The following is a 114,390-nucleotide window of genomic DNA, read 5'->3' as shown; positions in this document are numbered from 1 at the left end:
ATCCATCACCAGCAAGCTACCCACCGTAGTCTTACCATCCTCTGATGTTAATGGGCCAGCAAACGCCATCTTGTCTGCGAGCTTACCCAAATAGGCGCGATGCTCTGGTCGTACTTGAATACGGAGGTCTGCAGTACCGGGGCGATCCATTAAAAGGATTGCAAAGATCATGATTTCTCCTGTTGAGCTCTAAACCTAGATCTTACGGCAAGCAGAAAAAGAAAAACCGCCCGTAGGCGGTTTCTCGTGTAAAGCTATTAAAACGAATTAAGCAGCTTTACGGCTTTTTGCAGCTGGCTTAGCTACAGCGTATTGGCCTTGAATGTTAGCCAATGCAGCGTCAACACTTTTCTCAAAGTTTGCGAAAGCGTCAGTTGCTGAAGCGCGAACTTGGTCAAACTGTTGGAGTGAAGTTTCGAATGCAGTTTTGAATGCAGATACAAATGCCTCAGAACCAGCAGGAGCTGTCTTAGTAGCTTCTTTAACAAACTTAACCATGTCAGCACGTGCGTCATCAATAGAAGCCTCAACTACTTGAGCAACTTCTTTGTTACCGTTACGTACAACTTTGTTTACTTTAGCTTGGTAAGCAGCAGCGTACTTAGCAGCTTCTTGAGCTGTTTCTGGCTGAGCCAATTTTGCCAACTGTTGTGCATCTTTAATTGCCAACAATTGTGCGCTTGTATCTTGAGCAACAACTAAAGCATCTTTAGCAGCAGCTTGGTTGATTTCAGCTAATTCTTTTGCACTTTCAACAGCTACTTGAGCCAAGTACTTAGCGTTTTCAACAGCTTTAGCTTGAGCTTGTGAGATTTGGTCGTTTAATTGATTCTGGAACATGATTTTTTCCTAACTTTTTAAATTGATAAAATTTATTGCGATGCACCATTGTAAAAAGTTTTTTGTTGCACTGCAAGAATTATTTGCGGCAACGCAACAAAAAGTCCAAAAACCCCTTTATTTGATTAAAAACAGAGGGTTGAGGGCCTAAATAATTTGGTGCCTGGGGTCAATTTAGGGAAAAAATCAGGCAAAAACAATGAAAAAACCACCCGAAGGTGGTTTCAAACTACTGGCGGTGGGTGCAGTCACCGCTCACATTATCTCTGCATCACACCCTGCTAACAGGGAAATTAACAGGGTATTTTGGTAAAAATGGGCCTCATTTTTCCAAAAATAGACGGCCAACCCCCTAAATATATAGCCATCTGACCAAATCCACGATTTTGGAACAGGGAATAACAGGGAATTGTCGTGAGGCTAAAAAGATTTAGAAAGCTCAGTATCCCTGCCATAGCTTAGCGTACAGACTGTCAATTCATTCAAAGAATCAGCTGCCTGAACTTGAGAAATTACTCGAAATGATGGCCCAAAATACTCGTAAAAAGACCAATTGGCTTTGGGATCCCAATATTCAGCAACCAGATTATCAATTGACCCCTCCACCTTAAGTCGAGAATTTATTTCATGCACAATTCCAAATGGTGCTCGGTGAAAAACTTCCATTTCCACCTCATAAATCAAGGAAGAATTTACTCCCTGTCCATACATAAATCTAGTTGCCCATGCGGCAGAATCAGCGGCAAATAGACAGAGTGATCTTGATGGCTTAATAATGGGGCGGCCTTTTTCAAGCGCTGTCACAACATCGGGATAGTAGCTAGTGAGGTTTAAGGCCCTGTACTCCTTAAACTCCAGCGCCACCCTAGAGCCATGAAATAGACGCATCACTCCCCACCCTTAAAAGCCCAATCATGCATGGAACTGAAATCCCCTGGACTCAGCATACGTAATAAACAAGTCAACACCCCGATCGGAGTCCAACCCTTCAAAACAACGAATTGTCTGACCATAGCCAGACGGAACTTCCCATATTGAGTGGTCGTAAAGAAGACCAGACCCCCATTTCGAGAGAATTCGGCCACCTCCCAAGATTTTGCCGACATGCATAAATTTATCGCCATCAAAATAAAAAATAAAATCATTAGCAGCAACTGACTCGGGTGAAGTCTCCAAAATAAGATTTTGACTCAACAAGAAATAAATAAAATCTGCGCCAGCAAAAGTATTGCCAAGTCCATGGCTAGCGACGCCAACATAAGTGGGGTCATCAATCAATCCAAATGAGTGCACCGCACATGTATAAGTGTCAACAGGGATTTCACTGTCGACAATGTTGATGGTATGCCCAAATTCAGTTCTTAGCACCTCAATTTGATGAGAATGCTGACTCAATGGCATAGCTTCGGTCATCTGTTCCAGCTGCAAACGAAGGGTCACGGTAGTTTAAATTACCTCAACATAACAATTATTTAATGCATCACGGAATTCAAAGCCAACCTTCCATAATACTTATTATAAATATAAGATTAAATCTATTTTTTAGTTTCAATAAATTACCCCTCAATGTTGAAGAATGTCATATTTATGATTATTAGTAAAATAGTAAAGCTAAATTTCAGAGCATCGGAAGCCCCTTAAAACTTAAACCTCAAATTAGTCTAATCTAGGAATACAAGAACTTCTGATGCTGTTCGAATATATTTTTGAAATATTATTAATAATTTAAGGCAATTTCCCACTAAGAGGATATAAACTCCTCGGTAGCAAGGAGAAATTTTGAATGGCAAAACGCAGCACCGCAATAAAACTAAACGCAATCGACTTATTTTCGGGATGCGGAGGGCTTTCTCAGGGAATGCATGATGCAGGCTTTCAAACTAAAGTTGCGATTGAACTTGAACCAATCGCAGCAAGAGCATATAAGCTTAATCACCCAAACACCCATGTAATTCAAAAAGATATTCGAGATATAGGCGCCAAAGAAATAAAAAAACTTTTGGGAAATGAGCCACTGCATTTGCTTGCTGGTTGCCCTCCCTGCCAAGGCTTTTCTTCAGTAAGAAGATTAAATAAAAAACAAAACGTTAAGGATGACAGAAATAATCTAGTTTTAGAATACTTTCGAATGGTGGAGATATTAAAACCCATCACCATCATGATGGAAAATGTCCCGGCTTTAAAAGACTACTATCTCTTCAAGGAGATTGTTAAAAAGCTAAAACTTCTTGGCTATCACATAGAAATAGAAATTCTAGATGTAAAAGAATATGGCGTACCACAAAGACGACGTAGGCTTGTTATGTTAGGTTCATTACTTGGCGCAATCGCTATGCCAACACCAGAAACCAAAAAAATAACTGTCCGTGATGCAATTTTTAGCCTCTTACCGCCAGAACTGGCGACGGACCCATTGCAAAAAATAGTAGCAAAACATACCGAAGGCGTTACTAGAAGAATAAAGTTAACCCCCAAAAATGGCGGGAGCTGGAAGGACTTGCCCAAGGAGTACGTCTTAAATTGTCACAAAAAAGATGGTGTTGGATTTAACGATGTATATGGACGACTGCGCTGGGATGATTATTCAACGACAATAACGGGGGGCTGCCTTAATCCATCGAAGGGAAGGTTTCTCCATCCAGAACAAAATAGAGTCATTACTCCTAGAGAAGCTGCACTTCTCCAATCCTTTCCAAAAACTTATAAATTTCCTATAGATATACCCAAGCACTCCCTTGCCCTGCTTATAGGAAATGCACTTCCCCCCAAATTTAGCTATTTCCAATCAAAAAATATCGCATCCCATATCAAAAGTTATCAACTTCATTCCCAATAAGAGACCAAATGAGTGACTCCACCCTCAGGATGAGCTTTGACCCCAATACCATTGAACATTTGGGGATAAAAATGTATTCGCAAATACCTAATGCGATTGCAGAATTAATCGCCAATGCCTACGATGCAGACGCCAGCACGGTTCAGATCAAACTCCATGATGACGATCTAGAAAAAAGTATCGAGGTTATCGACGATGGCATGGGAATGGATTTTGATGAAATTAATCAAAAATTTTTACGAATTGGCAGAAATCGTCGAAAAGACAATGAAAATTTAACCTCTAAAGGGCGAAAAGCTACTGGAAAAAAAGGGCTTGGTAAATTAGCTTTATTTGGCATCGGAGACTTAATTGAAGTCTCAACTACCAAAGAAAATTCAGGGGATAAAATTAAATTCACATTGGACTGGGATGAGTTAAAGAATACACATAACGCAGAATACAGCCCTCATTTTGAGAGGCAGCAATCAAATAAAGCGGAAAAGGGCACCACTATTGCCTTAAAAAAGCTCAGAAGAGAAAGTGCTTTTGAAAAAGAAAATCTAGCCATTAGCCTATCCAAGTTATTTAATTTCTTTAGTAGCGAATTTAGGTGCTTTATTAGTCACAATGATGACGAACCAATAGAAATTAGCAACACACTAAGATTCAAAAACATTGATGCGCAATTTACGTGGGATTTCCCCAGTTTCTCCGACATAGTAGATCCTGAGTATGCATATAAAACCGAAATAGCAGGTGAAATAATTTCTACCGAAAAACCCCTCAGACCCGGCCTAAGGGGCATTACTCTGTTTGCCAATGGCCGCCTTGTTAATGCGGCTGAATTTTTTGGCATCCCTGAGTCTAGCCACGTATTTTCCTACCTTACCGGGTGGCTCAATATTGATTTCATTGATAACCTTGATGAAGATGCCATTTCAACAAATAGGCAATCTTTGAATTGGGACCTTCCTGTTGCGTCCAGGTTACATAGTTTTTTATCTGCAGCAGTTAGAAAAGTAATTGCAGAGTGGAGAATAAAAAGAAATGAGGCCAATAGAAAAACTGTTGAAACCACTACAAACATCAACACGGAAAAATGGTACAGCACGCTCCCAGACCAAATTAAATCGGATGTACAAGTTATTGTAGATAGCATGATTACAGAATCGGAAGCGCCCACCGAATCTCAAGCAAACATCATTAGAATGGTGCACAAATTAGTGCCAGAATATCCGCAGTACCACTGGCGACACTTACATACTGACGTTCAAGATGCATCTAAAGATGATTATAAAAATCAAGATTACTACAGGGCATTCATAGAGGCCGTTAAGAGATATATTACTATTACCCGCGCAAACTCTCAATCTACCCAACCCAACGACTCTACATTTATGGGTAATGCGTTTGGAGAAAATAAACCTCTCAGCGTTACAAAAAAATATCGAAAACCAAATGGATCAAATTTCAGCGACGCAACAATAACTGCAATTGAGGAGGGTCAAAAATTTTTATCCATGGGAATTATTATGGGCGCCCGCAACCCAATTTCCCACGAGGAAATCGTAGACCTAAGAGATTCAAACCTATTTAACGAAAAAGATTGCTTGGATGCATTAAGCATTCTTTCTCACTTGTTTAGAAGGTTGGAAGATGCTATCGAAGCTTCAGACGGCACACAAAATTCAACAAACCCTTAGACGTAAACCACATTAAATTCAAAGATGCCTCCTTCCTCGCATATTAATCGACTAGCTGGAGAATTATTTTGTACATTCGCTCGCGCAGAATATGCATTAAAAGCAGCTGGATACAATAAGGGTGATGGACCAGCGCAAGCAGATTGGTCAAAATTCGCCATTGCTATTGAAGAACTAATTGCTAATATAGAAGACCCCAAACTATCCACTGCAATTAACTTTTTGCTTAACTCGCCGCCGAAGAAGCAAATAATCAAAGATGGAATTATTCAATGGGAAGTCTCAACCCCCGCACACAATTCCAAAGCGGAAAATCTTTTGGTTTACATTCGTCGAATACGCAATAACCTATTTCATGGGGGTAAATTCAATGGTCATTGGTTTGATCCAGAAAGATCTAGGCTATTACTAGATCATTGCATTACCGTACTTGAGGCTTGCATAAACTCAGAACCTTTGGTCTATCAAGCATATCGAGGAAGTCTACCGCTCTAGCAACTCATTGATTAGCCGTCAGATTCCAGAACAAAAAAGTGGATTGGAACTTACTCTAGCTTTAAACGGGAAAGTCTTTGATAAAGCCTTTCAATTAAATTCGCTGAATCCAGCCCATAATGGAGCTCTCGATGGCAGTTTGGGCATACCGCCACGGTATTTGAAACGGTATCAGACCCGCCATCAGTTAACTTTCTAACATGGTGCACCTCAAGATAGGCAAATCCATCCGCCCTACTAAATGGAGCGGCATTTAGACAACATTCACATATGCCAGCAGCCTGCTTTAAAACCCACGCTTTAACCTCTACGCTTCTCCTATATTGAGTAATCATCAACATCACTGATGGTGGAGTAGATACACCGCCAGGAATGGGCAAGCCTAAGTTACCCATTTTTTCTAACATTAGCATTTCATCGGACGACACTGGAGTCCCCTGACGCCCCTCAATTTCAAAAATCAAGTTTTCAATTTCAGTTGCAATTTTACGACCCCAAAAATTCCAGCGCCGTATCATTCGACTCTATTACTTTTGCCAACCAATTAGCATCATAGCGAACCTGATCCATTTTGCTAGAAATACGCCGCACTCTTAACTTACCATTAGCCCCCTTTTGAACACTTGTCTGAAGTGCTGGACCCTCGTGACCACGTAAAACATGCGGCCGTTTTTTACGGTAATTCTCAACGCATACAATCGTCTATAGGCGGACACTTGGATACTTATTCAAAAGCACGCAATGCCCTGCGGCAGTTCTTCGGTATATTGAAGTTGCTATACTGACAAGCAATATTCCAAGAGACTGACAATCATGGGGTTAAGGCAAAAAATCCAGCGTCACCAATATCAATTGTTATATGAACCTTTGCGCCCGTATAAACGCTGTTAATCGTTGAAAGATGATTGAGTCCCACTACTGGCGCACCGAGTTGAGAAGCGACCTCGCTTGGCTGAAGAACCACCGGGTGTATCGGAGGTGGTCGGAGAAGCAGCAAGTCCTTTTCGAACGAAAGTTGATGCTTGTTGCCTTTCAGGTTCGCTCACTTCTGGAGCGTCCCAAGGTCAACGATCAAGTACGCAGCAGTAGCATGTCGGTCTTGCGTTACAAGAAAATCAGCGACCACCCGTTTACAGTCATGGGTTCAGGTTGCCTTCATGAGCGGTTTAATATGGAGCATCCCGAACCTATAACCCTCTCGGCGCTTGAAATTTGCAATCAACTCATCCACTACTACTGGATGCAGACTTTGTCGGAAGGGCGTGCATTTGTTTCGATGCTTGTATTTTCAGATTACCAGCGTCATAAGTGGGCCTACCAAATGCAGATCGAAGACCTTTTGGAGTTATTTTATATGTTTGGTAATGATTCTTCTGCTATTAAAGGCATAAAATTGCAATGGGATGAGAAAAAGCAAGACTACTTTGTCACGAGCTCCTAGTGACTAGGATGACTCAACTGCTAACATGTTGAACATACCCCCACAAGATTTAACCAATGCTTTACCAAGCCTCAAATTTGATGATGAGGAGCGGCGACCCATTCGGGTATTTCTCGACAGCGCCGATTATTCAATACTTTCTGATGAAAAATGCTGCACCCCGCAATTGGACGAATTGAGGGAGCGGCTAATTAGATGGGCTGATTCGGGTGCTGTCGAATTTTGGTATTCCGGGACTCTTCTGAGCGAAATGGCGCCATTAGAGAATCAGGGTATTGACGCCTCGGTAAGAAGATCTGAGTTATTGGTTAGGTTATGTAAGACACAGGCTCTGATCTCTTTTGACCGCATCCTTCAGATGGAGCTGCAAAATTTAAGTCTTCGCGTACCAGAAACTGCCTCGCTGGTCGTTTACTCTTATTCCGGCGATTGGTTTCCAGAAATGACGGGTGTCATTTCACCAGCGTCTTGGCTCGAAGGTATTCGAGAGCTTGATGTGGCCGCAAAGCAGCATGGCCTTAATCGAGAGACAAGAAGAAAACTCAAAAAACAGTTTTTCAAGAATGGGCAGCCGACGAATGCCATGAACGAGATACTCGCAAAGCAGGAAATTGCCTTGGCCGAAATTCTTCAGCAGTATCCGATGCGAGAACAAGATGCTCTAGTTCTCGGGAAGTACGTGACAGGGAAAGCTACTCGCGCCCAAGCTCAAGAAGCATTTCTAGCTAGCTTGCGTGATCCGAGTTGGATGATTCGATGGTTTTACAATCATTCCGACAAATTATCGCCCTTCACTGACTGGGTTCGAGGCTCCTCTGACAGCATGCTTGAAGTGATTCAGCAAACCTCCAAAAATATTTCAATCCTTAAAGGAGAGGTTGAAAAATTAAGGGAGTCCGGATCTGAGTTAAATATATCCCCGCTGTTTCCTGCTATAGATACGTTATGGTGGTTAAACCAGCAGGATGAATTGGTCGTTGCCCTTGCAAAGCGGCTTGCATCCCAGCCATCCAACATTTCTCTACAAGGTCATACATCGGCAGATGTGGATAGACTGGCTCCGGGGTTTGCAACCTGTATTAGGGTGCTCCATTCCTCAACTTGGAATTCAATCGGTCAATCTACTCGGCAGCCAAAGAAAAGTGATTGGGCGGATAGTCTTCACGCGATGTACGCCCCTTATGTCGATATATTTCGTACTGATTCGTACATGGCGCCGATTGTCAAAGAGAAAGTTAATAAATACGGAACTGCCGTCGTTGCTAAGATTGAGAATTTGGCGGAGCAAATTGAAACGCGACTGAATGGTTAATTGGCCATTAATCTAAACAAGGTATCTCGACTAATTTGTATGCCTCCGGGGCTATTTAAAAGCATTCTATTTACAACAAAGCCGCACCAATTACTTTGATAATTTTTATCAGATCTTGCTTTGCCAATTTACCACTAAATAATCTTAGTGGCTGGCAGTCATGTACTTTGCAGAGCCCTTGGGGTGTCCAGCTTGATCATCCCATGCCCTCTATAAAGGTATCTATAAACTTGGCAATTGCATCCCCGACTCTATTAAGGGTTGATTTGCGCTCTAAAATTTTCGGCTTCTGCTCCAGCACCTCAATTAACTCCTCAGACCTTGGGGCTTGATTTGTAAATTCATAACTCTCTAGCAGGGCTTGAAGTTTCTTTCCATCAATCTTCTCGGACTGACATAACGCATCAAAGGCTGCTTTCTTCTTCTTGGCCCAAAACACATCAAACTCTTCCGCAACTCCATCAGGAGATAGGCCACTAAGACTTTCCTCAATAAATTGCTCAATAAGGGCCCTCTTAGAGCGCAATTGAATCTCGCCAGACAAGTAGTCATCAATCTGCTTTTTGATTCCCTCGCCCTTTTTGCCCTTGCCACCATTTTTTAACCATTCGGTTAACAACAGGATGATGTACGCAACATTAATTTGATCACGATGAATCAGGACAATTTCAAAGTCCACGTCATTCAGAATGGAATCTTTCTCTTTGGCATTCTCATGCTTGACGCGGTCGTAGATATCCAGGTACTTGGACTTGTAATCTTCAAATTTTTGCTCAGAAAGCGCCAGATCGCCCTCTTGATAGTCGGTAAAGGTGGTGAGCACGTTCTTCAGTTTAAGTAGCTCTCTAAAACGGGTCACAAACTCAAGCTGAGCTTTTTCATCGGGCAGGTCATCCACCGAGGATACGGATGGCGTTAACTGGAGAAGGAGCTCAACTGCCTGGTTGTATTTTTCAACATAATTCTCATAGGGCTCTAGCAGAACTGTTTCTTTAGCGTCCTTATTAGAGAACAAGGTAATCGCCTCATCCGTCTTTGCCTTGAGATTTCGAAAGCAAACGATGTTGCCTTGAGATTTCTTTTCATTAAGGATGCGGTTGGTACGCGAGAACGCCTGAATCAAACCGTGATACTTCAGATTCTTGTCTACATACAAGGTATTAAGTAACTTGCTATCAAAGCCCGTTAGGAACATATTGACCACCAACAGAATGTCAATCTTGCCCTCTTTGGTGCGCTTGGCAATATCCTTGTAGTAGTTGTAATAGTCCTGGCTATCTTTAGTCGAGAACTTCGTGCCAAACATCTCGTTGTAGTCATTAATGTACTGATCTAACTTATCACGGCTATAGGCAGTCTTTTCGGGCTCTACCCCATCCTCTTCGGGAATGGCTCCTGTGCCATCGGCCTCTGGATTGGCTTCATTTTGTTGATAGCTAAAGATGGTGGCTATTTTTAAATCTGATCCAGTCTCAGCAATCTTCTTCTTAAATAAGTCGTAATACCTGATAAGTGAGCTAACGCTATCCACGCAGAACATGGCCGTAAAGTCGGGATGCTTAGTCTTTTGACGATGATGCTCAATGATGTAGTCAGTGATCTTACTGAGACGGTCATCGGCCTCCATCAGCTCCTTGGTATCAATCGATTCCACATCGATATCCAAGTGACTGCCAGACTCCTTTTTCTTATAGCGCCCCACATACTCCACCGAGAAGCGCAACACGTTCTCATCGCGAATCGCATCGACAATCAGGTATTTATGCAAACAAGTGCCGAACAGGTCGGCAGTCGTCTGTTTGCGACCACCCTGAGTGGAGGCGTTCTCCTCCAGAATCGGCGTTCCGGTAAAGCCAAACATTTGGCAGTGATTAAAGAACTGCTTGATATTTTTATGATTCTCACCAAATTGACTACGGTGGCACTCATCAAAGATGAAGATGATCCGCTTATCCTTTAGGCCATCCATCTTGATGGAGTGCCTATCACGAGTGATAGCGTTATTGAGCTTCTGGATGGTGGTTAAAACAATCTTTGAGCTTGGGTCATTGAGCTTTTTAACTAATTCAGAAGTATTGGGAGCGCTATCAACTGAGCCTTCCTCAAAATGGTTGAACTCCCTCTCGGTTTGATAGTCCAGGTCTTTTCTATCCACGACAAAGATGACCTTATCCACCTCGGGCAGTTCTGAGACAATTTGACTGGTTTTAAAAGAGGTTAGCGTCTTGCCTGAGCCCGTGGTGTGCCAAATGTAGGCATTGGACTTACTGGTTTTAACTTTCTCTAGCAAGGCTTCAACTGCATAGTATTGATAAGGACGCATGACCAGCATCAACTTATCCACGGTCAGTACCATATAGCGAGAAATCATCTTTGCGATATGGCAAGGCTTTAAGAATTCAGCACTGAATTCATGTAAGTCTGAGATGCGCTTGTTTTCTTTAGTTGACCAGAAGAAGGTCTGCTTAAAGGTGAACTCTTTAATGCTCTTATTGTTAGAGAAATACTTAGTATTGACTCCATTGCTAATGACAAAGAGCTGGACATACTGAAACAAGCCATAGCCTGCATCATAAGATTCATGCTTATATCGAATGATCTGGTCAAAGGCGACCTTGAGATCCATCCCGCGACGTTTTAGCTCAATCTGCACTAAGGGCAAGCCATTAATCAGGATCGTGACGTCATAGCGATTCTTGCGCTTACCCTCTACAGATACTTGATTGGTGACCTGGAACTCGTTTTGACACCAGTCAACATGGTTTAGAAAAGTGATCCAAATAACATCGCCGTTATCACGCTTTAAGGCAAACTTATCTCGAAGAATTTGAGAGCGATCAAAGACGTTGCCGGTATTGAGCTTATTGAGGATTTGCTCATATTCCTTATCGCTAAATCGCAGGCTGGGAATGTGGTGAGTGTTCTCGTTATGGATTTCAAGCTGACGCTTTAGATTAGCCAGCATGGCAGATTCATCGAGAATCTCGACACGGGTGTACTCCATTGACTGCAGTTGCTTGATGAGCGCCTCTTCTAGCGCGGCTTCAGATTGAATGACCATATTAGATAAACATCTGTTGTAAGAGGCCCCGCTTGTATTGTTTGGTTAGCTCTAGCTGGGATTGAATGAATTCAATCTTCTTATCAACACCAGACAAAAAAATCGCGATTTTCTCTTGCTCTTCTATTGATGGAATTTGAACCGATATTTTTTCAATCTCTTTTTTGCTTATCTCGAGAAAGGTCGAGCCGCTAGCCTTTTCAAGAAACAGTTTTTTATTATTTGATATCCAGTAGTAAAGGAATTCATTGCTATTCCCAGATTTAGGAATAAAAGATTGAAACCCTTGATTAGTGCAACATTCATTTAATGAAATCGCAACATCCCCAACTGTGGCTCTAGATGAGAATAGAACCACTCCTACAGGCAATAGTTTCGCCGATGAATTTCTAAGTCCTAAATCTGTAATTTTTCTAATGCTTGTTGAAACATATTTTTTCTTTAGCTCGGTAGGCGTAAACCACTGAATGGTTCCACCCCAATAAGTGCTGTTGCTTGTTTCAGGCGTCCCTCCACCTATTATCTGAGCACACTCGGAAAGAGATAACTCTTCCCACTCCGGAAAATCCTTCCCCTCCTTATCCTTACACCGAATTTCTTGGCTAAAGATTTGCTGCATCACTCCTTTTTTGTATTGAACAAGGAGCTCGTGCTTTTTAGTTAGAAGGGAGATTTTTTGGTCGATCTTGGAGAGGAATGAGGCAATTTTTTGCTGCTCATCAATGGATGGGATATGAAGCTGTAATTTAAAGAAGTCACCATTTCGTATATGAACCTGAGTGCTTCCAACCATCATTGTTCGCATCAGCTCTCTATATTTAATAGTATTTGAATACTGGATTAGAAAATCCTCTTCAAGTCCTGGCTTTATCTTGATTCCATACACGCCTTGCGCTAAAAGATATTTAGCTTCTGAACAAATTTTGACTATATAACCAATGCTTGGCCCAGAAGGAACCAAATCTCGCAAAGTAGTAATAAGGTAACTTTCATCAACTACAGACCTTTGATTCCCTAGAAAAAAAGATTCGGTGCAATATGTTGGGTTTGCCTCATCAAGCTGGAGCTTCCCGCCGCTAGATATAGCTTTTTTAGGAATAACCTCAAAGTTACCCTTTAGCAAAAAATCCGATGGACGAAGTGGGGCGCCCCCTTTATGGCCTTCAATGTAATCGCCAAGCGAAATCTTTGCCCAATTATTTAAAGATTTTCCGGATTGCGGTTTAAACCTTAATGTTGGCGTATTCATATCACCTACCACCCATTGCAAACGGCGGCTTAATTCCAAGCTCTTTGCAAAACACTGCTATCTCTTTATCGACACTAGATGACTCTATATCGAGCTCTTTGAGTTGAGCAGACAAAGTATTTAAATCAATTTCTTCTTCAGCCTCAAAACTATCCACATACCTTGGAATATTAAGGTTCCAGTCGTTTTCCTTGATTTCCTCAATAGTGGCTATGGCACTGTATTTATCTTCTGCTTTACGCGCTTTATATGTCTGAACAATTTTGGTAATGTGCTCGAGGCGCATCACATTGGTTGTTTTGACTTTCTCAAAGTGCTTACTGGCATCTATAAACAAGATGTTGTCATTCTTCTTGCGGCACTTACGCATTACTAAGATGCAAGTTGGAATACCAGTGCCGAAGAAAATATTTGATGGCAAACCAATAACCGCATCTAAGCAGTTCATCTTTTCAATGAGGTATTGCCGAATGTGCCCCTCTGCGCCGCCGCGGAATAAAACGCCGTGAGACAAAACAACTGCCATGGTGCCTTCTTCTGATAAGTGGTAAACCATGTGCTGCACGAAGGCCAGGTCAGCTTTGCTGCTTGGGGCTAGCTTGCCGTATGAGCTAAAACGATCATCACTCATGAACATCGGATTGGCAGACCATTGCGTTGAAAATGGTGGATTTGCCACAATCGCATCAAACTTCATTTCTAGATGCTGAGGTTTTTCTAGCGTGTCCTCATTCTTGATATCGAACTTACTAAAGTGCACGTCATGCAAAATCATGTTCATGCGGGCCAAGTTGTAAGTAGTTGGATTTCTTTCTTGACCGTAAATATGACCAACAAACTCTGCTTGCCGCTTTACTCGCAGTAACAACGAACCGGACCCGCAGGTTGGGTCATATACATTTCGCAATTTTGGATTATTCAGTGTTACCAGCTCAGCAAGAAGTTGCGAAACTGGCTGCGGTGTATAGAACTCGCCCGCCTTTTTTCCTGCGCCACTGGCAAACTCACCAATCAGATACTCATAAGCATCACCCAATACATCTGCAGTGGCATCACGTAGCTGGAAGTTGATTTTGTTCAGGTGAACCAATACCTTGGCAATGAGTTCGTTTTTCTCATCCTCAGATTTACCCAGCTTGGCTGAGGTGAGGTCAATATCATCAAAGAGGTGTTCAAACTCTTCAGCACTCTCGGTACCCAGGGTACTTTGTTCAATGTTTTTGAGAACTTTGGTTAGATCACCAAGAATGAAAGTGTTCGAGCCCAGTTCACCATTTCCTTTTTTCGCCAGATGGTCAAACATTTCACTAGGCGCAAGGTAGTAACCTAGCTCTTCTTTGCAGGCCTCTTCGATCGCTTCTAGGTATTCTTTACCTTCAGCGGACTTTTCATCTAATTTCTCGAATGTCAGCCCCTCACCCTTTAATTGGTCATTGGCAAAGTTGGCAATTTTTTCCGATAGGTACTTGTAGAAGATGAATCCGAGGATGTAATCTCGGAAGTCGTCTGCAGACATCTTGCCTCTTAATGTATTGGCAATATTCCATAGCTGTTGCTGTAATTGACGACGCTGCTCTTCTGACATCTATTTCCCTTGATTTTGGGCTTAAAACCCCAGATAACTAAATTATCAAAATACTATTACTAGCGCTGATAGTGATATTTTTTAGTTTAACCGAGTCCCAACCTCTTACTAAACGATGTTAACTAGGTTGCATGGGTCAATTAATGCGTCTTCAATTCTCATTTAAAGGCGCCTTTCTACAGTAATTCAAGCTTTAACTCGCATCCTCCTCGTCATCACTCTCAATATTCGCACCATCAACCATTAAATGGTCAAGGTATTGCGTGCGCACATCTCCAAGAGACTTTTTAGGACGGGATCTAGCAACCAAAAGTCGAACCGTTAATTGCATCCCTTAACTCCTCGATCACCTTTTTCCGCAAACTGGCTGGCGCCAGCACTTCTACTGCCGAGCCATATTTCAAAATATCCATCACCAACTCAGGATCCTGGTTGTAATTAAACTCCAATATGTAATACCCTTCCCGATCAAAATACCCTACTTGATCCTGGTGCCAAACCTCCGTCGACACCCATCTGGCCTGCTCAGGAGTAAAGCGTAACTTAGCCCGTTTATTTGCTTTACCGGAAAAGAGGCCATAACTTTGCCCAAAATAATCTTTAAGCTCCTTTTCAGGCACTTCTTTTGCCTTCTTATCCAGAATCACTGCACTACGAATACCGTCTACCGCAAAACTGCGTAATTCATCGCGCAAGTGACAGTACGCATCTACATACCAGTTATCTCGGTAATAAATCAGTTGCTGGGGTGAGATCTCGCGCTGCGTAGTTTCATTTTTGACTTTGGCGTAATAAGTAATGCGTAGACGCTGACGATTGAGTAAGGCGCTACCTAACTCAGCGAAACTTTGCACTGAGGTTTTGCGCTGGGCCATGGGTAATACTTTGATCCGTTTGCGCAATTCCTTGGCAGATGTCTGATGTTGACCAAGGATGTTATCAATGATGACTGACAGCGGTTCAATATGAGGACCAATGAGGCCGCCCTTATCCAAGGAAGAGAGCAGGTGGTGCATTAGCGCTAAAGCGGTAGCCTCTTTTTCGGTAAACCACAAGCCGGGCAATTCTATTTTCTGAATATCTTCAGGATTCTCAAAACAATAACCGCCTTGAAAGCGATCAAACACAATGGAAGCATTGAGGCGACTACGCAAATACTCCAGATCCCGTTTAAAGGTGGCTTTGGAGATTTCCAATTCATCCAAGAAAGTCTTAATAGGCACACACCCTCTCGCCTGGATGAGATAGGTAATACGATGCAGGCGCTGCATGTCACCCATTAGGACCTCTTCAATTTATTAATTTTTTATAAGTCTACCTGTAAAGCTCATCTTGTGAGCTTTACATACCTTCACCCCTACAAGCAAACCAGTCAATCAAAATTAATAGCACTTACACAACCTAAGAGCTCTTATGGTAGTAACCGTCGCATTTTGGAGTACCCTTTGGATTGGATTTACAGGAATTAGATTTACTTGAACAACTGTAGCAAAGAATCTTGCTGCATTTATTACATTTATAGGGCGATGAAAAATTTAGGCCTATACCTCCCCCACACCCTTGGCATTTCTGGTTGGCCATTTAAGCCCCCTTCTCTAGTAATCACGCTTAAAAAATTATTGACGATGCAATCCATGCGAACTGTGTCAGCTCACAATCTATTTAAGACTAAGCTGCACCCCTTTAATATCATCCGTAATTAATTTGACACCACTTGCTTTGAGCAATTCTTCGTTCAAGTGAAAGATATGGCCATTGACATAATCTTTCTTAGATCCCGGTATAGCCTTTAGAGCCTCAATAGGCACCAACGCCGCCTCTTTGACGCTCCAGTCTTCATTAAAAACAATCGCGATTAAACAATGAAACTCATCTTCAAACAGATTTCTCACAACTCCCAGCTGCTTTGAAGGATTCGAGGCGGTGATGCGCCGCCCCTTGACTTGATAAGTGGTGCCCTCATCATCAATTACATCCGATCCCTTATGGGAATTTTTATTAAGAGCCTCTTCTGCATTTTTAGCCAGCCCTTGCTTTTCTAGCCATTTGGCCGCTAACAGCTCCGCATAATCACCAGTTGGGCTATTTGTGGTGCGCAGAATTTGCTTGTCTTTCAAAGTATTCAGAACATCTGCATAAATTCTTAATAATTCCAATGACCCCAGATGCTCAAGATCTTTGCATTGAGAAAAGCGATTAGATGATGGTTGCTCCATAAATCCCTCCGTGGGTGTTAACAATAATTTGATACTAAGGAAGTCTTAGTGTAATAGCGAGTAAAAACTAAGATTATCTTAGGCATGGTTAGCCCAGCTAAAGACAACTCCCTTCTCGCCAAGCGGCTTAAAAGCGCCCGTGAACGCCTGAATATCTCCCAAATGGAGTTAGGGGTACGTGCTGGGATTGATGAGTTCTCGGCCTCAGCCAGAATTAACCAATATGAAAGAGGTAAACACGCTCCGGGCTTTGATACCGCTAAAACCTTGGCTAAAGTGCTGGGCATACCCACCGCCTATCTCTATTGCGAAGATGAATCGCTTGCTGAGTTAATTGCCACCTACGGACAATTAACCGCTTCCCAGAAAAAAGCGCTGGCGCAGTTTGCCAAATCGCTTTAACTATCGCCATCGTTAGCATCCAAAGCGTCCGTATTTCAGATTGGTAGTGAGGTAAACCGTACCCGTTACATCAAACGAATTACTGGCCATCATCAGTTCAGCTCGGTCGCGATTCTCCCTTTCTGGGTGATAGACGTCATCGCGATATAAAAATAACAGAGCATCTGACATGCGAGCTAAAGCCGTGCTGGGCAGATCCGTAAAGACAGGCCGCTTATTTTCCCGCTCCTCGGCACTAGGATTAACATTTGATAGTAGCAAGATGGCGATATTGAGTTCAACAGCTAAGTCTTTGAGCAGGTGCATTGCATTCTCATAAGCCGCCGTAAGCTCATCCCCACTCATCTTCATCTGCAAGTCGGCATAGCCCAGATCATCAATCACCAAAAGGGATAAGGGTGATAAGGCATCTTGTTGATTATGATCTTGCGCAAACGCCCTCACCCGCTGACACAGGGAAGCCATATCAATATAGGGGTAATGCATCAGATGCAAGGGAGCGTTTCGGGCTTTACCGATGATCGTACTCAGTTTGCAATCCTGATCTACAGTTAACCCCCCTTCTTGCAAGGTGCTCACTTCTACTTCCGCAAGTAGAGAGGCGATTCGCAGGGTTAATTGCCACACTGGCATCTCTAAGCTCAAATAAAGCGTGGGACGCTTTTGAAAGATGCCTACATTGGTGGCGATATTGAGCGCCAAGGCCGAGCGACCCATCGAGGGTCGGCTAGCTAATACCGTGATAGCGCCCAGACGCAGACCTTGAAAAGCTTCATCAAAATCAACCAATCCTGTTTTTAGCCACCAGCGCTCATCACGATTTGTATCCGCATTTTGAATCCCCACCCGCAGATTGGCGAGTGCTTCACTGATGGAGCATGGAGCCTGCTGGGTCTGATAAGCCTGATGGGTGGGTAGATTCTTATTTACTGCAGTAGATGACATCACTTGCCTCTTGAAAGAATGTATCCCTACTGTGGCATACATAAGGCTCATAAAGTGAGCTAGCGGGGACTATTTTGAAGTAAGCTCCGCTTTGTCGCTATTTGCTGACGGCTTTGGGGTAATTTGCATATATACCGTGGCATCGCCTTCCAAAGTCGATGATGTTGGCTTTGGCCAAATAAGATGAATCACCAATTCAATAAACCGGACAAGTGCCAGTAGCGCAAAAGCGATTGCCACTAGTAATAAGATCATCGTCATGATTTATCCCTATAAAAATCAGTAGCACTACTATGGCATAGCTTTGGCTCAAATAGTGAGCTAGATAATTCAATTAATTATTAGTAAAATCAAAAAAATAAGGCATATTGCAGCTCACCTTCCACTAATTTCTTTTTCAAAACATTTATATCAGGGATTCAATGACAAAGATTAAATCTCTAAAAGAACTCAATGAGCGACATGAGTCTTTTTGGCAAAAGAAAGTTAAAGAAACTGAACAGTGGGCCGAAAAATATCCGCACAACACAAAAGAAACTTCTGAAATCATTGGCGAGGCGGCTGATGATGGGAATCTTCATAATCCCAAGAAGATTGACAAATCAAGCTTTTATATCCAGATGGAAAAAGCGCAATTGCGAAGAAATTCTGACAATGCCGCAAGAGCGCAAGGCCCCCGTGGAGATACTTTAGATACGCGCATTAAAGAAATTATTTCCACCAATCCAGAGATTAGCGAAAAAGACCTACTTTCACAGCTAAAAAGTGAAGCCGGTTCTGGTGGATCCATACTTGAGGTGGATGAAACAGACATTATCTACAGCGTTAATGGCACATCAAAAGAAAAAAATTCACCTATTAGCGGACTAAAAAGTCGTCTGAGCCGTGCAAAAAAGCAACATCACGAAAATATGCTTAAGATAAAAACAGGATCGCAAACCGGCTAGCGAGAATTTGATTCTTAGGATTCCTTGAGGAGTTACCCCATGGTGGGGTGACCTTTTTAAGGAGTAGTTATGAATCAAAAATATCAAACCAAGCCCTATCAACCAACACTGCATTCCCCCAAAGCCAGTAGCATCCATAAAGACATTAAGCTTGAAATTCGGTATGCGCTAATAAGTGAGCTGATAGCAGATTCTCGCAATCCTCGAATTCATTCAAAACACCAAATTAAGCAAATTGCCAAGGCCATTCAGGCAAGTCAAATTGTTGTGCCAATCTTTATTGACCCCAGCGGCAAAATTCTTGCCGGTCATGGCCGTCTATTAGCAGCTCAATACTTAGGCCTTGATAGTGTTCCAGTTATTTGCGTTTCCCATCTCACACCAGAGCAGGCTATCCTTTTTGCGATTTCAGACAATAAATTGACTGAAAATGCCAGATGGGATGACAACACCTTGGGCAAACTCTTTGCAGAACTCTCCCGCCTGGAGGTAAATCTTGATTTAGAAATTTCTGGTTTTTCCACAACGGAAATTGACCTCAAGATTGCGGATTTAGATCCAATTGATCCGCAAGAAAATGATCCAGCCGATTTTGCGATTCCCGTGCAAAAAAAACCAATTTCAAAATTGGGGGATGTTTGGCTCTTAGATAAACACCAAATCATCTGTGGAAATAGTCTGGAAGATGGCATCTACCAAATCTTGATGCGAGACTGTAAAGCAAATGCCGTATTTTCCGATGCGCCGTACAACGTGCCCATTTCCGGCCATGTCGGGGGTGGCGGCAAAATTCAGCATCGCGAGTTTCGCATGGCTAGTGGAAAAATGAGCGTCACTGAATTTACCCAATTTCTTACTGCGGTATTTCAACTCCTCTCTAAGTACAGCACGCCTACTTCCATCCATTTTCAGTGCATTGATTGGCGCCATCTCTCTGAGATGCTATCCGCTGGAAGCGTTGCGTACGCAGAACTAATCAACCTCGCCGTTTGGGTTAAAAACTCCGGCGGCATGGGCTCGCTATACCGCTCAAGACATGAGTTGGTATTGGTATTTGCCAATCACAAAGGGCCACGACGCAACAATGTGCAATTAGGTAAGTTTGGCAGAAATCGCACCAATGTGTGGGAATACCCCGGCATTCTGACGATGTCCAAGCAAAGTGAAGAAGGCAATCTCTTGGCGCTGCACCCCACTGTGAAACCAGTTGCAATGGTTGCCGATGCTATTTTGGATATTACCGCTAGAAATGAGATTGTGCTTGACCCTTTTCTCGGTAGTGGCACAACCCTCTTGGCATGCGAACGTACAGGTCGAACATGTCGCGGCATCGAAATTGATCCGCTTTATTTAGACACCGCAATTCGCCGCTGGCAATACTTCACAGGTGGGTCCGCTATTCATGCGCAAAGCGGCCAGTCATTTGATGAACTCTCTAACAACTTAGGAGGTTAATCATGAGCACTTCTGACAAAGATTACACCATCGGCTTTAAAAAACCGCCTAAACATACGCAGTTTCAACCAGGTCAAAGTGGTAATGCCAAAGGTCGACCCAAAGGCTCCTCGAGCTTTCATAGAGTCATCGAGCAAGAGCTCAATGTAGTCACCCCCATCACTGAACGCGGCAAACCGAAACAAATACGAAAAAAAGAAATTATTGCCAAACAGCTAGTGAATAAAGCCGCAGCAGGTGATTTAAAGGCTGCCGGAATGCTGCTCAATGAATCACGGTATGCCGAGCAACAAGCTGCCTTAAAAGAAGACACAACGGCACCGACCTTTAAAGCAGTCGATCTACAAATACTCAATCACTTTGCGCAGCGGGTTCGCAACTCTACGCCTTTGCCTACTGCTGAAGATTCTCAAACGACTACCGCACAACCCTCTCCCGAGGGCAATCCTGACTCAACCAATTTATCCAAGGAATCCACATCATGAATACACCTAATCTTAGTTATGCCGAATATCAATCCATCTTGCGCACGGACTTTATGAGCTTTATTGAGTTGGCGCACTCTATTCTGTGTCCTGGTGAGCGCTTTGTGCCATCACCCTATTTGGAATTACTCGCATCAGAATTAGAAAAGTGCCGCCTGGGGGCTACTAAGCGACTGCTTATTTGCTTACCACCACGCTCACTCAAATCGCATAGCACTTCTGTGTGCTTTGTGGCCTGGATCTTGGCACACAACCCCAGTGCAAAAATCATCTGCGCCAGTTATGCTCAGCAGTTAGCAGAAAAGCTGGCTTTAGATACCCGTAAGCTCATGCAAAGCGCGCAATACCAGAGTCTGTTTGCCACCCGCTTAAATCCCCATAAATCTGCCCTGCATGATTTTGAAACTACCCAGTCTGGGGGCCGTAGAGCGACTTCAGTCGGAGGGGCGCTGACGGGTCTTGGTGCCGACTTCATTCTGGTTGATGACCCCACTAAGATCGAGGATCTTTTCTCAGAGGTCATGCGCAACGGGACCAATAACTGGTTTGATGGGACTTTGCGCAGTCGCTTAAACGATAAGGTCAATGGCTGCATCATTGTGATCATGCAACGCGCTCATCAAGACGATCTGGTGGGTCACCTGTTGGCAAGAGATCCGGACTGGAAACTACTCTCTTTACCTGCGATTGCTGAGTGTGATGAACATTACCTGATCCAAACGCCGTATGGCACCAAAACTTTTTCGCGTAAAGAAGGTGAAGCACTGCACCCTGAGCGTGAACCACTCTCCTCCCTCTTAAAAACACGAGAGCAGACGGGGTCTTATTATTTTTCCAGTCAGTATCAGCAAAACCCTACACCCGTTGAAGGTGCCATGATTAAGGCAGACTGGCTGATGCGATTTGATCTTGCGGCGCCACCGCCTCCAGGGTATTCGCAGATCCTGCAAAGCTGGGATACCGCCCATAAATCCGGGGAGTTGAATGACTACAGTGTGTGCACCACCTGGAGAATCGTGGGTGATCATTACTACCTCCTGCACGTCTTGCGTCAAAAGCTGGAATACCCCCAGCTAAAACAGAAAATCATATCCATGGCCCAAGAATACAAACCAAAGGAAGTGGTGATTGAAGATAAATCCTCAGGTATTGCGCTGATTCAGGATCTGTCTGAGTTGCGCAGATTTAAATTGGTGCCCTACACCCCGCCTGCGGGAACAGACAAAACTATGCGCCTTTTTACACAAACCGATCTGTTTGAAAACGGCAGAATCCTTTTACCAACTCAGGCGCCCTGGTTGGCAGAATACGAAAAGGAGTTGCTCTCTTTTCCGGGATCAAAGTTTGATGATCAGGTCGATTCAACCACTCAAGCATTAGCTCACATTCGGGAAGGAAGTAAGACTTTGCGGACTTGGCAGGCATTAGGGCGATAAGAGCTAATCACTCCTTCGGGCTACTTCAAGATACAAAGCGGTTCTTGATCTTGATTTAAGCTCGAAGCCCCCTTACGAGTCAAAATAGAAATATGTAATTCAAGAAATCAAACGCTCGGCAATACCGCAAATTGCACTATATTGACGCCCTCGTTGCCTTCCTGCGATTCTGGATCATCTCAACAATATTGTTCAACGCCGCAATATCGTTACCAAGTTCCATTGCCGTAGGAACCGTGGCGCCCTTAGCGGATGAAGGATCGTGAGCAGTTACAACATCGCAGCTTCGCTTATGCAGTTTCTGAATCGCTTCGTATTCAACGCGATCAAAGCCAACAACATCTTCAAGTGAGTCTACGCGAATCCAGTCGCGATATCGCTTCACAACCCCATTGAAAACTACATCCTGAATAACTCGCTCAAGAGTTGCTCGCAACTGGTCATATAAGTGCCGCATTTCACCATTTTCTTTCTCGCCCGGATATGTTGGCCACGACTTAGCGAGCTTAATTTGAGCCTGTTCAATAGCGTTGATTCGCGCCTTATAACCTTGGTGGTCCCAGGGAAGTCCATGATTCACACAGCCAGGGGAATCGCCTTGCCATTCTAAGAACGACATGGAATTTGGAATTCCCTCGGCCTCGATTTCGTCGCACAGCTGACCAAGAAAAGAGGTGTCATGAGTAAATACGACAACCTGTCGAAGTTTTGCCTCCTTCACCAACCTTCGAGCAACATTACATCGACGCCAGTGGTCCAAAGACGATACGGGGTCATCGAAGACAATTCCACATGAATGATTGGCGAGTGCCAGCTCCGCAAAAAATGATCCTAGTGCGATTGCACGCTGCTCACCTTCACTCAGAATTTCATCAATTTTATTTATAGTTGGAAGATCAAGCAAGATTTGATGGAGCATCTTCCCGCGGACACTACGCTCCTTGAGCCTAGTCTTGATATGACCGATGCCCAATGCTTCAAATTCTTTGTCAAGGGAATTCCTAAGTTCATCAGTAACTGCAACTGTGGCAAATTCCTTTGATTTATCGGAAATCGAGCGGGTCTTTAGACTTAATCGGCACTTCTCAAGTGCAGCCTTCCTCTTTATCCGTGCAATCAACTCAATAACAGCCCTCAAACTCTTGGCTAGATTTTGTCTTGTAATGAGCTCCCTGAGCTCTTTATCAAGCCTCTTCCGCGCATCTGCATCCGCCGCTCTTACTAAAGCCCGAAAGATATTCAACTGTCGAGCAGCAAGATCTCTAACCCGCACCCTCGGAGATCTACTCAGAATAGGAATTTCAGTCCAACTTGATGTTTCGAGACAATCGACCATTGAGGTTCTCCGCAAGTAAATTGAGGTTTGAAATTCGGTAATTTCCTGAAGAATCAAACCATCCAGAGCATTTAGCTCGTGGCTGAGAGCATCATCAGCTGTAATCTGGAGGTCAGCAGTTTCAATCTTACTCCGCACTGTTTCTACTTTCTTGCGAACGGTGTCAGCCGCCTTTGCAATATCGTTTTTTATATATTCATCAAACCGTCTGAGGCGTTGCATGCCAGACTTGGGCAAACCCTCTTGGCATAACGGGCAGATCATATTCTCAATTGGTGGCGGAAAGCCTTCTCCCGGATACGCAACCTCCATTGAATAGCGTCTTGCGGATTCAAAGAGAATCTTCCAAGCTTGGTCTCCGGTTCCAGCAAGCAATTCCTCACCAGCTCGCAAGGCGTCCGCAGCCCTACTTTCTGCTTCTTCAGCAACTTTTTTCTCCTGATCGAGCTTGCGAAGCTTTTCAACAGCCTCAACACTAATCCAATTCAGAGGTTTAATCACCTTCTCCGCATAGGTTTTGAAACGCATTGCCGCAAGACGAGCAACTTCAGCCTTGGCCAAAGGATCGCCCTCGTTAAGGGCTACTTGTAGATAAACGATTCGTTTCATCTCCGCCTCGGTCAGAGATCCAAGGGAGATGATTGCGTTTTCATCTGATTCGACGGAAAGACTACCAATCACTTTCCCAACCTCGGTTTCGCCAAGCAGATGTTCGAATGGAAGTTTACTAACATCGATTCCATTGATTTCCGTTTCGAGCATCTCTGTGAGCTTAGGAAGAACCTGATTTGCAAGGTTTTCCACAATATCAAGTCCATACGGAAGATAAGCAACATCTTGCTCGGCCGTAAGGTATGAGCGCGCGCATTTTGAATCAAAGACAGAAATTGATGAGAGGACATCGGGTGGAACACCATCACGCGACCATGCAACCTCACTCTGGACGCCGGACAACTTTATCTCGAATATCGCGGTCGGCACCTTCTCGGATGATTTAGGATCATTTACATTTGGATGGATAGGCTCAGATTGATCTCTAGCTCTACAAGCCCGTTTCATAACGCGTGCATAGCCAGACTTACCGGATCCATTACCCCCATAAATCACCGTCATTCCCACCTCAGAGAAAGTAAGGGCATGATCGTTTGGAATTCGATTAACATTTTCCAAGTCGCGTAATGCTATAAGAATAACGCTCTCTTCTCGAGCGAGTTCAGCCGGAAGATGCTTTCTGGCTAACGGCTCAGATTCCAACGAGTCATCAACTTCAATCCCATTGTCTTTCTTGAGGAGTCGATATAACTCCGAATAATCAACTTGTCCTAATCCAGACTCCATCTGGAATAAGCGGCGACAAGCATCTCGTTGCCATTCTGGAAGAGTCTTAGTCCACTCTAGGATATCGCCAAGCAGGGCCATGATTAGATAACCAGGAAAATAGATTAGCATAACCGTACGGCACCAAAATGTCTGCAATCACAACATTTCGATTGGGCCAACTTAATGGTTAATCATTCGGAATAACCCTAAAAAGAATAAATTAGGCACCTTCTCGGCAAAACACAGACTCTTCTTTTCTTGCCAATCGTAATCCCAATATATTTGTTTATTTCCAATAATTGACTTGATGTATTGGCATTAGAGAGCGTTACTAGTGTTGTTATCCCAATGGTGGGGTAGCAAACACTAGGAGCAATCATGCGCACTGCAACAAGCAAAAAAGGTACCGCCAAACCAATTCCATTGGCGACCAAAAAAGCCGTTGTTCAAAAACCCATTACGACAACATCCAAAACCAAAGGGCTCAAACCAACTACCCCCTTGACTAACCCAGTCCCAGCAATCAAAGAACAATTCAAAACCAAACAATCTCAACTCATTGCTTTACTTAAAGGCCCCAAGGGATCCAGCATCCAAGAGCTCATGCAAGTTACTGGCTGGCAAGCGCATTCAATTCGAGGGGTCATTAGCGGGGTGATTCGTAAACGCCTAGGTCTTACCGTCATCAGCCAAAAGATGGATGGGGTTCAACACTATCGGATTGAAACGGCTTAAGCTCATGCAAGCGCAACTTGCAGCACTCATACAATTGAATCGAGTCGAGTTGATGGCGCGCTGGCAACAATGCTTTGGAGTGCGTGCGCCCCACCTCTGTCGCACGCCACTGATGCGCCAAGCCATTGCCTGGCATCTGCAAACCAAAGAGTTGGGAGGTTTGAGTTTGCTCGAGAAGCGCCAAATCCAATCGGATGCAATCACTCCAAGCAATAAGCCCAGCAATGGCTCTCGCCTGGTTCGGGTTTGGCAAGGTAAAACTCATCAAGTCACCGTTTTAGAGGGCGGCTACCTTTATGAGAACCAAACCTGGAAAAGTTTGTCAGCGATCGCCAAACACATCACGGGAACACCCTGGTCTGGTCCGGCGTTCTTTGGCCTCAAGAAAGCTGGTAAATGAGCAGGCAGCATGACTAAGCTCACCCTACGCTGCGCCATCTATACCCGTAAATCTTCTGAAGAAGGATTGGAGCAAGGCTTTAACTCACTCGATGCTCAAAGAGAGGCCTGTGAAGCTTTTGTACTATCCCAACAACATGAAGGCTGGAAACTGGTTCCCACCTTCTATGATGATGGTGGTTACTCCGGCGGGAACATGGATCGCCCTGCTCTCAAGCAATTACTTTCTGATATTGATCAAAAGAAAATCAATGTTGTAGTCGTCTATAAGGTGGATCGTTTAACCCGATCACTGGCCGACTTTGCCAAGATTGTGGAGCAATTCGATGCCAAGGGCATCTCCTTTGTCTCGGTCACGCAGCAATTTAATACCACCTCGTCGATGGGAAGACTGACACTCAACGTCCTTCTATCGTTTGCGCAGTTTGAGAGAGAAGTCACCGGTGAGCGGATTCGGGACAAGATTGCCGCTTCCAAAGCCAAAGGCATGTGGATGGGTGGCACCCCACCCCTTGGGTATGTTGCTAAAGAGCGCACCCTAGAGATTGATGAGGAACAGGCTAACTTAGTTCGCCATATTTACGAGCGCTACCTAGCCCTAAAATCCGTTAGATTGCTTAAACAGAGGCTTGATAAAGAAAGGATTACTACTCCCAAGCGATTGACTAGTACGGAGCGTCAATATGGCGGCAGACCTTTTTCCAGGGGGCATCTGTATAAGATTTTGTCCAATCCCGTTTACATTGGCAAGATTGTCCACATTGATAAAGTCTATGAGGGACAGCATCCAGCCATCATCAACATAGCAACTTGGGATGCCGTACAAAATCGATTGCAAGGCAATCACCAGGGGGAGCGCAAACGCAAGGCAGCACCATCGAATAGTCTATTGCTAGGACTGGTCTTTGATGAAGCAAGACAGCGATTGGTGCCATCCCACAGTCAAAAACACAGCAAACGCTATCGCTATTACATTTCTGAATCATTAAATAAAACGAGTCGCAAAGATGCTCCTGACGGTATTCGCATCCCCGCACCAGAACTCGAAACACTGGTGATTCAAGAGCTTGCTGCTTGGTTAGAAGATGAATCTACTATATTGGAGTATCTGGATCCACCGGCTCATCAGGTGCAAGAACTCACTCGAGCTATTCATAACCACTTTGAGCTTCTCAAGCAAGAGGGTATTGAGCGTTACACCTTTATCCATCAACTCGTAGAACAAGTTTGTGTTTTACCAAACCAAGTGCACCTGACGATTAAACCCCATGTTTTGCTCAACGCCTTACCAATCCAAGAACCCCTTACCCTGATTGCCCACACCCAGATTGAGCGCTGCGGCATGGCGATGCGATTGCTCGTTGGCAACAAGCGTATCTGTCCAACACTCGATACCAATCTGATGCAAACCCTTCGTAATGGGCAACATTGGTTAGAGCAGTTAACCACCGGAAAAGTGAAATCTCTTGGCGAGCTTGCCTCTCAATTAGGGCTGACTACCACCGCAGTAACCAACATGATCTACCGGGCCTTTTTAGCGCCTGACATTATTCGATCCATCATGAACGGCACTCAACCAGTTCACTTCACGGGTGACTTTCTGAAAAAGCAAGGACCACTGCCTCTGGATTGGGAAGAGCAGCGTCAGCTACTGGGTCTTAAGTAGGCCAAAGCCAACCGTCTTTCATGCTCACTGAGAGAAGTGCTCAAGAGAGGCCAAAAACCCTCCGCAAGCCAACCGCAGAGAATGTAAAAACCAAAAAGCCCCGCGGTGTGCGGGGCTCTTAGAAAAATACCTATATAAATCAACAACTTACAGACTAAATGGCGGAAGAGGCGGGATTCGAACCCGCGGTAGGCTATTAACCTACGCACGCTTTCCAGGCGTGTGACTTAAACCGCTCATCCACCCTTCCGTACAGCCATTGATTATACGTTTGCCGGAAGGGTTGCCTCTAAAAGCGTGATGAACAACTTATACGGACTCTTTGAGCTGCTCCAAAATGGCAGGATTTTCGAGGGTTGAAGTGTCTTGGGTAACCTCTTCACCTTTCGCAATCACGCGCAGCAAGCGACGCATGATCTTGCCAGAACGGGTCTTAGGTAAGTTATCACCAAAGCGAACATCCTTCGGCTTAGCGATTGGACCAATCTCTTTACCAACCCAGTTACGCAACTCGGTCGCAATCTTCTTAGCCTCGTCACCTGTTGGGCGACCACCTTTGAGAACTACGAACACGCAAATTGCCTCACCAGTCAGCTCATCTGGACGACCTACAACTGCAGCCTCTGCAACCAATGGATTTGCAACTAAGCAAGACTCAATCTCCATTGTTCCCATACGGTGACCGGAAACGTTCAATACGTCATCGATACGACCAGTGATAGTGAAGTAACCAGTATCTTTATTGCGGATCGCGCCGTCACCTGCAAGATACAAGTTGCCACCCAACTCTTCTGGGAAATAAGACTTCACGAAACGATCCGGATCATTCCAAATCGTACGAATCATTGAAGGCCATGGACGTTTCACAACCAAGATACCGCCTTGACCATTCGGAACATCTACACCAGCCTCGTCAACAATCGCCGCCTGAATGCCTGGCAATGGCAATGTGCATGAACCTGGAATCATTGGTGTTGCACCCGGCAATGGTGAAATCATATGACCACCAGTTTCGGTTTGCCAGAAGGTATCTGCGATTGGGCAACGTGAGCCACCGACATTCTCGTAGTACCACATCCACGCTTCTGGATTAATCGGCTCACCTACAGAACCTAAGAGGCGCAATGAAGACAAGTCATAGCTCTTTGGATGCACCGCTTGATCATTGCTAGAAGCTTTGATCAATGAACGAATCGCTGTTGGAGCTGTATAGAAAATCGTTGCCTTGTGTTTCTGGATCATGTCCCAGAAACGACCAGCATTTGGATAAGTTGGAACACCTTCAAACACGATCTCAGTAGCGCCAACTGCGAGTGGGCCGTAGGTAATGTAAGAGTGACCTGTTACCCAACCGATGTCAGCAGTACACCAGAACACGTCATTTGGCTTGATATCAAAGGTCCACTTCATTGTGAGAATCGCCCACAATAAGTAACCACCAGTGGAATGCTGAACGCCTTTTGGCTTACCAGTAGAACCTGATGTGTAAAGAATAAATAATGGGTGCTCAGCGCTTACCCACTCTGGCTCACAAGTAGTCGCTTCATTAGCAACGATTTCCTGCATCCATACATCGCGACCTGCCTGCATAGGAACATCAGTGCCAGTACGCTTGCTCACGATCACATGTTTAACCTTAGGACATTCGCCTGTAGAAAGCGCTTCGTCACAAATTGCCTTTAATGGCAATGCCTTGCCGCCACGGAACTGGCCATCAGCAGTAATCACTACTACTGCACCAACGTCCATAATGCGATCACGCAATGCTTGGGCAGAGAAGCCGCCAAACACAACAGAGTGAATTGCACCAATACGAGCACACGCTTGCATGGCAACAATACCTTCGATAGTCATTGCCATGTAAATGATGACGCTGTCACCAGACTTGACGCCCATCTTGCGCAGTGCGTTTGCCATTTTGCAAACGCGCTCAAGCATCTCTTTGTAAGTAACTTTAGTAACAGTGCCGTCATCAGCTTCAAAGATGATGGCGGTTTTATCACCAAGGCCATTTTCAACCTGGCGATCTAAACAGTTGTATGACGCATTCGTTGTGCCATCTTCAAACCATTTATAGAAAGGCGCTTTGGATTCATCAAGAACTTTAGTGAACGGCTTTTTCCAGAAAATGTTTTCTTTTGCAAGACGACCCCAGAAACCGTCATAATCACTATTAGCTTCAGCACAAAGCTTGTTGTAAGCTTCCATTCCAGGAATGGCGGCAGATTTAACAAAGTCTGCTGGTGGGTTAAATACGCGGTTTTCTTGCATCAATGGTTCCATGCTTCACAGCCCTTCTATTCAATAATCAGTCGTCTTTTTCCGCAAAAACAGCGCAGAGTTAGGGAAACGCATCCCCAAGAGCTAATAAGATAAGTGAAAACACGCTGGATTTGCTCTATGGCAAACCCTTAAAATAGAAGAAACCTTACTCAATCAAGCCTAAAACCATGACAAATATCAAACAAAACGACCTTATTCAAAGCGTTGCAGACGCATTTCAGTTCATTTCCTATTACCACCCAAAGGACTTCATCTCCGCCATGGGTAAGGCTTATGAGCTTGAGCAAGGTGCCGCAGCCAAGGATGCGATCGCTCAAATCTTGACCAATAGTCGTATGTGCGCAGAAGGCCACCGCCCTCTCTGCCAGGACACTGGTATTGCAGTTGTTTTCCTCAAAATTGGTATGAACGTCCAATGGGGCGATGCCACGATGAGCGTCACCGAGATGGTGAACGAGGGTGTGCGCCGGGCTTACATGAACCCAGACAACCCATTACGCGCCTCAGTTTTGACTGATCCAGCGGGTAAACGCAAGAATTCAGGGGACAACACCCCGGCCGTCGTTCATTACGAAATCGTCCCAGGCGACGATGTCGAGGTCATTTGTGCTGCCAAAGGTGGCGGCTCCGAGAACAAAGCCAAGATGGTCATGCTCAACCCTTCTGATTCGATTGTGGACTGGGTACTCAAGACTGTCCCAACCATGGGTGCAGGCTGGTGTCCTCCTGGCATTTTGGGCATTGGTATTGGCGGAACCCCAGAAAAAGCCATGTTGATGGCCAAAGAGTCCTTAATGGGCCCTGTAGATATTCAGGAGCTGATTGCTCGCGGCCCCCAAAATCGCATTGAAGAATTGCGTTTGGAGATTTTTGATAAGGTGAACAAGCTTGGTATTGGCGCTCAAGGTTTGGGTGGCTTGGCTACTGTTCTTGATATCAAGATCATGGACTACCCAACACACGCAGCTTCATTGCCAGTTGCCATGATTCCAAACTGCGCCGCTACGCGTCACGTTCATTTCCATTTACATGGCGACGGCCCTGCCAAATTAGAGGCGCCTTCATTGTCTGATTGGCCAGATGTGACTTGGACTCCCGATACCAAGAAGTCGAAGCGCGTCAATTTAGATACATTGACCGCTGAAGAAGTGGCGGGCTGGAAAGAAGGCGAAACACTACTTCTCAACGGCAAAATTTTGACAGGTCGTGATGCTGCCCATAAGCGCATTCAGGACATGCTCGCTAAGGGTGAAGAATTGCCAGTGAGCTTTAAGAACCGCGTGATCTATTACGTTGGTCCAGTTGATCCAGTGGGCGGTGAAGCAGTTGGCCCAGCAGGCCCAACAACTTCAACTCGTATGGACAAGTTCACGGAGATGATGCTAGCTCAAACTGGCTTGATCTCCATGATTGGTAAGGCCGAGCGTGGTCCTACTGCAATTGAAGCAATCAAGAAACATAAGTCCGCTTACCTCATGGCTGTTGGTGGCGCTGCGTATTTAGTCTCTAAAGCGATTCAAACAGCGAAGGTAGTTGGCTTTGCAGATTTGGGCATGGAAGCCATTTATGAATTCGATGTCAAAGATATGCCAGTAACAGTAGCGGTCAGCTCTGCAGGCATTTCAATGCATGAGACCGGTCCAAAGGAATGGCAAGCAAAGATTGGCGGCATTCCAGTGAAGATTGCTTAAGCTACTGATTAATTATTAAATCAGCTACCGTTCATTAAGCGACTGTTACTTGGCACTCATCGGAGTATTTGATTCTGGCGTTGGAGGCTTATCCATTTTGGATGAGGCTCTGCGCCAGCTGCCCGAGCATGACTATATTTATTTAGCTGACTCCATCAATGCTCCCTATGGAGAAAAGTCCAGTGAGTGGATCGCTTCGCGCAGTATGGAGTTGTGTCAATACCTAGCAGCGCAAGGATGCGATGCGATTATGGTTGCCTGCAACACGGCTACTGCCGAAGCCATTGCGCATATTCGGGATGAGCTCAACAATATTCCAATCATTGGCGTAGAACCGGGTATTAAACCTGCGGCAATGCAGTCTACGAATGGCATCGTCGGCGTACTCGCAACCGAGGCCACGCTCAAGAGCGATAAATTCACTGCCCTATTAGCTACCCTTCCCAACTGTCAATTTATTAAACAAGCTGGCGCCGGTTTAGTCCCCCTGATTGAAGCGGGACAAGCCAATGGTGAAGAAACCCTGGAGTTACTGGCAGAGCATCTGGAGCCTATTCAGGATGCAGGAGCAGATACCCTAGTCTTAGGATGTACGCACTATCCTTTCTTGCGCAAAGCCATTCGCAAATTACTTGGGGATTCAATCAACCTCATTGATACCAGTGATGCAGTGGTACGCCAACTCAAAAGAAAACTAGAGGCACAAGGTAAGCATTTAGACGCTGATACATGCGGCTCCATTCGATTTGTCAGTAGTAAAGATGCGGAGATGTTGCATCAAATGGCACAAGAGCTCATGCAATCGGATCTAGATGGGCACAACATTGAGTCTCAATTGGTGAACTCTTTCAAATGAGCGCTTTCTTAAGCCAATTGAATGCGCACTTGCCGTTCGATAAAACCGAACGCATCATCATTGGCATTGTTGTTGCTCTGCATTTACTCTTTTTAATTGGTTTTCAAAGTGGCATGAAGCCAGACAATGACAACAATCTTGATGACACCCGCGTGATGGCCAACCTCGTGAGTCCTGAGGCTGCCAAACAACCCCAAGCCGCTCCAGCTGCACCCCCACCAAAACCTAAGCAAGAACAGAGGAAGAAAACGGTGGATGAGAAATCCACGCAGGCACCTACTCCGCCGCAAACCCAGCAACAGGCTGCCACCCCGCCAACACCCCAGCAATCCAAAAGTGAATCGCAAGCACCAAATGCCACAGTTGCACCAGCAACTACCTCTGGATCGAGCGGCACACCAATTCAGACCGACATTGGTAAACTGGTCGTCGTCTATCAACCCGATGCAGATGCCTACTACCCTTCTTTCTCGAAGAGATCGGGGGAGCAAGGTGAGGTAGTAGTTCGATTAATTATTGATGAGTCGGGCAGCGTTGAGGATGTTGCTTTATTGCGTTCAAGCTCATTTCCGAGATTAGATCGAGCAGCAACTGAGATTGGTCGTCGTTATCGCTTTAAACCATTTTTAGTAAATGGTTCGCCCCAAAGAATTTCTACCAACCTTTTAATTAAATTTAATTTAAAGAATTAAACATTATGAATACACCATTTGGCTTAGCAAATTTATGGCTCGAGGGCGATGCTATTACTCGCTTTGTGGCGCTAGCACTTCTCACTTGCTCGATTGTGACCTGGGTGATTTTGTTATCCCGCTTTTGGGATTTGCGTAATCTGCGCAAACTCAAGCCTGAGCTCGATCAATTTTGGCGCGCCACTTCATACGATCAAGGGCTTAATGCATTCACTAGCCATGCAAGCAATCCTTATTACCAAATTGCTAAGGCTGCGAGCGGCGCTTCTACCCACCACCAAAGTCAATCAACTAATCATCGTGAACTCTTGCAGACACTAAATTACTCTGAGTGGATGGCAAGAAGCCTTAAGAATAGTATTGATGGTGTTGCTGCGCAGCTCCAAAAAGGTCTCACGTTCTTGGGTTCAACTGGCGCAACTGCACCGTTTATTGGTTTGTTTGGAACCGTGTGGGGCATCTACCATGCCTTGATCTCCATCAGCAGCTCGGGTAGCGCGCAGATCGACCAAGTAGCCGGTCCGATTGGTGAAGCACTCATCATGACTGCCTTAGGTTTAGCGGTAGCGATTCCAGCAGTGCTGGGCTTCAATGCAATTAACCGTGCCAATAAATTATTAGTCGCCGATCTCAACCGCTTTGGCAACGATCTCCTCGCTTACTTTGTAACTGGCGCCCGTGTGAAGTCCGGAGAATAAGCATGTCTTTTAATCTTCAGAACGATCAAGAAGAAAGCGGCATCATGGCCGAAATCAACATGACTCCAATGGTGGATGTCATGTTGGTGCTCCTCATTATCTTCATCATTACCCTGCCTGTGATTCAGCAGGCGGTAAAGGTTGAGCTGCCAAAAGCCAATAGCGTGCGCAACGAAGTCAAACCAGAGTCCGTTCAACTCTCAATTGACGCTAAAGGGCAAATATTCTGGAATAGCACGCCAATTGATTTAAAAACGTTTGATGGCTATGCAGAAAAAGCTGCTCAGAAAGAGCCGCAACCTGAAATCAATTTGCGCGCAGATAAGTCCGTGAAGTACGAATATGTTGCACAAGTACTAGCAGCATCACGTCGTGCCGGCTTAACCAAGCTAGGATTTGTAACCGAACCCAACTAAGGTTTTTTAGCGGCAGTACATTGCTCTTGGTATGTCTTGCTACCCTCACCTAGCGTTGCAGAGAGAATTCCACCTTTAACAGTTTCTGCTTTTCTCAACTGACCAGTTGCACGGTTTATTGTGATTGCCGTAATGACTGAACCAGCACCATACTGAACACCATCAAAGCTTTCTGGTGGAAAGTGAGCCTCCATCGAAATCAGTACGGTAGATTCAGTAATGAGAACACTCTTAATAGTTTGACGACCTAGTTCATCAGCAAGATCTAAATCTCGATCATCAATGAAAACTTTTGCCTTCTCTTTTTTTGAGGCTGGAGTAACTTTTAACTCGTAGGTTTCGGTGTAATTCATTTCTGAACGCTCACAAGTAAACAATAGTGAGTCAGCAGCCAAACTGGGGGCAGCATAGAGAAGCAGGAAAAGAATGTGGAGGTATTTCAAGGATGCCTGAAATCAATCGATTGGTGCCCGAGGCCGGAATCGAACCGGCACGACTTTTTTGAGTCGGCAGATTTTAAATCTGCTGTGTCTACCGATTTCACCACTCGGGCTCGCACGAGCAATAAAGCCGCACTAAATAAATCAAGACAAGCAAAATTTTAGCATGCGAGGCCTATTGGCGACGGGAAGCCTGTTTTCATCAAGCTTAGGCTCTAGCCCAGGCAAACCCACTAAACTAATCCTATGAAAATATTGATGCCAAGCTCAGGACTGAAATCCCTATTTAAAACCGTCTTTTTGCTTGGTTCTGCGGCCTTGGTATTGATCATCGCAGCTGGAGTCTTCTACTTAATCTCCGCCCAAACCAATCCCTCGGGTAAGCGCACCATTAAATCCTTAGGGGATTCAGTTGCCATCACCTTTGATGAGAGTGACATTCCGCATATTCAGGCAAAGAGCTCTTCTGACGCGCTATTTGCTTTGGGCTATTTGCATGCCAGCGAGCGTTCCTGGCAGATGGAAATTAATCGCCGCCTATCTAGCGGTCGACTCTCTGAAATCCTCGGTAAAGAAACTCTCGCGATTGATCGCTTTATTCGCACCTTAGGCATTAAACATGCCGCTGAAAAACAATTCGATCGCTACCCTATTGCCACCAAACGATTGCTGCAATCCTACGCGGACGGAGTGAATGCCGGCAATGCCCACTTAGGTTGGGCGCTACCTGTGGAATACTTTTTAACCGGCTCTAAACCTGGTCATTGGTCACCTACGGATAGCGTGGCATGGATGTTAATGATGGCACTGGATCTTGGCGGCAACTGGCATAAAGAATTGCAGCGCCTTGAGCTGTCGCAATTTTTAACAACCAAGGAAGTATGGGAAGTTATGCCGGCATACACGCTAGGCGAACCAGTAAGTAATGCTGACTTTGCCAAAATGTATCGGGACATCAAGGTCTTTAATCCAAACCCACTCGCCCGAGATCAAAAGTCGAAGAAGTTACCCGCGACTGAATTGGCTTTAAATGAAGTACCCGGCGGCAAAGATGGCATTGGCTCCAATAATTGGGCTCTGAACGGGAAGCTCACAGCATCTGGCAAGCCTTTATTGGCGAATGACCCTCATCTAGGCTTATCGGCTCCAGCAATCTGGTACATGGCCCACTTAGAGGCTCCGGGCCTCAACGTCATTGGTGCAACCCTTCCCGGCATTCCGGCAGTGGTTTTGGGTAGGACCGATAAATTTGCCTGGAGCTTTACGAATACCGGTCCTGACGTACAAGATTTATATATTGAGCAGCTGGATCCAAAAAATCCTGGCGTCTATCGCGGGCCAGATGGTCCGCTTGCCTTCAAAGTTCGCCAAGAAATCATCGATATCAAAGGTGAGTCTCACCTGCGCTTTTTAGTTAAAGAGACTCGACATGGTCCAGTAATTTCTGAATCCTACGCACGCGCAAAACGCGCGATTGATACCGATCGTTTTGTCTTAGCATTACGCTGGACTGCGTTGGATGTTGAAAACCAGTCTGTTGCCGGGCTGCTTGATATGAATCACGCTAAAGACTTAGATACATTCAAGCAAGCGCTACGCAAAAACTATGCACCAATGCAAAACGTTGTGATGGCAGATGTGGATGGCAATATTGCATTTCAGGCGGCTGGTGTTGTGCCTAAGCGCAACTTGCATCAAGGGCTGTATGGGGTAGCGCCAGCACTCGGCTGGGAGAAGCAATACGACTGGACTGGCTATGTTCCTTTCGATCAACTGCCCAATAGCACCAACCCAGATGCGAACTGGATTGCCACGGCCAACCAAAAAGTATTGGCCAGCAATGATCCAAACCCATTGACTGGTGACTGGGATCTACCAACGCGCTACGACCGCATTGTGGATCTAATTAAAGGCAAGTCGGTACACGACCTCGCCTCCATGAAATCCATGCAGGCTGACACCCTATCCTTAGGGGCCACACCATTACTAGAACTATTCAAGTCCACTCAATCAAAACATCCTCTTGCGCAGCAAGCAATCGAGCTCAGCAGAAACTTTGACGGCGATATGAAAATCGATAGCACTGGCGCCCTGATATTCAATGCCTGGGCCGATCAACTATCACGCAAACTCTTTGCGCGTTTAGGTTATTTGTTTACAGAAAATTATGGTGCGCGTAACTTTAGACACCCGCTGATATTGCAATTGCAAAATCCCAATAGCCCTTGGTGCAACGACCCCAAAACCGAACAAGCAGAGAGTTGTGCTGAAGCTTCAAATGCGGCGTTTGATAAGGCACTAGAGCAACTGAGCGCGCAGTTTGGCAACAATCCTAAAAATTGGGTGTGGGGCAATGCGCATATTGCCGTCTCTGAGCATCGCCCCTTAAGCAAGGTGCCATTCCTTGGAAGCCTCTTCAATTTGACGCAGCCTTTTCCCGGGGATGGTTTTAGCATCAATGTGGGGCGCCTCGAACTTCTCAGAGCCGACAATCCTTTTGAAACTAAACAGGCTCCTAGCCTGCGGACACTTTATGACCTCTCTGATTTAGAGCAATCCCTCTTTATTTATCAAACCGGGCAATCTGGCTGGGTACAGAACAAGCTATATCGAAACATGAGTGCACTCTGGGCTCGCAATGAATACCTCCCCTTGCAAATGAAACCCCAAAAGATTGGCCGACAACTGGATCTGAATATTAAGGAAAAATAAGCTGGGGAGTTTAGAATGACAACTGTAGGCTCAGATTGGGCTTAACCAATTTAATGACAACGCTACCTATTATGAAAAAAATACACGCACTCGCTATTTTTACCGCACTCTCCTTATTGCCCTTCTCCAGCAGCTTCGCAGAGTGGAAAGAATTGGGATCTAATGAGGTCATGGTGGTTTATGTAGATCTAGATACGATTAGCGACTCAGGTGAAAAAGCACAAATCATGTCGATGCTAGATTTTAAGAAGCCCGGTGTTAATCCAAAAACAAAACAGCCCGTAAGCTCAATCATTGGCATCAATGAATACAACTGTCCCGCCATTAGCTACCGCCCAATTGAATACAAAGAGTTCGCTGGCAACAAAGGTAGTGGCAAGGTAGTTTCAGACAACAAAACTCCCAATAGTGAATTTGAGCCTGTTGTAAGCGAATCTTGGGCGGCTGGAGTATTTAACGTTGTTTGTAAACGTAAATAAAAATATCAATTTGAGCACCCCTTTAAGCAGATTAAGCTCATCAGGCTGGTCTGCTTTTTGCTTATATTGGAGCTCCTCCCTTGGGGGTATTTGTATCTTCCTGAATTTAACTGGATGCGCAGCACCCTTGATGGCCTTAGGTAGCTCAGCTACTAGCGTAGCTAGCTCAGCTGGTACTGCAGCTGTATCCGTAGCGGTAGCCAACCCTTCAACGACGGCTAGCGCGATTTCCACCGCCACCACCGGGAAGTCCCCGCTAGAGCACGCCGCCTCAGCAGCAACCAAGCAAGACTGCAATTTTCTGAACGCCTTAGGGCCAAAGCCTATTTGCTCTGATATTCCCGTTCCCACAATCAAAGATATGAGCGAGCCTTATCCAGGGCCAGCAGACAGCCTGCCCAATTCTAAATAAGCAGTCTAAAATTACCCCTATTAAGTAATCCCCTTTCCTATTGAAGCCATGACTACAGAAAATTACTACCTCACACTAACCTGCCCCAATCGACCAGGCATTGTTGCTGCTGTTTCGACCTATATCTTTGAATTGGGTGGCGACATTGAAGAAGCTCAGCAATTCGATGACAAAGCTTCCAAGCGCTTCTTTATGCGTGTGAGCTTTAGTTGTAGCGCTGATAGCAAAACCCTGAGGGCTGGCTTTGTAGAAATCGCCAAACGCTTTGATCTCACTTGGGACTTGCGTGCGGTCAAAGATCTCAAGCGCGTACTAATCATGGCGTCCAAGCTGGATCACTGTCTCGTAGATTTGCTCTATCGCTGGCGCATCGGTGAATTGCCGATGATTATTTGTGGAATCGTTTCCAATCATCCGCGTGAGGTATATGCCAGCATTGATTTTGCAGATATTCCGTTTTATCACCTGCCAGTAACACCAGAAACGAAGCCTGCTCAAGAAGCCAAGTTACTAGAGATCGTCGCCGATTCAAAAGTAGACATGGTGATCTTGGCGCGTTACATGCAAATTCTGTCGGATGATTTATCCACTAAGTTATCTGGACGCTGCATTAACGTTCACCACTCATTCTTACCGAGCTTTAAAGGTGCTAAGCCTTACCACCAGGCTCATGCCCGCGGTATTAAATTGATTGGCGCAACAGCACACTTTGTTACCAGCGATTTGGATGAAGGTCCGATCATTGAGCAAGATGTCACGCGCGTTACCCATGGCGACACACCCGAAGACTTAGTTCGTAAAGGCCGTGATTTGGAGCGTACTGTTCTATCACGCGCCCTTCGCTACTACTTGCATGACCGTGTGTTGATTAACGGCGCAACTTCGGTAGTCTTCTCCGATTGAGTTGAATCTCTAAGGCCCCATCCATGATCTCCGGCCTTGTTCAAATTCTTTTATTCCAAAGTCTGGGTGAGCTTGTCTCCAAATTCGCCCTACCCACTCTTCCCGGCCCAGTTATCGGTCTTGTCCTTCTGATTATTTGGCTAGTGCTGCGCAAAGGCATTAACAGCGAGCTCGCGATGGTGGCTGATGGCTTTAGTCAGTACCTTGGACTCTTATTCGTACCAGCAGCAGTTGGCGTGGTGCTATTTTTACCCCAACTCAAAGCCAATGCCCTGGCTATTGTGAGTGCTTTAGTTGCTAGTGTGATTTTGACAATCGCCACAAGTGCGGTAGTCGTCCGCTTTTTGAGCGCCAAGCCAAAAGAGACTGAGCAATGAGCGAAAAGCACTCGATTGTGGAGATTTGGGTTTACCTCTCAGGCAGCCCTTTATTTGCACTATTCATCACTTTGGCCGCTTATCAAATTGGTCTCTCTATTTATAAGGCCACCAAACAAAATCCTTTGGCTAACCCAGTAGCGATTGCCATCATTTTGGTGGCCAGCATGATTCAGTTTATTGAAATGCCCTACTCCACCTACTTTGAGGGCGCACAATTTATTCACTTCTTATTGGGCTCAGCAACCGTTTCCTTGGCTATACCTATCTATAGAGGCTTAAGTAGCCTGAAGGGTCGATCCCTTCCCTTGCTAGCGTCTTTACTTGCTGGTGGCTTGGTATCCATTATTAGCGCAGTCAATATCGCCAAATTATTTGGGGCTGACTCCAGCATTACTGGAGCCATGTATCCAAAATCAGTAACTGCACCGATCGCCATGGGTATTGCCGAGCGTATTAGCGTATCCCCAACCTTGACTGCCATCTTTGCTGTTACTACCGGAATTCTGGGGGCTATTTTGGCGCCCTTTATTCTGAATGCACTGGGCATGAAAGCGTGGTGGCAACGTGGTTTTGCGATTGGCATTGGTGCCCACGGTATTGGCACCTCACGCGCATTTAGCATTCATCCTGAAGCGGGAACTTATGCCAGTCTCGCTATGGGCATGAACGGCGTTATTAGTGCTGTGGCTATTCCAATTTTGTATCACGTGTTTAATTAAGAGAATTTCAGACTATGTTGATATCCCCTCCCTTTGGCGGCGGCCGCGCCCCAGTCCTCGCTAAGAATGCCGTTGCTAGTTCACAACCTTTAGCCACACAAGCGGGCATTGAAGTTTTGCAAAACGGAGGCAATGCGGTTGATGCAGCCTTAGCTACAGCAATCACACTCACCGTAGTTGAGCCCACCATGAATGGCCTTGGTGGTGATGGCTTTGCATTGATATGGGATGGCAAGAAACTCCATGGCATGAATGCCTCTGGTCGCGCACCAGCAGCTTGGAAGCCAGAATACTTTACTGGCAAAACAGCAATGGATCTCATTGGCTGGAATACCGTCACTGTGCCTGGCATGGTTTCTGGATGGATTGAGCTATCACGCAAGTTTGGCAAGCTGCCTTTTGCTCAACTGTTTAAACGCGCAATTGACTATGCTGAAAATGGCTTTCCAGTCTCACCTGTAATTGCCCGCCAGTGGCGTGAAGCGATTCCGATTCTGAAAAATCAACCGGGGTTTAGCGAGTCATTTTTAATTGATGGCAAAGCGCCTACTGCTGGGAAGATCTGGCGCTATCCAGCGCAAGCCAAAACGCTTCGGGAGATTGCCGACACTAAAGGTGAATCTTTTTACACGGGCAAGTTAGCTCAAAGCATGGTCGACTTTGCCCAAAGCACTGGTGGCTGTTTCACAATGGCCGACTTTGCCAATAATCAAACTGAATGGGTTGAGCCTTTAGCCTTTGATTATGGTGACTACACCCTCCATGAGATTCCGCCGAATGGTTCCGGCATCGTTGCTCAGATGGCACTCGGTATTTTGCAAGCGGCCAATGTCAAGCAATACCCAGCTAACTCAGCACAACGTATTCATCTGCAAGTAGAAGCAATGCGCATTGCGTTTGCCGATGCGTATGCACATGTATCGGATGCCAGCACAATGAGAGTGCCTACGAGCGCCTTATTGGATAGAGATTATTTAGCTAGCCGTGCTGCAATGATTAATCACAATCAAGCAGGATCCTATGGTGCGGGAGATCCACACGCTGGTGGCACTGTTTATCTTTGTGCCGCAGATCAATCCGGCATGATGATTTCCTATATTCAGTCGAACTTCAAGGGCTTTGGTTCAGGTGTTGTTGCCCCAGGCGGCATTGCGTTCCATAACCGCGGCATGAGCTTTAGCCTGGTTGATGGTCACCCCAATCAAGTTGCACCAGGTAAGCGCCCTTTTCACACCATCATTCCTGCATTCTTAACCAAGGGTAATCAACCCGCAATGGCATTTGGTGTGATGGGTGGCAATATGCAGCCGCAAGGACATATTCAGTTTGTGATGCGCTTTGTTGATGAGTACCTCAACCCACAAGCCTGCTCAGATGCACCCCGCTGGAGAATTGATGATGTGGGTAAATTGACAGTGGAAGCTTCTATGCCTGCTGCTGTAGTGGAAGGATTAAAGGCGATGGGACATGAAGTCACCGTAATGCCAGCCAACAGTCTGGACTTTGGTAGCGCCCAAGCTATTGCACTATTGGGTGAAGAAACTCTGGATGCTTATATTGCTGGTAGCGATCATCGCCGCGATGGAATGGCGGCAGGCTTCTAAAAACAGTTAGCCTGGCAAACAGTTTAGATAGAAACGCTTCACCTCTTGATCACAGCTCACGTCTTTGGGCTGTATAGGTCGCTCAAGGGTAATGCCTTCAATTGAGGTGCAACGACTCAGGGCTACATAGACCTGCCCTGAGGCAAATGCACCTGAAGATAAATCGACTTTGATCTTATCAAGGGTTTTGCCCTGACTCTTATGAATGGTGACAGCCCAAGCCAACATTAAGGGGATCTGCACAAAGGTACCAATGATGTTTGGTGAAATTCTTCCAGACATCATGTCATGGTCATAGCGATAAGACTCCCACTGGTGACCTTTGACTTCAACTGTATTTGAGTATGGTCCGTTCTGCACCACGACCTTTACTGTATTGGGCAGCAATTCGCGAACGACGCCAATAGTGCCGTTTACCCAACGCTTAGGAAAATTGCTATCCGTTGCCGTAAACATGACCTTTGCGCCAACTTTTAGAGTCAGATGATTTGGTGATGGCAAGTTGCGATCATCCACATTGAACTTACCCGTGCTGTTACCGGTGTAGACCTTTGCTTCAGTTGTTAATGCTCGAAGGCCTGCACCATTAATTTGGTCTGCGCGTGCATTGGTTGTAGTAAGGGTGATCGTTTGCTCATCAGCCTCTTTTTTGGTTTCGTAGCAAACGGCATTTAAAGTATCGAGTGCTTCATCAATATCTTGGTTTATGCGGATTTGATTGAGTAAGCCTGCAAAGTGCGCATCTTTTTGGCGGAAGATCTTAGATAGCTCCACCATGGTCACATCTTTGCGATGCAGTGCCATGGCGCAAAAGAAATAAGGACCCTCGTAACCACGCTCAGAGAGCACCTGCATATCAGCATTGGAGACCACAGGAGGTAACTGGAATAAATCCCCCACAAACATCACCTGAATGCCGCCAAAGGGTTGGCTCTTATGTGGGCCGTTAGCACGCAAGAACAAATCCATCGCATCGACCACATCTGCTCGCACCATAGAGATCTCATCAATGATGAGTAGACGAATATCTTTGTAGAGGCGCTTGTCTTTTAAAGGCTTGATATCTTCTTCCGGGAATATCAAACGGGGTGGCAAACGAAAGAAAGAATGAATCGTGACACCCTTGACTTGTAACGCAGCTACGCCAGTAGGCGCCACTACCACTACGTTGCCAGGAATGTTCTCACGTAGATAACCAATTAAGGTGGTCTTACCAGTGCCTGCTTTACCACTCACAAAGATATAGGGGTCGTGACGCTCAATAGCGTCGATTACGTCCTGGTATTCAGGAGTAATTTCAATAGCGGATGGATCGACTACAGGATTGGTCATCCCCTATTGTTTCATGGGATCAGCTAACGCAGCGAAAGCCTATATAAACCACGCCAATATCGGCGGGCTTGGATTCCACATCAGACTCTTTTTGTCTTTCTGGGCCGTACCACCAGGAAGCGCCACGAGTAATAAAGCCACCATTGCGCTCAGTAGCAGTCCACTCCCAAACGTTGCCACCCATGTCCAACAAGCCATTGACTCCTGGCTTAGTGGTACCTGTAGGCACATGACCAGTGCCGCGGTTTAATGCGCCCGCTGGCGCTACACCCTTGTAGTCACCGCAACCACTTAGGCAATGAGAGACCTCTGGAGTAGCTCCACCTGGAAACGGATAACGCCGACCTTTGGTGTAGCCAGCTGGAGGAGTTTCTCTTTGCTCCAGAAAAGCCGCAGACGTCCACTCGGCTTCAGTAGGCAAACGCTTGCCGTAGAAGCGACAAACCGATGCTGCCTCAGCTTGATTCAGATGCACTGCAGGCTCACTAGATTTTGCTGGAACACCATAAGGCGTTTTCCAAGTCCAACCCGGCTTCTTCACAAAGCCCGCTTCATAAGAAAGTCCACCGCCGTTTTTCTCTGCCTGACTTAAAAAGCTAGTAGCATCAGCAAAAGTTTTGACGTCAGCAATCGTCATCTCAGTTTGATCCCAAGATACGGTACCGACTTTTACAACAGGAATGGTTGATGCAGGGGCGCTAGTCGCAGTAGATGGTCGCAGCATGAAATACAGCGCAATAACGGAGAGCAATAAGCCAAAGAGAATAGATAAAAGATCGAATTTTTTCATGGATGAAATCGAGAAAAATAAAAAAGCTCCGCAAAGGGAGCTTTAGGATACTGCAGTATTCGGTGGGGCGAACGACGGGGCTCGAACCCGCGACAACCAGAATCACAATCTGGGACTCTACCAACTGAGCTACGTCCGCCACTGAAGACATAGATTATAGCTTTTGAGGCAAAACCCTGTCAAAAATGGCTTAGATGCGGGGTTTAGGCGCCTTCAAACTCAAACGCAGCCCAATCCCCAAGGCATAAACTCGCATCGATAAAGAAATCCAAAATAGCTGCTTTGCTTTGAACTTTAGCCAGGGCATGGTGATCAGAAAGGCGCTGGCGCCAGTAACGGGAGCCAGCCCTACCGTGTGCCAGGCCCAAAATATGGCGGGTAAATGCACCGATATAAAAAGGCTTTTCTTTTGCCTGACATTCATCAAACCAAGCCTGCACCTGTTTCACCAATGCAATCTGAATACGATGCCATTCAGTCTCGCTAAAGAGGTAGCCAGCCGCATCGCCATCCGTATTGATCATGTCGTCCCAACCCAAGAGAAGCGCTGGAAAATGATAGGCTGCCCTGCCGACCATAAAGCCATCAAAATCATCCCAATGGCCAGCAATTTGGTCGTTGGTTTCTAATCCGCCATTCAGTAATACTTTTAGATTCGGAAACTGCTTTTGCGCATCTAGACGAAGCTTGGCTGCTACCTCATAACGTAATGGTGGTTTACTGCGATTCTCTTTGGGAGATAAACCTTTAAGAACAGCATTGCGCGCATGAATAGTCACCTGACTTGCGCCAGCATCCGCTACTGAGAGAATAAAGCTGAGGGCAAATTGGTAATCCGCTTCGGAATTGGCGGCATCCATGGAATCTAAACCCAGTCGATGCTTTACTGTAATTGGAGTATCGACTGCAGCCTTCATTGCTTTCACGCAATCAGCAACTAGCTTAGGCTCGGCCATGAGGCAAGCACCAAAGGCGCCACGCTGCACACGCTCTGATGGACAACCGCAGTTAAGGTCAATCTCGTCATAGCCCCACTGCTGCGCTAACTCTGCAGCCTTAGCCAAATCCGACGGCTCTGAGCCACCTAATTGCAACACTACCGGGTGTTGATCTTGCGAATAATCCAAATGACGCGGTACATCCCCATGAATAAGAGCGCCAGTAGTTACCATCTCAGTATAGAGAACCGTCTCTTTTGTAAGGGTCCGATGAAAAGAGCGGCAGTGTCGATCCGTCCACTCCATCATGGGGGCTACTGCTAAACGTTTCTGCGGGGGCTTGCTCATAAACTTCAATATAAGGTTGATTTGCATGACATTTTAAATGGATAAGGACAACCGAAGTTGCCCTTACTGATGCCACTTTAGCAACTAAGTTACTTTGTAAGCTTAGCCTCTAATTCCACTGCAAGATCCAAGGCGCCCATGTAGCCGGACTTGAGGTGACTTGGCAAATCAGGGTCACCCACCATAGCGCCCAAAGTTTCCACCAAGCTAAAGACTAGGCCTTTGGCTGCACTAGCTGCAATCGTATTGTTTGCTACAGCCTCATCAATATGATTAACTGCATCCAAGAAATAGTCGTGCCCTGGAAGGCCATCGGGTCCTAAAACTTCTTTACTCATTTGTAATTTCCTATTAAATAGTGATTTACATCATTAGTCCACTGTATAGAAATCTTCGACGTATAGGTAGAATTCTTTATCAGCGAGGTAATCAACAAATACTTAACTCTTGATTTGTAATGAAATGACGTACATTGCCGGTGATAGGGTCTAGAAAAGCAACTTCCCTAGCTAACAACTGTAAGGGCTTGGAGAAGTCCAAATCGTATTCTTGGTATGGCGTGAGGATGGGGTAGATCTGGTCGTTTTGAATGGGTATTCCCAGACTATTGAGATGGCAACGCAATTGGTGCTTCTTTCCACTGCCAGGGGTAAGGCGGTACCTAGCCCAGGGCTTTGATATTTCAAGTAACTCGATCAAGGTGTCAGCGTTAGTCTCGCCCTCCACCTCTTGCATTTGTAAAAAGTGTTCGGACTCCTCTAGTCTGCTTTGATAAGTCAACGGTAATTTATTGATGAGCTCTTCTGAATACGGTGCGATAGCTTCATAGACTTTTTTGACTGCGCGATCTCTAAACAGATTCTGGTATTGCGCCCGCTCTTTCCGATTGACTGAAAAAATAACTAGGCCTGCGGTATCGCGATCAATCCGATGGATGGGGCTTAGCTCTTGAATACCGGTTTTTTTCTTTAGGCGATTGAGTAGGGTTTGATGTAGATAAAGACCGCTTGGTGTTACTGGTAAAAAATGGGGTTTATCAGCAACCAGAATATGTTCATCTTGAAATAGGATGACTTCCTCAAAAGGAATTTCTGGTTCTCTAGCCAAGCGCCTGAAATAGAGTAAATGCGTATTGGGGAGATAGGCATTGCTTGCAGCAAGCGCCTCGCCCTCTTGATTGAATACCAAGCCCTCGTCAAAACGAGCCCGCCATTCACTTGGGTCTATGTGTGGAAAGTTGGCAATAAAGAAATCCAACAAACAAGCGTGATTCCGCCCAATAGGCAAATACACCCTTGATGAGGAGACTCCTTCAGAATTGACTTTCATGTGAACTAGATTATCCAATCAATCAAGCTGCAACACTAATCTGAATACACCCCCAATAAAACACCTCTAAAATAGGCTGGCACCACTTAAAAGAACTAGAAGAACAATAGACGCTATGCTTGAACTCTCCGCTTTCGATCTGAGCCTTTTACTGGCCTGCGCCTTATTTGCCGGCTTAGTCGACTCCATCATTGGCGGGGGTGGAATGATTCAGGTTCCAGCCCTATTTGCAGTTTTGCCAGGCTTTCCGCCGGCCACCCTACTCTCAGTCAATAAATTTGGCTCAATCGTTGGAACGATTGGTTCAGCAATTCAGTACAGCCGCGCCAATAAGAGCCCTTGGAGCCTGGTGATTATCTCTTCAGCATTTGCTTTCTTTGCATCAGTTGCGGGAGCCTATCTTGTAACTCGAATTCCAACCGAATGGCTTAGAGGAGCCCTGCCATTTTTATTGATAGCGTTGCTTATCTTCAATATCAAATCGAGTGCCGGCCTTATTCATGCACCCAAACACCAGCACCGCAAGCAAAAAGCGATCGCCTCTACTGGCGCCAGCGTCATTGGTTTTTATGATGGCTTCCTAGGCCCAGGAGCGGGTGCCTTTTATAAGCTCTTCTATACCCGCGTATTGGGATTTGATTTCTTGAGATCTGCAGCGCCTGCAAAGTTTCTTAATATCGCCTCCAATTTAGGCGCACTGTGCGTCTTTTTCTATTTAGGCTACTTTGACTGGAAGCTCGGCTTACTGATGGCCAGCGCTAATCTTGTAGGTGGTCAAATTGGCACTAAGATCGCCATCAAACATGGCAATGCCTTTATTAGAAAAGGTTTCTTTATTCTGGTGACCATCCTCATCATCAAAACCTTCTATGACGCCTATCTGAGGTAAACACCAATCTAGATGGGGCTCATCCGAGTCAAGTACTTTTTTCGTGGATTTATGACGATTTTCGTAGTAAATTAGTTATATGCAGGTGCAGTTTATTAACTACAAAAATAGAGGGACACATGAAAATACTATTACCGGTTGACGGCTCAAAATCTTCACTCAATGCAGCCAAGTATGTTGGGAAGTTAGCCAAAGATTTACGCAGCAAGTGCACTGTGACATTGGTCAGCATTCATGACGATATTGGCCTTGGTCACGTGAAGCAATTTGTAGCTACAAGCGTGATTGATGACTATCTCCGCGAAGTAAGCGAAAAAGAACTCAAGCCAGCTCAGAAGGCGCTCGATGTTGCCGGCGTGAAACACAGTATGGTGATTAAGCGTGGCAACGTTGCGAACGAAATCATCGCCCTAGCCAATAAAGAAAAATTTGACCTCATCGTTATGGGCTCCAAAGGTAGAAGCGGTATTGTTGATGCTCTCATGGGCTCAGTTGCTCAAAAAGTAGCCAATGCAGCTAAGCAGCCTGTTTTGTTGATCAAATAAGCACCAAGGTTAATTCGATGAATTAACTTCAATAGGCCGTCCGTGTGACGGCCTTTTTTATGGGTTACTAAATGAGCATTTTGCTTCTCTTATTCGCGCCAGCAATTTTTGCCATTTACTGGCTTATTCGCCTACAGATATGTCTGTCTAGAGCTCGATATTTAGTAGATACCTACGGCATGGACCGTAAAAAATTACGCAAGCTGTCTTGCAAAGAGCTCAAGAAACTCAGAATATCCATTGATGAGCTGAGGCATGCAAATGATGCCTTTGGTTTAGAGGCGCTGGTTAGACCTTATAGGGCATAACCAATAAGAGCTGCAAATGGTTTATTCCTTAGACCAGATGCAATTCAACCTTCTTACCTAAGGCCGCAGCATATTTTCGAAGCGTGTTTAAACTTGGGGAATGCTTTCCAGTTGCCAAAGAGCTTTCCAGCCTAGCTATAGCGGGGGCTTGTGTACCCATTCTACGAGCCACTTCAGCCTGGGATAGGCCTGCAGCTTTACGGGCCTGAAGAATTTCATCAAGAATAGCAAACTCTTCTTTATTTAATCGCTCAACCTCAGTCTTAACTGCAGAGTTTTTTAACATCTTGGCAACGGCCTGTTTATGACTTAACGGCTTTGTCTTCATAACTTCAACTCCTTCATTCTCAACTTGGCTAGCTTTAACTCCCGGTCAGGAGTTTTCTGCGACTTCTTAATGAAGCTATGCAACATTACGATCTCTCGTTCCACCAGCGTGCAAAAGAAAACTCTAGCGATTCCCTCGGCACCTTTTAGCCTTAACTCAAACAACCCGCCGCCAAATGAATCGGTATGCGGCAATCCCAAATGCGGCCCATATTCAATCATGCGCTGAGTTAAAGCAATGTACCGTGCCTGCAAAGAAATGGGCAAATTAAATATCTGCTCCAATACATCGGAACTGGAATAGCGAATGGAATAGTTCATTCATTGATGCTAACAAATATGTTAGCATCAAACAACCATGTTGCGCAAGGGCCATCCAGCCCCAGGGCTATTTAGACCGCAAAGAAGCGATCCTTAAACCACAAAGCCACAGTTACCAAGCCAATCATGATGGGCACCTCTACCAAGGGGCCTATGACTGCCGCAAAGGCAGCTCCAGAGTTGATTCCAAATACCGCAATAGCAACAGCAATTGCGAGCTCAAAGTTATTGCTAGAGGCTGTAAACGAGAGTGTGCAGCAACGCTTATAGTCAATCCCCATTCTGCCCGTCACAAAGAATGTCAGCAAGAACATGATGAGGAAGAAGACAAGAAGAGGAACGGCAATGGTGACTACATCCATGGGTAGAGTGAGGATCAAATTACCCTTGAGACTAAACATCACTACGATAGTAAATAGCAAAGCAAGCAAAGTGAGCTTACCGATACGCGGCACGAATTGCTCGTGATACCGATCTTTGGAGATGAACTTCAACATCACCACACGAGTCAAGATGCCGGCAATACAAGGCACACCAAGGTAGATAAAAACGCTCTCAGCGATCTGCCCCATGCTCACGCTTACATTAGATGCAGCCAATCCAAAGTAAGGAGGCAAAACAGTAAGAAAGAAATATGCATAGACACTAAAGAATAGAACCTGAAAGATCGCATTAAATGCCACTAAGCCGGCCGCATATTCAGTAGAACCTTTTGCAAGATCGTTCCAAACAATCACCATCGCAATACAAGGCGCTATACCAATCAGAATCAAGCCTGCCATGTACTCTGGTTGATCCGGCACAAAGGTAATAGCCAAAAAGAACATTAATGTTGGGGCAATAATCCAGCTCATGAGCAATGAGATCAGGAAGATACGCTTGTCCTTAAAGACATCCGGCAAATCTTCGTAACGTACTTTGGCAAACGGCGGGTACATCATTAAGATCAGGCCAATAGCGATTGGGATGTTTGTCGCTCCCACCTGGAAGGAGTTAATAAATCCCTCAATGCCAGGCATAAAGTGCCCCAGTCCAATGCCAAAGGCCATTGCAGCAAAGATCCATACTGTGAGGTAGCGATCAAGAAAGGATAGTTTTTTAGTTAAGGTATTCATGCTTTTGTATGCACCTCTTTAAGACTCATGGAGTCCAATTTGTCGAGCGGCATCGCAGCCAAGATATCCAATCTTTTCTTGAGGCCGTTCATAACTTCAATGAAAGCAGCCTTCTTCTCAAGATCACTACCCTGCACTTGCGAGGGATCCGGAAAACCCCAATGCGCAGTGGCTGGTTGACCAGGCCAGAATGGGCAAACCTCACCAGCCGCATTGTCACAAACCGTGATGATGAAATCCATTTTCGGCGCATTGGGCTCACCAAATACATCCCAACTTTTTGACTTCAGCAAAGCCCGATCCATGCCCAGCTCCACTGCAATATCTGCAGCGATCGGATTGACGCTCGTGCCAGGAGTTGATCCAGCTGAATAGCCTACGAACCTGCCACTCGGGTGAGTAGATGCCAAAGCCTCGCCCAAGATAGAACGTGCGGAGTTATGTGTACAAAGAAAGAGGATGTTATAGGTTTTCATGCTGACTTAGTCTTGCGTGTGATTTTTTCAGGGGTGCAGGATTTACCGCCGCAGCAGTTATCCAGGAGGAAGGTGCTGAGATCTTGAACTAGAGCCGCGTTTGGGCGATAGATTAAATTGCGACTTTGACGCTCAACTAAGAGCAAATTAGCCTGCACCAACTCTTTTAAATGAAAGCTGAGTGTGGCATTTGGAATGCCGAGCTTCTCAACAATTTGGCTTGGTGTGAGACCAACATCGCCCTTTTGAACGATGAGGCGAAAGATATTGAGTCGAGACTCCTGCCCTAGGGCTAGAAAAGCTGAAACTGCATCTGTATTTTTCATATTTCCAATTATATAGAAATATATTACAGATTGATGACAGCCTCCGATACAAACAGATTACTTTGCACCAAACATTTCCGCGAGACTAAAAACCGAGGCAAAAAATAGAAAATATGCCCCAAAGATTACCCCGAGAATAGCAACCCCAATAGCGAGCCCTAGCGGCAGACCAAGAGAACCTATGGTGACTCTAAAAATAAAGGCCACAAAAAAACCAGCAATCAAAAAAGCCAAAATGTCCATATAAGCCTTAATCTAAAGTAACTTTGCAATACATTTCAAAAGCTAAATCAACCCAAGCAATTTAAACCTAACGCCAAGGATCAAACATTTTCACGCCAGATTGACTGAAGTCAGCAATATTTCTGGTGACGATTGTCATGCGATGCTCAATTGCAGTTGCAGCAATCATGGCATCTCTTTCGGATTTAGGGTTTGGCACATGTAGAGTTGCACAGCGCTGCGCAACCGCCAGATCCACCGATAGCACCCTCCCAGAGAATGCTGGCAGAACATGTTTGCTCAGCCACTTTCGCAGGACTTGCCCCTGCTTTTTATCCCTTCTTTCAACCTGCAGGACCCCAATCTCTAGCTCCAAAATTGATATAGCCGAAAGAAACATGAGCTCAGGATCAGTTTCCTCGGCCCACCCTTTAACATTGGAATTGATTTGACCGCTTCCTAGCTTTCTAAACTCTGAAACTACGTTTGTATCAAGCAAATACATTAAAGAAGATCCGAAATTGGCTTTGTGAAGCTCGATATTTTCTCAGGCTCAAAATCAATTTCTCCAGCACCGTTCATACCCACAAGATCTAAGATGTTTTTCTTTTTTCCAGTCACGCGCTGATACTCGGTGAATGTCATCAAGACATGTGCAGGCCTTCCCCGATCGGTAATAAAAACGGGGCCCGCTTCTGTAGCTTTTTTTACCCGACCAGTATCCTGATTAAACTCACGACTTGAAAAGGTGATAATCATCTAGCCCTCCAATAAGATATTGCTAATGTATAAATGTTACTACATTAGCAATATCTTATTGGAGGGAAACAAAAAAACCACTCCAGGTATGAATTAACCCTTTAATTTACGCAAAGCTTCCGCCATCGCATTATTGATTGGGGGCGCAGATCTTCTATCTTCATGAGGCCTTCTGGCATCTGGGGATCTTGGAATGCCTGGACGATTTACTCTTGGCTCTGGTTTTGCACCTGGAGTAGATTTAGGCGCTTCATCAGAGAGTCGCATAGTCAATGCAATACGCTTACGCTTTTCATCTACTTCTAGCACTTTGACTTTAACGACCTGCCCTGCTTTAACTACGGTGTGTGGATCTTTAACAAAAGTATTGGCTAGCGCGGAGATGTGGACGAGTCCATCTTGGTGAACACCAATATCCACGAATGCGCCAAAGGCTGCCACATTAGTAACAACGCCTTCCAAGATCATGTCGGCCTTAAGGTCGCTGATTTTTTCTACGCCATCTTTAAATGTCGCTGTAGTGAACTCGGGGCGTGGATCACGGCCCGGCTTTTCTAATTCTTTAATGATGTCGGTGACAGTGGGGACGCCAAACTTTTCATCGGCATATTTTTCTGGACTGAGGCCTTTCAGAATAGTTGCATCACCAATTACTTCTTTAACGCCCTTCTTAATATCCTTCAAAATCTTCTCTACCAAGGGGTAGGATTCAGGATGGACTGCTGATGCATCTAGAGGGTCTGTGCCGTTCATGATGCGCAAGAAACCGGCTGCCTGCTCAAAAGTCTTCTCACCTAAGCGTGGCACGCTACGTAAATCCGCCCGCGTCTGGAAGGCGCCATTGCTATCTCGGTATGTCACAATGCCTTCTGCAACGGTGCTACTGAGGCCTGAGACCCTTGCCAGTAAAGGCGCTGATGCCGTGTTGACGTCTACACCCACCGCATTCACACAATCCTCTACGACTGCCACCAATGACTTGGCTAGCTGAGTTTGCATCACATCATGCTGGTACTGACCTACGCCAATTGACTTCGGATCAATCTTTACTAATTCCGCCAACGGATCTTGCAATCTTCTAGCGATGGATACTGCTCCACGCAATGACACATCCATACCGGGCAACTCTTTTGAGGCGTACTCAGAGGCGGAGTAAACCGATGCCCCTGCTTCTGATACAACAATCTTGGTGAGCTTCAGTTCTGGCTTAGCTTTGATTAAATCCTGCGCCAACTTGTCTGTTTCGCGTGAAGCTGTACCGTTACCGATCGAGATTAAAGTTGCCTTGTGTTTCTCTGCTAACTTCGCGAGGGTATGTAGTGAGCCATCCCAATCATTCTTAGGCTGGTGCGGGTAAATGACATCGGTATCAACCACCTTACCTGTCGCATCCACCACAGCTACCTTCACACCCGTTCTCATTCCAGGGTCTAAGCCAATAGTCACCTTAGGGCCCGCAGGTGCAGCCAATAGCAAATCTTTGAGGTTGCGAGCAAAGACATTGATCGCCTCAGTCTCAGAGCGTTCACGCAAAGCACTCATGAGTTCGGACTCCAAATGCATAGAGCACTTAATACGCCAAGTCCAACGCACGGTTTCCGCTAGCCACTGATCAGCTGGACGGCCTTCGTTCTTAATCTTGAACTGATTAGCGATTCTAGACTCGCAAGGATTATGGGGCGCATCCCATTTCGGCTTTTCTTCTTCGGTGTCTAGACGCAAATTGACCATCAGCATCTGTTCACGACGACCCCTAAATAAAGCCAAGGCGCGATGCGAAGGGATTGCTGACACGGGCTCAGAGTAATCGAAGTAATCCGCAAATTTTTCACCCTCTTGCTCTTTACCGGCGATGACCTTCGATTCCACAACGCCATGTTCTTGCAAATAGGTTCTCAGTGATTGCACTAGGCCGGCATCTTCTGCAAAGCGCTCCATCAAAATCTGACGCGCACCTTCAAGAGCAGCTTTGGTGTCTGCTACACCAGGGTTCTCACCTTGATCAGATGTAAATGCTTCTTTGAGATATTTAGCGGCCTCCACTTCTGGATCCAACATAGGATTAGCTAATAAATCATTGGCCAAAGGCTCTAAACCGGCCTCTAAGGCAATTTGCGCCTTAGTACGACGCTTGAGCTTATAAGGTAGGTAGAGATCTTCTAAGCGCGTTTTATCCTCTGCCAACATGATGGCTTTGAGTAACTCCGGGGTCATCTTGCCCTGCTCTTCAATCGAAGCAACAATGGCTTTGCGACGCTCTTCTAATTCGCGCAAATAGCCCAGACGATCTTCCAATAAACGTAGCTGCGCATCATCCAAACCACCCGTCACCTCTTTACGGTAGCGGGCAATAAAAGGAACTGTTGCACCCTCATCCATCAGCGCAATAGCAGCAGCTACTTGGGCAGGTTTGGCGGATAACTCTTGGGCAAGGCGTTGTTCAATGGATGGCAGCATGAGGATCTATTTTTACTATTATTTTTGGAATTTGGATTTCAATGAAGAACAAAAGCCACCCGGAGGTGACTTTTGTTGTGTAGCTTGAAGTAGCTTAGTCGCGTGATGCTTTTTTACGCTCATGCTCCTTGAGGTAGCGCTTACGAATACGAATACTCTTCGGCGTTACTTCTACCAATTCATCATCATCGATAAATTCAACAGCGTACTCAAGGTTCATTGCGATTGGCGTTACCAAGCGCACTGCTTCGTCAGTACCAGATGCGCGAACGTTGGTTAATTGCTTACCCTTAATTGGGTTAACAACCAAGTCATTGTCACGGCTATGAATACCGATAACCATACCTTCATACAAAGGATCGCCAGGGCTCACGAACATACGACCACGGTCTTGCAATTTCCACAAAGCATAAGCAACTGCTTCGCCATCATCTTGACTGATCAATACGCCGTTATGACGCTCACCCAAGATGCCGTCTTTTGCAGGTGCATAAGAGTCAAATGTGTGGCTCATCAAACCGTTACCGCGAGTCATGGTCATGAAATCGCCTTGGAAGCCGATCAAACCACGCGCAGGAATACGGTACTCAAGACGTGTGCGACCTTTACCGTCACTCACCATGTCCAGCAATTCACCTTTACGCTTACCCAGGTCTTCCATGACAGCGCCTTGAGTTGTATCTTCTACGTCAACTGTTAAGTTCTCGTACGGCTCCATCTTCACGCCATCGACTTCGTGGAATACAACACGTGGACGAGAAACTGCCAACTCGTAACCTTCACGACGCATTGTTTCTACCAAGATGGTGAGGTGCAATTCACCACGACCTGACACTTCAAATACAGTGTCATCGTCAGTTTCTTTTACACGCAAAGCCATATTGGATTTCAATTCGCGGTCTAAACGCTCACGAATCTGACGGCTAGTAACAAACTTACCTTCACGACCAGCCAATGGGCTGGTGTTCACCATAAAGTTCATGGTCAAAGTAGGTTCATCAATCTTCAGCATTGGCAATGCTTCAGGAGTATCTGGCGCGCAGATCGTTGTTCCGATTGCTAAATCTTCAATACCGTTTACCAATACGATGTCGCCCGCTTGAGCTTCATCAACCAACTCGCGCTCTAAACCACGGAATTTCAATACTTGGTTAATACGGCCTTTGCGTTGAACGCCATCAGGACCATCCATAAAGACTACGTCCATCAACGGCTTCACAGTTCCGCGGTTTACACGGCCTACACCGATCTTACCGACGTAAGTACTGTATTCAATCGAAGTAATTTGCAATTGCAAAGGACCTTCTGGATTGTCATCACGCACTGGAACATGCTTGAGCACAGTGTCAAACAATGGGCGCATGTCGCCTTCGCGAACATCATCAGTCAAGCCAGCATAGCCGTTCAAACCAGATGCATATACCACTGGGAAATCCAACTGCTCTTCAGTAGCACCTAGTTTGTCAAACAATTCAAAAGTGGCATTGATCACATAGTCTGTACGAGCACCTGGACGGTCAACCTTGTTAATCACAACGATAGGCTTCAAACCGAGAGCTAACGCTTTTTTAGTAACGAAGCGAGTCTGTGGCATTGGGCCTTCAACCGCGTCAACCAAGAGCAAAACGCCGTCAACCATGGAGAGCACACGCTCTACTTCGCCACCGAAGTCGGCGTGTCCCGGTGTGTCTACGATGTTGATGTGTGTGCCGTCATACTCCACCGCACAGTTCTTGGACAAAATAGTAATGCCACGCTCTTTTTCCAAGTCGTTTGAGTCCATGACGCGTTCGGTCATTTTTTCATTGGAGCGGAATGTGCCTGATTGGCGCAAGAGTTGGTCAACCAAAGTAGTTTTACCGTGGTCAACGTGGGCGATGATGGCGATATTACGAAGTGCGCGTTTAGTCATGTGAAGCTTCTGAAGTTAAGAATAAGGTTAATAAATAAAGGGGTTAAATGTGTTTAATGTGCTGAAGAGATCAAGCGCTTAGGATGTAATACCCCAGAGCGCCAATCTCCAGTACCAATAAAGTTATGCGGAGCAGCAGTTGCACGATAGATACGCACTAGCGCCTCTATCGAAGGTAAATTGAGTGGGACTCGTTGACCCATCTCCAAACGTTTTGCCTGTTGCTCATCCACAGTTAAGTGTGGCAATGTCTGCAAGAGTGCGTCGACTGGCAAGATGTAACTTGAACTATCTTGTAAGCCCTTTTGAATGGATTCGATAGTGAATGACTGATCGAGAGTGAGGTGACCTACTTCAGTGCGGCGCAGGCCAACTAAATGGGCGCCACAACCTAATGCCTTACCAATATCCTCTGCCAATACGCGAATGTAAGTACCTTTGCTGCAACTTACTTCCAAGGTAGCTTCAGGCCAATTGACATTGGTCCAACGAATTGCATGAATCGTGATATCTCGTGGAGCGCGCTCTAACTCAACACCAGCACGAGCATATTCGTATAAAGGCTTGCCATCACGCTTGAGCGCAGAATACATTGGTGGAACTTGGCTAATCGGGCCGGTAAAGGCTGGTAATAAAGCATCTAAGGCAGCTTTGATAGTGGCTTCGTCAGCAAATACAGGTAATGGGAGCTCTTCGATAACTAAACCTTCAGCATCACCAGTGTCAGTACGCTGACCGAATTTCACTTGAGCGATATAGGTTTTATCGGCCTCTAATAAATCCTGGGAGTACTTCGTTGCTTCACCTAAACAAATCGGGAGTAAGCCAGTTGCCATCGGATCTAAAGTGCCAGTGTGTCCTGCTTTTTCTGCATTGAAGGCGCGCTTCACGGCAGTGACTGCACCTTGCGAGCTCATGCCAGCAGGTTTATCAAGCAAGACAACGCCATCGATACGTACAGACATAGCTATTTACGCGTTCTCGTCTTTGCGATCGCTATCCACCGCTTGATCAATTAAGCGAGACATTTCAATGCCATGCTCAACTGAACTGTCGTAGTGGAAATGCAAGGTTGGCACAGTGTGAATGTGCAAACGCTTGAACAATAAAGAATGCAAGTAGCCCGCCTTGTCCTGCAAAGCCTTCAATGCCACTTCAGGCTCAGCACCCAAGACCGTAAAGAACACTTTTGCATGCGCCAAATCTGGCGTGAGCTCAATACTTTGCAAAGTAATCAAACCTAGGCTTGGGCTACGCAATTCACGAGGAATTAGCTCGGCCAGGTCTCGCTGAATTTGATCGGCGAGACGCTGGTTACGATGAGGACTAGTTTTATGCATTAACTGGGTAGCTCTTAAAGTGTTCTAGCGACTTCAGTAACTTCAAAGGCTTCAAGTTGATCGCCTTCTTTGATGTCGTTGTAGCCTTTTAATGACAGACCACACTCAACACCGGCGCGAACTTCTTTTGCATCATCTTTAAAGCGCTTGAGAGAATCTAATTCACCAGTCCAGATTACGACGTTGTCACGCAAGAGGCGGACACTAGAGGTGCGCTTAACAACACCATCAAGTACCAAGCAACCAGCAATCGCGCCAACTTTAGATACCAAGAAGACTTGACGAATCTCCACCATGCCGGTGATTTCTTCTTTCTTATCTGGTGTCAGCATACCGCTTAAGGCTGCCTTCACTTCATCAACTGCGTCATAAATAATGTTGTGATATCGAATATCCACACCATTGTTCTCAGCCAACTTACGTGCTGCACCATCCGCACGAGAGTTAAAGCCAATAATGACCGCCTTGGAAGCAACTGCTAAGTTAACGTCAGTCTCAGTAATACCACCCACCGCTGCGTGAACGATTTGAACCTTCACTTCTGCAGTAGATAGCTTTTGTAATGACTGTGACAGCGCTTCTTGAGAACCTTGTACGTCTGCCTTGATGATCAATGGCAACAACTTCGCTTCAATAGCACCCTCTTCCATGTTTTCCATCATGGTTTCGAGCTTGAATGCTTGCTGTTTAGCCAACTTCACATCGCGGAACTTACCTTGACGGAAGAGTGCGATCTCACGTGCTTTACGCTCGTCAGGAACTACTTGCACTGCTTCACCTGCTGCAGGAACTTCGGATAAACCTTGGATCTCTACAGGGATAGATGGGCCAGCTTCGTTACATGGCTTGCCGTTTTCATCCAACATCGCACGAACACGACCGTAAGTTGAACCCGCCAACAACATATCACCACGTTTGAGCGTGCCAGACTGAACCAAAATAGTGGCAACAGGACCGCGACCCTTATCCAAACGCGCCTCAATAACGAGACCTTGCGCAGGAGCATCTTTCGCTGCCTTAAGTTCCAAAATTTCTGCTTGTAAGAGTACGTTCTCAAGCAAGGCATCAATGCCATCACCTGTTTTAGCGGAAACGCCAATGAATGGCACATCGCCACCGTACTCCTCTGGAACGACTTGCTCAGCAACCAACTCAGTTTTAACGCGCTCTAAGTTAGCTTCTGGTTTATCAATCTTATTAATTGCTACAACAATTGGAACGCCACCAGCTACTGCGTGAGCAATCGCTTCTTTCGTTTGTGGCATCACACCGTCGTCGGCCGCAACAACCAAGATCACGATATCCGTTGCCTTAGCACCACGAGCACGCATTGCCGTAAAGGCTTCGTGACCCGGAGTATCGAGGAAGGTAATCATGCCGCGTGGAGTTTCAACGTGATAAGCGCCGATATGCTGAGTAATACCACCGGCTTCGCCAGTAGCAACCTTAGCCGCACGAATCTTATCGAGCAAAGATGTTTTACCGTGGTCAACGTGACCCATCACCGTAACTACTGGTGGACGTGGCAATAATTCTGCATCGTGACCAGCAATACCCAGATCTAAATCTGGATCATCCAACTTAGCAGCATGGGCTGTATGACCCATTTCTTCTACGATGATCATGGCAGTATCTTGATCTAAGATCTGGTTGATCGTCACCATCTGACCCATACCCATCAAGAGCTTAATCACTTCTGCACTCTTCACAGCCATTGCGTGAGCTAACTCAGCAACGGTAATGGTTTCAGGAACATGAACATCACGAACAACTGGTTCTGTTGGAACTTGGAAGTTGGTATCGACGTTGGCTTCTGCAATTTGACGCTGCTTTCTTCTGCCGCCACCTGAACGCCAACCGCCTACACCACCAGAGCTGTCGCCACGAGTCTTGAGGCCACCAGGTTTCTTGGCACCCTCTTCTTGCCAAGTAGATGAAGTCTCTGCAGACTTAATTGTCTTGCCGCCAACCTTAGCAACTGCTTTTTTCTTATCGTCAGCACCTTCAGCCTTAGCAGGCTTATGAAGGGTGCCTTTTTTAGCCTCTTCAGCAGCAATTTCACTTGGCGCCTTGAGAACACGTGCAGGCGCACTCATCATGTCGCGAATCGCTAAAGCTTCAGCTTCAGCAGCGGCACGACGTTTTGTAATATCAGCCAACTGTGCTTTATTAGCATCAGCGATATCTTTGGCAGCTTTATCTGCTTGCGCCTTTTTGTCGGCAGCTTTTTCAGCAGCCGCTTTAGCAGCAGAAGCATCGTCATCCGACTTCGCTGCCTTCTCAACAACAGGCTCAACTACGCTTGCAGCAGCTACAGCATCGGCTTCTTTTTGGCGAGCATCTTCTGCCGCTTTCATTTCCGCTTCTTGACGAGCTAGTAACTCAGCTTGACGAGTCGCTTCAGCTGCGCGTTTTTCTAACTCTTCAGCAGAAAGAATTGGTTTAGCAGGCGCTGCAGGAGCAACTTCTTTAGCCGCTGGAGCTGGAGTCTCTTCAGGAGCTTTGTCTCCTGCTTTAACTAGTACGCGCTTTTTACGAACCTCAACCTGAACGGTACGAGTACGTCCAGCAGAGTCTGCCTGACGAATCTCGGAGTTTTCGCGCTTGATTAAAGTAATCTTTTTACGACTACCTGTATCCGCACTGCCATGCTCTTTTTGCAAATGCTCAAGCAGGACAGTCTTGTCCTTTTCGGTAATGCTGTCGTCCTCAGAACCTTTTTCAATACCGGCCGCCTTCAATTGCTCCAGAAGGTCAGGCGCGGTACGTTTTAATTCTTTAGCGAGTACTTTTACTGTTGTTGCCATGTACTACTTCCTCTCATGAAGTAAACCAATGTTCGCGCGCTTTCATGATGAGCGTTTTCGCGGTTTCTTCGTCAATTTGTGTCGCCTCAACTAGCTCATCAACAGCCAGTTCAGCTAAGTCGTCACGTGTGTGAACTTGATTGTCAGCAAGCTTGGCAATCAACTCAGTAGTCATTCCCTCGAGGGAACGTAAATCTTGTGAGACTTCGCCAACGCGCTCTTCTTTAGCCAATTCCATGGTCAAGAGGGAGTCACGCGCACGAGTACGCAATTCATTTACTGTGTCTTCGTCGAAAGAATCGATTTCTAACATTTCAGAGAGGGGTACATAAGCAACCTCTTCTAATGTGTTGAAGCCTTCTTCAATCAAGATGTCAGCAACTTCTTGGTCAACGTCCAATTTGTCCATGAACAATTGACGTACAGAAGCAGCTTCTTTTTCAGTTTTCTCTGCGGACTCTTCTGGAGTCATGATGTTGATTTGCCAACCAGTCAACTCGCTAGCTAAACGAACGTTCTGTCCGCTACGGCCAATCGCGATTGCCAAGTTCTCTTCGTCAACCACCACATCCATGGCATGACGCTCTTCATCAACCACGATAGAAGACACTTGAGCTGGAGCCAAAGCGCCAATCACAAACTGCGCTGGATCTTCAGACCACAACACGATGTCCACTGCTTCGCCAGCCACTTCGTTACGAACTGCAGTAACGCGTGTGCCACGAACGCCAACGCAAGTACCGATTGGGTCGATACGCTTGTCATAAGTAATCACGGCAATTTTTGCGCGGATACCAGGGTCACGAGCTGCACCTTTAATCTCTAATAAACCTTGCTCCATCTCTGGAACTTCGTTCTCAAACAACTTGATCAAGAAATCAGGGCAAGTACGTGAGAGTTCGATCTGTGGGCCACGTGCTTCACGATCCACTTTCAAAATGTAAGCGCGTACACGATCACCAGAGCGGAGGTTCTCTTTTGGAATCATTTGATCGCGGCGCAACAATGCTTCGACACGGCCAGATTCAATAATCAAACCGTTCTTGTCAGCACGCTTGACGGTACCGGTCATGACTTTTTCGCCACGCTCAAGGTAGTCGTTCAAAATCTGCTCACGCTCAGCATCACGAATACGCTGCAAGATCACTTGCTTGGCGGCTTGTGCACCGATACGGCCAAAGGCTAAAGATTCGATTTGCTCTTCAATGAATTCGCCAACTTCCATGTCAGGAAATTGCTCGAGTGCTTCAAAATGAAGGATTTCTTTATCCGGCTCTTGGAGACCTGCTTCATCAGGAACAACCAACCAGCGACGGAAGGTTTCGTATTCACCAGACTCGCGATCAATCGATACACGAATATCCACATCTTCTGTCGGATAACGTTTCTTAGTGGCTGATGCCAACGCCATTTCTAGCGCCTCAAACACAATGGCTTGATCTACGTTCTTTTCACGCGCTAAGGCGTCTGCCAACATGAGAACTTCTCGGCTCATGACTTTCTTCCTTTGAAATCAATAACAGGGACCAACCGAGTCTTATCGACCTCGGCTAAAGAAAACTCCAATTGAGATTCAGTGCCATCAGCACCTTCAAACAACAAACCAAATTTCGCATCAGGCGAGTCCAACTCACCGCTCAGCAAACCTTGCAACACACCACGAAACTTCTTGCGATCGCCAACGGCAACACGCAACTTCAAATCCACTTCCATTCCAGAGAAGCGCTCGTAATCAGCCGCTGACTTCACAGGGCGATCCAGACCAGGAGAGGAGATCTCTAGACGCTCAAAGGGAATGTTTTCCACCGGCAGGGTGTAGCTCAGCTGGTGACTTACCTTTTCGCAATCCTGGACATTAATCAAGCGCTCGTAATCCGGGTTCTCAATCGTGACGCGCAGCAAACCTCCGGCTTCACGCTCGATATCGACTAGCGTGTACCCTAGGTTTTCTACTTCTGCAGAAATAATCCGCTGATCTTTCACGAACACCCTTCAATCCAAAACGGCAAAAAAAAATGGGCTTCAAAGCCCATATTCTCGAAATTCAGAACAGGCCGACTTACGTTGATCGCAACATCAGTCGGTAACAACTCAAAACAGCAACGAACTGCTGTAAGACCAAAATTATAGCCGATTTAGAGGAAAACCGATAGAAATCAGAAGCTTTCGCTTGGATTTCTTGGTTTTCTAGGGCCTTTATTGAAGGGTTTGCGCCCTTTTGGTGCCCCCCGTTTAGGGCCATTTCCTGGGCTTTGAGGGCTTGCCGTCACAAAAGCTGACTGTCCATGATGGACTTTCTTACCTTTATTGCGGTTTTGACCTTGGCCACCCTGACCGCCACCCTGGCCACCTGCGCCTGGACGACCGCCCTGAGTACGACCCCGGAAAGGACCTCGACCTTCACCCGAACCACCGCCACCAGGTTTACCACCCCTATTTTGATGGGTTAGGGCACCATGGCCACTGGCCTGGGTTAAAGCGTCCCGCGAACCCCAATAAGAAACTGAGGTTTGCATTGGGTCAGGCTGAAAGTCCTCGCTAGCAGGAGAACGGCTATCGCGACCTTGTGCATTCGGATTGCGGCCCTTATCTTGTGGCTGAGGCATTTTTAAGCCCGCAAACTTCATCAGGTTATAGATACCGCCGGCTTCAATCTCCTCCCATTTACCGCGTCTCAAACGTGGAGGCAATAAGAAAATACCGTAACGCGTACGAATCAAGCGAGAAACAACATGCCCGACTGCTTCAAACATGCGGCGCACCTCACGGTTACGACCTTCAGTCAAAGCAACGTGGTACCAACGGTTTGCACCTTCCCCGCCACCCATAGAAAGACGCAAGAATTTCGCTTGGCCGTCATCCAAAGTAATGCCGCTCTTTAATTGAGTCATGTTTTCTTGACTCAAATCGCCCAGAATACGGACAGCGTACTCACGCTCAACACCGTAACGCGGATGCATCAAGCGATTAGCCAACTCACCAGAAGTGGTGAACAACAAAAGACCTTCAGTATTAAAGTCCAAACGCCCTACCGCAATCCAACGTCCTTGACGCGGCTTTGGCAAACGATCAAATACAGTTGGACGACCTTCAGGATCGGATTGACTCACGATCTCTCCAGCAGGCTTGTGATACATGATCACGCGCGGTGGCTTAGTCTGAATCTTGCGATGAACTGGCTTGCCGTTAATGCGCACCTGATCAGTCGGCCCAATACGTTGACCAATGTGAGCCGGTAGGCCATTCACGGATACGCGCCCTTGAATAATCAAGTCTTCCATATCGCGACGTGAACCCATGCCGACGTCAGCCAACACCTTATGCAACTTCACGGTATCTTCGTCGTCAGCGTCGTCGTCTAAACCATCTAGGTCTGACCAAACTTCATCACGCAAGCTGAGCGGCAAATCATCGATGTTTGCAAATTGCAAGCTACTCATCTCATCGTCAGTCGGTGCATCTGCATCTTCGTCATGACGCACACGTTGTGCACGGCGCTCTGCACCAGTCTGATGAGAAATCTCATTCTCATTTAGGCCATCAGGATTTTTAACTTCAAGGACTTCAGGCGCATCTAATGCTGCATCGAACTCACCAGAAACTACTGAAGCAAATAAAGCTTCGCTCTCAGCTGGATTTGGTGCGAGCTTAGCGGATGCATTATTGCCACCTTCGCGCTGACCACCAGACTCACCGCCCTCGCGACGAGGCCGGTCTTTATTGAATGGGCGTTTCTTATTGAAAGGATGCTTGCTAGCACCCGCGCCCTGGCGGCGTGGGCGACGCTGGCCGCCTTCGCGCCCCTCACCCCTATTACCCTCTGCAGGATTAGATGCAGACTCAGAGCTGGGGGAATTATCCGATTTAGGTTTAATCGGAGATGAATCGTTTTCGTTATGACTTGTCATTAATAATTATTTTTGTTCGTCTGGTTTGTCTTCAGACTCTGGGGAAACTTCTTCTGCTTCTTCTGCTTCTTCCGCTTCTTCACTTGTCTCTTCACTGATTTCATCATCAGCAATCTCAGCAACAACTTCTTCGTTGATAGATTCTTCGTTCGTCGGTTGAATAATGGGTTGGCCGTTTTCGTCCAACTCAATAACTGTTTCAACCGTCGCACTTGGATCAAACTCCATTACCGCTTGACCTAATTGCTCTGCCGCAGCCATCGGCGCAGCATCTTCCAACATCGGCAAGCTTTGTAAATTCGTGAGGCTCAGGTCATCTAAAAATTGTTTAGTAGTAGCGTATAAACCTGGGCGACCAATAGTCTCTTTATGGCCAATGACCTCAACCCAACCGCGATCCTCCAACTGCTTCATCACATTGCTGCTCACTGCAACACCACGAATCTCTTCGATTTCACCGCGAGTCACTGGTTGACGGTAAGCAATAATCGCCAAGGTTTCCATCACTGCACGAGAATACTTTGGCGGCTTTTCTGGAGTCAAACGATCGAGATACTCGCGCATCGCTAAACGGCTTTGGAAACGCCAGCCAGTTGCAATGTGCACCAACTCCATGCCTTTATCTTCCCAGGCTTTTTGAAGCTCTAATAGAGCATCATCAATTTCGCCAGCGGCAATGTCTTCGGCAAATAAGCGCGTCAGATCAGCAACGGTTAGTGGTTCTTGCGCGCACAAGAGGGCTGTTTCAATTACGCGTTTATTGTGATCATCCATAAAATTCTGGCTATCAGGCTATGACCTGATGAGGCTATAAAAATGTATTTCAGTAATGGGTTGGTGGTGTTTTGGTGGCGCTATTTAGCTACTACGGGCAATTCATCTCCGAAAATCCACTTGGGAGAGCTACCCATGCTGAAACGAAGTCTTTTTCGCCCACCGTTTAGCCATTATAAGGGAGGCTCAATACAATAGCCACATGCACGAAAAAACAGCCCCATTCCTAGATTTATCCCCTGAGACAGACTCAAGACGCCGCTTTCTGGGCTTAGGTCTTGGTTTGGGAGCCCTAATTGGAGGTTCAAACCTAACTGGGTGCAGCCTGATGAGTAGTCGCAAGCCCATTATTGGCCTAGCCTTGGGGGCAGGAGCAGCCAGAGGCTTTGCCCACGTAGGTGTCATCAAAGCACTTGAGGCTCAAGGTATTCGACCCGATATCGTGGTGGGTAGCAGTGCTGGTAGTGTTATCGCCGCATTACTTGCATCTGGCGCTACCGGCAATGACCTGAACCGACTTGCCTTAAATCTCGATGAAGCCACTATTGCCGACTGGGGACTTCCTTTTGCAGGAAGATTTGGTGGCCTCATCAAAGGAGATGCCCTACAAAACATGGTTAATCGTGAAGTGCAAAATAAATCGATCGAGCAAATGCGCATTCCCTTGGGCATTGTGGCAACTGAATTGCAATCCGGCAAAGGCGTTCTATTTCGCTCTGGCAACACTGGTTTGGCAGTGCGCGCCTCCTGCAGCGTTCCGGGAGTATTTCAGCCAGCCGTTATTAGCGGCAAAGAATATGTCGATGGTGGCTTAGTTGCACCAGTTCCAGCCAGCTATGCAAGGCAGATGGGGGCAACCATAGTAATTGCAGTCAACATCTCTTCGGAGCCAGTTCATCAAGATGCTAGCGGAACCTTTGGCGTCCTGCAGCAGACCATATCGATCATGCAGCGAAGTATTAATCAGTTTGAACTCAAGGGTGCAGATATTGTGATCACCCCCCATCTCAAGCAAATGAGCAGTGGTGATTTCAAATCCAGAAATGCGGCAATCCTAGCTGGCGAAGTAGCCACCCAAGAACAGATGGCTGCCCTGAAAGAAAAACTGCGATCCTAGCCCTAGGGCTAACTTCCCAAGTGAGGGTGATTGATTTAGGATTCGGTGCAACGTGTTTATGAAAACCATTCCCACCCTCTTTAAAGTCTTAGTTGCATTGGCAATAACAATGCAAGCACAGCAAATTTATGCGCAAAGTGGCCAATTCTCTGCGGGGGCAAATAACTACCTTAAAAAGCGTACCGACGCCTTCATGACCATCACGGGTTACTCACTCACCCCAGACGTCACAACTGGTTCACTGTCTATCACTGACAAAGGTGGAGACAATCAAAATTTACAAATGATTTCTCTTGGGGGAGGCGATCGCATTAGCGCCAACTTCCCGCTCTATCTTGAAGGCACAATTGCTGTTAATCGCTATAACCCGACGTTTACCGATGGCATTGGCAGCACCAGTGTCACGGTGCCCGTTCATTGGAATGGCATTACAGGCACAGGCGGGATTGGCTGGGACTTTCCGCTGACTGATAACTTACGCATTCGTCCAATTGCCAATTTCATGCTCGGTCATGTCGAGAGCGATCTCTCCATTGCGGGTCGCTATATTCAAAACAATACTGGGGCAGATTTACAGTTTCTCAACAAAGGGCGCATGAATGCGTATGGTGCTGGTGGTTCATTGATGCTGGACTATGAGGACTACAAACCTGAACGTGAATACGACGCCGAATTGCGCTACACCAATATCGCCATTAATACCTTCGATAGCTCTGCTGCGGTTCAAGGCTCTGCAGACTCTCAGAGCTTAGGATTGTGGGCTCGCGCCAGATACCCTACTCCACTAACAGTACTGGAGAGACCTTTGCGAGCCGTCTTTGAGGTGGCGCATACCGAGTTTTTGGGTCAGCTCCGCGGTGCTCTTGGATTTGATTCACTCTCCTCTGTTGGTACGGGAGTGGAAATTGATCGCAGCGCCTCAGACCCCATGTTTAGTAGGGTGCGCTTGGTATTTCGGTATCAGTTTGGACAGAACGTCCGAGGTACTTCTATTGGTCTAGCGGCAAGCTTCTAAATCAGAGGCTGCGAGATTTACGCTTGAGTTTATTCACTTCATTTAATAACTCTTGACGCTCTGCATCACCCAAGTTGTCGCTGCCATCTAATCGGCGAGCACCATCAAAACGTTTATCCCAGTAGAGACTACCAAGATCATCAACGCGCACGCTAGTACCTTTAGATGGGGAGTGAATAAATTTATTGTCGCCAACATAAATGCCGACATGAGAGAAGGTTAAGCGCATGGTGTTGAAAAACACTAAGTCGCCAGGCTGCAATTCTTCGCGAGTAATAGGTTTGCCAACACGACTCATTTGAGTGGACTTGCGCGGCAATAAAAAACCTAATTTGTCTTTGAAGACATAGCCAACAAAACTACTACCGTCTAAACCAGATTGGGGCAACTCCGCATCCCAGCGATAACGCACACCAATCACTTCCATAGCGCGGTTAATCAATTCATCCGATTTGCCAGTAACTGAATCCGCCAGGCGATCCGATACGCGAGCAAAGTAAGACTTACCCGCCTGGAACATGCTTTCTTTAGGCGCCTCTTTAGTCACCTCAACTGAAGCATCCTTTGCAGTGTCAGGAGTAGTGTCCACCGCCATTACCGGATTTATGGCAAGCATGAATGCAATCAGCGCAGCCAATGGCATTTGCTTTACTAAGCGGGGTAAAAGGTCTTTTTGAAAGGACATCGTTTCATTCTAACAAAGAAGGTCTATTTCACCAAGTGCTAGCCCAAGGGCTAACTCATTGTTTTGAATAGGATATTTCGTATTGCGGTGCATGAATGCACCAATTTAGCGCCCTGCTGAACCTACTTCGATTGGCCTTTAGGTCAACTCAGCAGCAGCAAAAAGCTCTTTTGTATAGATCTGGCGAGGATGCTTAATCAGGGTCTCGGTATCACCAAACTCCACCACCCTGCCCGCCTTAAGCACCATGACTTCATGGGACATCGCCCGAATCACTGCCAAATCATGACTAATCATCAGGTAAGCCAAGTTATATTTTTTCTGCAACTCAGTCAGCAAGGCGAGCACTTGTTTCTGAATCGACACATCCAAGGCTGAGGTAGGTTCATCCAAGACTAAGATCTGCGGCTTGAGAATCAAAGCGCGCGCAATCGCAATGCGTTGCCTTTGCCCACCTGAAAATTCATGGGGATAACGTGCCAGAGCAGAGCGATCAATTCCAACTTCTCGCAAAATATCCAATACGCGAGTCTCACGCTCCGCTGCAGATAAATTGGGAAAGTGCACATCCAAACCCTCCGAAACAATTTGCATCACATTCATACGCGGCGAGAGAGAGCCAAATGGATCCTGAAAAATGACCTGCAAAGTAGATCGCATAGCTCGGCGCTCTACTGGCTTTAACTTTTGCCAATCATTTCCAAGCACATCTACATCGCCAGTAATTTCTGCGGCAGAGTCACCCAATAAACCTAAGACCGCCATACCTAAAGTTGTCTTGCCCGAGCCAGACTCCCCAATAACACCAATGGTTTGCCCTTGCTTAAGTTCAAAACCAACCTTACGCAAGACTTGATGACGTAGAGATTTTTTAAACCAAGAAGTAGATTCAGTGCCTGGATAAGAAACAGATAAGTTGTCTGTCTTTAATAACACTGGTGCGAGTGGCATTACTGGAGCTAGATCACGAACAGGCGCGCTATTTACTAAAGCCTTTGTATAAGGATTGTCTGGATGCTCAAATACTTGCTTTGTTGGCCCGACCTCCATCAGATTGCCTTGGTTTAATACGGCAACCCTTTGTGCAAAGTGTTTTACCAAATTGAGGTCATGGGTAATCAACAGAATCGCCATACCGCCATGATCCTTGGATTCTTCTTGTAGCTCTTTAAGCAAATCCAGAATTTGCAAACGCAGACTAACGTCCAAAGCAGTAGTTGGTTCGTCCGCAATCAACAGCCTGGGTTTACACGCCAACGCCATTGCAATCATGGCGCGTTGACGCTGTCCACCCGATAGCTGATGGGGGTAAGAATGGAAGCGCTTCTCTGGCTCTGGGATGCCCGTCTTCTTGAGAAGATCAATTGCTGCAGACATGCAATCAGCCTTGGAGATTAAAGGCTGATATATCTGTACTGCTTCAACAATTTGATTGCCAATGGTAAACAAGGGATTGAGCGCAGTCATGGGCTCTTGAAAAACCATCGCAATCTCACGACCGCGAATCTCACGAATATCTTGTATTGGCAAATCTAGTAAATTGACTGGTGAATTGCCGGCGTGCGCATTCTTGCCACTCCACAGAATTCGACCAGATGTTTTTGCACCCTCAGACTCAAGGCGTAATGGCGCCAAGGCAGTCAGCGTCTTGCCTGAGCCAGACTCCCCCACCAAAGCAACACGCTCTCCCACGCCAATCTCAAGATCAAGATGACTAACGGCAAATTTCTCACGCCGGCCTGAACCAAAAGAGATTGAGAAATCTTCATAACGAAGTAAAGGGGCTGCCGGCTTGCTAGAGTTATTCACTTCGCTCATGAGCGCCCTCCATTCATCGCGCCCGACTTACGAGAATCAAACGCATCGCGCAAGGCCTCACCCATAAAGGTGAGCAAGAGCAAGGTAGCGACCAAGACCACAAAAGTCGATAGTGAAATCCACCACGCATCTAAATTACTCTTACCTTGAGAGAGTAACTCGCCAAGGCTCGGCGTGCCCGGCGGCACACCCAAACCCAAGAAATCCAAACTCGTGAGCGACAAAATGGCCGCACTCATTCTGAAAGGAAGGAAGGTAATTACTGGGGTCAAGCTATTGGGCAAGATATGGCGGCGCATGATTTGCAAATTCGTTAAGCCCAATGCCCTAGCAGCACGAACGTACTCTAAAGCGCGATTGCGGAAAAACTCTGCACGCACATAGTCGGATAAACCCATCCATCCAAAAGCAGCCAGCAAAATAATCAAGAGCCAAATGCTTGGGTTAAAGATAGAGGCAAAAATGATGAGTAGATATAACTCTGGCATCGCCGACCAAATTTCAATTAAGCGCTGAGAAACCAGATCAAACTTACCGCCAAAGAAACCCATCAAAGAGCCGGTAATGATGCCTACGCTAACCCCCACAATAGTGAGCGCCAAGCCAAACAAGATCGACAGGCGAAATCCATAAATCAAACGGGACAGGACATCGCGCCCACGATCATCTGTGCCTAACCAGTTATCAAATGATGGCGGTGCAGGATTGGGTACTTTTGAAAAGTAGTTCAGCGTCTCATAGCTATAAGGAATAGGCGGGTAAATCGCCCAGTTACCATTGCTCGTAATATTGTGACGAATATCTGGATCCAAGAAATCAGTTGGAGTTGCAAAATCACCACCAAATACTTTTTCAGGTTGAGATTTCACAATCGGGAAATAAAACTTACCTTGATAGCGCACGACCAAGGGCTTGTCATTCGCAATGAGCTCGGCACACATCGACAGGCCAAACAGAATCATAAAAATCCAGAGGCTGGCATAACCCATGCGGTTGTTTTTAAAGCGATGCCAGCGACTCATGATCCACCTCCTGCACCAAACTGAATGCGTGGATCAATATAGACATAACAAAGATCAGAAATCAATTTAGTAAATAAGCCAATCAGCGTGAACAGATAGAGTGTTCCGAAAACCACTGGGTAGTCACGTCGCATCACCGACTCATAAGACAGTAAACCCAGGCCATCTAAAGAAAACAGGGTTTCGATAAGCAGTGAACCAGTAAAGAAGGCGCCAATGAATGCTGCCGGAAAGCCGGTTACCAATGGCAAGAGCGCATTGCGGAACACATGCTTCCAGAGCACTTGTTTCTCGGTTAGACCTTTAGCTCTCGCAGTTAATACATACTGTTTGCGAATCTCTTCTAAAAAGGAATTCTTCGTCAACATGGTGATGACCGCAAAACTTCCTAAGACTGAAGCGGTGATTGGTAAAACTAAATGCCATAAATAATCCATCACCTTGCCCATCATGCTCAACTCACTCCAGTTATCTGAAGTTAGTCCGCGTAGTGGAAAAATTTGCAAGAAACTACCACCGCCAAAGATAACCAGCAACAGAACACCCAATACAAATCCTGGAATGGCATAACCCACCAGAATCATTGTGCTGGTGATGGCATCAAAACGAGAGCCGTCTCTAACCGCTTTAGCAATACCCAAGGGTATCGATACTAAGTAGGTTAAAAAGAAGGTCCATAAACCAATGCTGATAGATACTGGTAATTTAGAAACCACCAATTGCCAAACACTTTGATGTTGGTAGTAACTCTCGCCCAAGTCAAATTGCGCAAAACGCTTCAGCATCATGAAATAACGCTCTACTGGCGGCTTATCAAAACCATATAAAGCCTTGACCTCAGCCAAACGCTCAGCATCTACACCTTGACGGCCACGATAGTTACTGCCGCCGCCAGAAGACTCTGCCCCACTCACTGCGGCATCGCCCTTACCTTTGAGCTCGAGCATCAACTGCTCGACTGGACCGCCAGGCACAAATTGCACCACAGCAAACGTGAGCGTTAGTACACCCAGCAAAGTAGGAATCATCAAGAGCACACGCTTGAAAATGTAAGACCACATTTGCCCCTGCATTAGCGCGCCCCCTCTTTCCACCAATTGAGCAGAATCCATGATTCAGCGGTGTAATACAAGGGAGGTTCTGGATAGCGCATCTCTTTACGATACGCGATTCGGTGTGTCGGGTTGTACCACTGCGGAATCACGTAATAACTATTCCAAAGAACACGATCTAAAGCTCTAGTGGCTGCACGCAACTCTTCACGTGTCTGGGCTTTGACAACCGCATCCACCAAGGCATCGACCACGGGAGACTGAATCCCGATCACATTGTCAGATCCTTTTTCTTTTGCAGCCTGACTACCAAAGCGATCCCACAATTCATTGCCAGGGCTTTGTGAGTCAGGAAAGCGAATAGTCGTCATGTCGAAGTCGTATTCATCCATGCGCTTCTGATGCAACGCAAAGTCACTTGTCCGAATATCTACCTGAATACCCAGCTTCTCTAAATTGCGTACATAGGATGAAATCACCCTCAAGAAAAATGGGCCGTCCTCGACCATCTCAAAACGGAAAGGCTCGCCCTGCATATTGCGCAAAGCACCGTCACGATATTGCCATCCAGCCTGAGCCAATAAGTCACGCGCCTTGCGCAAATTCTGACGCAAGCTATCGGGTGAGGCAGTTGAAGGAGCCGCAGGCATCGGACCAAAGACTGCATCAGGCACCCACTTAGGGTATTGCGCTTTGAGAGGCTTGAGTAATTTCAATTCCGCTTCGGTGGGTTTACGAGGGCCATCGAAATTGGCACTGAGATCGCTGTTCGTAAAGTAACTATTAATACGACTGTATTGCTCAAAGAAGAGTTGACGGTTCAGCCACTCAAAGTCGAGCGCATAACCTAAAGCTTGTCGAACACGCGAATCCTGAAAAATCGGCCTGCGCACATTCATTGCAAAACCTTGCATGCCTGCGCCGTTGTGATTGAGAAAAGCTTTCTTTTCTAAAGTACCGTCATTAAATCTTGGTCCAACATAGCTCTTTGCCCAATTCTTTGCGCGGTACTCCACTAGAGCATCAAACTCCCCAGCCTTAAAGGCTTCTAGGCGAACAGCATCATCACTATAGAGTTTGTAGTTCACGCGATCAAAGTTATAAAAACCGACTCGGACATTGAGCGTCTTACCGCCTTGATCGGCCCAGTAATTTGGGTTTCGCTTAAAGATCATGGTCTTGCCAGCCTTATAAGACTCGATCACATAAGGGCCACTTGCTATTGGCAACTCAAAGGTCAACTTATCAAATGGCGTGATCGTGCCATCAGGCTTCTTGCCCCAGTTACGAGAGAACACTGGCAAGGTACCGACCATCACCGGTAACTCAGGATTGCGATTCTTAAAATCAAAACGGATTACGCGATCAGAAAGGACCACCGCCTGCTTCACGTCGGCATACACCGTTTTGAATTGCGGATTAGCGAGTGAACTCATTAAAGTGTCAAAGCTATGCTTTACATCGCCAGCCAAGATCGCACTGCCATCTGAAAACTTCGCCTCAGGACGAATCCGAAACACGACCGACATCTTGTCGGATGCCACTTGGATATCTTCCGCAATCAGACCATAGGCACTAGAGACCTCATCCGCACTACCCACCGCCAAAGATTCAAACATCAACTGGGCTACGCCAGGGGCAGCCACACCGCGTAGCGTGAATGGATTGAACTTATCAAAACTTGTCCGGCGATCTGGGTTGGGTAAAGTGAGCGTGCCACCCCTAGGAGCATTTGGGTTCACGTAGTCAAAATGGCTAAATCCGTCGGCGTATTTGGGTTTGCCGTACTGAGCAATCCCCTGGGCACCCTGAGCTGAATTGACTGCCACCCCAGCCAGAAGGGCTAAGAGCAGCAAAGCGGGGATTTGGCGGATGGCGGGGAGCATGGACATATATGCAACAATTGTAGATAGCAAACCACATTTGAAGCAAAGGACACGATATGGGCTTTCTCGCTGGCAAAAAAATTCTGATTACCGGCCTTCTTTCTAACCGCTCGATTGCCTATGGCATAGCCAAGGCATGTCACCGCGAAGGGGCTGAACTGGCCTTTACCTACGTTGGTGAGCGCTTCAAAGACCGCATTGTCGATTTCGCCAAAGAATTCAATACCGACTTGATTTTTGACTGCGATGTTGGCAGCGATGAGCAGATTTCTGCCCTGTTTAAGGATTTGGCAAAAACTTGGCCTCAGTTTGATGGCTTTGTTCACGCAATTGGCTTTGCACCGCGCGAAGCGATTGCTGGCGACTTTTTAGAAGGCCTTTCTCGTGAAGGCTTCAAAATCGCTCATGACATTTCTGCATATAGCTTCCCAGCAATGGCAAAAGAAGCTCTCCCAATGTTGCGCGATAAGTCTTCATTGCTGACCCTCACTTACTTGGGTTCAATGAAGAATGTCCCTAACTACAACACTATGGGTCTTGCTAAAGCATCACTCGAAGCCTCCGTTCGCTACCTTGCTGGTTCAGTTGGCCCTAAGGGCATTCGCGCTAACGGCATTTCAGCTGGTCCAATTAAGACTCTAGCCGCATCTGGCATCAAAGGTTTTGGCAAGATCTTGGAGGCGGTTGAGCAAACTGCCCCACTGCGTCGCAATGTCACGATTGATGATGTAGGTAACACTGCTGCCTTCTTGTTATCTGACTTAGCTAACGGCATTACCGCTGAAATCATTTATGTAGATAACGGCTTTAGCCAAGTTGTTGGTGGAATGGAAGAAGTTTGAGCGTTCCACTGCGCGAGGCCCTGAAATTTTGGGCCAAGCTCGGCTTTATTAGCTTTGGTGGACCTGCAGGACAAATCGCAGTCCTCCACCAAGAGCTAGTTGAAAAGCGTCGCTGGATTTCCGAGCGGCGCTTTTTACATGCGCTGAACTATTGCATGCTCTTACCGGGCCCTGAAGCCCAACAGTTGGTGACTTATATTGGATGGCTCATGCATCGCACCTGGGGTGGCGTCTTAGCAGGCACCCTCTTTGTTCTCCCATCTCTCTTTATTTTGATTGGCCTATCTTGGGTCTACCTCACCTTTGGCCAAGTGCCTTGGATTGCCGCGATTTTCTATGGCATTAAACCCGCAGTTACTGCCATCGTCCTCCACGCTGCAGTCCGTATTGGTAAGCGCACGATTCACAATCAAGCACTACGTTGGATTGCGCTCGGATCCTTTCTAGCGATCTTTATTTTTAATCTAGCCTTCCCGATTATTGTTATCTTTGCGGCCTTAATTGGTATTTGGGGTGGCAAACGCTACCCAGAGTATTTCCAGCAAGTCGCTTCTCACAGTAGTGCGAGCGGAACTCATGCTGCTGCACTGATCGATGATCACACCCCAACTCCAGAGCACGCCAAATTCTCTAAGAGGAAATTGGTATTGCAGAGCTCAACCGTTCTAGCACTCTGGTTGATTCCGTTTTTTGCCTTAACACTTGCGTTTGGCTGGAAAACACTCTATCCACAAATTGCCTGGTTCTTTACTAAAGCCGCCTTCCTGACCTTTGGCGGTGCTTATGCTGTTCTGCCCTACGTCTACCAGGGTGCTGTGGATCAATTCCATTGGCTTAGCGCCGGCCAAATGATGGATGGCTTGGCCCTTGGTGAAACCACTCCGGGACCGCTCATCATGGTGGTGGCTTTTGTTGGCTACCTGGCTGGCCACATTCAGCATTTGATCGGCTACAGCAATCCATTTTGGTTTGGGGTGATTGGGGCCTGTGTGGCAACCTGGTTTACTTTTCTGCCTTCATTTTTCCTAGTGCTCGTTGGTGGCCCACTGATTGAATCCACTCATGGCAAGATCAGCTTTACTGCGCCCCTAACCGCAATCTCTGCCGCAGTAGTTGGCGTTATCGCTAACCTGGGCCTCTTCTTTGCTTATCACGTCTTTTTTCCCCATGGTCTTGGTGGCTCAATCTCTTGGATCTCAATTGCTATCACCGCGCTTGCAGGTTTAGCGCTCTTTCGGTTTCAAAAAGGTGTGATTAGCGTACTAACTGGCTCAGCGCTGGCCGGCTTGCTAAGTTATTTACTAGCGAGTTTATTGATCTAGCTCCATCGCATTTCAGGTTGGAATTGGCATAATGGAACTTATGCGAATCGAACCTCAAACCATCACCCACCTCCAGGAATGGCTCGGCAAAACTGAGACCCTTCAAGACATCGTCACAGCAGCACCCGTAAGGGCTCTATCGGCAACACTTGATCGACCCGATCCCGCGCCGAATGACGGAACCTTTCTTCCAGAGTTATGGCATTGGCTTTACTTCTTACCGTGCGCCCTTCAATCCGAAATCGGTCCTGATGGCCACCCTAAGCGTGGCGGATTTTTACCGCCCGTTCCACTGCCACGTCGAATGTGGGCTGGTAGTCGAGTTCAATGGCTAGCGCCTCTCTCAGTTGGCGATGAAATCGAACGCGTCTCCAGAATTGAATCTGTTACGCACAAAGCAGGTCGCACGGGCGATCTCATTTTTGTACTGGTTAAGCATGCGATCTCCAATCAAAATGGTTTAGCCTTGATTGAAGAACATGACATCGTGTATCGCGATGCCCCAGGTCCAGACGACAAACCAGTTGCACCAACACCGGCACCTACTGGAGCTACGTGGTCTAAAACAATTACCCCAGATGATGTTTTACTGTTTCGCTACTCAGCCCTGACATTCAATGGTCATCGCATTCATTACGATCGCAAATACGTTACTGAAGTAGAGGGTTACCCAGGCTTAATTGTTCACGGCCCTTTGATCGCTACCTTATTAGTAGATCTGGTGCGTCAAAGCATTCCAGGTTGCAAACTCAAGAGCTTTGAGTTCCGTGCCATACGCCCTACTTTCGATATCAATATATTTAAGGTTAGCGCTAAACCTGATCTGGAGACAGATCCCTCTGGAAAAACCATCTCTATTTGGGCTGAAGACCACGAAGGCTGGCTCACCATGCAGGCCACTGCAGTTTTAGCCTAGGAGCTTATTTAGTCATGACTACCCCGCACTTATCCAAGGCTTTAGCTACATTTGCTTCTGAATTAAAGATTGGCGATATTCCTGAAGAGGTGATTGCCCGCACCGAAGATTTGCTAGTCGATTGGTTTGGTTCGGCAATTGCTGGCAAAGGATCACGCCCAGTAGAAACGATTACGCAGTTTGCGCAAAACATGGGTGGCTTTAATGCCACCAATCCTGGCTCTGCAGAAATTCTGATTAGCCGAACCAACTCAAGCCCCTTCTTGGCTGCACTTGCTAATGCAGCAGCATCACACGTTGCCGAACAAGATGATGTCCACAATGGCTCCGTATTCCATCCAGCTACCGTGGTATTTCCTGCGGCACTAGCGACAGCCCAAACGATTGGCGCCTCCGGTGAAGATCTATTGGTTGCTGCTGTTGCTGGTTATGAAGTCGGTATTCGGGTTGGTGAATTTTTAGGTCGTTCGCACTACAAAATATTTCACACAACGGGTACTGCAGGCACCTTGGCAGCGGCAGCGGCTGTAGGTCATTTACTTAAATTGAACCCCACCCAAATGTTGCACGCTTTTGGTTCTGCGGGAACACAATCGGCCGGCCTCTGGGAATTTCTGCGTGATGCCGCTGACTCCAAGCAATTGCATACCGCGCACGCCGCCTCTACTGGCTTGATGTCTGCTTACTTGGCGCAATCCGGCTTTACTGGTGCAGAACACATCTTGGAAGGCAAGCAAGGTTTGGCTGCTGGTATGTCGAGCGATGCTGATCCTAGCAAGCTAACTGATCAATTGGGCAGTCGCTGGACTATTGCAGAGACCAGCTTCAAATATCACGCCTCATGTCGTCATACCCATCCCGCTGCAGACGCCCTGTTACAGGTCATGCTCGCGCATCAACTCAAGCCCAGCGATATCGCTAAAGTAGAAACGCTAGTTCACCAAGGCGCAATTGATGTACTGGGTCCAGTAACCGATCCCGCAACGGTTCACCAATCCAAGTTCTCAATGGGTACCGTGCTTGCTCTGATTGCCCATTATCAATTTGCTGGCCTGCAAGAATTCGATCAACACTTTCATGATCAGGAGATTTGCGCCTTCCGCGATCGCGTCACCATGACTCTGGATGCAGAAGTGGATGGTGCCTACCCCCAACGCTGGATTGGCAAGGTTAAAGTCTATCTAAATAATGGCGAAGTTTTAGAGGGTCGCGTTGATGAACCTAAGGGTGACCCTGGCAATACCCTCAGTCGCCCTGAAATTACGGATAAGGCAATGCGTCTTGCTGCATTTAGCGGTGGCGCAACGCCAAGTGACATGAGCGCTGCCATTGAACGCTTGTGGAATATTCGTAAGCAGTCCAAGGTTGGAAGATTGATCTCGTAATTCTCAGTTGCCTATTTTCATTTTTGTTTCACACTCAATAAAGCCACCTATATGAACCCACTTGATACACCTATCGGCTTTAGTAGCACCTTCTTATTTGTTCCGGGCACGCGCCCAGAACGTTTTGCAAAAGCATTGGATAGCGGCGCTGATGGCGTCATCATCGATTTAGAAGATGCCGTAGCCGAAGAAGATAAAGAATCTGCGCGCACAGCTATACGTTCTGCTTGGCCTACATTTACTACGGAACAAAAAAAGCGCCTAATCATTCGCTCAAATTCTCCGGGTAGTCGCTTTTATGCTGCCGACCTCATCTTGGTCCAAGAATTAGATGCTGCCTGCTTACTCATTCCGAAAAGTGAATCTCTCGACCAAATTAATGGTGCAGCACAAATTCTGCCAAACACAGCAATCATTCCGATGATCGAAACCGCTATCGGCCTTGATCGCCTAAATGAAATCGCAAACTCTGAACAGGTATTGCGCCTAGCATTGGGTAATATCGATTTACAGGCAGACCTAGGAATGGTGTGTGATGCACAAGAAACTGAATTGCAAACTGCCCGCTTTCAGATTGTGTTGGCCTCACGCTTGGCTCAAATTGCCCCTCCAATTGATGGGGTTACTCCTTCTACAGACAATATTGAGCGAATTACTGATGATGCTGAGCGCGCTAAAAGAATGGGGTTTGGAGGCAAGCTGTGTATTCACCCAAAACAGGTTTCCTTGGTTAAGGATTCCTTTATGCCTACGGCTGCCGAGGTCTCTTGGGCACATCGTGTGATTGAGGCTGATAAGGCGTCCAAAGGTGGTGCAGTCAAATTAGATGGCCGCATGATTGATCGACCGGTCGTCTTATTAGCTCAAAGAACGCTAGCAGTTGCTGGTAAACCCTAAAGCCGATAGTACTTAAAAGTGGCAAAATTAGCTCGCATTACACATTAACGGAGACTTAAATGAAATTACAAAAAACCCTATTCGCTGGAATTGCTGCAGTTCTCAGCGCCAGCACTTTATTGGGTAGCAATATTGCATCCGCCCAAAAGGATTGGCCTACAAAATCCATTCAATTAATTGTTCCATTTGCGGCTGGTGGCCCAACTGACTCTATCGCACGCTTAATTGCCGTGCCAATGGGTCAAGCCTTAGGTCAAACAGTAGTGGTTGAGAACGTTCCTGGCGCTGGTGGCACGATTGCCTCCACTAAGGTAGCTCGCGCAGCTCCCGATGGATACACAATGTACATTCACCACATGGGCATGGCTACAGCGCAAGCGTTGTATGACAAGCTTCCATATGACCCAATGACTAGCTTTGATTACATCGGCCAAGTAGCTGATGTACCAATGGTATTACTAGGCAAAAAAGATTTGCCTGCAAATAACTTTAAAGAGCTCGAAGCCTATATCAAGGCTAATGGCTCAAAAGTAACCATGGCTAACGCCGGTCCTGGCGCAGTATCTCAGTTGTGCGGCCTATTATTCCAAAGCCGTATGGGCATCAAACTGACCAACATTCCATACAAAGGTACCGGCCCTGCTTTGACCGACCTCTTGGGTGGCCAGGTTGACCTCTTGTGCGACCAAACTACACAAACTATTCCTTACATCAAGGATGGCCGTGTAAAAGCGTTCGGTACAACAACTATGAAGCGTTTGCCAGCAATTCCAAACGTACCAACTTTGAACGAACAGGGCCTCAAAGGCTTTGAAGTTAAAGTTTGGCATGGTGTGTATGTTCCAAAAGGTGTTCCACAGCCAATTCAGGAAAAAATCAATGCTGCATTGAAGAAGGCATTGAATACACCTGACGTTCAAAAACGTTTGAATGATTCCAACATCGATATCGTGCCAATGGAGAAAGTATCTTCCAAAGGTCTCAAGGATCACCTTGAGAAAGAAATCAACGTCTGGGGTCCAGTCATTCGTAAAGCCAATATTCCAGATTAATTCCGGAATAGCAGCAAACAAAAAAGCCAGCGATCTGCTGGCTTTTTTGTTACCTAAAATTCACCATGTAAATTAGGTGGCAATAATCAGCCCGCCCTAAAAAGGTAGCCCGACTGCGCCTTCTCGCGACGCTTGAGATAGATCGCATTGGGAATAGCAAACAAAGCCCATATAGCCAAGAAGGGATCTAAGAGATAGTCCCAAAGGTTTGCTGATTCGTGCCAATGCGCTGCCCAGGCAATGATCGCAAAAGAAAGAATCCAAACACCCTTGGTCCAACCGGCAAGACCGAAAATAATGGCAAAGAGAACAACAGCAATCAAGAGGCCAATAGATCCATAACCCCATGCGTAAGGATCCATCATGCCAAAGCCAAGCGCTAACGGGTAAAACGCAATTGCAATCAGCGCCAGCGGTACCTTAAATCCAAGCGGCGTCTTTTTGGCAGAAGAAAGCATCGTGCTCCACAACAAGAGCAAGGTCACGATACTGAGATCACCAGTGACGCCGCGCACATAGGCAGATAAAGGCAATTCCAGCGACATTCCTAGTGGCCAGAAAAATAGGTTAGCCAATAACAGAGCTAAGACAAGATGTATCGCAAATGGAATCTCTTTTGAGCTCAGCTTTTGTAAAAGCGCAATGAGTACTACTGCGCAAGTAAGCGACATCTCCAGCAAGGCAATGGGCTGTAAATATGAGGTGATCATTGCGCCTCCTTTTCTTTGAAGCTACTTACGGCATGCTTAAACCAGGCGGCTGGAAAGTAAACATGCTTAATCTTTTTCCTATCCCAGGTATAGGCAAGATGCGCATCTTCACCATTGGCAGAAATTAAGTATGGGTAAGAAAACTCTCGACGCTGATCGTTAGCCAAAGACTCGTCATCTTCAAGCACTTGTATTACCTGCCATTGAGCGGAATTCGATTCACGCATAACCATTACCAAACGATAGCGACCTGCCTCAATATTATTAAGAACCATCAATCTCGCACCATTAGCCAAAGTTAGCGCAGCAAGAGCAGAGTTCGGATTTGGTATCTCAAGATCTGTTGTTACCACCCAAGACTGCCCAGCATCCTTGGTTTCGCTTATGGGAATTTGCTTTGGCTGAGAACTGGATCGAGTTTGACGGAAAAAAGCGCTTGCTTCTTGCGGTCCATCGCTAAAGACTACAGGCTGAATCGCACCCCTACCGGAACTCATACGTCGCTTATCAATCACCTGACTCGCATCAATTCTGAGGAACTCCCCAAAGCGACCAATCCACTCGTGATAGGCCGGCAATCCTAGTCGCCCATCTACAAATAACATGGCTGGGGACTTAACCAAGGTGCTGAGGTTAATCAATGGTGAGCTAATAAGTCGCTGCGGTCGACCCCAAGTTAAACCCTCATCATCTGAAATCACCGAAGAGATTGAGCTGCCCGCCCAACCCCCAATAGAAACAGTGACAAAAAATAACTGCATACGACCATCGGCCATTCTGGCTGGAACGGGATTACCTAATTTAGCAATGTAGCGCGACAAACCTTTTTCTGCGCCGACTCTATCCATTACAACTGTCGGCGCACTCCACCTGGACGCCTGTGGATCAAAGACGGCTGTATAAATAGCTACATCTGGCGCACCTTCTCGACTTCCTGCAAACCAGAACGCTCTCACCCCGCCATCCTTTAGTGCAATTAAAGAGGCCGCATGCACTGATGGGGCTCCCGTATCGGGCAACCAATCCGTCCTTAAGCTGGGTTGAACTAGCTTTACTGGAGCAGCATTTTTTAAATTCTTTGCTGGCTTGTGACTTTCAGATAGCTCAGAAGAATCCTCGACTGGATTTGCAGCATCAACTGGGTGGGCACTAGCAAAAGGCGCCCATACCGGACGACTATCAATGTGGAGATAGCCCAGTACCGAGGCAAGTAATAAGAAACAAAGGGCAATTACACGGCTCATCTACAGGCGTCCTTACCCACTACTGGCAACGCAATTGTTGCAGGCGTAGAAACTAAATATTCATTCACAAACAGGTGCTCTCCAATATGACCTTTAAGTATCGCCCGAATCTCCGCATCAGAATGACGGGCTCGCATCTCCATGCGCTTACCCACGATCTTGCAAGAGTCACAGAGCTCGGGCTCTATGCCGATCGGTGACTGCAGCGCTACTAATGGATAAGTGCTGCTTAATAAATCGATTTGGTTAGCATCTTTGGCCAAATAGCCATGCAATGTTGCACCTGGCAATAAGAGTCGATACTCCTCATCCTTGGCGCGATAGTCGCAGGGTACCCAAACATCTTGCCCAACAACGCCCTGGATGGTGGATTGCGAATATCGACCCAATGCACCTTCCAGCGGAGCCAAGCTACTAGTGAGCGCACAGTAGCAAAAAAAGCAGGCCGCCAAGGCGATTGTCTTGCTACGCTCTCGACTGAATATGCCTATCAATACCAAAGCGATTGCAAGTCCCATAAAGACCCAATGCCACGGCGAGTAATTCCAGATGCCAGGCTGACCCAAGAAATTCGAGAGTTGCAAATTTCCGCCGACCCAAGCAAGAGCAGCAAGTAATACCAACTCTAGTAGCAATGAGATTCGGAATCCCCATAAAGGCAATCGGTCCCAGTACATTGCAATCAAAGTAGCAAAGGCTGGCATCACAGGCAATAGATAGCGACCAGAGCGCTGACTTGGCAAACTAAATACGATGAAGAATGCCAATACCAAAAGTAGCAATAGACCTTCTTCAAGTGATATAAAGCGCCGCTGCTTCCAACATTGCATCAAAGCAGAAATCAATACAAAGGTAAACAGCCCAGCATTCGCCAAGGTGGTTAAAGCCAGCATCCAAATGCTGTCACCTCCAAGCACTAGATCTAAAAGGTAGTTAGAGCTCCGCGCCTCGAACTTGCCAGCATTCTCTCCCAAAACAAATTCTTTCCAGACAGCCTCCGGAAAGGGGTCTAGCAAAAACCAGAGTGCAAATACACCTAAAGCCAGAACAGCAATTAATATCACTTTGTATAAGTCTTGCAATAAGACCTTCGGAATACTCCACTCACGCCAGCGCCAGTAAAACAAGCCCAGGGCAAATGTGGCAGGAGCAATATAGGCAAAAGACTTTGACAATAAAGCCATGCCAAAGCAGGCACCCGCCAATACCGGAAAAAATAGTTTTGATTCAAAAGCAGTTCTGCCCCAATACAGCAGAGCAAAAAATGGCAAGCTCAACCAAAATACCTCGGGAGGATCAGTGAGGAATGGGCGGCCATAGCGATAAGTTGCAAAAAAAGAAAGCCATACTAATGCCGCCAATAAACCAGTCTGTTTTTTGCCGCTAAACCGAGCTACCGCCAGAAATAGGAAAAAGGCCGTTAGGCCGGTGTATAAAACGCTGGGCCAACGCAAGGCCAGGAGCGTCCAATCGCTTCCCCAACTCGTACTAGCAATGCCCTCCCAAAACACCAAAGGTGGCTTGGTATTTTTAATGCCATCCATCTCAGATTGGAGGGGTAACCAGGCTCCAGCATCAGCAGTCATCCGGACGATGTGCATATAGGGATACTCATCCCCATTCTTTGGGGCAAAGCGACTATCCAAACCATACAAGTAGGTAAATACACCTAGAAGTAGGATGAAGATTGTATTTCGATAAGTAAAAGAGCCACGCATATCGCTAGTTTATAGGTCTTAGAGCTACAGACTAAAAACTATCAGGGGGAAAGCCCTTGTTTTTAGTTCTGAGCTTATTGAAAATCAATCTAAGTAAAACCACTAATCCCATCCCTATCTGATTAAGATAGAGTCAATCAGCATTATCCTAAGAACAGCTGTATGTAAGACGGAGATAATCCCTATGCAAGTGAAGTGTTTAAAACCCATTTTGGTGGCCAGCGCCCTCCTTGGCTTAAGCCAGTGGAGCGGACTCAGCTTCGCACAAAGCGCCGACCAACTATATAAACGTGGCCTCGCGGCAACCTGCGCTAATTGTCACGGCACCGATGGCAAAGGCGTAGTTGATGGCGGCATGCCGCTGATTAATAACCTCACCAGTCAAGAGATGCTGGCTAAGCTAAAGGCATACAAGAGCGGCGCTCTAGAAGGCACCATCATGCCCCAGCTAACAAAAGGTTACACAGACGAACAACTCACCACTATTGCCAATCAACTTGGCAAGAAACAATAAGGAGGCGCCATGGATCGTCGACATTTTATAGGTCAGAGCGCTGCAGCAGTAGGACTACTTGCAGGGCTTTCAAGCCAAACAAAAGCAGCTACTTTACAAAAAGCAGAAATCTTAGTTATTGGTGGTGGATATGGTGGCGCAACTGCTGCCAAATATTTGCGCTTGTTCTCCAATAACACTGCGCGAGTAACTCTCATTGAGCCCAACACCTCATTTATTTCCTGCCCAATGTCCAATTTGGTGATTGGTGGCTCACGCACTATCGCTGAAATCACATCTCCGTATGACACTCTCAGCAAGCGTCATGGCATCAAGATTATTCAAGACAGCGTCAGCAGCATTGATCCAGATAAGAAAACAGTTACGCTCGCCTCAGGTAAGACTTTGCGCTACGACAAGGCCGTCGTATCCCCTGGCGTTTCACTGAACTTCAAAAGCATTGAGGGTCTTGCGCAAGCCAATAAGGATGGCGTAACTCTCCAAGCTTGGAAAGCGGGCCCAGAAACGGTTGCTCTGCATAAACAAATTGCCGCCATGCGTGAAGGTGGCACCTTTGCTATTACGATCCCAGAGGCTCCCTATCGCTGCCCCCCTGGACCTTATGAGCGCGCCTGCCAGGTTGCTAACTATCTCAAAACCCACAACCCAAAAGGTAAGGTAGTGATTTTGGATGCCAATCAAGATGTCACATCCAAAGGAGCTTTGTTCAAGAAAGTCTGGGCTGAACAGTATGCTGGAATCATTGAGTACCGACCAAAGAGCAATGTAGTTGGTGTTGATGCAAAAACTAAAACACTCAAGCTCGAAGTTGAGGATGATGTCAAAGCTGATGTACTGAACGTTCTCCCACAAATGTCTGCTGGTGAGATTGCCGTGAAGACTGGTTTAGCCAATTCCAATGGCCGCTGGGTGAATGTTAACTTCCTGAACTTTGAGTCGACTGCACGCAAAGATATCCACGTATTGGGTGACTCTATTCAGATTGCACCATTGATGCCGAAGTCTGGTCATATGGCAAACCAACACGCTAAGGTAGCAGCTGCAGCTATCGTTGCGGAGTTGAGTGGCTGGGAAGTGAATCCAGCACCGGTTCTAACCAATACTTGCTACAGCTTTGTAAATGATCGCGAAGTGGTTCACGTTGCTAGCGTTCATCAATACAATGCTGCCGAGAAGACCTTTAAGACTGTTCCAGGCTCTGGTGGCCTATCACCGGCACCATCCACTCTTGAAGGTGTTTATGCTTGGGGCTGGGCGCACAACATCTGGGCTGATAGCCTGGGTTAAGTAGTCTTTGTATCAATTAAAAAAGAGGCCTAGGCCTCTTTTTTAATGCCTACAGGGATTTACCCATCTCAACAATTCTCTTGCGTCGTCGCTTACTAATGAACAAGAAGATGACCGCCACTACTGGAGCGGCAATCGCAGCAATAATTTCTGGATGAATCGCAAACCCAGCTTCTTTGCCGCCCTTGGCAACATAAGCCAACAAGCTCACGGCATAGTAAGTCAATACCAGAACTGATAGGCTCTCCACAGTCTCCTGTAAGCGCAATTGCAGGCGTGCGCGCTGGTCCATACTAGCGAGCAATTTTTGCGTCTGCTCTTCATTAACAAACTCAATACGCGTTCGCAGAGTTTGCGTTGTTCTCGAGATGCGATCCGACAATTCTTTTAATCTACGCTGAGTCCAAATACAAGTACCCATGGCAGGCTGGAAACGTCGATCCATAAACTCGGACAGGGTTTGCACACCCGGAATAGGAGACTCTGCAAGCTCATACAAGTTTTTACTCAGTAATTGGCTATAGGCCTCAGCAGCAGTAAAACGTAAGCCATATCCCGATATCCACTGCTCTGCTCTTGAAGCTAAATGAGAAAGCTCTCCTAAAAACTGCCCATCTTTTTCAGTATGGACACCTGGCTCAGTTTGGAGTTGAGAAATATTTTTAGATAAATCCGCTAATTCTGACTCTGCAGTTCTGAGCGGCATGGAGAGACTCTTGGCCACGGGGAAGGCAATCATGGCAGCCATCCGATAAGTTTCAGCTTCAGCGAGGGCTCGCGCTATACGACCAGCCTGCCGGGAACCCAAAATATCGTGCGGAATAAAGTAAGAAATATAGCCATCCTCATCCAAACGCAAATCCGTCCACAACTGGGCTTTTTTACTCGATAGGATGTAACTACCCAATACGGTATTTCCACTAAAAATAGCAGACACCTCTTGCGCCTCTGTGAATAGAGGGCGATGCTCAAACGCGAGATCTAAGGCAGAAATTCTTTCACCGCCTGCCTCGACAATTGTTGGGCAACCCAAGCTTTGAAGCAACTCATCCAAGTTCTTCTCAAGAACAAGGCGTGACTCTAATAGTGGTCCAGCAATTTTGACGGGATTATGCGTAATGGCAGCAATGGTTGCAAATTCACCATGCAATTCCCATTTAATCAGCACTCTCTCGGGCTCGGGTGCCAGAGTGAGCATTTTAAAAGAATGGTCTTGTTCATGGTCATTGGGAATACCTAGTACAGAACTAAGCTTTTGAATCCACTCAATCTGAGTCTGACGAGAATTAGCATCAAGCAGAAAGGATTGAGACAGCACCCTCTCATTTGGCCAAAGCGCAATAGGCGGCCTGGCATGCACTTCTTCGTGCAACTGTTTTCGAGCAGGATGATCGTAGGGTTTCATAGGAGCCATATATTCATTAGCATGAACAAACTATACGCCATCAGAATTTTCTTCGAGTTGGTAGGGCTGAACACCTCGATTGAGGCAGTTTCGAACATAGTCGATGCTGGTACGCAAGGTGTAGTAATCACCAGACATGCTCTTGGGAACTTTTAATTGCAAAGCCTCGTACTCAAGCAAGTCCAACTTCTTGAGATACTCATCTTTTGCCAATACTTGAAAATTCCCTGTCAGCTCCTGCTCATAAGCCCTAAGGGTGCCGTATAGCCGATCAATTTTTCGGCGTAAACGCTTATTACGATATCCAGGCAAAGTGAGAAGCACTGGGTAGGCAATTGCACAAAAAGGCAGCAATACAAATATCAAACGATTAATCAACTCCGCAAGCCAAAAAGGCAAGTAAGCCATCAGCAATGGTGAGCCATTTTTTTCGTAATGCAGCGCTACAGGACTTTCTGGAAAACCAGTATTTTTAAAGGTCGGGAATTCACCGTGCCCCGAAAAGAAAGTGGCCTTGCCATTAATCTCACGCGCAGCCTCTAAGAATAAAAACTGCAACGCTGGATGCATTCTGTCGTCAATGAGTAGATTGGTAGTAGAGGCCATCAATTTAATATCCCTAGAAGGGAAGTTGCGTATCAAGCTAAATCCACCAGTAGGAACATTTAGAATTTGCATGTAGGGGAATAAGCGAGAATAAGCCTCTGCCCGAGGAAATGCGGACAAATGCAAACTTGGATCTGCTAGCAGTGTCTGCACATTTGGGGCCTCATAAGCGTCAACGATAAACGCAGCATCAATCTCACCATTTTGCAAAGCTTCAACAGATTTTGATCCTGATAGATAAAAAAAGTGGGCTCCTTTTTCAAAACCATTCACTTTTAGAATCTGCATTGCTTGAGCATACGTTCCACTGCCCTTTTCACCCACAGACATTTTGGAGTTTAGAAAATAACGAGATCGATCTTTAATCTCTTGAAAGTTATCCTCCTTTACCTCCTTGCCGCGATAGAACAACCAAATCGGATCATAAGAAATAGCTCCCAAGGATTGCACCCCTTCAATTCCATGGGGGCTAAAAACACCTGCTTGTACAAAAGCAGCCTGAACAGGATTTTTACGATCCGCTAAGTATTCGATATTTTCCTGCGCACCCTTTGTTGGAACAAGTTCGAGAGTGATTCCTTTTTTCTCAAAAAAAGCAGCGTATTTCTTGCCCAAGACGTCGTAAGATCCGCCAGACTGACCTGTTGCCATCAAAACATGTCTCGGCGGTGGCGGATCGGCATACCACCAGACCCCCATCAACCCAAACAATAAAATCAACAGCAAGGGCCAAGCCTCTCCTAAAAACTGCGTGAGGTCCCCCCACTTTTCTTGGGCAGTTTCGTAGATCCCTAAGTAGGTTTCTTTAATGTCTTGTTTGATACTTCCCATGGAAGGCCAATCAGCAAATATGTCAAAAGCTAATGATAATGTGCTTACCCCATTCCAGAAAAGACCTTCATCATGCTCACCCTCAGAAAAGCACAAGACCGCGGCTATGCTGACCATGGATGGCTTAAAAGCTTTCATTCTTTCTCTTTTGCCGGTTATCACGACCCTCAATTCATGGGCTGGGGTAATTTAAGGGTGATCAACGATGATCAGGTGGCTGCAGGCATGGGTTTCGGTAAGCATGGTCATCGCAATATGGAAATCATTAGCTATGTTTTATCTGGTGAATTAGCTCATGAAGACAGCATGGGTAATGTCAAAGGTATTCCACCTGGGGATGTTCAGCGCATGAGTGCTGGAACAGGCGTTACCCACAGCGAGTTCAATCACGCTAAAGATCAAACCACCCATTTCCTACAAATTTGGATCGAGCCAGACCTCACGGATATTCCGCCCAGTTACGAGCAAAAATCTATTCCATCTGCAGATAAGCAAGGAAAGCTGTGCTTAATTGCGTCTCCCGATGGATCGGGCAATGCGGTAAAAATTCATGCAGACGCGAGGGTGTATGCAGGCCTTTTCGATGGGCCTCAGTCCCAGCAATTGAAGTTAGATCCATTGCGCAAGGCTTATGTTCATCTCGTGAAGGGCTCGCTACAGATCAACGGTGTCCCCCTGTCTGGTGGCGATGCCCTGCTAATAGAAAACGAAAGTGACTTACTTGTCGGCGGCGGCAATGAGGCTGAAGTCATTATCTTTGACCTGAGTCATTAAAAATTTGCCGTTTGCGTCTTACGATGATCCCCCAACTGACGAACCCATCAATTTGAAGACACCCCCATGATCGAGATTTCAGAAAAGCGCCTAATTGGCCCCATTATTCGCCTTCATCCAAATGACAACATCGTCGTTGCAAGGGTGGATGTAGCGATTGGTGAAGCGGTGCCAAGCGAGAATTTCACCAGTCGCAGTCAGGTTCCCGCAGGCTACAAAATTGCGAGCAAAAAAATTGCAAAAGGCGAGCCCATCCTAAAATACAACGTGACCGTGGGATTTGCCAATACCGATATTGAAGCTGGCACCATGGTTCATAGCCACAACACTGAGTTTCGTGAATTCGATCGCGACTATGCCTATGCCAGCGAATACAAACCCACCGCCCTTCTGCCAGAATCTGAACGCGCAACATTCCAAGGTTACGTCCGCGCAAATGGGAAAGTGGGTACTCGTAACTTCATTGGCATCCTGTCCACAGTCAATTGCTCTGCAACGGTCGTCAATAAAATAGCGGAATGGTTTACGCCTGAACGCTTAAAAGACTTTCCCAATATTGATGGTGTTGTCGCCTTTAGTCATGGCATTGGTTGCGGCATGGAAATGAGTGGTGAACCAATGCAACTGCTACGTAGAACGATGGCGGGCTATGCACAGCACCCCAACCTCGCCGCCGCCCTGATCATTGGCTTAGGTTGTGAGCGCAATCAGCTCAAAGGATTGATGGAACAAGAGGCTCTGCAGGAAAACTCTACCTTGCATACCTTCATCATGCAAGAAACTGGTGGCACACGCAAAACTATTGAGGCAGGAATTGAAGCTGTCAAAGCACTTCTTCCTGAAGCTAATAAGGCAAAGCGTCAGACCGTGTCTGCAAGCCATCTTTGTGTTGGCTTGCAATGTGGTGGATCAGATGGATTCTCCTCAATTACAGCGAACCCAGCCTTAGGCGCCGCGATTGATATTTTGTCTCGCCATGGTGGCACGGGCATCCTTTCTGAAACACCGGAGATTTATGGTGTTGAACACACGCTCACTCGTAGAGCAGCGGGCAAAGCCATTGGTGAAAAATTAATCCAGCGTATTCGTTGGTGGAAAGATGAGTACTCTGTTGGTCGCGATGTTCAAATTAACGGGCAAGTTAGCCCCGGAAATCAAATCGGTGGCCTAGCCAATATCTTTGAAAAGTCACTTGGCTCCTCCATGAAAGGCGGCACTGGTCCTTTAATGGAAGTCTATCGATATGCAGAGCCAGTAACAGCCAAAGGTTTTGTATTTATGGACACGCCAGGTTTTGATCCTGTCTCCGCAACCGGTCAAATTGCTGGTGGCGCAAATCTGATTGCATTCACTACGGGACGTGGCTCCATGTTTGGATCAAAGCCGGCTCCTTGCATCAAGCTTGCCACCAATACACCGATGTATGAGCGGCTTACCGAAGATATGGACATCAATTGTGGTGAGATCTTGGATGGCACCGTTTCAGTTCAGGAGATGGGACAACGTATATTTGAACTATTCCTCAGAACAGCCTCAGGAGAGGCCTCTAAAAGCGAATTATTAGGTCTGGGAGATTATGAGTTTGTGCCTTGGCAAATCGGGGTAATGAGTTAAACCCAGTTGCAGCTAAAGATCGGTAAAGGCGGGCAAAATGCCCGCTTTTGCTTTGCCCGAAAGAAGCTAGAAATCGCTGCTGAGGACTGTAGAATTGAGCTTGTTGATTTAATCAGGAATTCATTGGGATTATGAAATTCAGGGACTACTACGAAACACTCGGCGTGGCGCGTGGCGCAACCGAAGCAGAGATTAAAGCGGCTTACCGCAAGCTGGCTCGCAAATACCACCCGGACGTGAATAAAGAAGCTGGTGCTGAAGAGCAATTCAAGGCGGTCGGTGAGGCCTATTCCGTTCTTAAAGATACCGAAAAGCGTGCAGCCTATGATCGCATGGGTGCCAATTGGAAGAATGGTCAAGACTTCACTCCACCACCAAATTGGAATGAAGGATTTGAATACTCTGATGGCAACTTTGGTGGTGGTCATGGTGGATTTGGTGGTGGCTACGAAGGTGATCAAAGTGAATTCTTTGAATCACTCTTTGGTAGAGGTCGGCATCGTCAAGGCGGTCGTGGTGGCAACCCACGACAAGGCATGGACTTCAAAGGCCAAGATCATCACGCCAAAATATTGATTGATCTTCCCGATGCCTACAATGGCGCAAAACGCACCATTGCCTTGCACATGCCAACTCAAGATGCCAACGGGCATGTCAGCACACAAGAGCGCAAATTGGATGTCAGCATTCCAAAGGGCATTAAGGCCGGACAAAATTTACGCTTAGCTGGCCAAGGTGGTCCGGGTATGGGCTCTGGTGCCGCAGGCGACCTATATCTTGAAATCGATTTCCACCCAAATCCAATTTACCGCATAGATGGCAAAGACGTTTATCTTGATCTGCCACTTGCCCCATGGGAAGCTGCCCTCGGGACAACCGTCAACATCCCCACCCCGTCAGGCTCTACTTTGGAATTAAAGATTCCAGCTGGGACAGCAGCAGGTCGCAAGATGCGACTCAAAGAAAAAGGAATCCCCAGCAAAGAAGCTGGTGACCTATATGTAGTGCCTAACATTGTTTTACCCGGTGCCGATACCGATGCGCAGAAAGAGGCTTATGAAGCACTAGAGAAAGCTTTTGATTTCAACCCTAGAACCCACCTGAAGGGATGATGAATATGACACAAACACAAATCACCTGGATTGAAGGCAGTCTTGTTGAAGAAGAGGTGCATATGAGCATTGTGGAGATTTCACAAGCTACACGCGCACCAGAGGATCTCATCATGTCTTGGGTAACCGAAGGCGTTCTAAGCCCCACCGGCTCATCTCCAGAAGATTGGCGCTTTAGTGGAGATTCACTTCAGCGCGCAAAAACTGCCGCACATCTTGCCCATGACTTGGAACTCAATACTCCTGGGGTTGCTTTAGCGCTCGATCTCTTAGATGAAATCACCCGCTTACGCAGCCAACTGCTGCGCACGAACTTAGGTTAAGCGCCATTGAGCTCAGACTTACTTAAACGCAATCCCAAACAAACCAAGGGTATTAGTCTTTTTTCTGCGACCGCACTAGGCATCGGCGGGATGATGGGCGCAGGCCTCTATTCCCTGCTTGGCTTAGCAAGTTCGCATGCAGGCACTCATGTGCCACTCGCTTTTCTGATTGGCGCTATTGCAGCCTCTTTCTCAGTCTATTCTTACGCAAAACTCGGCGCCGCCTATCCAAGTAGTGGCGGAGCTGCCACTTTTACGGTAATGAGTTTTGGACCTGGAATTATTTCTGGCGGCATCAATCTATTTCAATATATCGCCTACTTAATTGCTGCCGCCCTATACGCGGCTGGCTTTGTCGAATACACCAATACACTTTTTGGCGGCAATCTCTCGCCCATTCTCCTGAAATGCATTACTGCGGCAATCATCTTGATTTGTACATTTCTAAATCTTCTCGGGCCTAGCCTGGTTGGCAAGGCTGAAGCATTTGCCATTGGACTGGTTGTGATTAGCCTTTTAGTCTTTTCAGCAATGGGATTTAATCATGCAGACTTCAAGAGTTATCACATGGCTGGAGGCTCCATAGAGGGAATAGCGGTGGCAGCTGGCATTCTCTATATTAATTTCCAAGGCTTTGGCGTGGTAACCAACTCTTCATCAGCAATGCAGAGTCCGCAAAAAGAATTGCCTCTAGCAATGTTTTCCGCACTGATCTTAGTGACGATTGCCTATCTAGCAGTGAGTATGGCCGTTGTGATACTGATGCCCCTCAATGTCATTCAATTAGATAATGGGCACGTACTAGCTGATGCGGCAAAATTAGTGGCAGGCAAGCTTGGACTTATTGTCATTAGCATTTCGGCATTGCTCGCCTGTGCTGCAGCGGTCAATGCTACTATTTTTGCAGCCTCCAATATTGCAGCTGACCTTGCAGAAAAGCACGAAGTCTCTAGCGCCCTGGGGAATACCGTACTAAAGAGCAATCTTCATGCGCTTACCATCTCATCGCTTGGCGTCATTGTCTTGGCCTTAATTTTCCCTTTGAGTGAAGTGGGTCAAATGGCTAGCCTCGCTTTTCTATTGGTTTATGCGGTGATTACCTACGGACATATTCGCGTACACAGACTGACTGGAGCGAACCCAAAAATTCTGTGGTGTGCGATTGCAATCAATCTAGGTCTATTCACTGCGCTACTAATGAATACGATGAAGACTGCGCCATCTAGCGCTATCGCCCTACTGATTGCTCTTGTAGCCTCTTTTGGACTTGAGGCATTGTCACGGCTCAAATCCAAGCGTCTCAAGTTACATTAAGATTCCGAGCGACTTAGTAGTAACTCCCAGCGCTGCAGTTTGATATCGAGATCAGCAGTGATTTCAGATAGACGCGCTTGCATACTGGCAGCTAATTCAGGCTCATTTTTATAGAGATCAGGGTTGCTCATCGCAATCCCAATATCCGCCTGCTCTGTCTCCAAAGTTTCGATCTGCAAAGGCAAGACCTCTAACTCCTGACGCTCTTTACCGTTGAGTTTTTGCACCCCAGCCTTTGCAGCTACAGGCTTAGCTTCAACTTTAGACTCAATTTTTACATCTTGCTTTGGTTCAGCCTTAGCACCACCATTTGCTGCACGAATCTTGTCTGAGCGCGCCTTCTGAATCTTCCAGTCCTCGTAGCCACCCTCATACTCGCGCCAGAATCCATCACCCTCATTAGCAATGATGCTGGTAACTACGTTATCCAAGAAGTAACGATCATGACTAACCAAGAACACGGTGCCCTTATAGTCCTGCAACAGCTGCTCAAGCAAATCAAGGGTATCAATATCCAAGTCATTGGTTGGCTCATCCAGAACCAAGACGTTTGCAGGGCGTGCAAATAAGCGCGCCAATAATAAGCGGTTCCGCTCTCCACCGGACAAAGTACTTACTGGTGAATTGGTGCGCTCTGGTGCAAATAAGAAATCGCTTAAATAACTCTTAACATGTTTCTTATTGCCATTGATTTCGATCCACTCACTGCCTGGGCTAATGTAATCTTCAAGTGAAGCATTGAGATCAAGACCTTCGCGCATCTGATCAAAATAGGCCACTTCAATACGGGTACCCATTGTTGCCGTACCGGAGTCTGGCGCAATCGTTCCGAGAATCAATTTAAGGAGCGTAGTCTTACCGGCGCCGTTGGGGCCAAGTAAACCCACTTTATCGCCACGCAAAATCGTTGCTGTGAAATCCTTCACAATTGGGCGATCGTAAGACTTAGAGACATTCTGAAGGTCGGCAACAATCTTGCCGCTTCTATCACCAGCAGACACTGCTAGCTTGACCTGCCCAACCGCGTCACGTCTTTGTGAACGTGTTGTGCGAAGCGCTTCGAGACGGGCAATACGGGCAACGCTACGAGTACGTCTCGCCTCAACGCCTTTACGAATCCAGACCTCTTCTTGAGCAAGCAATTTATCCGCTCGAGCATTAGCCAAAGACTCGGAATTCATTTCTTGGTCTTTTAATACTTCGTAGGCCGAGAAGTTACCTGGATAGGTACGCAAGATACCGCGATCAAGTTCAACAATCTGCGTACAAACGTTATCCAAGAAAGCGCGATCATGGGTAATTAGAATGACAGAGCCTTTGTATTCTTTAAGCAAGTCTTCCAACCATGAGATTGAATCTAAGTCCAAATGGTTGGTGGGCTCATCCAATAGCAGGACCTCTGGCATCTCTACCAGAGCGCGAGCTAATGCAACACGCTTCTTAGTTCCGCCCGATAAAGTATTGATTTTGACCTCAGCCTCTAGATGCAGACGATCTAAAGTTTCGTGAACGCGCTGCTCCCAATTCCAACCGCTTAAGGCCTCTAATTGGGATTGCACTTCATCTAAGCGATGGTGAGCCGCATCATCCCACTCCCCAACGCTGAGAGCTTCATATTCTTCGCGCAGAGCCTTGGCTTGAGCTACGCCTTTGGATACCGCATCAAACACTGTCTCCTCAGCTTCAAATATCGGCTCTTGAGGAACATAGGCAATTCGGAGGCCTTGCTGATATTGCAGCAAGCCATCATCCATTTTTTCTATACCAGCCAAGATCTTCAACAAGGAAGATTTGCCCGTGCCATTGCGGCCAATTAAGCCAACCCGCTCCCCAGATTCCAATGAGAAAGCAGTATTTGCGAGGAGGTCAACGTGGCCAAAAGCCAGTTTTGCATCAGTGAGTACGATTAAAGCCATGGCGACATTATCGTCACTTCACCCAAAGGTGGAATATTTTCAATAAACATGGGATTGAGAAGTAGAATTTACTCAAGCAATATCTCCAAATAAAGCGATAAATGACCTGTAAGCTCAGTCCCAGCGCTCCTCGACTTATCCTCTTTGCCGGCCATGCAGGCACTGGTAAAAGTACGCTAGCTAAAAAAGCGCTTCCCCTAATCGTGGAGAGGACGGGTGAAAACTTTTTCTTTTTAGATAAAGATACGGTCTATGGCGCCTATAGCGCCCATGTCATGGAGTTAACTACTAATAATCCCAATGATCGGGATAGCCCCTTCTATCTCCAAAACCTGAGAGATTGGGAATACGCCGGATTGATTGCTATCGCTAAAGAAAATCTCCAACTGGGTGTCAACGTCATCCTAGTAGGGCCATTCTCTAGTGAAATCCAAAGTGGTCGAATGTTCAATGCTGAAGAGCTAGGAGTGCCCAGTGTATCCAGCATCAAAATCGCCTGGATAGATCTCGATGAGAGCGAAGCAAAGAGTCGCATGGAGAAGCGCGCAGACCCAAGGGATGAATACAAACTTCAACACTGGGAGCAATACACCAAGCGCAGAGTAGAACCACCAGAACATATCGCCATACAGCGCTTTGACAATTTACATTTCGATGAAGGGAAGTTCGAGAAATTAATCGATCACCTTATTCAATAAAGAGCAGACAAAAAAATAGAGCCCCTAAGGGGCTCCATCTCAAGAACTAAGAACTGAATTCTTAGAACTTGTAAGTCACGCCAACGGCTGGCATCCAAGGATTTAAAGTCAACTTACCGACATTTGCTCCATTGGATGTTGTCGTTACGTTTGTAGACATTGTTGCGTATTTAAGGTCAACGTTTAAACCCCAATTTTTATCAAACATGTAATCCATACCAATTTGACCGACAGCTCCGAAACTGGAATTATCTACAGAATATGTACCATTACCCAAATTGTTGCGACTACTGAAGATTGTATAGTTCACGCCAGCACCAACATAAGGCTTAAACGCACCAAAATCGGTGAAGTGGTACTGAAGCAAAAGTGATGGTGGTAACGCTTTAATCGTACCCAACTTATCGCCACCCACATCAATTTGAACGGTTTGTGGATAAGTCAACACCAACTCAGCAGCGATATTTTTAGTAAAGAAATATGAAATATCGAGCTCAGGAATAATTTGATCTTTTGCTTTTACATTGGCGCCTTGAACAACACTACCTGACTGACCATTAGTCCAAAGTAAATCAACAGCGCGTACACGAACCATCCATGGATTTTCGCTTGAAGATTGAGCTTGAGCGGCGATTGGAGCTAATGAAGCTACTGCTGCCATGGCTGCTACTAGAGTTTTAATACGCATGATGTACCCCTTTTCTGTTATCAATTTGATGAATCTATTTTCAAATTGAAGATGGGGTTTGAATTTGATGCAAATCAAATTCATGGGGTGCTGAAATTTTTTATTGGCTTTAAAGCAACACTGTTTCGATGAGTTTTTGATCTAGATCAAATCGATCAATTTTTGATGCTTATTCGATCAAAGAACTTTGGAATAAGTGCCTTTAGCCTGAGATTCCCTCAGATGACGATCAAAGGTCATGGCTACGCGCCTAGCCAAGAGCCTGCCTTTAATCGGTACGACCATCTTGGCGCCCTGCCACTCTAGGAGGCCAGCCTCCTCTAGGCGCTTTAGCTCCTCAATTTCTGTATTGAAGTAACTTGGGAACTCGATTTGATGGGATTTGGCAAAAAGCTCGGTATCCAGAGCAAATTGGCACATCAACTCACCAATGAGTTCACGGCGCAGTAAATCATCCTTGTCCAGCTGCAGACCTCGGAGAGTGGGCAAATGGCCATCATCAATAGCTGCATAGTACTCATCTAGAGTTCGTACATTTTGCGAGTAACTATCGTCAACCTTGCCAATCGAAGAAATACCGAAAGCCAAGAGATCACACTCAGCTTGCGTGGAATAACCTTGAAAATTTCGATGGAGCTTGCCTTCTTTTTGCGCAATCGCTAACTCGTCATCCGGTTTAGCGAAGTGGTCCATGCCAATAAAAACATAGCCTACTTCACCAAGTCTTGCTATCGTGTTCGACAGAATATCTAACTTATCTGCAGCGCCCGGTAAATCTGCTTCAGCAATTCTGCGTTGTGGCTTGAAGATGTGCGGTAGATGGGCGTAGTTGTAAACCGAGAGGCGATCAGGATTCATTTTTAGAACGGCATCGACGGTTTCTTTAAAGGTCTCCGGTGTTTGCTTTGGCAAACCATAGATCAAATCAACGCTCCTGGATTTAAATCCATACTTCCTAGACCAATCCATTACTGCTTGAGTTTCTTCTATGGTCTGTACGCGATGCACCGCTTGCTGCACCTCGAGGTTGAAGTCTTGCACCCCGAGACTGATACGGTTAAAGCCCAACTCAGCAAGCAAGGCAATATCAGCCTCAGTCACCCGCCTTGGATCAATCTCAATCGAGTATTCGCCACCAGGAAGTAGATCGAAATGCTCACGCGTATGGTGCATCAACTCCGTCATCTCTTCGTGAGATAAAAATGTTGGCGTGCCGCCACCCCAATGTAGCTGAGTTACTGGTATTTTTTTCTGAGCACCCATGGCGGTACAAACCATTGCCATCTCTTTAGCTAAATACTTGATGTATTTAGCGCTTCGACCATGGTCTTTGGTGATGATTTTGTTGCAACCACAGTAGTAACAAATATTGGGACAGAACGGCAAATGAAAATACAGGGATAGCGGCTCATTGACTTTGGCTACACGCTTCAAAGCGCTTAAATAATCAGCCTCACAAAACTCATTGTGAAAGCGATCGGCACTAGGGTAAGAGGTGTAGCGCGGCCCATTGATATCAAACTTCTGCAATAACTCCGGATGAAAAAGTACTTCTTTTTCAGTTGGGGTAGAAGCAGACGCTACAGAGCTCATCAGGAATCAACTTATTGAATTATTTGGAAAGGCAGTCAAGCGCGACTGCTTCTGCTACTTTAATCCCATCAACTCCAGCAGACAATATTCCACCGGCATAACCAGCACCCTCACCTGCAGGATAAAGACCTTTGATGTTCAGACTCTGAAAATTAGCGCCTCGAGTAATCCGCAAAGGAGAAGATGTACGGGTCTCAATGCCAGTCAATACCGCATCCTTCATTGAAAAGCCTTTGATCTGCTTTTCAAAGGCAGGGATCGCCTCTCGGATTGCCTCAATTGCATACGCAGGTAAAGCATCGGCAAGGTCTGTTAGGTGAACACCAGGCTTATAGGAAGGTATGACAGAGCCAAAGTCGGTGGAAGCCCTGCCAGCTAAAAAGTCTCCCACCAATTGGCCTGGGGCTTCGTAGGTAGATCCGCCTAATTCATACGCCTTGGACTCTAACGCCCTTTGAAACTCAATACCTGCTAGCGGACCGCCCGGATAGTCTTCAGGGGTAATGCCAACAACGATACCGGCATTGGCATTACGCTCATTACGAGAATATTGACTCATCCCGTTCGTCACGACGCGATTAGGCTCGGAGGTGGCAGCAACTACAGTTCCTCCTGGGCACATACAAAAACTATAGACTGCACGGCCATTCTTGGCGTGGTGGACTAACTTGTAATCAGCGGCGCCTATCAACTCATTACCAGCGTGTGGCCCCAAGCGTGCCTTGTCGATCAAAGATTGTGGATGCTCAATACGAAAGCCTACTGAAAAGGGTTTTGCCTCCATATAGACGCCAGCCGCATGCAATGCCTCAAAGGTATCGCGAGCACTATGGCCCAAAGCGAGCACCACATGGCTGGCAGGCAAATCTGGATGCCCCTCAATCTTGACTCCAGTAATGTGATCATTCTGAATATCAAAGCCAATGACCTTTTGTGAAAAGCGAATCTCTCCACCAAGCTCAATAATTTCTTGGCGCATTCTTTCGACAACGCCAACCAATCGGAAGGTGCCAATGTGCGGCTTAGCCACATAACGAATTTCCTCTGGGGCGCCTGCTTTGATAAATTCAGCAATGACCTTGCGACCGTAGAACTTCGGATCTTTAATCTGGCTATAAAGCTTGCCATCGGAGAACGTGCCCGCTCCACCCTCACCAAACTGCACATTCGATTCTGGATTCAGGATATTCTTGCGCCATAAGCCCCAAGTATCTTGCGTGCGCTCACGTACTGGTTTGCCACGTTCCAATACGATGGGTTTAAAGCCCATCTGCGCCAACACCAAAGCAGCAAAAATTCCGCAGGGACCAAATCCAATGATGACAGGGCGTTCAAAGCCTGGGTTTTTCACCTGCGAGGCGTTGGCAACGAAGTGGTAACTTGTATCTGGGGATGGTCTTACGTGAATGTCATTCGCAAACTGCTTGAGCAATTTGTCTTCATCTTTTACCGATAAATCGACGGTATAGATAAACGCAAGAGCGACATTTTTTCTCGCGTCGTAGCTACGCTTAAAAACATCAGTCCGAATCAAATCTTGGGCCTGAATATTCAAGCGCTTCAAGATCGCCTCCTCCAATGCCTCAGGGGCATGGTGAATGGGCAGGCGAAGTTCGGTAATACGGATCATGGGGCTCTACGATACACAGTAAATCAGGGTAATTTTCTAAATAATACTGGGAGATCTGGCTTACCCCCTTTTAAAGGCGATAATGCGCCATGGCTCTACGCGCAACTATCCACAAAGCCGACCTCCACGTCGCAGACTCTGACCGCCACTATTACGGCAGTCATTCCCTCACTATCGCCAAGCACCCCTCTGAGACTGAAGAGCGGATGATGGTTCGTATCATCGCCTTTGCCCTCCAAGCCCAGGAAGATTTGGCTTTTACCAAAGGCTTGAGCGATACCGATGAGCCCGACCTCTGGGTTAAGGACCTCACAGACGCCATCAAACTTTGGATTGAAGTCGGCCAACCTGATGAGCGACGCATTCTCAAAGCCTGTGGCCGATCCGATCAAGTTATCGTCTATTGCTATGGTGGACACACTAGCAAAATTTGGTGGGATGGCATTGCGAATAAGCTGACTCGTGCACGCAATCTACAGGTGATCTCCATCCCAGCAGAGCAAGCTAAAGAACTGAATAAGCTAGTGGAGCGTAGCATGGTTATCCATGTCAATATTCAAGATGGAGAGGCTTACGTTTCTTCGGATAAGGGTCAAGTCACCATCACCCCAGAAATCTGGCGCAATCAACAGCAATGAAAGCGGTAGTTTTAGACACCAATATCTTGCTAGATATTTTTGCCTTTAATGACGAGCGAGCGAGCAATCTGAAACAAGCAATTGTGGATGGCAGCGTTCCTGCAGTTGCTAGTCAAAAGACTTTATTCGAGTTTGCCGACGTCATCTCGCGCCCCCTCTTTAAGCTCGATGAAGTAACTCAAGCAGCAATTTTTGATCAATGGCAATCCCTCGCACGGCAGCATGACGATTCAAACCTAGCTACTGCGCCCTGGAAATGCCAAGACCCCGATGATCAGATCTTCTTGGATCTAGCCTATCAATTCAGGCCAGCGATACTCATCAGCAAAGACAATGCCCTGCTCCACATCGCCAGTCGAGCTGCTCAAGACGATATTCTGATTACCAGCGACTACAACGCCTTTAGACTTTAGAGTTAAAGCGCAAACCCTTGGCCGCTTCAGCAGCAATTTCAAACGACCTCAAGCGCGCCTGATGATCATAAATTTGGCCTGTGATAATAATTTCGTTAGCGCCAGTTTGATCGAGCCAATACTGCATCTCTTTTCTCACCGTTTCCAAAGACCCAACAGCAGAGCAGCGTAAAGCGTGTGAGGCAGTAGTTTTTTCGTGTGGCTCACAGAAGTCATCTAAATTTTCAATCGGTGGCGGTAATTGCCCGCGAGTATTCCGATGCATGCGAATGAGATTCTGCTGCAAAGTGGTGAAAAGATGAGCGGCCTCTTCATCAGCATCGGCAGCAACTACATTCATCACAAATGCAGAATAAGGCTTACTTAACTTATCGGATGGTTTAAATAGTTCGCGATAGGCAGTCATTGCATCGAGCAACTGCTCTGGTGCAAAGTGCGAGGCAAATGCATAGGGCAAGCCAAAGTGGGCCGCCAATTGAGCGCCATACAAACTGGATCCCAGGATCCAAATGGGTACTTGAGTATCAGCCCCCGGAATAGCCTTTACTGCTTGCCCCTCCTGAATAGGGCCAAAGTAATGTTGCAGCTCTCGCACATCCTGCGGAAAGCGATCATCACTTCCCAATAAATCTCGCCGTAAGGCTCTAGCCGTCATTTGGTCAGTGCCTGGCGCACGTCCTAAGCCCAACTCAATCCTGCCAGGATAGATAGACGCCAAAGTGCCAAATTGCTCTGCGATGACTAGTGGGGCATGGTTTGGCAACATCACACCGCCAGACCCAACCAGAATGGTTTTGGTACCTCCAGCTATATAACCAACTAAGACTGCAGTAGCAGAGCTAGCATTACCTGTCATATTGTGATGCTCGGCCACCCAATAGCGGGTATAGCCCAAAGCCTCAGCATGCTGAGCAACATCTAATGAGTTACGCAAGGCATCACCAGCAGTAAATCCCTGCGGGATTGGAGATATATCTAGAATGGAGTACGGGACAGAATTTGTCATACGTAGATCATACTGAGAAAGCACTTTTTTGACATGAGCAAACCAAAAATGACAGATGCCGATGATGGACTATTTAAGCCGGGAAGCAAGCTAAGACACATTAAGACGGGTGGCTTTTATAAGGTAGTGCTGCTCGCCAATGTTGAAGCCAACCTAGAGCCAGCCTATGTATACGAATCACTCCAGTCACATGACTTTTGGATCAGACCAAAAGCAGAAATGGAAGATGGTCGATTTGAATTAGTTGATGCTTAAGATAAAGAGAGAAGAATTGAAATGACTGAAGATCGCATCGCTAACCTTGAAATTAAACTCAGCTTTACTGAAGATTTGATTGATCAACTAAACCAAACCATCTACAAGCAACAGCAGCAGATTGAATTTCTATATCGCGAACTTAAATCCATTAAGGAGCAAGCCAGCAGTGGCGATGGGGCAGTTAATAACAGCCCAAAGGATGAAATTCCCCCTCATTATTAAAGCCCTTGATTTATTGCTGGTTAAGTTATATCATTTTTAGCATATATCATTATTGATATAATTTATGGATGACCATATGGACCGTATACACCCTAAACTCCACTGTTGACCTAGAGTTGGAGGCTCTGCCAACAGATATTAGAAGTCGCTTTGTGAGGGTTTCTGGGTTACTTGAGCAGTTTGGCCCCCAGGATGTCGGAATGCCTCACATCAAGTCTTTGGGGGATAAGTTATGGGAAATACGCATCTCCGGCAGAGACGGAATTGCAAGAGGAATTTATATCTACGGCAGCGCAAAGAGAATTATCGTTTTACATGTATTCATCAAGAAGACCCAGAAAACTCCATCGGCAGCTTTAGAAATAGCAACAAGAAGAGCAAAACAGGCAAACTTAATATGACCAAAATCTCGAATTTACATAAAAAGTGGATTAAAAATCCCGAGTACAAAAAAGCCTATGATGAATCTCGCGTGGAATTTGAGGTTGCCCAAGAGATTATCGAGGCACGCATGAAAAGCGGGTTATCCCAGGGGGAGTTGGCCTCTCTGATGAGCACCTCTCAATCCGCAATTGCAAGGCTTGAAAGCGGCGCCGGACTTCCCTCCCTGAGAACTCTGACCAAATTGGCGGCAGCAACTAACACTCATATTGAAATTCACTTTAAGCCAATTAAAAACTCAAAGCAAAAGCTAGCTGCCTAATGTCTCACCTAAAATCAGTTACGATTAAAGTTAATTTCAAAAATTATCAAAAAGGACGCTCGTCATGGGTAACTTAGTACCATTTTTAGTCCAGTGGGGGTTAACCTCTTTATCCCTCTGGGTCGCCAGCTACCTTTTTAGCGGCTTACGCTTTGCTGATGGTGGCTCACTATTAATTGCCGCCCTACTGCTCGGATTTGCCAATGCCGTCGTAAAACCCTTATTGATTCTCTTTACTCTGCCGCTGACTGTTCTCACCATGGGATTGTTTCTGTTGGTAGTCAATGCATTGGTGCTAATGCTAGTGTCTGCAGTGGTCAGTGGCTTTACTATCTCCAGCTTCTGGACAGCGTTCTTTGCCAGTATCTTTATTTCTTTATTCAGCCTTTTTATCAGCGGAATAGTGTTTTAAGAATTACTCCGCCCCAGCATAGATATCTGACCAGGGGTGGAGTGCATCGCGACAAGGATGGCCTTTAGAGGTCATTGATCTCGCATTCTCAGCCAAAATACTTGCGCCTCCAGTCAAAAATCCAAGTCCAATGGAAACGGCGCTGTTCACAACGCCGGCTTGATTAATGCCTGCCTTAGGGTTTGATAGCGTGCCGCCCATCTTTACTAGCCCTGCTAAATCAAGACCAGTAGTCAGACCCGATTTTTCCTGAGGATCAATCGTGAGATTAACTGTCTCTGTTTTTAGATTTATAGAACCAGCTAACACTACATTCAATCTATCGGTTTCAGCGCCAACTGTATTGGCTATATTGATCTGGCCATTACTAATTGGTAGATAGGCGACCGCGCATTCTAAAACTGTTTGACTCGTTTTCTTGCGCATTGGATTCATGGAATCTAAGAGCGTGACCACGAAGTCACCAGCATCATTCAAAAAATTGGTGCCCATTTGAGCTTGATTAATACTCCATTGAATTTTGCCATTCGAATTACCCGCCATTTGATGCAGGCTAGCTCCAGATGTCTTGATATCAAACGCCAACCTCATGGCACCCCCGCTGACCTTGGAGCTAGGGTCAAGCCTAGCTAATAAACTTTCCAGCGTGAAATCCTTTGTCACACCTTTGGCTGCGAATGTCGGATTTGCTGCATCAAATCCTGAGAGCTTAATCTGTAAATCAGCACCTCCCCTGCCCATCTGAAAAGTCAGATTTGGGATATCAATTTCATTACCATTTAGCTGCAAAGTAGCTTGAAGATTTTCAATTGGCTTCCGCTTTGGTAGGCCCAAGGCCGCAATGTCGATGACTACCTTCCCTTTAGCTTGAGGTAGAGCATCAAAAGGAATAGCCTCGCTACTAAACAAGTATTTGGATTGTGGCTTTGTCGGTTGACGCACCACTTGATCCGACTTAACCGCATTTGAAGCTTGAGCGGGTGGATTGGCAGTAGCGCTCAAGTTAGGCCAATCAAAAGCTTTTGAGCTCAAGGTTAAATTGATCGTGGGCACAGCTTTGGGGGGCTTGCTTACCTCACCCTTAATCGATAGGGTCTTGCCATTCATAGCGAGATTAAGGTCGAGTGGAAATTGCAACGATGAAGTATCCGACTGCTTCAGTAACTTAGAAAATGAGCCTGTTTTTCCACTGAGCTCTAGAGCTTGACCCTGGGCTTGCATATTGAGTGAGATGCTGGATTTATCCCCACTCTCCGTTAATGAAAAACGTTTGATTTGATAATTGGAGATTGCGCCAAAAGGATCTTGATATTGAATCTGGGTATCCGCAACAGAAACGCTATCCATGTAGATCAAATTATTACCAACTGAAGGGGTGTCTGCATTGTCACCACTAGAACCAGGGGTTGTATTGGGTGAGTCTGTGCTCATATCCCAATTCACCTTGCCTGATGCATTTTTTTGAAGACGTAACTCAAGACCAGCAAGCTTGACACTACCAACCTCAATGCGCTTACTGAGTAGCGGCAGCATCTTAATATTCAAATCAATGCGATTGAGAGTCAGCATCTCAGGATTGGATGCCCAAGTTGCATTACTTAAGCTCAAGCGCTCTGCCGAAACTGAAATTCCCGGGAAAAAACTTAAGCTCACAGGTCCGCTGATTTTTAAATCCCTGCCTGTAGCGGACTTCACCGAAGTGGTGAGTAATTTGGTTAATTGCACTGGGTCAACTGCTGAGCTTGCGTACCACACCCCCGCCGCAAGCAGGACAATTACCCCACCTAGAGCTCCGACGATGATCTTGACTGTTTTATTCATTGATAACTGATTCTAAATTACCGAGCTGTTCGTAGACTAAAATTCATGCTTACATGACTTTTTAAGTACCACTGATGAATACCACCACTAATCTTCCAAAATGCCCAGCCTGCCAAGAGGATATGACCTACCCTGACGGGGACAACTTTGTTTGTGCCCAATGTGGCCATGAGTGGCCGATGACGGCCGCTGCAGAAGAAGATGAAGGAGCTCTGATTGTGAAGGATGCCAACGGTAATTTGCTGGCTGATGGCGATACGGTCACCCTCATTAAGGATCTAAAGGTTAAAGGATCATCCACAACACTCAAGGTTGGAACAAAGATCAAGGGAATCCGTCTGGTTTCCGGTGATCATGAGGTGGACTGCAAAACAGAGGCCGGCAATATGTTGCTCAAAGCCTGCTTTTTGAAGAAAGCTTAAGTTTCAATTAAAGACCATCAGGCCCGAATATGGACTCCGATGGTCTACCAGCTTTAAGTCGCGCTGGCTTTTTTCAAGACCGCGTATAGCTGATCCTTCAATAACAGTTTTTCTTTTTTCAAAACCTCAATCTCCTCAGGGGTACTGGGTTCAGTGTGAGCCTCCATCCTTTGAATCTTTTGATCCAGATTGTTGTGCTTATCGAACAAATGTGAAAAGTGACGATCTGATGTTTTCAGCTTAGTAATTAACTCGCGATATTCAGGGAACATAGATTCTCTTTAGGTTGGGGTTATTCATGACTGCCACTCCAGTGTAGCAAGTTAGCGCTTAAATTCAAGCTCCCCACCCCTATTCAACACAGCTAAAAAACCATTGGAACTTGACCCTTGATATTGCAAGGTAAATCCCCATATAGGTATCAGCAAAAGTTGATAGAACTGAAGTAATATCAACTTGTGCGCTAAGCACATTAACTACCAATAGGAAGGGTAATAGACCATGGCTACAAAGAAGTCTCCAGCAAAAAAGAAAGTAGCTACTAAGGTGGTAAAAAAAGCCCCTGCAAAGAAAGCCGTTAAAAAAGTTGCCGCTAAGAAAGTGGTAGCCAAAAAGGCCGTAAAGAAGGTAGTGAAAAAACCAGCAACTAAAAAGCCTGTCGCCAAAAAAACGACTGCGAAAAAACCAGTAGCGAAGAAGGTGGTTAAAAAGGTAGCAGCTAAGAAGCCAGCAGCCAAAAAACCTGCTCCAAAGAAAGTTGCTAAGAAATCACCTAAGGCAGCTGCACCAAAGAAACTGAAAGTCGATCAGTATGGACTCGAGGAAGATGATGAGTTCTACGGCCTGTACTTTGCCAAGTCAACCAATAAGGGTTTGGTTGAAGTTAAACCTTGCACCTTCTCATTGATGTACTGGTGGAAAGGCCTGCTTGGCTATCCTGACATGATTGAGATCTCCAAAGACAGCAATACAGCAATGTTGCAATTTGAGTCCACCTTTGGTGGTGGCGATTCCGGTGAAACTGAGTTGACAGAAAAAGATGTGTTCGATGTTGACCACATTATTGAAGTCGATGAGCAAGAGCAGTTGGTTTCCCTATACTCTTACGTTCCAATCCCTGTTCCGGAAAAGCTCATTGGCGCACTTGGCCTCTCTATTCTGAATATCAACCCAGAAACTCGCTATGGCAGTCTAGAAATTTGCTCTACAGATAATGAAGAAGGTGAGAATGAACACTTCCTACGCTATCGTGCAGCAACTTATTTGCGTGGCGTGAAATCTGGCAAGGTTGAGGCTATTGAGAGCATGGTCACCAATGGCTCAGAGTTCTTTGGATTAGCTTTAGATGCAATGTGTGTAAACAAATCCATTAAGAAATGGCTGCTTAGCTAAGTAGTTTTAACTTAATAGGTATTACACACAAAAATGTAGGTCATAGGAAAGCGGTCGTTCACTGTTTTACGAGTTTCAACGATAGTGGCGCTTCGCTTTCCTAGCTTTTTACACTCCTCTGCTGCAGCCGCTTGAGCTTCAGTATCCTTAGCCGATTTTGGGGCATGCACCCCAACAGTTCCATCTGACTGCCGATAGACCCCAAACTCACTTGGCGGTGTTGAGCAAGCCAGCATAGCCATTGAGATGGCAATTACTACAACGCTCGAGATGATTTTCATTTAACAATCCGGATCTTTTGAAGAATGGGACCATTCTAGCCATTTTTGAAACCTAGCAAATGAATTTCATTTATACCCAACTCGATCAAGTAAGCGTTGCGCTGCAATTTGATTCTTGCCAATCGCCGCAATCGAAATGTTTTCGGCTTTGAAAGACCCCAACATTTTGAGTCCTTCATTTTCAATCTTGACCGACTTCACCACAGGCCACTCGTTATTACCATTGGCAAAATATTCTTGCGCCGAATCGCTAGCGAGGTATTCAAGAAACTGAATGGCAGCTTGTGAATGAGGTGCATTCTTAGCCACACCACCACCGGCAATATTGATGTGCGTGCCAGTAGTCTGCTGATTAGGCCAAACAAACCCAATCTTAGAAACAATGGCCTGGTCTTCTGGCTTCGTTGAACGTAAAAGCCTAACCAGGTAGTAAGAGTTTGTTAAAGCCACCCCGCATTCGCCTGAAGCAACTGCCTTGATCTGATCCGTGTCACCACCTCTTGGAGGGCGAGCCATATTTGTCACCATCCCCTTAGCCCAATCTTCAGTAGCCGTCTCACCACGGCGCTCAATCATGGCACCAATCAAGGACAGCATGTATGGATGAGCGCCTGAGCGTGTACATACCTTACCCTTGTTCATGGGCTCAGCTAATTTCTCATAAGTGTCGACGTCTTGTGGATTTACTTTCGCCTTGTTATAGACCACGAGACGAGCTCTGGTCGAAAATCCAAACCAAGTTGATCCCTCTGAATCAGGCTTAGAACGAAGGTTTGCTGGAATGCGGTTCTCTAAATACTTTGAGTGAATAGGTTTAAAGAATCCGTCAATCTGCGCACGCCACAATCGCGCAGCATCGACCATCAAAATCACATCCGCCGGACTATTGGCACCTTCGCTTTTCAGTCTCTCAGCCAGCGCATTATCGTCAGCCTCAATACGATTAATCTTGATGCCCGTCTTCTTAGTGAAATCGCTATAGAGCGCTTCGTCTGTTTGGTAGTGACGAGCGGAATAGAGATTCAACTCTTTGACTTCTTGAGCATGTAATGGCAAAGCCATAAAGCTACTCAGCACCAATAAGGTTGCGACTAGGAACTTGTGAATTACTTGGGTTGCCATTGCTGTATTTACGATCAAAATTAGAGTAAATCTAATTTATCACAAATACGAATGATTATCAATTAAGATTTGGAGATGACCCTGGAAAGTAGTAGCACCGGGAAAAGCCCAACTAAAACAATGGTTAAGGACGGTAGGGCCAATTCAGCAAGACGCTCATCAGCAGCTAGCTGGTAAGTGGCAACAGCCAAGGTATCAAAGTTAAAGGGGCGCAATAGGAGTGTTGCTGGTAACTCCTTCATCACGTCCACAAAGACAAAGAGGCCAGCAGTCAGCAGACTTCGCTTAAGCAAGGGAATGTGTACCCGCTTCAGAATCTGCCCCTTAGAAAGCCCAAGCAGTGCTGCTGATGCATCCATAGAGGGCGTGATACGCGCAAGCCCCGCCTCTACACTTTGCAAGCTGGAAGAAAGAAAACGTACCAAGTAAGCGTAGATCAGCACTAACATGCTGGCAGACATCCACCAAGCAAGCTGAAATATCTCCAGGAAGGAGAGGATGCCGATGGCCAATACCGCACCAGGCAAGGCATAACCAAAACCTAGCAATCGATTTACCCAGCTCAAGCGTGCATTCATTCGCACTGAGTAAGCAAAGAATATGGCGAGCGCAACTGATATTAATGCAGTCAGAATCGAAACAGAAACAGAATTACTTAACCAATCAAGATAACGAATATCAATCGTGAGGCCTTGCTTGAAAAGTAATTGTAGGAGCGCAAATGCTGGCAACAAAAATCCACACAGGAGCGTAGCGCCACAAAATGCAAAAGCAAAAAAGGCTTTATTACCTTTTAGAGTCTTAGCTAACGGCTTGCCACGTGATGAAGAGGCATAACGCAATTTTGATCGACTACTTTGCTCAATAAAGAAGATCAGCAAGACAAAACTTAAAAGGCCTAAGGCAAGCTGCACGGCCGCCACCCGGTCGCCAAAAGAAAGCCAGGCCTTAAAGATGCCGGTTGCAAAAGTCTGCACACCAAAGTAAGACACCGCGCCAAAATCTGCTAAGACTTCCATGAGTGCCAAAGCCATGCCAGCAAAAATGGCCGGTCTTGCCATCGGCAATACCAACTTCACAAATCCTTGAAGTGGGCTGTAGCCCAGGGTTTCTGAAGCCTCAATCAATCGGCCACTGCGTTCTAAAAATGCAGTACGCGTAATCAGGTAGACATAAGGAAAGAGGCAAAAGGAAAAGGACCAAATAGCCCCACTCAGGGATCTTGGGTCCGGAAAGAACCAAAGTGAATCCATTCCCAGTAATACACGAAGCGTGCTCTGTATGGGTCCTGAAAATTGCAAGAGATCTACAAACAGGTAAGCCATGACATAAGTGGGTACAGCTAAAGGCAGAATGAGTGCCCACTCAAATATTTTCTTACCAGGGAAGTCGTAGCTAGCAATGATCCAGGCATTACCCACCCCAAGAACAAATACCCCTACTCCAACGCCAAGAATAAGCACCAAGGTTGAGGCAATATATCCACCCAACACAAAGTTCCAGAGATGAGCGAGAGTGCCAGTAGCTAATTGATCATTTCCGGGAAATAGGAAAGGCGCTGCCAAGCCAAATAGGGGCAAAAATAACAGCAGGGCAAGTGGCGCGACAATACGATTCATGAAATCGGCAATCCGTTTAGACTCTAGCTATGCATTAAACCACCAGCATTGAATACAAGCATTAATGGGAAAATTATAGGGATGAACTCCGCTCACGCACTGCTCTCGATCCAAGGACTTGAAATCGACTACCCAAGTCGGGATGGGCAAGGTCGTGTCACTGCAGTTAAAGACCTCAAGCTCAATCTTGCCCCAGGAGAGATTGGCTGTTTATTGGGATCGTCTGGTTGCGGTAAATCTACCGTCTTGAGGGCAATTTGTGGGTTTGAGCCTGTTAAAGCCGGAGAAATCCTCCTCCGCGATCAGGTCGTGAGCTCCGCCTCCATCCACCTCCCACCAAACCAAAGAAAAGTAGGCATGGTCTTTCAGGACTTCGCCCTCTTCCCTCATCTCAACGTTTTAGAGAATATTGCTTTTGGCTTGCAACGCTTACCAAGCAAACAAAGATCTTCCGTGGCGCTGGAGTGGCTCAAACGAGTATCCCTCGCAGATAAAGCCGATGCTTATCCTCATGAGCTCAGTGGTGGGCAGCAGCAACGTGTGGCACTAGCGAGGGCAATGGCTCCAGAGCCAGATTTAATTTTGCTAGATGAGCCCTTCTCCAGTTTGGACATTGAACTTAGAGAGCGTCTTGCAGGCGAGATGCGGGAGATCCTTAAGGCCAATAACATTACTGCCCTACTCGTAACTCATGATCAGTTTGAGGCTTTTGCAATTGCAGATAAAGTCGGCGTGATGACAGATGGCAAAGTGTTGCAGTGGGATAGTCCATACGAGCTTTATCACAAACCAGCCAATCGTTACATCGCCGACTTCATTGGTCGCGGCGTATTTGTTAAGGGTGTCGTACAAGCCAACAACAAAGTCAACATTGAGTTGGGTGAACTCGATTTAGAGGAAGACCGCAGCAAAGAAGTTGGAAAAGAAATCGACGTCCTCTTACGAGCTGATGATATTCAGCATGATGACAACAGCGCCTTGCTAGCAGAGGTTGTGCGCAAGACCTTTAGAGGTGCTGACTTTTTATATACACTCAAGCTAGCATCTGGAACTGAAATTTTTGCTTTTGTACCCAGCCACCATGATCACGCGATTGGTGAAAAGATTGGCATACATCTGGTAGCTGATCACGTCGTGACGTTTAGCGAATAAAACATTCCTTTAAAAGACCCAAAGATCACTATGCTGATACAAATCATGAATCTTCTCCTTCAAGTGCTAGTAAGCATCGTGGCTGGAGCCTGCCTGCTAAGGTGCTATCTTCAGTGGCTCGCATTTAATCTAGGCTCAGGCCAAAGCAGAACTATTGGCGCATACGTTCTTCCACTAAGCAATTGGATCGTGATCCCACTCCGTAGACTTATCCCAAGTATTGGCCGCTTTGATGTGGCTAGTTTTTTAGCCGCCTATCTACTCATTGCTGGAAAAACAGCAATACTTTTTCTGATCTCTGGAGCCGATCTAGCTAACGCCTTATGGCTTCTCCTAGCTTTGATTGACTTAGCAGATCTGATTCTTTCAGGATTAGTTGGCTTGGTTTTGGCGAGTGTCATTCTCTCGTGGATTGGTGCAGGGACTCAAATTCAGTTCTTAGTGTCGCTATTAGTTGACCCCCTACTTGCCCCCATCAGGAAGGCAATGCCTAACATTGGGGCCTTAGATCTATCACCCCTGGTATTGCTACTGATTCTGCAAGTACTTCAGATTGTGGTGGGCAATCTTAGGTAGTGCATTAAGCCTTATTTGATTCTAGATTTTCCCGAATCACTTTAATAAAGTGTTCTCCATAGCGCTCTAACTTAGCTTGCCCCACCCCACCTATACGACTGAATTGATCTAAGGTAGATGGCGTAGATTGAACCATCTCCAGCAAAGTGCTGTCATGAAAAATCACATAAGGCGGCACCCCTTGTTCGCGCGCTAACTCAGTACGCTTAGCCTTGAGCGCCTCCCATAGGTTTTCATCTGCAATGTTGCTAAAGGGGTGTGTAGAACTCTTTCTTGCCCCAGTCTTCGTAGCCTTACTCTTGGAGTAACCCGTTTCTTTTCGCAGCCAAACCTCTTGCTCTCCACGTAGCACCGGCAAAGCAATGTCATCCACTAGCTTTAAGCCACCGTGCAACGCAATATCAGCATCCAAGTAACCACCTGCTACTAGTTGACGATAGACGCTATTCCACTGGGCCTGATTCAACTCTGCACCAATACCAAAAGTACTCACTTGCTCATGAAAAAATTGCTTCACTCTAGGAGTTACTTTTCCTAAGAGCACATCAATTAAATGGGTTACACCAAAACGCTGACCCGTTCGATAGACGCACGACAGTGCTTTTTGCACTTCGTGCGTGGCATTCCAGGTGGCCACTGGCTCTAGGCAGTTGTCGCAGTTACCACAGCTACCAGCATGCGTTTCTCCAAAGTAGCGCAAGATCGCTTGATGGCGGCATGTTGTGGATTCACAATAGCCTAGCAGGGCGTTGAGCTTTTGGCGCTCTACTCGCTTCCGCTCTTCAGAAGCTTCACCGCCATCCACCATTTGTCGTAGGCTAACTACATCCCCGAATCCGTAAGCCATCCAGGCATTTGCAGGCAAACCATCCCGCCCCGCCCGTCCAGTCTCTTGGTAGTAGCCTTCCATGCTTTTAGGTAGATCTAGATGCGCTACAAAGCGGACATTAGGCTTATCGATACCCATTCCGAAAGCTACGGTTGCAACCATAATGACGCCTTCTTCACGCAAGAAACGTTTTTGATTGGCGCTACGCATTTCAACACTCAAACCTGCGTGATATGGCATCGCATCCCATCCGCGATCTTGCAACCATTGCGCAGTTTCTTCCACACTGCGACGCGATAGGCAATAAATAATTCCTGAGTCATTGGCATGCTCGGCATTTAAAAAGTGCTCTAACTGTTGCTTAGCGCTCTGCTTTTGCAGCACTCGATACTTAATATTGGGACGATCAAAGCTAGAGACAAACTGCTCGGCAGACTCCAAGGAAAGGCGCTCCACAATTTCTGCTCGGGTAGGCGCATCCGCCGTCGCTGTTAAGGCGATACGAGGCACCTTCGGGAATCGCTCGTGCAAAACAGTGAGTTGGCGATATTCCGGACGGAAATCATGACCCCATTGTGAAACGCAGTGTGCCTCATCAATAGCGAACAAGGCAATTCCGGGGCCGGCATCAAGTCGATCAAGTATCGATAAAAAACCAGGATTCATCAGGCGCTCTGGCGCCACATAGATTAAGTCAAGATCGCCAGCCAGCAATTGGGTTGTCACCTGTTGAGAGGAGACCGCATCCAGGCTGGAGTTGAGAAACAAAGCCTTAACGCCTAACTGAGTTAACGCATCCACTTGATCTTGTATCAGTGCAATTAAGGGCGAAACCACCACCCCTACACCGCGGCGAACCAGCGAAGGAATCTGATAGCACAGCGATTTACCAGCGCCAGTAGGCATGAGGACCAAAGCATCCCCGCCTGCGACTACATGACCAACAATAGATTCTTGAGCACCTCGAAATTGATCAAAGCCAAAAACATCGTGAAGGACTTGGCGGCTCGATTGCAACAGTAATGCTCCTTTGAAATAAAAAAGCCCCACGTCATGGTGAACTGACCCACAAAAGTTGGACAGTTTAGTTAGGTTACCAGAAGGGATTGAGTTCGGTATTGCACTGGGCTCAATCCCTTTAGTTTTTGTTTGATCCGATCATGGTTGTAGTAGTGGATATATTC

115 protein-coding genes and 3 tRNA genes (1 of these 118 only partly in view) are annotated in these 114,390 nt (G+C 46.4%); 55 read left to right on the top strand and 63 right to left on the bottom strand.

The genetic code is table 11. The features are described from left to right. The 4 genes from ICN11_RS04195 to ICN11_RS04180 all read right to left on the bottom strand — a co-directional run. A protein-coding gene (locus tag ICN11_RS04195) for a YciI family protein (RefSeq protein ID WP_216229302.1) crosses the window boundary here: on the bottom strand, positions 1-171 show its 5' portion. 132 nt of this gene lie to the left of the window's left edge; the window shows 171 of its 303 coding nt (coding positions 1-171); the start codon lies at positions 169-171; its stop codon lies beyond the left edge, outside the window. A 96-nt stretch (positions 172-267) separates the two neighbouring features. Next, positions 268-840, bottom strand: coding sequence for a phasin family protein (locus ICN11_RS04190; protein ID WP_216229301.1), 573 nt, complete (start codon positions 838-840; stop codon positions 268-270). 420 nt (positions 841-1,260) lie between these two features. Continuing rightward, positions 1,261-1,728 carry a hypothetical protein gene (locus ICN11_RS04185; protein ID WP_216229300.1) on the bottom strand — a complete coding sequence of 156 codons (468 nt, stop codon included), beginning with the start codon at positions 1,726-1,728 and terminating at the stop codon, positions 1,261-1,263. Positions 1,729-1,752: 24 nt separating this feature from the next. Then, a complete protein-coding gene (locus ICN11_RS04180; RefSeq protein WP_216229299.1) occupies positions 1,753-2,280 on the bottom strand; it encodes a hypothetical protein in 528 nt (175 codons plus the stop codon). Between the two features lie 343 nt (positions 2,281-2,623). Here ICN11_RS04180 and ICN11_RS04175 point away from each other — a divergent pair, with 343 nt between their 5' ends. Genes ICN11_RS04175 through ICN11_RS04165 form a run of 3 tightly spaced genes read left to right on the top strand, consistent with a single transcriptional unit; the run spans position 2,624 to position 5,856 of the window. Beyond that, positions 2,624-3,676: a DNA cytosine methyltransferase gene (locus tag ICN11_RS04175; protein ID WP_216229298.1), complete on the top strand. Its 1,053-nt coding sequence runs from the start codon at positions 2,624-2,626 to the stop codon at positions 3,674-3,676. Positions 3,677-3,684: 8 nt separating this feature from the next. Further along, the gene (locus tag ICN11_RS04170; RefSeq protein WP_216229297.1) at positions 3,685-5,361 is read left to right on the top strand and encodes a TIGR02391 family protein; all 1,677 of its coding nucleotides are present in this window, start codon (positions 3,685-3,687) and stop codon (positions 5,359-5,361) included. A gap of 24 nt (positions 5,362-5,385) precedes the next feature. Next, positions 5,386-5,856, top strand: coding sequence for a hypothetical protein (locus ICN11_RS04165; protein WP_216229296.1), 471 nt, complete (start codon positions 5,386-5,388; stop codon positions 5,854-5,856). Between the two features lie 50 nt (positions 5,857-5,906). Here the strand turns inward: ICN11_RS04165 and ICN11_RS10705 are convergent, their stop codons facing one another. Continuing rightward, positions 5,907-6,284 (bottom strand): HNH endonuclease, encoded by a 378-nt coding sequence (locus ICN11_RS10705; RefSeq protein WP_370623594.1) that lies wholly within the window; start codon positions 6,282-6,284, stop codon positions 5,907-5,909. Positions 6,285-6,757: 473 nt separating this feature from the next. Between ICN11_RS10705 and ICN11_RS04155 the strand changes: the two genes are divergently transcribed. Then, a complete protein-coding gene (locus ICN11_RS04155) occupies positions 6,758-7,297 on the top strand; it encodes a hypothetical protein (protein WP_216229294.1) in 540 nt (179 codons plus the stop codon). Positions 7,298-7,322: 25 nt separating this feature from the next. Further along, positions 7,323-8,609, top strand: coding sequence for a hypothetical protein (locus ICN11_RS04150; protein WP_216229293.1), 1,287 nt, complete (start codon positions 7,323-7,325; stop codon positions 8,607-8,609). 196 nt (positions 8,610-8,805) lie between these two features. Here the strand turns inward: ICN11_RS04150 and ICN11_RS04145 are convergent, their stop codons facing one another. From ICN11_RS04145 to ICN11_RS04120, 6 genes are all read right to left on the bottom strand, one after another. Then, the gene (locus ICN11_RS04145; RefSeq protein ID WP_216229292.1) at positions 8,806-11,670 is read right to left on the bottom strand and encodes a type I restriction endonuclease subunit R; all 2,865 of its coding nucleotides are present in this window, start codon (positions 11,668-11,670) and stop codon (positions 8,806-8,808) included. Position 11,671: 1 nt separating this feature from the next. Continuing rightward, a complete protein-coding gene (locus tag ICN11_RS04140) occupies positions 11,672-12,958 on the bottom strand; it encodes a restriction endonuclease subunit S (protein ID WP_216229291.1) in 1,287 nt (428 codons plus the stop codon). Next, complete coding sequence (locus ICN11_RS04135) at positions 12,921-14,504, bottom strand: type I restriction-modification system subunit M (RefSeq protein WP_216229290.1); 1,584 nt, start codon at positions 14,502-14,504, stop codon at positions 12,921-12,923. The genes ICN11_RS04140 and ICN11_RS04135 overlap by 38 nt, the downstream gene beginning before the upstream one ends. Positions 14,505-14,697: 193 nt before the next feature. Then, positions 14,698-14,835, bottom strand: a complete 138-nt coding sequence (locus tag ICN11_RS04130) for a hypothetical protein (RefSeq protein WP_216229289.1) — start codon at positions 14,833-14,835, stop codon at positions 14,698-14,700. Then, complete coding sequence (locus ICN11_RS04125) at positions 14,804-15,784, bottom strand: YafY family protein (protein WP_216229288.1); 981 nt, start codon at positions 15,782-15,784, stop codon at positions 14,804-14,806. Before ICN11_RS04125 ends, ICN11_RS04130 begins: the two co-directional genes overlap by 32 nt. Positions 15,785-16,162: 378 nt before the next feature. Beyond that, positions 16,163-16,720: a hypothetical protein gene (locus ICN11_RS04120; protein ID WP_216229287.1), complete on the bottom strand. Its 558-nt coding sequence runs from the start codon at positions 16,718-16,720 to the stop codon at positions 16,163-16,165. Positions 16,721-16,804: 84 nt separating this feature from the next. Here ICN11_RS04120 and ICN11_RS04115 point away from each other — a divergent pair, with 84 nt between their 5' ends. After that, on the top strand, positions 16,805-17,122 hold the full coding sequence (locus ICN11_RS04115; RefSeq protein ID WP_216229286.1) for a helix-turn-helix domain-containing protein: 318 nt from the start codon (positions 16,805-16,807) through the stop codon (positions 17,120-17,122). A gap of 12 nt (positions 17,123-17,134) precedes the next feature. Here ICN11_RS04115 and ICN11_RS04110 read toward each other — a convergent pair whose 3' ends face one another. Both ICN11_RS04110 and ICN11_RS04105 read right to left on the bottom strand, forming a co-directional pair. Next, the gene (locus ICN11_RS04110) at positions 17,135-18,067 is read right to left on the bottom strand and encodes a DnaB-like helicase C-terminal domain-containing protein (protein ID WP_216229285.1); all 933 of its coding nucleotides are present in this window, start codon (positions 18,065-18,067) and stop codon (positions 17,135-17,137) included. Positions 18,068-18,136: 69 nt separating this feature from the next. Beyond that, the gene (locus ICN11_RS04105; RefSeq protein ID WP_216229284.1) at positions 18,137-18,328 is read right to left on the bottom strand and encodes a hypothetical protein; all 192 of its coding nucleotides are present in this window, start codon (positions 18,326-18,328) and stop codon (positions 18,137-18,139) included. 161 nt (positions 18,329-18,489) lie between these two features. Here ICN11_RS04105 and ICN11_RS04100 point away from each other — a divergent pair, with 161 nt between their 5' ends. The 4 genes from ICN11_RS04100 to terL all read left to right on the top strand — a co-directional run bounded on the left by ICN11_RS04100 (position 18,490) and on the right by terL (position 22,390). Then, complete coding sequence (locus tag ICN11_RS04100; RefSeq protein ID WP_216229283.1) at positions 18,490-19,014, top strand: hypothetical protein; 525 nt, start codon at positions 18,490-18,492, stop codon at positions 19,012-19,014. Between the two features lie 69 nt (positions 19,015-19,083). Beyond that, the gene (locus ICN11_RS04095) at positions 19,084-20,469 is read left to right on the top strand and encodes a site-specific DNA-methyltransferase (protein ID WP_216229282.1); all 1,386 of its coding nucleotides are present in this window, start codon (positions 19,084-19,086) and stop codon (positions 20,467-20,469) included. Between the two features lie 2 nt (positions 20,470-20,471). Then, positions 20,472-20,954: a DUF5681 domain-containing protein gene (locus ICN11_RS04090; RefSeq protein ID WP_216229281.1), complete on the top strand. Its 483-nt coding sequence runs from the start codon at positions 20,472-20,474 to the stop codon at positions 20,952-20,954. After that, the gene (gene terL, locus ICN11_RS04085) at positions 20,951-22,390 is read left to right on the top strand and encodes a phage terminase large subunit (protein WP_216229280.1); all 1,440 of its coding nucleotides are present in this window, start codon (positions 20,951-20,953) and stop codon (positions 22,388-22,390) included. Before ICN11_RS04090 ends, terL begins: the two co-directional genes overlap by 4 nt. A 136-nt stretch (positions 22,391-22,526) precedes the next feature. Here the strand turns inward: terL and ICN11_RS04080 are convergent, their stop codons facing one another. Continuing rightward, a complete protein-coding gene (locus ICN11_RS04080; protein WP_216229279.1) occupies positions 22,527-25,175 on the bottom strand; it encodes an AAA family ATPase in 2,649 nt (882 codons plus the stop codon). Between the two features lie 249 nt (positions 25,176-25,424). Here ICN11_RS04080 and ICN11_RS04075 point away from each other — a divergent pair, with 249 nt between their 5' ends. From ICN11_RS04075 to ICN11_RS04065, 3 genes are read left to right on the top strand one after another with little or no spacing between them, the layout of a single operon-like run. After that, complete coding sequence (locus tag ICN11_RS04075; RefSeq protein WP_216229278.1) at positions 25,425-25,781, top strand: DUF3489 domain-containing protein; 357 nt, start codon at positions 25,425-25,427, stop codon at positions 25,779-25,781. A 4-nt stretch (positions 25,782-25,785) separates the two neighbouring features. Continuing rightward, on the top strand, positions 25,786-26,181 hold the full coding sequence (locus ICN11_RS04070) for a DUF2924 domain-containing protein (RefSeq protein ID WP_216229277.1): 396 nt from the start codon (positions 25,786-25,788) through the stop codon (positions 26,179-26,181). A 9-nt stretch (positions 26,182-26,190) separates the two neighbouring features. Beyond that, complete coding sequence (locus ICN11_RS04065) at positions 26,191-27,846, top strand: recombinase family protein (protein ID WP_216229276.1); 1,656 nt, start codon at positions 26,191-26,193, stop codon at positions 27,844-27,846. Between the two features lie 159 nt (positions 27,847-28,005). Here ICN11_RS04065 and ICN11_RS04060 read toward each other — a convergent pair. Both ICN11_RS04060 and acs read right to left on the bottom strand, forming a co-directional pair. After that, positions 28,006-28,096: transfer RNA gene (locus tag ICN11_RS04060), tRNA-Ser, on the bottom strand. Between the two features lie 59 nt (positions 28,097-28,155). Then, the gene (gene acs / locus ICN11_RS04055; RefSeq protein ID WP_216229275.1) at positions 28,156-30,129 is read right to left on the bottom strand and encodes an acetate--CoA ligase; all 1,974 of its coding nucleotides are present in this window, start codon (positions 30,127-30,129) and stop codon (positions 28,156-28,158) included. 167 nt (positions 30,130-30,296) lie between these two features. Between acs and ICN11_RS04050 the strand changes: the two genes are divergently transcribed. From ICN11_RS04050 to ICN11_RS04030, 5 genes are read left to right on the top strand one after another with little or no spacing between them, the layout of a single operon-like run. After that, a complete protein-coding gene (locus tag ICN11_RS04050; RefSeq protein WP_216229274.1) occupies positions 30,297-31,820 on the top strand; it encodes a fumarate hydratase in 1,524 nt (507 codons plus the stop codon). Between the two features lie 49 nt (positions 31,821-31,869). Beyond that, positions 31,870-32,676: a glutamate racemase gene (gene murI / locus ICN11_RS04045; protein ID WP_216229273.1), complete on the top strand. Its 807-nt coding sequence runs from the start codon at positions 31,870-31,872 to the stop codon at positions 32,674-32,676. After that, complete coding sequence (locus ICN11_RS04040; protein WP_216229272.1) at positions 32,673-33,368, top strand: energy transducer TonB; 696 nt, start codon at positions 32,673-32,675, stop codon at positions 33,366-33,368. The genes murI and ICN11_RS04040 overlap by 4 nt, the downstream gene beginning before the upstream one ends. Before the next feature lie 5 nt (positions 33,369-33,373). After that, on the top strand, positions 33,374-34,066 hold the full coding sequence (locus tag ICN11_RS04035) for a MotA/TolQ/ExbB proton channel family protein (RefSeq protein WP_216229271.1): 693 nt from the start codon (positions 33,374-33,376) through the stop codon (positions 34,064-34,066). A 2-nt stretch (positions 34,067-34,068) separates the two neighbouring features. Further along, positions 34,069-34,482 (top strand): biopolymer transporter ExbD, encoded by a 414-nt coding sequence (locus ICN11_RS04030; RefSeq protein WP_215334736.1) that lies wholly within the window; start codon positions 34,069-34,071, stop codon positions 34,480-34,482. Here the strand turns inward: ICN11_RS04030 and ICN11_RS04025 are convergent. Together ICN11_RS04025 and ICN11_RS04020 are read right to left on the bottom strand one after the other, a co-directional pair. Beyond that, the gene (locus tag ICN11_RS04025; RefSeq protein ID WP_216229270.1) at positions 34,479-34,925 is read right to left on the bottom strand and encodes a hypothetical protein; all 447 of its coding nucleotides are present in this window, start codon (positions 34,923-34,925) and stop codon (positions 34,479-34,481) included. The genes ICN11_RS04030 and ICN11_RS04025 overlap by 4 nt on opposite strands. A gap of 21 nt (positions 34,926-34,946) precedes the next feature. Further along, positions 34,947-35,035, bottom strand: a tRNA-Leu gene (locus tag ICN11_RS04020). A 133-nt stretch (positions 35,036-35,168) separates the two neighbouring features. Here ICN11_RS04020 and ICN11_RS04015 point away from each other — a divergent pair. The 7 genes from ICN11_RS04015 to ICN11_RS03985 all read left to right on the top strand — a co-directional run bounded on the left by ICN11_RS04015 (position 35,169) and on the right by ICN11_RS03985 (position 42,131). Further along, positions 35,169-37,634, top strand: coding sequence for a penicillin acylase family protein (locus ICN11_RS04015; RefSeq protein ID WP_216229269.1), 2,466 nt, complete (start codon positions 35,169-35,171; stop codon positions 37,632-37,634). Positions 37,635-37,705: 71 nt separating this feature from the next. Beyond that, positions 37,706-38,113, top strand: a complete 408-nt coding sequence (locus ICN11_RS04010) for a surface-adhesin E family protein (protein ID WP_216229268.1) — start codon at positions 37,706-37,708, stop codon at positions 38,111-38,113. Positions 38,114-38,243: 130 nt separating this feature from the next. Then, a complete protein-coding gene (locus tag ICN11_RS04005) occupies positions 38,244-38,525 on the top strand; it encodes a hypothetical protein (RefSeq protein ID WP_216229267.1) in 282 nt (93 codons plus the stop codon). 48 nt (positions 38,526-38,573) lie between these two features. After that, a complete protein-coding gene (gene purU, locus ICN11_RS04000; protein ID WP_216229266.1) occupies positions 38,574-39,428 on the top strand; it encodes a formyltetrahydrofolate deformylase in 855 nt (284 codons plus the stop codon). Between the two features lie 23 nt (positions 39,429-39,451). Beyond that, complete coding sequence (locus ICN11_RS03995) at positions 39,452-39,805, top strand: CidA/LrgA family protein (RefSeq protein WP_216229265.1); 354 nt, start codon at positions 39,452-39,454, stop codon at positions 39,803-39,805. After that, complete coding sequence (locus tag ICN11_RS03990) at positions 39,802-40,527, top strand: LrgB family protein (RefSeq protein ID WP_216229264.1); 726 nt, start codon at positions 39,802-39,804, stop codon at positions 40,525-40,527. Before ICN11_RS03995 ends, ICN11_RS03990 begins: the two co-directional genes overlap by 4 nt. Before the next feature lie 14 nt (positions 40,528-40,541). Further along, positions 40,542-42,131, top strand: a complete 1,590-nt coding sequence (locus tag ICN11_RS03985) for a gamma-glutamyltransferase family protein (RefSeq protein WP_216229263.1) — start codon at positions 40,542-40,544, stop codon at positions 42,129-42,131. A 6-nt stretch (positions 42,132-42,137) separates the two neighbouring features. On the opposite strand, the gene ICN11_RS03980 is transcribed toward ICN11_RS03985, so the two are convergent. From ICN11_RS03980 to ICN11_RS03955, 6 genes are all read right to left on the bottom strand, one after another. Beyond that, a complete protein-coding gene (locus ICN11_RS03980; protein ID WP_216229262.1) occupies positions 42,138-43,463 on the bottom strand; it encodes an ATP-dependent RecD-like DNA helicase in 1,326 nt (441 codons plus the stop codon). 19 nt (positions 43,464-43,482) lie between these two features. After that, positions 43,483-44,253: an SUMF1/EgtB/PvdO family nonheme iron enzyme gene (locus tag ICN11_RS03975; protein WP_216229261.1), complete on the bottom strand. Its 771-nt coding sequence runs from the start codon at positions 44,251-44,253 to the stop codon at positions 43,483-43,485. 63 nt (positions 44,254-44,316) lie between these two features. Beyond that, positions 44,317-44,392: transfer RNA gene (locus ICN11_RS03970), tRNA-His, on the bottom strand. A gap of 64 nt (positions 44,393-44,456) precedes the next feature. Continuing rightward, on the bottom strand, positions 44,457-45,539 hold the full coding sequence (dusA, locus tag ICN11_RS03965) for a tRNA dihydrouridine(20/20a) synthase DusA (protein WP_216229260.1): 1,083 nt from the start codon (positions 45,537-45,539) through the stop codon (positions 44,457-44,459). Between the two features lie 89 nt (positions 45,540-45,628). Further along, complete coding sequence (locus tag ICN11_RS03960) at positions 45,629-45,877, bottom strand: hypothetical protein (RefSeq protein ID WP_216229259.1); 249 nt, start codon at positions 45,875-45,877, stop codon at positions 45,629-45,631. Positions 45,878-45,968: 91 nt separating this feature from the next. After that, positions 45,969-46,868 (bottom strand): pseudouridine synthase, encoded by a 900-nt coding sequence (locus ICN11_RS03955; RefSeq protein WP_216229258.1) that lies wholly within the window; start codon positions 46,866-46,868, stop codon positions 45,969-45,971. Between the two features lie 115 nt (positions 46,869-46,983). On the opposite strand from ICN11_RS03955, the gene ICN11_RS03950 reads away from it, so the two are divergent. From ICN11_RS03950 to ICN11_RS03940, 3 genes are all read left to right on the top strand, one after another. Next, on the top strand, positions 46,984-47,757 hold the full coding sequence (locus ICN11_RS03950; protein WP_216229257.1) for a TSUP family transporter: 774 nt from the start codon (positions 46,984-46,986) through the stop codon (positions 47,755-47,757). 119 nt (positions 47,758-47,876) lie between these two features. Beyond that, on the top strand, positions 47,877-48,302 hold the full coding sequence (locus tag ICN11_RS03945) for a universal stress protein (RefSeq protein WP_216229256.1): 426 nt from the start codon (positions 47,877-47,879) through the stop codon (positions 48,300-48,302). Positions 48,303-48,373: 71 nt separating this feature from the next. Next, positions 48,374-48,610, top strand: coding sequence for a hypothetical protein (locus tag ICN11_RS03940; protein ID WP_216229255.1), 237 nt, complete (start codon positions 48,374-48,376; stop codon positions 48,608-48,610). 28 nt (positions 48,611-48,638) lie between these two features. Here ICN11_RS03940 and ICN11_RS03935 read toward each other — a convergent pair whose 3' ends face one another. From ICN11_RS03935 to scpB, 17 genes are all read right to left on the bottom strand, one after another. Continuing rightward, positions 48,639-48,896 (bottom strand): helix-turn-helix domain-containing protein, encoded by a 258-nt coding sequence (locus ICN11_RS03935; protein ID WP_370623599.1) that lies wholly within the window; start codon positions 48,894-48,896, stop codon positions 48,639-48,641. 38 nt (positions 48,897-48,934) lie between these two features. Then, complete coding sequence (locus tag ICN11_RS03930; protein WP_216229254.1) at positions 48,935-49,258, bottom strand: type II toxin-antitoxin system RelE/ParE family toxin; 324 nt, start codon at positions 49,256-49,258, stop codon at positions 48,935-48,937. Positions 49,259-49,329: 71 nt separating this feature from the next. Further along, entirely contained in the window at positions 49,330-50,373 is a 1,044-nt protein-coding gene (arsB, locus tag ICN11_RS03925) for an ACR3 family arsenite efflux transporter (RefSeq protein ID WP_216229253.1), read from the bottom strand. After that, positions 50,370-50,849 (bottom strand): arsenate reductase ArsC, encoded by a 480-nt coding sequence (locus tag ICN11_RS03920; protein WP_216229252.1) that lies wholly within the window; start codon positions 50,847-50,849, stop codon positions 50,370-50,372. Before ICN11_RS03920 ends, arsB begins: the two co-directional genes overlap by 4 nt. Next, the gene (locus ICN11_RS03915; protein WP_216229251.1) at positions 50,846-51,175 is read right to left on the bottom strand and encodes a helix-turn-helix transcriptional regulator; all 330 of its coding nucleotides are present in this window, start codon (positions 51,173-51,175) and stop codon (positions 50,846-50,848) included. The genes ICN11_RS03920 and ICN11_RS03915 overlap by 4 nt, the downstream gene beginning before the upstream one ends. A gap of 57 nt (positions 51,176-51,232) precedes the next feature. Continuing rightward, positions 51,233-51,418, bottom strand: a complete 186-nt coding sequence (locus tag ICN11_RS03910; RefSeq protein ID WP_216229250.1) for a hypothetical protein — start codon at positions 51,416-51,418, stop codon at positions 51,233-51,235. A gap of 67 nt (positions 51,419-51,485) precedes the next feature. After that, entirely contained in the window at positions 51,486-51,902 is a 417-nt protein-coding gene (locus tag ICN11_RS03905) for a type II toxin-antitoxin system VapC family toxin (RefSeq protein ID WP_216229249.1), read from the bottom strand. Further along, a complete protein-coding gene (locus ICN11_RS03900) occupies positions 51,902-52,156 on the bottom strand; it encodes a type II toxin-antitoxin system Phd/YefM family antitoxin (RefSeq protein WP_216229248.1) in 255 nt (84 codons plus the stop codon). Before ICN11_RS03900 ends, ICN11_RS03905 begins: the two co-directional genes overlap by 1 nt. Positions 52,157-52,249: 93 nt before the next feature. Continuing rightward, on the bottom strand, positions 52,250-54,613 hold the full coding sequence (locus ICN11_RS03895) for a Tex family protein (RefSeq protein ID WP_216229247.1): 2,364 nt from the start codon (positions 54,611-54,613) through the stop codon (positions 52,250-52,252). Between the two features lie 94 nt (positions 54,614-54,707). Further along, on the bottom strand, positions 54,708-56,525 hold the full coding sequence (typA, locus tag ICN11_RS03890) for a translational GTPase TypA (RefSeq protein WP_216135803.1): 1,818 nt from the start codon (positions 56,523-56,525) through the stop codon (positions 54,708-54,710). A 53-nt stretch (positions 56,526-56,578) separates the two neighbouring features. Then, positions 56,579-57,490, bottom strand: coding sequence for a tRNA pseudouridine(55) synthase TruB (truB, locus tag ICN11_RS03885; protein ID WP_216229246.1), 912 nt, complete (start codon positions 57,488-57,490; stop codon positions 56,579-56,581). Between the two features lie 6 nt (positions 57,491-57,496). Further along, positions 57,497-57,865, bottom strand: a complete 369-nt coding sequence (rbfA, locus tag ICN11_RS03880) for a 30S ribosome-binding factor RbfA (RefSeq protein ID WP_015420788.1) — start codon at positions 57,863-57,865, stop codon at positions 57,497-57,499. A gap of 14 nt (positions 57,866-57,879) precedes the next feature. Next, positions 57,880-60,672 carry a translation initiation factor IF-2 gene (gene infB / locus ICN11_RS03875; RefSeq protein ID WP_216229245.1) on the bottom strand — a complete coding sequence of 931 codons (2,793 nt, stop codon included), beginning with the start codon at positions 60,670-60,672 and terminating at the stop codon, positions 57,880-57,882. A 13-nt stretch (positions 60,673-60,685) separates the two neighbouring features. Then, positions 60,686-62,167, bottom strand: a complete 1,482-nt coding sequence (gene nusA / locus ICN11_RS03870) for a transcription termination factor NusA (protein ID WP_216135813.1) — start codon at positions 62,165-62,167, stop codon at positions 60,686-60,688. Then, positions 62,164-62,655 (bottom strand): ribosome maturation factor RimP, encoded by a 492-nt coding sequence (rimP, locus tag ICN11_RS03865; RefSeq protein ID WP_215303141.1) that lies wholly within the window; start codon positions 62,653-62,655, stop codon positions 62,164-62,166. The genes nusA and rimP overlap by 4 nt, the downstream gene beginning before the upstream one ends. A gap of 173 nt (positions 62,656-62,828) precedes the next feature. After that, complete coding sequence (gene rluB, locus ICN11_RS03860) at positions 62,829-64,580, bottom strand: 23S rRNA pseudouridine(2605) synthase RluB (RefSeq protein WP_216229244.1); 1,752 nt, start codon at positions 64,578-64,580, stop codon at positions 62,829-62,831. Between the two features lie 6 nt (positions 64,581-64,586). Continuing rightward, positions 64,587-65,354, bottom strand: coding sequence for an SMC-Scp complex subunit ScpB (gene scpB / locus ICN11_RS03855; RefSeq protein WP_216229243.1), 768 nt, complete (start codon positions 65,352-65,354; stop codon positions 64,587-64,589). 202 nt (positions 65,355-65,556) lie between these two features. Between scpB and ICN11_RS03850 the strand changes: the two genes are divergently transcribed. Together ICN11_RS03850 and ICN11_RS03845 are read left to right on the top strand one after the other, a co-directional pair. Further along, positions 65,557-66,471 (top strand): patatin-like phospholipase family protein, encoded by a 915-nt coding sequence (locus tag ICN11_RS03850; protein WP_216229242.1) that lies wholly within the window; start codon positions 65,557-65,559, stop codon positions 66,469-66,471. Between the two features lie 58 nt (positions 66,472-66,529). Then, positions 66,530-67,486, top strand: a complete 957-nt coding sequence (locus ICN11_RS03845; protein WP_255533147.1) for a hypothetical protein — start codon at positions 66,530-66,532, stop codon at positions 67,484-67,486. Position 67,487: 1 nt separating this feature from the next. Here ICN11_RS03845 and ICN11_RS03840 read toward each other — a convergent pair whose 3' ends face one another. The 5 genes from ICN11_RS03840 to ICN11_RS03820 form a co-directional block, all read right to left on the bottom strand. Then, positions 67,488-68,171, bottom strand: coding sequence for a C40 family peptidase (locus ICN11_RS03840; protein WP_255539876.1), 684 nt, complete (start codon positions 68,169-68,171; stop codon positions 67,488-67,490). A gap of 138 nt (positions 68,172-68,309) precedes the next feature. Further along, positions 68,310-69,989 carry an ABC transporter ATP-binding protein gene (locus tag ICN11_RS03835; RefSeq protein WP_216229241.1) on the bottom strand — a complete coding sequence of 560 codons (1,680 nt, stop codon included), beginning with the start codon at positions 69,987-69,989 and terminating at the stop codon, positions 68,310-68,312. Beyond that, on the bottom strand, positions 69,986-71,011 hold the full coding sequence (locus ICN11_RS03830) for an ABC transporter permease (RefSeq protein WP_216229240.1): 1,026 nt from the start codon (positions 71,009-71,011) through the stop codon (positions 69,986-69,988). Before ICN11_RS03830 ends, ICN11_RS03835 begins: the two co-directional genes overlap by 4 nt. Next, the gene (locus ICN11_RS03825) at positions 71,008-72,072 is read right to left on the bottom strand and encodes a microcin C ABC transporter permease YejB (protein ID WP_216229239.1); all 1,065 of its coding nucleotides are present in this window, start codon (positions 72,070-72,072) and stop codon (positions 71,008-71,010) included. Before ICN11_RS03825 ends, ICN11_RS03830 begins: the two co-directional genes overlap by 4 nt. An 11-nt stretch (positions 72,073-72,083) precedes the next feature. Beyond that, positions 72,084-73,955: an extracellular solute-binding protein gene (locus ICN11_RS03820; RefSeq protein ID WP_216229238.1), complete on the bottom strand. Its 1,872-nt coding sequence runs from the start codon at positions 73,953-73,955 to the stop codon at positions 72,084-72,086. 50 nt (positions 73,956-74,005) lie between these two features. Here ICN11_RS03820 and fabI point away from each other — a divergent pair, with 50 nt between their 5' ends. The 6 genes from fabI to ICN11_RS03790 are packed head-to-tail and all read left to right on the top strand — an operon-like array spanning position 74,006 to position 80,363. Next, positions 74,006-74,791: an enoyl-ACP reductase FabI gene (gene fabI, locus ICN11_RS03815; protein WP_216229237.1), complete on the top strand. Its 786-nt coding sequence runs from the start codon at positions 74,006-74,008 to the stop codon at positions 74,789-74,791. Beyond that, positions 74,788-76,113 carry a chromate efflux transporter gene (gene chrA / locus ICN11_RS03810; RefSeq protein WP_216229236.1) on the top strand — a complete coding sequence of 442 codons (1,326 nt, stop codon included), beginning with the start codon at positions 74,788-74,790 and terminating at the stop codon, positions 76,111-76,113. The genes fabI and chrA overlap by 4 nt, the downstream gene beginning before the upstream one ends. Positions 76,114-76,144: 31 nt before the next feature. After that, on the top strand, positions 76,145-77,029 hold the full coding sequence (locus ICN11_RS03805; RefSeq protein WP_216229235.1) for a MaoC family dehydratase N-terminal domain-containing protein: 885 nt from the start codon (positions 76,145-76,147) through the stop codon (positions 77,027-77,029). Between the two features lie 14 nt (positions 77,030-77,043). Continuing rightward, on the top strand, positions 77,044-78,414 hold the full coding sequence (locus ICN11_RS03800) for an MmgE/PrpD family protein (protein ID WP_216229234.1): 1,371 nt from the start codon (positions 77,044-77,046) through the stop codon (positions 78,412-78,414). A gap of 51 nt (positions 78,415-78,465) precedes the next feature. After that, a complete protein-coding gene (locus tag ICN11_RS03795; RefSeq protein WP_216229233.1) occupies positions 78,466-79,311 on the top strand; it encodes a CoA ester lyase in 846 nt (281 codons plus the stop codon). A 59-nt stretch (positions 79,312-79,370) separates the two neighbouring features. After that, positions 79,371-80,363, top strand: a complete 993-nt coding sequence (locus ICN11_RS03790) for a tripartite tricarboxylate transporter substrate binding protein (RefSeq protein WP_216229232.1) — start codon at positions 79,371-79,373, stop codon at positions 80,361-80,363. Positions 80,364-80,449: 86 nt separating this feature from the next. On the opposite strand, the gene ICN11_RS03785 is transcribed toward ICN11_RS03790, so the two are convergent. From ICN11_RS03785 to ICN11_RS03775, 3 genes are read right to left on the bottom strand one after another with little or no spacing between them, the layout of a single operon-like run. Beyond that, positions 80,450-81,073, bottom strand: coding sequence for a hypothetical protein (locus tag ICN11_RS03785; protein ID WP_216229231.1), 624 nt, complete (start codon positions 81,071-81,073; stop codon positions 80,450-80,452). After that, positions 81,070-82,317: an exo-alpha-sialidase gene (locus ICN11_RS03780; RefSeq protein WP_216229230.1), complete on the bottom strand. Its 1,248-nt coding sequence runs from the start codon at positions 82,315-82,317 to the stop codon at positions 81,070-81,072. The genes ICN11_RS03785 and ICN11_RS03780 overlap by 4 nt, the downstream gene beginning before the upstream one ends. Continuing rightward, a complete protein-coding gene (locus tag ICN11_RS03775; protein ID WP_216229229.1) occupies positions 82,314-84,035 on the bottom strand; it encodes a glycosyltransferase family 39 protein in 1,722 nt (573 codons plus the stop codon). The genes ICN11_RS03780 and ICN11_RS03775 overlap by 4 nt, the downstream gene beginning before the upstream one ends. Positions 84,036-84,219: 184 nt before the next feature. Here ICN11_RS03775 and ICN11_RS03770 point away from each other — a divergent pair, with 184 nt between their 5' ends. Together ICN11_RS03770 and ICN11_RS03765 are read left to right on the top strand one after the other, a co-directional pair. Next, complete coding sequence (locus ICN11_RS03770; protein ID WP_216229228.1) at positions 84,220-84,549, top strand: c-type cytochrome; 330 nt, start codon at positions 84,220-84,222, stop codon at positions 84,547-84,549. Between the two features lie 9 nt (positions 84,550-84,558). Then, the gene (locus ICN11_RS03765) at positions 84,559-85,836 is read left to right on the top strand and encodes an NAD(P)/FAD-dependent oxidoreductase (protein ID WP_216229227.1); all 1,278 of its coding nucleotides are present in this window, start codon (positions 84,559-84,561) and stop codon (positions 85,834-85,836) included. Positions 85,837-85,885: 49 nt separating this feature from the next. Here ICN11_RS03765 and ICN11_RS03760 read toward each other — a convergent pair whose 3' ends face one another. Both ICN11_RS03760 and ICN11_RS03755 read right to left on the bottom strand, forming a co-directional pair. After that, positions 85,886-87,241 (bottom strand): DUF3422 domain-containing protein, encoded by a 1,356-nt coding sequence (locus ICN11_RS03760; protein ID WP_216229226.1) that lies wholly within the window; start codon positions 87,239-87,241, stop codon positions 85,886-85,888. A gap of 30 nt (positions 87,242-87,271) precedes the next feature. Further along, positions 87,272-88,678, bottom strand: a complete 1,407-nt coding sequence (locus ICN11_RS03755) for a TAXI family TRAP transporter solute-binding subunit (RefSeq protein WP_216229225.1) — start codon at positions 88,676-88,678, stop codon at positions 87,272-87,274. A gap of 72 nt (positions 88,679-88,750) precedes the next feature. On the opposite strand from ICN11_RS03755, the gene ICN11_RS03750 reads away from it, so the two are divergent. From ICN11_RS03750 to ICN11_RS03730, 5 genes are all read left to right on the top strand, one after another. Continuing rightward, a complete protein-coding gene (locus ICN11_RS03750) occupies positions 88,751-89,452 on the top strand; it encodes a pirin family protein (protein ID WP_216229224.1) in 702 nt (233 codons plus the stop codon). 66 nt (positions 89,453-89,518) lie between these two features. Further along, the gene (locus ICN11_RS03745) at positions 89,519-91,066 is read left to right on the top strand and encodes a UxaA family hydrolase (RefSeq protein ID WP_216229223.1); all 1,548 of its coding nucleotides are present in this window, start codon (positions 89,519-89,521) and stop codon (positions 91,064-91,066) included. Positions 91,067-91,197: 131 nt separating this feature from the next. Continuing rightward, positions 91,198-92,178 (top strand): DnaJ C-terminal domain-containing protein, encoded by a 981-nt coding sequence (locus ICN11_RS03740; RefSeq protein ID WP_216229222.1) that lies wholly within the window; start codon positions 91,198-91,200, stop codon positions 92,176-92,178. 5 nt (positions 92,179-92,183) lie between these two features. Then, positions 92,184-92,501, top strand: a complete 318-nt coding sequence (locus tag ICN11_RS03735) for a chaperone modulator CbpM (protein ID WP_216179234.1) — start codon at positions 92,184-92,186, stop codon at positions 92,499-92,501. 6 nt (positions 92,502-92,507) lie between these two features. After that, positions 92,508-93,815, top strand: coding sequence for an APC family permease (locus tag ICN11_RS03730; RefSeq protein WP_216229221.1), 1,308 nt, complete (start codon positions 92,508-92,510; stop codon positions 93,813-93,815). On the opposite strand, the gene ICN11_RS03725 is transcribed toward ICN11_RS03730, so the two are convergent. Then, positions 93,812-95,731 carry an ATP-binding cassette domain-containing protein gene (locus tag ICN11_RS03725; protein WP_216229220.1) on the bottom strand — a complete coding sequence of 640 codons (1,920 nt, stop codon included), beginning with the start codon at positions 95,729-95,731 and terminating at the stop codon, positions 93,812-93,814. The genes ICN11_RS03730 and ICN11_RS03725 overlap by 4 nt on opposite strands. A gap of 101 nt (positions 95,732-95,832) precedes the next feature. Between ICN11_RS03725 and ICN11_RS03720 the strand changes: the two genes are divergently transcribed. Beyond that, the gene (locus tag ICN11_RS03720; protein WP_216229219.1) at positions 95,833-96,429 is read left to right on the top strand and encodes an ATP-binding protein; all 597 of its coding nucleotides are present in this window, start codon (positions 95,833-95,835) and stop codon (positions 96,427-96,429) included. A gap of 61 nt (positions 96,430-96,490) precedes the next feature. Here the strand turns inward: ICN11_RS03720 and ICN11_RS03715 are convergent, their stop codons facing one another. From ICN11_RS03715 to ICN11_RS03705, 3 genes are all read right to left on the bottom strand, one after another. Next, on the bottom strand, positions 96,491-97,117 hold the full coding sequence (locus ICN11_RS03715) for an OmpW family protein (RefSeq protein WP_216229218.1): 627 nt from the start codon (positions 97,115-97,117) through the stop codon (positions 96,491-96,493). 177 nt (positions 97,118-97,294) lie between these two features. Continuing rightward, positions 97,295-98,710 carry an oxygen-independent coproporphyrinogen III oxidase gene (hemN, locus tag ICN11_RS03710; RefSeq protein ID WP_216229217.1) on the bottom strand — a complete coding sequence of 472 codons (1,416 nt, stop codon included), beginning with the start codon at positions 98,708-98,710 and terminating at the stop codon, positions 97,295-97,297. A gap of 19 nt (positions 98,711-98,729) precedes the next feature. Continuing rightward, positions 98,730-100,340 (bottom strand): NAD(P)/FAD-dependent oxidoreductase, encoded by a 1,611-nt coding sequence (locus ICN11_RS03705; protein WP_216229216.1) that lies wholly within the window; start codon positions 100,338-100,340, stop codon positions 98,730-98,732. An 89-nt stretch (positions 100,341-100,429) separates the two neighbouring features. Here ICN11_RS03705 and ICN11_RS03700 point away from each other — a divergent pair, with 89 nt between their 5' ends. Continuing rightward, complete coding sequence (locus ICN11_RS03700; RefSeq protein ID WP_216229215.1) at positions 100,430-100,978, top strand: YaeQ family protein; 549 nt, start codon at positions 100,430-100,432, stop codon at positions 100,976-100,978. Then, a complete protein-coding gene (locus tag ICN11_RS03695; protein WP_216229214.1) occupies positions 100,975-101,391 on the top strand; it encodes a putative toxin-antitoxin system toxin component, PIN family in 417 nt (138 codons plus the stop codon). Before ICN11_RS03700 ends, ICN11_RS03695 begins: the two co-directional genes overlap by 4 nt. On the opposite strand, the gene ICN11_RS03690 is transcribed toward ICN11_RS03695, so the two are convergent. Next, positions 101,381-102,397: an LLM class flavin-dependent oxidoreductase gene (locus ICN11_RS03690; protein ID WP_216229213.1), complete on the bottom strand. Its 1,017-nt coding sequence runs from the start codon at positions 102,395-102,397 to the stop codon at positions 101,381-101,383. The genes ICN11_RS03695 and ICN11_RS03690 overlap by 11 nt on opposite strands. A 33-nt stretch (positions 102,398-102,430) precedes the next feature. On the opposite strand from ICN11_RS03690, the gene ICN11_RS03685 reads away from it, so the two are divergent. The 5 genes from ICN11_RS03685 (at position 102,431) to ICN11_RS03665 (ending at position 103,992) form a co-directional block, all read left to right on the top strand. Then, on the top strand, positions 102,431-102,652 hold the full coding sequence (locus ICN11_RS03685; RefSeq protein ID WP_216229212.1) for a hypothetical protein: 222 nt from the start codon (positions 102,431-102,433) through the stop codon (positions 102,650-102,652). A 21-nt stretch (positions 102,653-102,673) separates the two neighbouring features. Next, a complete protein-coding gene (locus tag ICN11_RS03680; protein WP_216229211.1) occupies positions 102,674-102,877 on the top strand; it encodes a SlyX family protein in 204 nt (67 codons plus the stop codon). Positions 102,878-102,945: 68 nt separating this feature from the next. Continuing rightward, positions 102,946-103,278, top strand: coding sequence for a type II toxin-antitoxin system RelE/ParE family toxin (locus ICN11_RS03675; protein ID WP_255539875.1), 333 nt, complete (start codon positions 102,946-102,948; stop codon positions 103,276-103,278). After that, entirely contained in the window at positions 103,275-103,580 is a 306-nt protein-coding gene (locus ICN11_RS03670) for a helix-turn-helix domain-containing protein (protein WP_216229210.1), read from the top strand. The genes ICN11_RS03675 and ICN11_RS03670 overlap by 4 nt, the downstream gene beginning before the upstream one ends. A gap of 64 nt (positions 103,581-103,644) precedes the next feature. Further along, positions 103,645-103,992, top strand: coding sequence for a phage holin family protein (locus ICN11_RS03665; RefSeq protein ID WP_216229209.1), 348 nt, complete (start codon positions 103,645-103,647; stop codon positions 103,990-103,992). A gap of 3 nt (positions 103,993-103,995) precedes the next feature. Here ICN11_RS03665 and ICN11_RS03660 read toward each other — a convergent pair whose 3' ends face one another. After that, positions 103,996-105,813: an AsmA family protein gene (locus ICN11_RS03660; protein WP_216229208.1), complete on the bottom strand. Its 1,818-nt coding sequence runs from the start codon at positions 105,811-105,813 to the stop codon at positions 103,996-103,998. Positions 105,814-105,887: 74 nt separating this feature from the next. Here ICN11_RS03660 and ICN11_RS03655 point away from each other — a divergent pair, with 74 nt between their 5' ends. Continuing rightward, on the top strand, positions 105,888-106,235 hold the full coding sequence (locus ICN11_RS03655) for a zinc ribbon domain-containing protein YjdM (RefSeq protein WP_216229207.1): 348 nt from the start codon (positions 105,888-105,890) through the stop codon (positions 106,233-106,235). Positions 106,236-106,288: 53 nt separating this feature from the next. Here the strand turns inward: ICN11_RS03655 and ICN11_RS03650 are convergent, their stop codons facing one another. Continuing rightward, entirely contained in the window at positions 106,289-106,507 is a 219-nt protein-coding gene (locus ICN11_RS03650; protein WP_216229206.1) for a YdcH family protein, read from the bottom strand. Positions 106,508-106,736: 229 nt separating this feature from the next. Between ICN11_RS03650 and ICN11_RS03645 the strand changes: the two genes are divergently transcribed. Continuing rightward, positions 106,737-107,627, top strand: coding sequence for a hypothetical protein (locus tag ICN11_RS03645; RefSeq protein ID WP_216229205.1), 891 nt, complete (start codon positions 106,737-106,739; stop codon positions 107,625-107,627). Between the two features lie 11 nt (positions 107,628-107,638). Here the strand turns inward: ICN11_RS03645 and ICN11_RS03640 are convergent, their stop codons facing one another. The 3 genes from ICN11_RS03640 to ICN11_RS03630 form a co-directional block, all read right to left on the bottom strand. Next, positions 107,639-107,908 carry a hypothetical protein gene (locus tag ICN11_RS03640; RefSeq protein ID WP_216229204.1) on the bottom strand — a complete coding sequence of 90 codons (270 nt, stop codon included), beginning with the start codon at positions 107,906-107,908 and terminating at the stop codon, positions 107,639-107,641. A gap of 66 nt (positions 107,909-107,974) precedes the next feature. Then, positions 107,975-108,970 carry an extracellular solute-binding protein gene (locus ICN11_RS03635; RefSeq protein WP_255539886.1) on the bottom strand — a complete coding sequence of 332 codons (996 nt, stop codon included), beginning with the start codon at positions 108,968-108,970 and terminating at the stop codon, positions 107,975-107,977. A gap of 122 nt (positions 108,971-109,092) precedes the next feature. Then, positions 109,093-110,649: an iron ABC transporter permease gene (locus tag ICN11_RS03630; protein WP_216229202.1), complete on the bottom strand. Its 1,557-nt coding sequence runs from the start codon at positions 110,647-110,649 to the stop codon at positions 109,093-109,095. Between the two features lie 81 nt (positions 110,650-110,730). On the opposite strand from ICN11_RS03630, the gene ICN11_RS03625 reads away from it, so the two are divergent. Both ICN11_RS03625 and ICN11_RS03620 read left to right on the top strand, forming a co-directional pair. Beyond that, positions 110,731-111,801, top strand: a complete 1,071-nt coding sequence (locus ICN11_RS03625) for an ABC transporter ATP-binding protein (RefSeq protein ID WP_216229201.1) — start codon at positions 110,731-110,733, stop codon at positions 111,799-111,801. 45 nt (positions 111,802-111,846) lie between these two features. Continuing rightward, positions 111,847-112,377, top strand: a complete 531-nt coding sequence (locus ICN11_RS03620) for a YggT family protein (RefSeq protein ID WP_216229200.1) — start codon at positions 111,847-111,849, stop codon at positions 112,375-112,377. A 4-nt stretch (positions 112,378-112,381) separates the two neighbouring features. Here the strand turns inward: ICN11_RS03620 and recQ are convergent, their stop codons facing one another. Together recQ and ICN11_RS03610 are read right to left on the bottom strand one after the other, a co-directional pair. Next, positions 112,382-114,223 (bottom strand): DNA helicase RecQ, encoded by a 1,842-nt coding sequence (recQ, locus tag ICN11_RS03615; RefSeq protein WP_216229199.1) that lies wholly within the window; start codon positions 114,221-114,223, stop codon positions 112,382-112,384. A gap of 71 nt (positions 114,224-114,294) precedes the next feature. Continuing rightward, positions 114,295-114,390 (bottom strand): IS3 family transposase (locus ICN11_RS03610; RefSeq protein WP_216217816.1); only part of this gene is annotated, 96 nt, incomplete at its 5' end.

This window comes from Polynucleobacter sp. 78F-HAINBA (assembly GCF_018882325.1).
Lineage (GTDB): Bacteria > Pseudomonadota > Gammaproteobacteria > Burkholderiales > Burkholderiaceae > Polynucleobacter.
This window is presented reverse-complemented; position numbering and strand designations above follow the sequence as displayed.

Coding starts and splice junctions, on each gene's coding strand:
- ICN11_RS04190 (WP_216229301.1), bottom strand. CDS start 840: ATGTTCCAGAATCAATTAAACGACCAAATCTCACAAGCTCAAGCTAAA.
- ICN11_RS04185 (WP_216229300.1), bottom strand. CDS start 1,728: ATGCGTCTATTTCATGGCTCTAGGGTGGCGCTGGAGTTTAAGGAGTAC.
- ICN11_RS04175 (WP_216229298.1), top strand. CDS start 2,624: ATGGCAAAACGCAGCACCGCAATAAAACTAAACGCAATCGACTTATTT.
- ICN11_RS04170 (WP_216229297.1), top strand. CDS start 3,685: ATGAGTGACTCCACCCTCAGGATGAGCTTTGACCCCAATACCATTGAA.
- ICN11_RS04165 (WP_216229296.1), top strand. CDS start 5,386: ATGCCTCCTTCCTCGCATATTAATCGACTAGCTGGAGAATTATTTTGT.
- ICN11_RS04155 (WP_216229294.1), top strand. CDS start 6,758: ATGATTGAGTCCCACTACTGGCGCACCGAGTTGAGAAGCGACCTCGCT.
- ICN11_RS04150 (WP_216229293.1), top strand. CDS start 7,323: ATGTTGAACATACCCCCACAAGATTTAACCAATGCTTTACCAAGCCTC.
- ICN11_RS04145 (WP_216229292.1), bottom strand. CDS start 11,670: ATGGTCATTCAATCTGAAGCCGCGCTAGAAGAGGCGCTCATCAAGCAA.
- ICN11_RS04135 (WP_216229290.1), bottom strand. CDS start 14,504: ATGTCAGAAGAGCAGCGTCGTCAATTACAGCAACAGCTATGGAATATT.
- ICN11_RS04130 (WP_216229289.1), bottom strand. CDS start 14,835: ATGCAATTAACGGTTCGACTTTTGGTTGCTAGATCCCGTCCTAAAAAG.
- ICN11_RS04125 (WP_216229288.1), bottom strand. CDS start 15,784: ATGGGTGACATGCAGCGCCTGCATCGTATTACCTATCTCATCCAGGCG.
- ICN11_RS04120 (WP_216229287.1), bottom strand. CDS start 16,720: ATGGAGCAACCATCATCTAATCGCTTTTCTCAATGCAAAGATCTTGAG.
- ICN11_RS04115 (WP_216229286.1), top strand. CDS start 16,805: ATGGTTAGCCCAGCTAAAGACAACTCCCTTCTCGCCAAGCGGCTTAAA.
- ICN11_RS04110 (WP_216229285.1), bottom strand. CDS start 18,067: ATGTCATCTACTGCAGTAAATAAGAATCTACCCACCCATCAGGCTTAT.
- ICN11_RS04105 (WP_216229284.1), bottom strand. CDS start 18,328: ATGACGATGATCTTATTACTAGTGGCAATCGCTTTTGCGCTACTGGCA.
- ICN11_RS04100 (WP_216229283.1), top strand. CDS start 18,490: ATGACAAAGATTAAATCTCTAAAAGAACTCAATGAGCGACATGAGTCT.
- ICN11_RS04095 (WP_216229282.1), top strand. CDS start 19,084: ATGAATCAAAAATATCAAACCAAGCCCTATCAACCAACACTGCATTCC.
- ICN11_RS04090 (WP_216229281.1), top strand. CDS start 20,472: ATGAGCACTTCTGACAAAGATTACACCATCGGCTTTAAAAAACCGCCT.
- terL (WP_216229280.1), top strand. CDS start 20,951: ATGAATACACCTAATCTTAGTTATGCCGAATATCAATCCATCTTGCGC.
- ICN11_RS04080 (WP_216229279.1), bottom strand. CDS start 25,175: ATGCTAATCTATTTTCCTGGTTATCTAATCATGGCCCTGCTTGGCGAT.
- ICN11_RS04075 (WP_216229278.1), top strand. CDS start 25,425: ATGCGCACTGCAACAAGCAAAAAAGGTACCGCCAAACCAATTCCATTG.
- ICN11_RS04070 (WP_216229277.1), top strand. CDS start 25,786: ATGCAAGCGCAACTTGCAGCACTCATACAATTGAATCGAGTCGAGTTG.
- ICN11_RS04065 (WP_216229276.1), top strand. CDS start 26,191: ATGACTAAGCTCACCCTACGCTGCGCCATCTATACCCGTAAATCTTCT.
- acs (WP_216229275.1), bottom strand. CDS start 30,129: ATGGAACCATTGATGCAAGAAAACCGCGTATTTAACCCACCAGCAGAC.
- ICN11_RS04050 (WP_216229274.1), top strand. CDS start 30,297: ATGACAAATATCAAACAAAACGACCTTATTCAAAGCGTTGCAGACGCA.
- ICN11_RS04040 (WP_216229272.1), top strand. CDS start 32,673: ATGAGCGCTTTCTTAAGCCAATTGAATGCGCACTTGCCGTTCGATAAA.
- ICN11_RS04035 (WP_216229271.1), top strand. CDS start 33,374: ATGAATACACCATTTGGCTTAGCAAATTTATGGCTCGAGGGCGATGCT.
- ICN11_RS04030 (WP_215334736.1), top strand. CDS start 34,069: ATGTCTTTTAATCTTCAGAACGATCAAGAAGAAAGCGGCATCATGGCC.
- ICN11_RS04015 (WP_216229269.1), top strand. CDS start 35,169: ATGAAAATATTGATGCCAAGCTCAGGACTGAAATCCCTATTTAAAACC.
- ICN11_RS04010 (WP_216229268.1), top strand. CDS start 37,706: ATGAAAAAAATACACGCACTCGCTATTTTTACCGCACTCTCCTTATTG.
- ICN11_RS04005 (WP_216229267.1), top strand. CDS start 38,244: ATGGCCTTAGGTAGCTCAGCTACTAGCGTAGCTAGCTCAGCTGGTACT.
- purU (WP_216229266.1), top strand. CDS start 38,574: ATGACTACAGAAAATTACTACCTCACACTAACCTGCCCCAATCGACCA.
- ICN11_RS03995 (WP_216229265.1), top strand. CDS start 39,452: ATGATCTCCGGCCTTGTTCAAATTCTTTTATTCCAAAGTCTGGGTGAG.
- ICN11_RS03990 (WP_216229264.1), top strand. CDS start 39,802: ATGAGCGAAAAGCACTCGATTGTGGAGATTTGGGTTTACCTCTCAGGC.
- ICN11_RS03985 (WP_216229263.1), top strand. CDS start 40,542: ATGTTGATATCCCCTCCCTTTGGCGGCGGCCGCGCCCCAGTCCTCGCT.
- ICN11_RS03980 (WP_216229262.1), bottom strand. CDS start 43,463: ATGACCAATCCTGTAGTCGATCCATCCGCTATTGAAATTACTCCTGAA.
- ICN11_RS03975 (WP_216229261.1), bottom strand. CDS start 44,253: ATGAAAAAATTCGATCTTTTATCTATTCTCTTTGGCTTATTGCTCTCC.
- dusA (WP_216229260.1), bottom strand. CDS start 45,539: ATGAGCAAGCCCCCGCAGAAACGTTTAGCAGTAGCCCCCATGATGGAG.
- ICN11_RS03960 (WP_216229259.1), bottom strand. CDS start 45,877: ATGAGTAAAGAAGTTTTAGGACCCGATGGCCTTCCAGGGCACGACTAT.
- ICN11_RS03955 (WP_216229258.1), bottom strand. CDS start 46,868: ATGAAAGTCAATTCTGAAGGAGTCTCCTCATCAAGGGTGTATTTGCCT.
- ICN11_RS03950 (WP_216229257.1), top strand. CDS start 46,984: ATGCTTGAACTCTCCGCTTTCGATCTGAGCCTTTTACTGGCCTGCGCC.
- ICN11_RS03945 (WP_216229256.1), top strand. CDS start 47,877: ATGAAAATACTATTACCGGTTGACGGCTCAAAATCTTCACTCAATGCA.
- ICN11_RS03940 (WP_216229255.1), top strand. CDS start 48,374: ATGAGCATTTTGCTTCTCTTATTCGCGCCAGCAATTTTTGCCATTTAC.
- ICN11_RS03935 (WP_370623599.1), bottom strand. CDS start 48,896: ATGTTAAAAAACTCTGCAGTTAAGACTGAGGTTGAGCGATTAAATAAA.
- ICN11_RS03930 (WP_216229254.1), bottom strand. CDS start 49,258: ATGAACTATTCCATTCGCTATTCCAGTTCCGATGTATTGGAGCAGATA.
- arsB (WP_216229253.1), bottom strand. CDS start 50,373: ATGAATACCTTAACTAAAAAACTATCCTTTCTTGATCGCTACCTCACA.
- ICN11_RS03920 (WP_216229252.1), bottom strand. CDS start 50,849: ATGAAAACCTATAACATCCTCTTTCTTTGTACACATAACTCCGCACGT.
- ICN11_RS03915 (WP_216229251.1), bottom strand. CDS start 51,175: ATGAAAAATACAGATGCAGTTTCAGCTTTTCTAGCCCTAGGGCAGGAG.
- ICN11_RS03910 (WP_216229250.1), bottom strand. CDS start 51,418: ATGGACATTTTGGCTTTTTTGATTGCTGGTTTTTTTGTGGCCTTTATT.
- ICN11_RS03905 (WP_216229249.1), bottom strand. CDS start 51,902: ATGTATTTGCTTGATACAAACGTAGTTTCAGAGTTTAGAAAGCTAGGA.
- ICN11_RS03900 (WP_216229248.1), bottom strand. CDS start 52,156: ATGATTATCACCTTTTCAAGTCGTGAGTTTAATCAGGATACTGGTCGG.
- ICN11_RS03895 (WP_216229247.1), bottom strand. CDS start 54,613: ATGCTGCCATCCATTGAACAACGCCTTGCCCAAGAGTTATCCGCCAAA.
- typA (WP_216135803.1), bottom strand. CDS start 56,525: ATGACTAAACGCGCACTTCGTAATATCGCCATCATCGCCCACGTTGAC.
- truB (WP_216229246.1), bottom strand. CDS start 57,490: ATGTCTGTACGTATCGATGGCGTTGTCTTGCTTGATAAACCTGCTGGC.
- rbfA (WP_015420788.1), bottom strand. CDS start 57,865: ATGCATAAAACTAGTCCTCATCGTAACCAGCGTCTCGCCGATCAAATT.
- infB (WP_216229245.1), bottom strand. CDS start 60,672: ATGGCAACAACAGTAAAAGTACTCGCTAAAGAATTAAAACGTACCGCG.
- nusA (WP_216135813.1), bottom strand. CDS start 62,167: ATGAGCCGAGAAGTTCTCATGTTGGCAGACGCCTTAGCGCGTGAAAAG.
- rluB (WP_216229244.1), bottom strand. CDS start 64,580: ATGACAAGTCATAACGAAAACGATTCATCTCCGATTAAACCTAAATCG.
- scpB (WP_216229243.1), bottom strand. CDS start 65,354: ATGGATGATCACAATAAACGCGTAATTGAAACAGCCCTCTTGTGCGCG.
- ICN11_RS03850 (WP_216229242.1), top strand. CDS start 65,557: ATGCACGAAAAAACAGCCCCATTCCTAGATTTATCCCCTGAGACAGAC.
- ICN11_RS03845 (WP_255533147.1), top strand. CDS start 66,530: ATGAAAACCATTCCCACCCTCTTTAAAGTCTTAGTTGCATTGGCAATA.
- ICN11_RS03840 (WP_255539876.1), bottom strand. CDS start 68,171: ATGTCCTTTCAAAAAGACCTTTTACCCCGCTTAGTAAAGCAAATGCCA.
- ICN11_RS03835 (WP_216229241.1), bottom strand. CDS start 69,989: ATGAGCGAAGTGAATAACTCTAGCAAGCCGGCAGCCCCTTTACTTCGT.
- ICN11_RS03830 (WP_216229240.1), bottom strand. CDS start 71,011: ATGAGTCGCTGGCATCGCTTTAAAAACAACCGCATGGGTTATGCCAGC.
- ICN11_RS03825 (WP_216229239.1), bottom strand. CDS start 72,072: ATGTGGTCTTACATTTTCAAGCGTGTGCTCTTGATGATTCCTACTTTG.
- ICN11_RS03820 (WP_216229238.1), bottom strand. CDS start 73,955: ATGTCCATGCTCCCCGCCATCCGCCAAATCCCCGCTTTGCTGCTCTTA.
- fabI (WP_216229237.1), top strand. CDS start 74,006: ATGGGCTTTCTCGCTGGCAAAAAAATTCTGATTACCGGCCTTCTTTCT.
- ICN11_RS03805 (WP_216229235.1), top strand. CDS start 76,145: ATGGAACTTATGCGAATCGAACCTCAAACCATCACCCACCTCCAGGAA.
- ICN11_RS03800 (WP_216229234.1), top strand. CDS start 77,044: ATGACTACCCCGCACTTATCCAAGGCTTTAGCTACATTTGCTTCTGAA.
- ICN11_RS03795 (WP_216229233.1), top strand. CDS start 78,466: ATGAACCCACTTGATACACCTATCGGCTTTAGTAGCACCTTCTTATTT.
- ICN11_RS03790 (WP_216229232.1), top strand. CDS start 79,371: ATGAAATTACAAAAAACCCTATTCGCTGGAATTGCTGCAGTTCTCAGC.
- ICN11_RS03785 (WP_216229231.1), bottom strand. CDS start 81,073: ATGATCACCTCATATTTACAGCCCATTGCCTTGCTGGAGATGTCGCTT.
- ICN11_RS03780 (WP_216229230.1), bottom strand. CDS start 82,317: ATGAGCCGTGTAATTGCCCTTTGTTTCTTATTACTTGCCTCGGTACTG.
- ICN11_RS03775 (WP_216229229.1), bottom strand. CDS start 84,035: ATGCGTGGCTCTTTTACTTATCGAAATACAATCTTCATCCTACTTCTA.
- ICN11_RS03770 (WP_216229228.1), top strand. CDS start 84,220: ATGCAAGTGAAGTGTTTAAAACCCATTTTGGTGGCCAGCGCCCTCCTT.
- ICN11_RS03765 (WP_216229227.1), top strand. CDS start 84,559: ATGGATCGTCGACATTTTATAGGTCAGAGCGCTGCAGCAGTAGGACTA.
- ICN11_RS03760 (WP_216229226.1), bottom strand. CDS start 87,241: ATGAAACCCTACGATCATCCTGCTCGAAAACAGTTGCACGAAGAAGTG.
- ICN11_RS03755 (WP_216229225.1), bottom strand. CDS start 88,678: ATGGGAAGTATCAAACAAGACATTAAAGAAACCTACTTAGGGATCTAC.
- ICN11_RS03750 (WP_216229224.1), top strand. CDS start 88,751: ATGCTCACCCTCAGAAAAGCACAAGACCGCGGCTATGCTGACCATGGA.
- ICN11_RS03745 (WP_216229223.1), top strand. CDS start 89,519: ATGATCGAGATTTCAGAAAAGCGCCTAATTGGCCCCATTATTCGCCTT.
- ICN11_RS03740 (WP_216229222.1), top strand. CDS start 91,198: ATGAAATTCAGGGACTACTACGAAACACTCGGCGTGGCGCGTGGCGCA.
- ICN11_RS03735 (WP_216179234.1), top strand. CDS start 92,184: ATGACACAAACACAAATCACCTGGATTGAAGGCAGTCTTGTTGAAGAA.
- ICN11_RS03725 (WP_216229220.1), bottom strand. CDS start 95,731: ATGGCTTTAATCGTACTCACTGATGCAAAACTGGCTTTTGGCCACGTT.
- ICN11_RS03720 (WP_216229219.1), top strand. CDS start 95,833: ATGACCTGTAAGCTCAGTCCCAGCGCTCCTCGACTTATCCTCTTTGCC.
- ICN11_RS03715 (WP_216229218.1), bottom strand. CDS start 97,117: ATGCGTATTAAAACTCTAGTAGCAGCCATGGCAGCAGTAGCTTCATTA.
- hemN (WP_216229217.1), bottom strand. CDS start 98,710: ATGAGCTCTGTAGCGTCTGCTTCTACCCCAACTGAAAAAGAAGTACTT.
- ICN11_RS03705 (WP_216229216.1), bottom strand. CDS start 100,340: ATGATCCGTATTACCGAACTTCGCCTGCCCATTCACCATGCCCCTGAG.
- ICN11_RS03700 (WP_216229215.1), top strand. CDS start 100,430: ATGGCTCTACGCGCAACTATCCACAAAGCCGACCTCCACGTCGCAGAC.
- ICN11_RS03695 (WP_216229214.1), top strand. CDS start 100,975: ATGAAAGCGGTAGTTTTAGACACCAATATCTTGCTAGATATTTTTGCC.
- ICN11_RS03690 (WP_216229213.1), bottom strand. CDS start 102,397: ATGACAAATTCTGTCCCGTACTCCATTCTAGATATATCTCCAATCCCG.
- ICN11_RS03685 (WP_216229212.1), top strand. CDS start 102,431: ATGAGCAAACCAAAAATGACAGATGCCGATGATGGACTATTTAAGCCG.
- ICN11_RS03680 (WP_216229211.1), top strand. CDS start 102,674: ATGACTGAAGATCGCATCGCTAACCTTGAAATTAAACTCAGCTTTACT.
- ICN11_RS03675 (WP_255539875.1), top strand. CDS start 102,946: ATGACCATATGGACCGTATACACCCTAAACTCCACTGTTGACCTAGAG.
- ICN11_RS03670 (WP_216229210.1), top strand. CDS start 103,275: ATGACCAAAATCTCGAATTTACATAAAAAGTGGATTAAAAATCCCGAG.
- ICN11_RS03665 (WP_216229209.1), top strand. CDS start 103,645: ATGGGTAACTTAGTACCATTTTTAGTCCAGTGGGGGTTAACCTCTTTA.
- ICN11_RS03660 (WP_216229208.1), bottom strand. CDS start 105,813: ATGAATAAAACAGTCAAGATCATCGTCGGAGCTCTAGGTGGGGTAATT.
- ICN11_RS03655 (WP_216229207.1), top strand. CDS start 105,888: ATGAATACCACCACTAATCTTCCAAAATGCCCAGCCTGCCAAGAGGAT.
- ICN11_RS03650 (WP_216229206.1), bottom strand. CDS start 106,507: ATGTTCCCTGAATATCGCGAGTTAATTACTAAGCTGAAAACATCAGAT.
- ICN11_RS03645 (WP_216229205.1), top strand. CDS start 106,737: ATGGCTACAAAGAAGTCTCCAGCAAAAAAGAAAGTAGCTACTAAGGTG.
- ICN11_RS03640 (WP_216229204.1), bottom strand. CDS start 107,908: ATGAAAATCATCTCGAGCGTTGTAGTAATTGCCATCTCAATGGCTATG.
- ICN11_RS03635 (WP_255539886.1), bottom strand. CDS start 108,970: ATGGCTTTGCCATTACATGCTCAAGAAGTCAAAGAGTTGAATCTCTAT.
- ICN11_RS03630 (WP_216229202.1), bottom strand. CDS start 110,649: ATGAATCGTATTGTCGCGCCACTTGCCCTGCTGTTATTTTTGCCCCTA.
- ICN11_RS03625 (WP_216229201.1), top strand. CDS start 110,731: ATGAACTCCGCTCACGCACTGCTCTCGATCCAAGGACTTGAAATCGAC.
- ICN11_RS03620 (WP_216229200.1), top strand. CDS start 111,847: ATGAATCTTCTCCTTCAAGTGCTAGTAAGCATCGTGGCTGGAGCCTGC.